We start from the raw sequence: 109,878 nt of genomic DNA, 5'->3' as shown, positions 1-109,878 counted from the left end.
TGGCGTCGACGCCGTGGTCCTTCATGACCGATTTGGACAGCGTGTCCGACACGGTGTTCGGCGCGGTGATGCCGATCTTCTTGCCCGCCAGGTCGCTGACGCTCTTCACCGTGGACGTCGGCAGCGTGACCAGCATCGTGCTCTTCGGGCCCGCGGAGGAGGCGTCCGCGACCAGCTTGATGTCGGCGGTGTTCTTGCTCATCGCGATGAAGAAGGGCGTGTAGCTCGCGTACGCGATGTCGACCTCGCCGCCGATCAGCTTGGTCAGCGAGACCTGACCGGTCGCGGCTTCGATGGCCTCGACTTCGAGGCCTTCGTTCTTGAAGTAGCCGCCGTCCTGCGCGAGGCGGAGCGGGGCAAGGTCGATGGTCGACATCACGGCGACCTTGATCTTCGACTTCTCGAGGTTCCCCGAGCCGCCGGAGGAGGACGAATCCTCGCCGCCGAGGAGCCCGCAGCCGCTGACCGATACCGAAACCGCGGCCGCCATCGCGAATGCGAGGGCTCCACGACGGCCCAGGCTGGCGCTCAAGGCCTTCTTCGAGCTTGCAGAGCCAAGCAAAGTGGTGCTCCTGATCAAGGGGAGGGACACGTGATGACGTGGCCTGATGTGGAATTCGGAAGTGACTCTTTGTCTCAAGTCAGGGCCCACTGTAGAGAACACACACTGTGCTCACAATGGGTGGTCATCCCATGATCCCAAGTGGTAACGATCACCCGAACAGGTTGTTTGTCAGAAGTGAACACAACTGGGCGTGTTCGCGCCGGGGACTTGTTGACAACTGAGCGCCGACGGGTCAAGAGCCGTCCGGGGCTTACTCGTAGGTCTTGACCGAAGGGTTACATCTGGGCCGCCCGTTCGCTACCCTCATGCACCGGTAGTGAGGTGTGGACCACTGATGTAGTGAAAGAGAGTGCCTTGGATGGCCGAACGCTCTGGACCTTTCCCGAGGTGCAAGGCACTCTGTGTCAAACACGGTGAACACGTCCGTGCTTCACTGGTGCGCGCCCGCGCACTGGCGGGTTAGGCCGAACAGACCAATGGTACCGAGCAGGGTTTCGGTCAAGTGCACTTGAGAGATCGCGTCGAAGACGACTTCCTCATTCGGATGAGTGGATACTCACGCCGTGCGCGTCCCTCCCGGATGACGGGAGCGTGCGGATAGTGGTCTCCGACAACCGACCCAGACAGCAGCAGTACGGCCAGCTCGAGAACGGCATGTCCAAAATGGGCTTTCCCGGCCCGGATGAAGATGATGGTGGTGCGGCGGTGCCGAACGAAGACACCGCGGGGGTGGGAGGGGCCCCTGCGCGGGATACCGGAGACGGTCCTGGCGGGAAGGCCGGGTCGTTCCTGGGCCTGCGTAACTGGCGTCTGCGATCGAAGCTCGCGGCCATCCTGATCATTCCGACGCTGACGGCGCTCGCGCTCGGCACGCTGCGTGTGATCGACGACAGCAACGAGGCGGCGCGGTTCCAGGACACCGCCGACCAGGTCGCGTTCGCCGACAAGATCACGCTCGTGGTGCACGAGCTGCAGAGCGAACGCGCGCTCGCCGTCGCCAAGATCGCCTCCGGCGACCCGTCGCGCCAGAACGGTCTCGACGCGCAGATCGCCAAGGTCGACCGCGCCGTCGACGACCTGCGCGCTTCGGCGAACCAGATCAACCCGGACGACCAGGACACGAGGGACCGCTACTCGCGTGGTCTGCAGCGGCTCGACGCCCTGCGCCCGCTGCGCGGCGCGATGAACACCTCGCTGCTGGGCGACACCCCGGTCCTCATCGCCTACTCCGGCATCCTCGACTCGCTGGTCCAGCTCGGCCGCGAGGTGACCACCGCGGTGGCCAACCGCGACGTCCTCCGGCTCGGCGTCACCGTGCAGGCCATCAGTGAGAGCAAGGAGTTCATCGCCCGCGGTGACGCGGCGCTGCTGATCGCCTCCTTCCGCTCCGGCTTCCCCGGCGACCTGTTCGACCAGGCCCGCTCGGCGGTCGCGAGCGGCGACGCCTCGACGGCGGCCTTCGTCGCCAACGCCAGCCCCGAACAGCGGCAGCTTTACTCGGACACCTTCTCCGGTCCCGAGGTCGACGACCGCCGCCGGATCACCACGATGGCGTTCTCGCTGCACCAGCAGAACGAGCCGCCGGCGATCGACAACGTCGCCCTCGGCAACGACAGCCGCGTCGCGCTGGACAAGCTGCGCGCGGTCGAGACCAATCTGCTCGGCCAGCTTCGGGCGCAGGCCGACGGCCTGGCCACCGACGCGATCAACTCGGCCTGGATCGGCGGCGCGATCGTGCTGCTGGCCCTGCTCGCGGCGCTGTTCCTGATGCTCGTCATCGCCCGCCTGATGCTGCGCCCGCTGCGGGTGCTGCGGAAGACGGCGCTCGACGTCGCCTACACACGGCTGCCGGAAACCGTGCAAGCGATCCTGGACGACCCGGACCCGGTCAACGCCTCGAAGCGGTCGGTCGAGCCGGTGCCCGTCACTTCGCGTGACGAGATCGGTGAGGTGGCGCGGTCGTTCGACGTCGTCCACGAACAGGCCGTCAAGATGGCCGCCGAACAGGCCCTCCTGCGCGAGAACGTCAACGGCATCTTCGTGAACCTGTCCCGCCGGTCGCAGCGGCTGGTGGAACGCCAGCTCGGCGTCATCGACCGGCTCGAGGCCGACGAGCAGGACCCGGACCACTTGGCCAGCCTGTTCGAGCTCGACCACCTCGCCACCCGGCTGCGCCGCAACGGTGAAAGCCTCCTGGTGCTCTCGGGCGCCGGTCTCGCGAAGTCGGTGCCCAAGCCGGTGCCCGCCGCCGACGTCATCGGCGCCGCGGTCTCGGAGATCGAGCAGTACGCCCGGATCGAGATCGGGATCGTCCCCGAGGTCGCCGTCCAGGGTCTGACGATCCACGACCTCGTGCACGTGCTCGCGGAACTGCTCGACAACGCCACCTACTTCTCCGAGCCGGAGACGAAGGTGACCGTCCGCGCGGTGATCACCCGCAAGAAGGCGCTCGCCATCCAGGTCACCGACCACGGTGTCGGCATGACCGAGGAGCGGCTCGCCGAGGTCAACCAGCGGCTCGCCGACCCGCCGGACCTGGACGTCTCGGTGACCCGGCGGATGGGCCTGTACGTGGTCGCGCGCCTGGCACGCCGCCACGGCATCGAGGTCCGGCTGCGGGAGAACGAGGACATCGAGGGCGGCGTGATCGCGCGGGTCGTCGTGCCCGCCGAGCTGCTCACGCAGATGCGGCCCGGCGGCGTGCGCAACACCCCGCCGCCGGCGAACCGTTCGGAGACGTCGATCCCCTCGATGCCGTCGGTGTCCGAGATGTCGACCTCGCTGCCGAACATCCCCGCCTCCGACCGCGGCCTGGAGATGACACCGCCGCCGCCGTCGAAGCCCCCGGCTTCGCAACCGGTCGCGCAGCAGGGCGGGCTCGTCCCGCTCGACCAGCCGATCAGCCTCGACGACCTGGTCGCGGGCAAGAACGCGGCCGGGCCGTTCCTCAGCCCGGCGACGCCCGCCGAGGAGGCCCCGGCGTGGCCCACGGCCGAAGACATCTCGCCCACCAACGGTGACGGCGCCTCCAGTGGCACCGAGACGCAGTTCGCGTCGCTGGTGCTGCCGAAGCGGGAGCCGAAGTACACCCCGGTCGAGCCGCGGAACAAGCCCGAGGAGACCGCCGAGTCTTCGGAAGCGGGCAAGTCGGCGCTCGACGACGACGTGCCCACCCGGCGGCTGCCGATCTACCAGTCGGTGCTCTCGCGCTGGTTCAGCGAAGGCGACGAGGCCGGGGGCGACAGCCCGACCACCTACACCGAGCCGGTCGAGTCCGAGCTGCCCGCGCGGACTCCGGACAGTGGCGCCGAAGCGGCGGAATCCGCTTCCGAAGAGGCATTGCCCACTCGGACACCGCGGAGTGTTCCGCCGGAGACGGTGCTCCAGGACAATGGCTGGCGCAGCGCGTCGGACGACGGCTGGCAGGCGGCGCAGGTCCTGTACGAAGACCGGAACGACGAGATCACCCCGGCGGGCCTGCCCAAACGGGTGCCGAACCAGTACCTCGTCCCCGGCTCGATCGGCGGGAACGAGCCGAAGAAGGAAGACTCGTTCGCCGACAAGACCTCCGGAATGCCGGGAACGGGCGCGATCGCCCGCTCGGCGACGGCGGCGCGGAGTCGGATGGCAAGCTTCCAGAAGGGCTACACGTCGGGACGGCACGCGTTGAAGGAACGCCCGCTCGATGCGCTGGATGACAACGGCGTTCCGGTGACCGGCAGGGATACCTCTGCCGATGACAGCAGTAAGGAGTGACAGTGACACGGGCGGGTGCGATGCAGCCGGGTGGTCCGGCGCAGCCTGGCGGCCAGGCGCAGGGTAAAGGACACACGAGCAGCTTTGCCTGGCTGATCACGGATTTCGTGCACCGGGTCCCGGGCGCGGCGCATGCCGTGGTGGTGTCGGCGGACGGTTTGCTGCTGGCCTCCTCGAAGGGACTTCCCAAGGACAGGGCCGATCAGCTGGCCGCCGTCGCGTCGGGGCTCACGAGCCTCGCCCGCGGTGCGGCGAAGGTGTTCGAAGGCGGCACGGTCGCGCAGACGGTGGTCGAGATGGCCAACGGCTTCCTCTTCTTGATGTCGGTGTCCGACGGGTCCTGCCTGGCGGTCCTCGGCTCGCCGGAGAGCGACATCGGCCTGGTCGTCTACGAGATGACCCTGCTGGTGGAACGGGTGGGGCAACAGCTGACACCGGAGATGCGCGCGCAGCTGCAGGGCGCGTCGGTCCGCCGCTGAGCGACCGGGAACCGAGGAGAATGCCGTGGACGACGGGCGCTTGAGGGGCGATGGCCGGCTCGGTGACGACTTCTCCGGCGGGTGGTCGGAACGTGACGACGGCCGGGAGGACTGGACGTCCTTCCGGGACCGGGTCGACCGCGAATGGCGATCGCGGCGGGCACAGGGGTCGGACAACGACCCCGTGTCCCCGGACGAGGCCTCCCGCTGGCTGACCGATTCGAACGCGGGTCAGGGACCCGCCGATTTCAGCGTTTCGGACTACCGGGAACGCCTCCTCGGCGGCCCCGGGGCGGAACTGTTCGGTGGTGGCAGCGGTCCGCTCTACGACTCTGGCGAGTTCGCCAAGTTCTCCTTCGACAAGGAGGAGGAGCGCCGGGCGGCGGCCGCCGCCGACCCGCTCGCCGCGGCACTGCCGCAGCAGGCGCAGAACGAGTACGTCGACGAGCAGTACACCACCGACGTCGAATCCTCCGGCCTGGTCCGGCCGTACTTCCGCACGCGGGGACGGACCAAGCCGACGTACGACCTTGCCATCGAGGCGTTGATCTCGACCAGCGAACAGGGACGTGTGCTCGACCGGGTGCGCGTCCCCGAACACCGGTCGATCTGCGACCTTTGCCTGGACACCCGGTCCGTCGCCGAAGTCGCGGCGCTGCTGCGCCTGCCGCTCGGCGTGGTCCGGGTGCTGATCGGAGACGTGGCCGGCCTCGGTCTGGTCCTGGTGCACAGCGCCAGCCAGAACGTGGGTGACCGGCCGAGTATCGAGTTCATGGAGAGGGTGCTCAGTGGGCTTCGGAGAATTTGACTCCGACGCGAATGCGCCGCAGGTGACCGGACCGACTTCGTCGGCCAAGATCGTGGTCGCTGGCGGATTCGGCTCGGGGAAGACCACGCTGGTCGGAGCGGTTTCGGAGATCGATCCGCTGACCACCGAGGCCATGATGACCGAGGCCAGTACCGGCGTCGACGACAATTCGGCCACCCCGAACAAGTCGACGACGACCGTGGCCATGGACTTCGGCCGGATTTCGCTGGACTCGGACCTGGTGCTGTACGTGTTCGGTACGCCGGGGCAGCACCGGTTCTGGTTCATGTGGGACGACCTCGCGGTCGGCGCCATCGGTGCCGTCGTGCTGGTCGACACGCGGCGGCTCGCCGACGCGTTCCCCTCGATCGACTTCTTCGAGAACCGGAAGCTGCCGTACGTCGTGGCGATCAACTGCTTCGACCGGCTGCTGCACCACCAGATCGAGGACGTCCGGCACGCGCTGACGATCTCGCCGTCCGTGCCGATCATGGCCTGTGACGCCCGGGAGCGTGAGTCCGCCAAGCAGGTGTTGATCTCGGTCGTGCAGCACGCCATCGCACACGATTCGGCGTTGCGCGCGGGATAACGCGACACAAGAGGGTGCGCGGGGGTAGAAAGCGGTACGAAAGCCCGGAGCGGATGCGGCCGTTGGAGTGAACTCGGCAGGCTTCACCCGCTTCGGGGAGTGGCGTCACCGGCCGGACTGAACGCGGGGCGATCCCTTTCACGCGATCCGGCACCGGCCTCGCCCGATCGGGTGGCCAGGACGCCGATGACCTGCGCGGACACCGATTCACGCCTGGTCGCACCCGGCCACCACGGGGTGACCCACGAATGCGTGGTTCGCGATGGGTCGACGCGGTGAGCGGCTGGACGTTCACGTTCGGTTAGCGACGGCGGCCGGGTGGCGGGCTCGACACGATCGACGGGACGAATACGCTGGGTGGAGGCGTCTTCCGGCTCGGCGGCACCGAGATCGGTGCAGGTCGGCGTAAGACGCCCGGACCACGCCGCCCAGGTGGTCTTGACGCAGCGAGGAGGGACTTGTGACGGCATCCGGGCAGCAAAGCTCGTTCGGCTGGCTCATCACGGATTTCGCGCGCCGGGTTCCCGGCGCGGCGCACGCCGTGCTGGTCTCCGCGGACGGGCTTCTCCTCGCGCCGTCGGACGGATTGCCGCAGGAACGGGCCGAACAGCTGTCCGCGGTCGCCTCCGGGCTGATCAGCCTCACCGCCGGCGCGGCGCGCTGCTTCGACGCGGGCGGGGTCAACCAGACCGTCGTCGAGATGGAACGCGGGTACCTCTTCCTGATGTCGGTCGCCGACGGCTCGTCACTCGCCGTGCTGGCCGCGCCGACCTGCGACATCGGCACCGTGGCCTACGAGATGACCCTGCTCGTCGAGCGGGTCGGCCAGCAGATCACCCCCGAGCTGCGGGCGCAGCTGCAGGGCGGCGTCCGTGGGTGACCGATGAAGATCACCGGATTCACCGAACCGGAACCGTCCGGCTGGGACTCCCTCTACCAGGGCACCGAACGCGAGGCCTTCGACTCACCGAGCCGCTTCGAGCTGAGCTCGATCAGCACGGTCATGCCGCGGCGCCCGGCCGCGCCGCCGGAGCCGCCTCCCGCGCCTCCGTCGATGCCGTCTTCGATGCCTTCGCCGATCCGCCAGTCGCCGCCGCGTCCCGCGCCCGCCGACGTCGCCCCCGCCTCGGTCTACCTGCCGCCGGCTTCGGGCTCCCGGGTCCGGCCCTACACCCGCACCGGCGGGCGCACCCGCACCGCGCACGACCTGGCGCTGGAGGCGCTGGTTTCGACCAGTGAGGACGGCCGCCGGTACCGCGGCGTGCGGACTCCCGAGCACCGCCAGATCTGCGACCTCTGCCTGGACACCCGGTCGATCGCGGAGATCGCCGCGCATCTGCGGCTGCCGCTGGGCGTGGTGAAGGTGCTCGTGGGCGACATGGCGGACGCCGGGCTGGTGCTGATCCACCAGACCGAGCTGATCCTCGGCGACTCTTCCTCGCGCGCTTTCATGGAACGGGTGCTTCAGGGCCTTCGCGCCCTCTGACCCCCTCCTGCGTTCAGCCCTCTGAATGCGCTCGCGCAAGGCGCCTTCAAGCTGGCTACTTTGCGGTGATGTGTCAGCGCTTTCGGTAGCGGACCGTGCCGCTTCTCGATAGAACCACGGTCGTCCGTGAACGGGATCTCAGCGTGACGCCGGTCTTCTTGATCTGCGTTAACCTGGTCGAGGAGTAGCCGGTGGGGTACTGGAGAAAGCATCCTAGGAAGGATCTGGAAGCTGTTCTGGAGCACTTTCATCGGGCAGGATGGAGGGTCTTGGATCCGCCGACCTACTACACCGTCCGATGTCCTTGTGGGCGGCATCAGCGTTGGATCCACCTGACGCCGAGCGGTGCCAACTACGGAAAGAACGCGGTGTCCTGGCTGCTTCGTCAACCTTGCTACCAGATCGAAGGGGGTAACTGATGGGTGTGACGGTTCACGCGCATTGGGTGTTCATCGCCGACGGCGATGGTGATCTCTTCGGTTACTGCGACAAGGTGATGCGAGCGCTGCTCGAACAGGAACGCTGTCTCGACGGATTCGTGGACAGCGCGGTCTCCGCGGACGGCGGTCAAGCGGTCATGGAGATCGAGGCCGACGTTTCCGGCGAAGACCTCTCGCACGCGATCGCGAAGGCTCATGCCGCCGTCCGGTCCGCTCTGCATTCGGTCGGGATCGGGACACCGGATTGGCCGACACACGGCGAGGCCATGTCGATGGTGTTGAAGGACCTTCGCACGGAGCAGCTCGCGTAGCTGCCGCCGCGCATTCAGAGGACTGAATGCGGGAGGGGTCAGTCCTCCACCAGGGCCGCCGACGTGATCCGGTGCAGCGGGTAGCGCTCGTTGTCGGTCCCTTCGAGGACCCCGCCGCCGACCCGCAGCGGCCGCACCACCCGCTGGCTCGCCGTCCCGCGTGAGTCGACGAACCCGATCCACACCTCGCGCCGCTCGATGGTCGCCTGCGACAGCAGCGCCAGCGTCGCGGACGTGTCCCCGGCGCCGCCACCCTGCGGCGCGCGCACCGTCTCGCCCCGGCGGCGCGCCGAAGCGGCGTCACCGGCCCGGACGTGCGCGACGATCTTGCCGACCTGCTCGTCGGTCAGCCCGGCGGGCTCGCCAGGCGCGCGACGCGCGGCACGCGCCTTCGCGGGAAGGCGGCGTCCAGACGGCCTGATGTCCATGACGCGTCCGTCGGGCCCTTCGGCGGCCGGGGCGAACCCGGCGGCGCGGAGGGCGTCGAGGACTTCGGCGAGCGGGTACGCGCTGATGAGCACCGTCGGCGCGATCATCCGCAAGCCGTACTCGGTCGCGACGGGGCTCCCCATGACCTCGGCGAGCAGCGACGCGTCGTCGCAGCGCAGGAACGACTCGGCGGCCCCGCCGCGCAGCCGCCCGTGCCGCCGGGCGACGTCGTCGATCAGGTAACTCAGCGACTGGGGCACCGGCGTCGCCGACTTCGTCGAGAACAGCTGCTGCAGTTCGCCCGCGGTCCGCCCGGTGTCGAGCGCGCGTCGCACGGACGTCTCGGTGATCCGGTAGACGGTCGCGTGCCCGGAGGATTCGATGTCGGCGACGGCGGTCATCTCGGCCGCGAGTTCGGCCTCCAGTGGCCCGGGCGCGACCACGGTGAGGTCGGCCTGGACGAGGACGTGGTCCACCGGACGCGGCAGCGCGTCGATCATCGCCTCGACCGCCCCGGGCCGGTCCTCGGCCAGCAGCGCCCGCGTCGCCGTGGTGAGCCCGCCGAGCCCGATCAGGCCGAGCGCCGCCGCCTCGGCCATCGTCCAGCGCACGGTCTCGTCGCGCAGCCGCCCGCCCCGCCGCGGCGCGCGCCAGGCGAGCGCGGCGACCAGCTCGTCGGTGCTCTTCACCCCCGCGCCTTCGGGAAGCGCGGCCAGAGCGAGGAGGATCCGCCGCCGCGACGTGGGCGCCAGCGGACGGCGCAGGTCTTCCGAAAGCGGCGCGATCGGCTTGTCCTTCGCGTCCCGCCCGCCGGCGAGACCGGGCAGCCGGGGCAGTTCGAGCCAGGCCTGGGCGATCGTCATCCAGCGCTGCGCGGTCGGCGACGCGAGCCACGAATCCGTGAGCGTCGTCGGCACCCATTCCGGCGTGGTCGCTTCGCTGTCGGCCACCAGCCCGGCGCCGACCGCGATCTCCGCGAGCAGGGTCACCCGTGTCTCGTCGACGTCGAGATCCTTGGCGAGCTTCTTGAGCTCGCGGACCCCGAGCCCGCCGGACTTCAGCACCGGCGGCGGCGTCTCCGACCACGCGCGAAGCATGCTTTCGGTCTGGCGCAAGAACTCCATCGCCTCGCCTGCCGCCGTCGTGTCCACTGTGGACGCTTGATGCGGATGCGTGGGGAGCTCCGGTTCGCGCAGCGACGCCGGATCGAACACCGACCCGCCGCGCAACGCGATCCCGATCTCCCGCGGCAGCTCGACGGTCTGGTCGTCCCTGCGCAGCAGCAGCCCGCGCGCGAGCAGGCGCTGGACCGGGTTCTGCGCCCGCTCCAGCGTGACGTCGGCCGCCGCGTCACGGGTCCGGCCGATCGGCGGCCCGGCCGCCAGCGTCGTCAAGACGGCGCGCTCGTCCTCGCCGACCTCCGCGAGCGCGGCCTCGATATCCGTTCCGGCGAGCGAGGGTGACGACGACCCGAGCCCGGCCGGGAAGGGGCCGAGCGCGTCGCGGGCTGACGGCGGGACGCGCAGCGCGGCGTCCTCGCCCCAGACCAGTGCCCGTTTGCGCAACAGCGCCAGCGGCTCGCCGATCTCCTTGCCCACGAGCCGCGCGACCTCGGCCGCGGCGACGGGCTCGGTGTCCGCCCCGGCCAGCAGCAGGGCGTCGAGGACGGCGAGGGTGAAGGTGTCGAGGTCTTCGCAGGCACGCGCGACGGAGCCCGGCGTGCCGGCCCGGGTGGCGAGCACGATGGTGTCGGACGGGGGCGGCGTGGACAGGTCGCGACGCGTGCGCAGCAGTGCGGCGAGGGCGTCGTCGGACTCCTGGCGCAGCCAGTCCGCCAGGGATGGCGCGGGCATAGACGACCAGGATACCGGGCGGGTGATGGCCCGCCAGCCGCGTTCGGGCAGACTGTCCCGTGAGAACGCTTGACCATGCTCTGGAGGACGTTGTGGCGAAGGGCGATAACAAGAAGCGCGCGGGCATCGACCCCACGTGGCCCGGTGAAGACGGGGAGCACCCCGTCACCGAGCTCGCGTCCGACCGGCAGGGCGCGCTGTCCCCGTTCGGCGACGTGACCTTCCCGCTCGAGAGCGTGCCTTACGTGCACCCCGAGACCGAGATCAACCGGTAGGCGGCCCGCCGAACTCGGCACGCGTGTCGCGAAAGCCACTTTCGCGACGCCTGATGTCCCGAAAGTGGCTTTCGCGACACGGCCGCGCGGTCCGGCGCTCCACTTTCGACGGCCCGCGAGGTTACCGGTCAGTCACCCCTGCGAGGGTTCGTGGCGGTCGTCACGGGAGTAGGTTTTCGATCGACCTATTCGAGCGTTCCTCAGCGGGGGTAGTGCCATGCCGGTTCCCGGTCCCGGATATTCGATCACCGTCCGGGTGGAGGCCCCCGCGTCGTCCACCGCGGCGGGTGACCTGACGACGGCCGTCGGCCGGGTCGGCGGCGTGCTGACCGCGTTCGACGTCGTCGAGTCGCACCCCGACTCGATCGTCGTCGACATCAGCGCCAACGCCCTGTCGGAGAACCACGCGCAGGACATCACGCAGACCCTGGACTCGCTGCCCGGCGTCCGCGTGCGCAAGGTCTCCGACCGGACGTTCCTGATCCACCTCGGCGGCAAGATCGAGGTCAGCCCCAAGGTCGCGCTCCGCAACCGTGACGACCTCTCCCGCGCGTACACGCCGGGTGTCGCCCGCGTCTGCCAGGCGATCGCGGCGAACCCCGAGGACGCGCGCCGCCTGACCATCAAGCGCAACACCGTCGCGGTGCTCACCGACGGCTCCGCGGTGCTGGGGCTCGGCAACATCGGCCCGGCCGCCGCGCTGCCGGTGATGGAGGGCAAGGCGGCGCTGTTCAAGAAGTTCGCCGACGTCGACGCGTGGCCGGTCTGCCTGGACACCCAGGACACCGAAGAGATCATCATGATCGCGAAGGCGCTCGCGCCGGTCTACGCGGGCATCAACCTCGAAGACATCGCCGCGCCGCGCTGCTTCGAGATCGAGAAGCGCCTGCGTGAGCAGCTCGACATCCCGGTGTTCCACGACGACCAGCACGGCACCGCGATCGTCGTGGTCGCCGCGCTGCGCAACGCCCTGCGCGTGGTCGGGAAGAACATCGAAGACTGCAAGATCGTCGTCAGCGGCGTCGGCGCGGCGGGCTCGGCCATCATCCGCCTGCTGCTGCGCAAGAACCCGGGCGACATCGTGGCCGCCGACATCGACGGCATCGTGCACTCCGCGCGCGGCAACCTCGACGACAACCTGACCTGGATCGCCGGGCACACGAACAAGGAGCAGCAGGCGGGCACGCTGCACGAGGCGCTCGTCGGTGCCGACGTGTTCATCGGTGTCTCCGCGCCGAACCTGTTCGGGGCCGAGCAGGTCGCGACCATGAAGTCCGACGCCGTCGTGTTCGCGCTGGCCAACCCGGACCCGGAGATCGACCCGCTGGAGGCGCAGAAGCACGCCGCCGTGGTCGCCACCGGCCGCAGCGACTTCCCGAACCAGATCAACAACGTGCTCGCGTTCCCCGGCGTCTTCCGCGGGCTGCTCGACGCGCAGGCACACCACATCGACGACTCGATGCTGCTCGCGGCCGCCGACGCCATCGCGGACGTCGTGGACAACGGCAAGCTGAACGCTTCGTTCATCGTGCCGAGCGTGTTCGACAACGCCGTCGCCCCCGCGGTGGCGGACGCCGTGAAGAAGGCGGCGAAGGCCGCCAAGGTCGCTGCTCACGAGTAGGACGCGGTAGCAAAGGTCCCTTGCTCCATTCGGTGGGAGCGTCATCACTGAGGCCGATCCGGTGGCCGACTTCAGGGTGACGACTCCGCCGACGCCCCGCTCATAGGCTCGACTCCGACCAGGAAGTCGATCATGACGGGGGTTGGGGAATGAATCGCTCTGTCCTGAGCAGGATCGGGACACTCACGGCCGCGGCGGTCACCATGGCGGTACTCGTACCGGCCACGGCGTCCGCCGCGGTTCCGTCTGTCAGCTGGGGGCCGTGTCCGGAGGACGTGGCCGCGCCCGGCGTGCAGTGCGCCACCTTGAAGGTCCCGCTCGACTACCGGGACCCGGGTGGGAAGACGATCGACATCGCCGTTTCGAAGCTCGCCAGCACCAAGCCGGCGAAGCGGCGCGGGATCATGCTGACCAACCCGGGCGGCCCCGGCGGGCCAGGGCTGACCATGCCGGCCGGGCTGCGGTCGGCGGGTATGCCGTCGAGTGTGCTCGACGCGTACGACATCATCGGCTTCGATCCGCGCGGGATCGGGCACAGCACGCCGGTCACCTGCGATCTCAAGCCCGAGCAGCAGGTGAGCAACGTCCCGCCGTACGCGCGTGACGCCGCGGCGGTGGCTGAGCGCGCGAAGTACGTCGAGGGCATCGCCAAGCAGTGCGGGGCATCGGCGACCGCCGCGAACCTGCCGTACATCACCACGGCCAACACCGCCCGCGACATGGACCGCATCCGGGAAGCCCTCGGCGAGGAGAAGCTGTCGTACTACGGCGTTTCGTACGGCAGCTACCTGGGCGCCGTGTATTCGACGCTGTTCCCGCGGCAGACCGATCGCGTGGTGATCGACAGCGTGACCGGCCCCGGCGGGCTCGATCCGGTCACCTCGCGCCGCCTCGCGGAGGGGTTCGAGGACCGCTTCCCGGACTTCGCGAAGTGGGCGGCGGCGCGGCACGCGAGCTACGGGCTGGGCCGCACTCCGCAGCAGGTGACGGCGAAGTTCCACGAGCTCGTCGCCAAGCTCGACGGCGGCGCGGTCCCGGGGGTCGACGGCGCGGCGTTCCGCATGGGCACCTTCGGCGCGCTGTACGCGACCAGTTCCTTCCCGACGCTGGCGCAGCAGTGGCAGGCGCTCGACACCGAGGGCACCGTCGAGCAGACCGCCCAGGCCGCGCAGATCGACGTGGCGCAGCTGCTGTCCGGCCAGTTGCACGTGGTCTGCAACGACGCGAACTGGCCCGAGGACGTCGCGACCTACCAGCGCAACGTCGCGAAGGACCGGGTGAAGTACCCGATGTTCGGCGCCGCCGGAGCGAACATCTGGGCCTGCGCGTACTGGCCGTCCGAACCGATCGAGCCGCCGGTGCGGATCGGCGACCGGGGGCCGTCGAACATCCTGATGGTGCAGAACCTGCGTGACCCGGCGACGCCGCTGAGCGGGGCCAAGGAGATGCGCCGCGCGCTCGGTGACCGGGCGCGGATCGTGACCGTGGACGAGGGCGGGCACGGGGTCTGGTTGAGCGACGAGAACGCTTGCGGCAACAACGCCGTCAACCGGTTCTTCGTGGAAGGCAAGCGCCCCGCGCGCGACACGGCCTGCGCGGCGGACAAGGGCGGGCTCTTCGCTTCGATGACGCCGGAGCAGCGGCGGGAGCGGGAGAAGGCGCTCGACGAGGTTCGCTCGAAGCAGCGGATGTTCTGAGGACTAGCCTGCTGGGCGTGAGTGAACTCAGCCACGTCGACCATACGGGCGCCGCCCGTATGGTCGACGTTTCCGGCAAGACGCCCACCGCCCGCACCGCGCTGGCGGGCGGCACCGTGCACACCACGGCCGAGGTGCTCGGCCTGCTGGCGACGGAGGGGCTACCCAAGGGCGACGCCCTCGCGACCGCCCGGATCGCGGGCATCATGGGCGCGAAGAAGGTGCCGGAGCTGATCCCGCTCTGCCACCAGATCGCGTTGTCCGGCGTGAAGGTCGAGTTCGTCCTCGACGAGACCGCCGTGCACATCACCGCGACCGCGAAGACGAACGACCGGACCGGCGTCGAGATGGAGGCGCTGACCGCCGTCGCCGTCGCCGGGCTGACCCTGCACGACATGATCAAGGCCGTCGATCCCGCGGCGACCCTCGACGACGTCCGCCTGATCCGCAAGGACGGCGGCAAGACCGGGACCTGGGAGCGGCCGTGAAGCGGGTCGCGAGGGTGATCGTGGCGTCGAACCGCGCCGCGAAGGGTGTCTACGAGGACACCACGGGCCCGGTCATCACGGACTGGCTGGCCGCACGGGGCTGGGACGTTCCGGCGCCCGTGGTCGTCGAAGACGGGGAGCCGGTCGGCGAAGCCCTGCGAGACGCCGTCGCGGCCGGGGTCCAGGTGATCGTGACGACCGGCGGCACCGGCATCTCGCCGACGGACCGCACCCCGGACGTCACGCGCGCCGTCCTCGACTACGAGCTCCCCGGCGTCGCGGACGCGATCCGCGCCGCCGGGCTGCCCAAGGTGCCCACGGCCGTGCTCTCGCGCGGGGTCGCCGGCGTCGCGGGCCGGACCCTCGTGGTGAACCTGCCGGGCTCACGCGGCGGGGTGAAGGACGGCCTCGGCGTCCTGGACGGGATCCTCGACCACGCCGTCGACCAGCTGGCGGGCGGCGACCACCCACGGGAGGTACAGCAGTGAGCGTTCGGGTCGCACGGATCGCGGTGGTCGACGAGCCGCTTTCGGTCGAAGAACACGCCCGCCTGGTGGACGACGTGGCCGCGGGCGCCGTCGTCACCTTCGGCGGGGTCGTGCGGGACCACGATGGCGGTCGGTCGGTGGACCGGCTCGCCTACGAAGGACACCCCAGCGCCGCCGACGTGCTCGCGGAGGTCGTCGCGGACCTCTCGGGCAAGTGGGAGGGCGTGCGGGCGGTCGCCGTGAGCCACCGGCTGGGCGCGCTGGCCATCGGTGACGTCGCGCTGGCTTGCGCCGTGGCGGCCGAGCACCGGGGGCAGGCGTTCGCCGCCTGCTCGGAGCTGGTCGACGAGGTCAAGGCGCGGCTGCCGGTGTGGAAGCACCAGCACTTCAGCGACGGCAGCGACGAATGGGTCAACTCGCCGTAGGGCGCTTCGGCCCGGGCACGACAAAGCCCCACCGCCGGGGGAATGGCGCGGTGGGGCTTTGTCAGTCGTGACGTGGCCGCGCGGGGAATCCCGCGGGCATCACGACTTACCGGTGCTCAAGAGCTCACTTGGTGGCGAGCTTCTGGCCGACGACGATGAAGTCGGCGTTGGGCACGTATTCCTTGTTCAGCTCCTGCAGCTTCTGGAAGCCGCCCTGGACGTTGAACTTGGAGGCGATCTTGGACAGCGTGTCGCCGGCCACGACGGTGTAGTCACCCGCCGGGTTGGAGTTCGCGACATTCGCGACGGCCGGGGCCGGGGCCTGCTGCTTCTGGACCGGCGCGGTCGACTTCTTCGGGGTCACCTTCTTGGTGGCCTTCGGGGCGCTCGACTTGGCCTTGGCGGGGCTGGCGGAGCCGCCCTTCTTGCCACAGTGCGGCCACGCGCCGATGCCCTGGCCCTGGAGGACCCGCTCGGCGACGGCGATCTGCTGCTCACGCGACGCGGTGTGCGCGCTGCCGGTGCCACCGTAGGCGCGCCAGGTGCTCGGCGAGAACTGCAGACCACCGTAGTAACCGTTGCCGGTGTTGGTGCTCCAGTTGCCGCTGCTCTCGCACTGCGCGATGGCGTCCCAGTTGGTCGCCGACGCGGGGGTCGCGGCGATTGCGAGGGGAGCGCCGACCGCGACACCCGCAATGGCGACGCGGGCGATGTGACGGGTGGCGGCGGACATCTTGCGGTGCTTGCCTCGGTAAGACATGTGAATGAATCTCGCTCCCTGCGCCTACGAGCCTGTGCTGAGGGAAAGACCCGTGGGTCCTGGCCGGCCGTCTCAGGCCGGCTGACTTCGCCTGACGCACGACGCGTCGGCTCGGTCCCCTCGTCCCTGTCCGGAAATGCTTTCGCTCGGGGTTGGGTCCGGGAATCCGTTGGACAGGGCTCGGCGCTACGGGTTCCCGGTGTTGCGTGGTCGGTCGGGGCCAACCGAAAAGCGACGGTACGTAACGAACGGCCTGATCGGAAATTATTCGAGCTGTGACCTACATCACAGTAACAGCACGCAACCCATAACGATTCGGCTGTTTATGCAGGTCAGCGGGCCGTTATCTGGCCGTTTCCTGACCGAGATAATTCACGGATCGTGAGGCTTGCATCACGTGGATTAAGGGGTGACTGGCCCATTCGTGCGCCTTCGCGCGCGAATGGGCCGCGCACTTTAGCGAGACCTCAAGAAGTTCGCCAGCCCTGGCAGGTCATCCGTATTCAGGTGGTCGACCCCGGCGGTGACCAGCTCTTTCCACAACGCGTCACGTCCTGGCCCGGCGGTGTCCGGCGTGGCCCAGAAGCGCACGCGCTGACCCGCCGCGTGGGCCCGCTTGACCAGATCGTGCAGTTTCGCCCGCTCGTCGGCGGGGAAGGGGCCCTCACCGGTCCAGGTGAAAAGGCTGCTCCAGGAGTCCGAGACCAGCGGGGTGACCCGGGGGTCCGAGCCGATGCCGAGGTCGTTCTGGTCCCTGATCCGGCCGTCGTAGAAGGCGAGCCGGAACTTCTGCCCGAGCATCACGTCCTTGGGGCGCCCGCCGGAGATCACCGCGGTGACGGCCCGCTTCTTGACGTGTCCGAACGCGTACAGAGAGAAAAGGAAGGAGTAGCGCGGGTCGTACAGACGCTTCTCGAGAGCCGCGTAGGTGCTGTTCGCGTCACCCTTGACGTCGATCAGCAGCTGGAACTCCGCCCGCTGCCGGTAGACGCCGACCCCGTGGTTGGCCAGGACACGCCGGCGCAGCGGCTCCAGGTAGAGCGACTCGAGGGTGCGGTCCGGGCGGGTGTCCGCGAGGTCGTGGGCGACCAGGAGCTGCCCGTCCACCAGGAAGATGTCGGCTTCGACACTGGTGAAGCCCTGATCGAGCGCGTCGTGCAGCGGACGCGTGTGCTCGTAGTCGTTGTGGCTGTGCGCCTGCGGCAGCGGCCGGACGCCGCGTTCGTGGGCGGACGCCGGAGCGGTCGCGAGGCTCGTGGCGGCGACCGCGGCGAGCAGTGCGGCGAGGATACGGCGGGGAGTGATCACTGGCGCATCCTCGGCTGCTTCGGCGACCGGACGGTGAACTCGAGTGGGCGAGCAAGGGACCTTTGCTACCACTTTCGCCGTTCGCGCAGGTCAGCGGCGGTCGGCGGGCGGCCAGTGTGTCGCGAAAGCCACTTTCGAGACGTCAGGTGTCCCGAAAGTGGCTTTCGCGACACGCCCTGGCGGCGAGACGGCAGGTCAGCCGCCGGCGAACGGGGGCAGGACGTCCAGTTCGGCGCCCTCGGTCAGCGGCCGCGTGAGATCCCGCACCGCGACGCCGTCCAGCAGGTACGAGACCGCGTCGAGCAGCTTCGCCAGCTTCTCCGGGTGGAGTTCGCGCAGGCGGGCGACGGCGTCGGCGACGCGGGCGCCGTCCGGCAGGGTCACCTTCTCCTCGTCGAGGCCGGTGGCCGCGCGGGCCGAGGCGAAGTACCGCACCACGATGGTCACCATGTCAGCCGCCGATCGCGCTCATCGGCCGGATCGGCTGCGCGAACCCGGCCTCGTTGATCTCGTGCCCGGCGAGTTTGCCCCACATGGTCGCCCGCCAGGCGTCCGCCACCTCTTCTTCGCGCGCGCCCGCGCGCACGAGGGCGCGCAGGTCGGTCTCGTCGTTGCTGAACAGGCACGAGCGCACCGCGCCGTCCGCGGTCAGCCGGGTCCGCTCGCAGGCGCCGCAGAAGGGACGGGTCACCGACGCGATCACGCCGACGTCGCCCGGCCCGCCGTCGACCAGCCAGCGTTCGGCGGGCGCCCCGCCACGCGCGGCGGGGAACGGCGACAGCGTGAACTCCTCGCCGAGCATGCCGAGGATCTCCTCGGCGGTGATCATGTCGGCGCGGTTCCAGCCGTGCTGCGCGTCCAGCGGCATCTGCTCGATGAAGCGCAGGTGGTAGCCCTCGGCGAGGCAGAACCGCAGCAGCGGCACGGCCTGGTCCTCGTTCAGCCCGCGCATCAGCACCGCGTTGACCTTCACCGGGTCCAGCCCGGCCTCCCGCGCCGCGGCCATGCCGGCGAGCACGTGCGAAAGCCGATCGCGACGCGTGATCTTCTCGAACAGCGCGCGGTCGACGGTGTCCAGTGAGACGTTGATCCGGTCCAGCCCGGCGTCGGCGAGCGACTTCGCGCGCTTCGCGAGCCCGATCCCGTTGGTGGTCATGGAAAGCCGCGGCCGCGGTTCGAGCGCGGCGACCCGCTCGACGATCTTCTCCAGCCCTTGGCGCAGCAGCGGTTCGCCGCCGGTGAGCCGGATGTCGGTGATTCCGAGCCGTTCGACGGCGATCCGCAGCAGGAGCACGAGCTCGTCGTCGGTCAGCACGTCCGCGCTCGGCATCCACTCGAGCCCTTCGGCGGGCATGCAGTAGGTGCAGCGCAGATTGCACTTGTCGGTGAGCGACACCCGCAGGTCGGTCGCCACGCGGCCGAAGGTGTCGATCAGAGCGGGGTTGTCCGGCCTGGGCACGCTGGGGCGACCGCGTGTACCGGGGACACGGGGAAACCCGAGATCGACTGCTGTCATTGACACCAGACTAACCCCGAAGCGGGCGAAAACCGACTGTCTAGAATTCCACGGGCACCGAATCTGAAGGGTTTCCGGATGGCGAAATACCCGCTCCCGGCGGAGGAATTGGCCCGGTTCGCCCATCTCGGCAGGGAAAGCAGCACCCTGACCGTTCTCCGGCACGCGCGTATCGCCGAGCGGATGGGCCTGTCGGCCACCGATCACAAGGTGCTCGAACTGGCGGGCCAGGCGCCGGGACCGTTGACAGCGGGCAGGATCGCCGAGCTGACCGGACTGTCGACGGGCGCTGTGACCGGCGTCATGGACAGGCTCGAGAAGGCCGGTCTCGCCCGCCGCGTCCGCGACACCGCCGACCGCCGGAAGGTCCTGATCGAGGTCGTCCCCGGCGCCATGGAACGGCACGCGCCGCTCTTCGAATCCGCGTACACGAACCTGAAGACGGTGCTCGAACAGTTCTCTCCCGAAGAACGGAAAGTGCTGGAGCGGTTCCAGAGCGCGGTGCTCGACGGGCTCCGCGACGAACTCACCGGTGACGCGTAGCTTTTCCGCATCTGCGGAAGTAATCTTCCGGGCATGCCGCAATTCCGGTTGTCCGAGGCCGCTCGTCTGCTCGGTGTCAGTGACGACACCGTCCGCCGCTGGGTGCGCGCCGGCCAGTTGACCGCGTTCGACGACTCGGCGGGCCGCAAGGTCGTCGACGGCGCCGAGCTCGCCGCGTTCGCCAAGGCGCAGGCCGAACAGCCGGAGGACCCGTCGGGCGTCGGCCGCTCCGCGCGGAACCGGTTCGTCGGGCTCGTCACCGAGGTGATCACGGACAAGGTGATGGCACAGGTCGAGCTGCAGTGCGGCCCGCATCGCGTGGTCTCCCTGATGAGCGCCGAGGCCGTCCGCGAACTCGGGCTGCGGCCCGGGGTGCTCGCGGTCGCCGTCGTCAAGGCGACCACCGTCGTGATCGAAACCCCGGAAGGAAGCCGATGAGGAAGCTCGTGCCCGTCCTGGCCGCGCTGGCGCTGGCCGCGACGGCCTGCGGATCCGGGGAGACGGCCGCGGAGGCCAAGACGCTCACCGTGTTCGCGGCCGCGTCGCTGACCGAGTCGTTCGGGGCGCTGGGCAAGCGGTTCGAGGCGCAGAACTCCGGGGTGTCCGTGAAGTTCAGCTTCGAGGGCTCGTCGGCGCTGGTCCAGAAGCTGACCCAAGGCGCGAAAGCGGACGTCTTCGCTTCCGCCGACAAGACCAATATGGACAAGGCCGCCAAGGCGGAGCTGCTCGGCGGGCAGCCGTCGGTCTTCGCCACCAACCGGCTCGCCATCGCGGTCGGCAAGGGCAACCCCAAGGGCATCAAGGGGCTGGCCGATCTCGCGAAGGACGGGCTGACCGTCGTCGTCTGCGCGCCGCAGGTGCCGTGCGGGTCCGCGGCGAAGAAGGTCCAGCAGTCGGCCGGGGTCACGCTCAAGCCGGCGAGCGAGGAGCAGGACGTCAAGTCGGTGCTCGCGAAGGTGCGTTCGGGTGACGCCGACGCCGGGCTCGTCTACGTCACCGATGCCACCTCGGCGTCCGCCGACGTGGACAAAGTGGACTTCCCGGAGGCCGCGGGCGCGATCAACGACTACCCGATCGCGGTGCTGAAGGACGCTCCGCAGGCTCAGCTCGCCGGCCTGTTCAGGGACTTCGTCCTCGGCCCGGAGGGTAAGGCCGAACTCGCGAAGGCCGGTTTTGGCACGCCCTGACCCCGCGTTTCGTCCTCTGGATGCGGTGGATGCGCGCGCAAGAGGACGAAACGCGGGAGCCGGGGTGCCGTGGGTGCTGTGGCCGCCGGCGATCTGCGCGCTGGCGCTGGTGGTGCTGCCGGTCGTCGGGCTGCTGGTGCGTTCGGACCTGACCCGCTTCCCGAGCCTCATCGCCTCGCCGTCGTCGCTGAACGCGCTCAAGCTCTCGCTGCTCACCGCCGGACTGTCCACTGTGGCCTGTGTGCTGCTCGGTGTCCCGCTCGCCGTGGTGCTCGCGCGGTCGAGGGCGCGCGGGGTCCGGGTGCTGCGCGCGGTGGTGCTGCTGCCGCTCGTCCTGCCGCCGGTGGTCGGCGGCCTGGCGTTGCTGTACTTGTTGGGCCGCAAGGGTTTCCTCGGCATCCTGGTGACCACCCTGACCGGCGAGCAGGTGCCGTTCACGACGGCGGCCGTAGTCATCGCGCAGACGTTCGTCGCGATGCCGTTCCTGGTGGTCAGCCTCGAAGGAGCCCTCCGGGGGGCCGGTGACCGGTACGAACGGGTCGCCGCGACGCTGGGCGCCAAGCCGTGGACGGTGTTCCGCCGGGTCACGTTGCCGCTGCTGCTGCCCGCGCTCGGCTCGGGCATCGTGCTCAGCTTCGCGCGGGCGCTGGGCGAGTTCGGCGCGACGATCACCTTCGCCGGAAGCCTCGAAGGGGTGACCAGGACCCTGCCGCTGGAGGTCTACACCCAGGCCGAGGTCGACGTCGACAGCGCGGTGGCGCTCGCGTTGCTGCTCATCCTGGTCGCCGTCGCGGTCATCGCGCTCGCCCGGCCACGCGCGCTCGAAGGAGTCCGGTCGTGACCCTTTCGGCCGAGCTCGCCCTCCGGCGCGGCGAGTTCACCTTGGACGTCGGCTTCGAGGTTCCCGACGGCGGTGTGCTCGCGCTGCTCGGCCCGAACGGGTCGGGGAAGTCCAGTGTGCTCGGCTGTCTCGCCGGTCTTCTCCGGCCCGGCCGGGCACGGATCACGCTCGGCGGGCGCGACCTGGCCTGCCTGCCGCCGCACGCACGCGGTATCGGCCTGCTCTCCCAGGACGCCTTGCTCTTCCCGCATCTGTCCGCTTTGGACAACGTCGCCTTCGCTCCGCGCTCGACCGGCGCCGGCCGCGCCGAGGCGAAGAAGCGCGCGCGGGAGTGGCTGGCCGAAGTGGACGCCCTCGAACTGGCCGGGCGACGGCCCGCGCAGCTCTCCGGCGGGCAGGCGCAGCGCGTCGCGGTCGCGCGGGCGCTGGCCGCCGAGCCGGGGCTCCTGCTGCTCGACGAGCCCTTCGCCGCGCTGGACGTCGATGCGGCGCCCGCCATCCGGGGGCTGCTCCGGCGGATCCTGCGGGCCGGGCCGCCGACCGTGCTGGTCACTCACGACCCGCTCGACGCGCTGGCGCTGGCCGACCACGTCGCCGTCCTCGACGGTGGCCGGATCGTCGAACGCGGCGAGACCCGCAAGGTCCTCTCCGCCCCGCGCACGGCGTTCACCGCGCGGATCGCCGGGCTGAACCTGGTGCCGGGCGTCGCCGCCGAAGGTGGTTTGCGCACGTCAGGCGGGCAGTTGGCCGGAATTCCGGCCGAGGACGTCGTCGAGGGCGAAGCGGCCGTCGCCGTCTTCGCGCCCAGCGCCGTCGCGGTGTACCTGCGGGACGGCGAGCACCGGGGCAGCCCCCGCAACACCGTCGAGGGAATCGTCGACGCGCTCGAACCACACGGTCCGGTGATCCGCGTCCGGGCCCGCGGCGACGGTTGGGCGGCGGGCCTCGCCGCCGACCTCACCCCGGCCGCGGTCGCCGAGCTGGCGCTCGAACCCGGCACACCGGTCAATCTTTCGGTCAAGGCGGCGTCCGTGGCTGTTCACGCCGTCTCGGATCATTAGGGTGGGCGGTATGAACGAGCGCCGTTGGACATACCTCAGCGACATGGATGGCGTGCTGGTCCAGGAGGAGCACCTCGTACCCGGCGCGGACGAGTTCCTCAAGGAGCTGCGCGCCAACGACATCGGCTTCCTGGTGCTGACCAACAACTCGATCTACACCCCGCGCGACCTGCGGGCGAGGCTCGAGCGGACCGGTCTCGACATCCCCGAGGAGGCCATCTGGACCTCCGCGCTGGCGACCGCGAAGTTCCTCGCGTCGCAGCGGCCGAACGGCTCGGCGTTCGTGATCGGCGAGGCCGGGCTCACCACGGCGCTGCACGAGGTCGGCTACGTGCTGACGGAACGCGACCCGGACTACGTGGTCCTCGGCGAGACCCGCACGTACAGCTTCAGCGCGATAACCCGCGCGATCAGGCTCATCGAGGGCGGCGCCAAGTTCATCGCCACCAACCCCGACGCCACCGGCCCGAGCATGGAGGGCTCGATGCCCGCCACCGGTTCGGTCGCGGCGCTGATCGAGAAGGCGACCGGCCGCTCGCCGTACTACGTCGGCAAGCCGAACCCGCTGATGATGCGCTCGGCGCTGCGGCGGCTCGGCGCGCATTCGGAGTCGACGCTGATGATCGGCGACCGGATGGACACCGACGTCCACTCGGGAATCGAGGCCGGTTTGCAGACGATCCTGGTGCTCACCGGCATCTCCACGCGGGAAAGCGCCGAGCACTACCCGTACCGGCCGACCAAGATCATCGACTCGATCGCCGATCTGGTCGGGCGCACCGGCGACCCGTTCGGCGAAGGCTGAGCGGCACGGTCGCATGGGGAGGGCTTATCGTCAGACGATGCACGACGATCAGCCCGCGTCCCCGACCTATGTGGTCGGTGACGTGCACGGACACCGGGACGAGCTGGCCGAAGCGCTCCGGGAGAAGGGGCTGATCGACTCCGACGACGACTGGTCGGGCGGGGAAGCGACGCTCTGGTTCCTCGGCGACTTCGTCGACCGGGGGCCCGACGGCGTCGGCGTCATCGACCTGGTGATGCGGCTGGAACGGCAGGCCGCCACCGCGGGCGGGCGCTGCGGGACGCTGCTGGGCAACCACGAGATCCTGCTGCTCGGGATGTACCACTTCGGCGACACCGAGGTGCCGTCCGATTTCGGGCCACGCAGCTTCGCCCGCAGCTGGGAGATCAACGGCGGCCTGCTCGAAGACCAGGACAGGCTCACTCCGCAGCATATCGAGTGGTTGAGCTCCCGCCCGATGCTGACGCTGGCCGCGGACCACCTGCTGATGCATTCGGACACGCTCGAGTACCTCGGCTGGGGCGAGGACATCGACGAGATCAACACTCGTGGCCGCGAGATCCTCGAAGGCAGCGACATCCAGGCCTGGTGGGACGTGTGGCGGCGGATGACCACGCGGTACGCCTTCCGCGGCCCGGACGGCGCCGACGTCGCGCGGCAGCTCATGGACCGGCTCGGCGGCGAACGCATCGTGCACGGGCACAGCGTCATCGCCGACCAGCTCGGGATCCATCCCGCGCAGATCGAGGGGCCGTACCTCTACGCGGGCGGCAAGGCGCTCGGGATCGACGGCGGGTTGTTCGTCGGCGGCCCGTGCCTCATCGTGCCGCTGCCCTGGGAACCCGAGGACTGACGCGCCGGGCGCGTTGTTGACCCAAGTACGTGAAGGCCCCCTTCACTGCGCTAGACGCAATGAAGGGGGCCTTCACGTACTGCAGGGACGAGACCGGCGCCCCCTCACGGGAGCTCCACGATCTCCTTGCCCAGCGGCATCAGCGAGACCGGGATCATCTTGAAGTTCGCCACGCCCAGCGGGATCCCGATGATCGTGACGCACAGCGCGACCCCGGTCAGCACGTGGCCGATCGAGAGCCAGAGCCCGGCGAAGACGAACCAGATGACGTTGCCGATCGTCGACGCCGCCCCGGCGTCGCGCCGGTCCACCACCGTGCGGCCGAACGGCCAGAGCGCGTACGCCGCGATCCGGAACGACGCCAGCCCGAACGGGATGGTGACGATCAGGATGCAGCAGATGACGCCGGCGACGACGTAGCCGAGTGCCATCCACAGGCCGCACAGCACGAGCCAGATGACGTTCAGGATCAGGCGCATCAGACGTGCAACTCCCCGCTGGCCACGGTGACCGCCTGCCCCGAGAGCAGGATCCGGTCGCCTTCGAGGTTCATCCGCACGATGCCGCCGCGGGCCGAGGCCTGCTCGCCGACGAGCTCGTCCCGGCCGAGGCGGGCGGCCCAGTACGGCGCGAGGACGCAGTGCGCGGAGCCGGTGACCGGGTCTTCGTCGATGCCGACGCCCGGCGCGAAGAACCGGGTGACGAAGTCGATCCCGGCCACGTCACCCGGCGCGGTGACCATCAGCCGTCCGTTCCAGTGCGCGCGCAACGCGGCGAGGTCCGGGGCGAGGGAGCGCACCACGGACGCGTCGTCGACCACCGCGAACAGGTTGTGCTTGCTGCGCCCGACGTACTCGAACTCCAGGCCCGGCAGGATCGACGACAGATCGTCGTCCGACTCGCGGGGCGGATCCGACGGGAAGTCCATCGACACCCAGCCGTCTTCGGCGCGGCAGCGCAACTCGCCGCTCTTCGTCGTGAAGGTCTGTTCGCCGCCGAGGACGTGCGTGGTCGCCAGCGTCGCGTGCCCGCACAGGTCGACTTCGGTCTCCGGCGTGAACCAGCGAAGCGACTTCGGGCCTTCACTGTCGACACTGTCGACCTCGACGAAGGCCGTCTCGGCGTGCTTCAGCTCGGCGGCGACGGACTGCATCCAGCCCGCGTCGCCCGGCGCGTCCAGCAGCACCACGCCGGCGGAGTTACCGGCGAAGGCCTCGGAGGTGAAAGCGTCGACGATGTAGAGGCGCATGCCTCCGACGATATCGGCCGCCGCAGGACCCGGCCTCCGGGTTTCCCCTGAGGTGGTCTCCACTTGCAGGTGGCCGCCGTCACGTCGCGTTCCTAGACTCGACGCGTCGATGCCGCCGAACGCAGGAGTCTCCATGCCCGACGCCCCCGCAGTACCGAGCTACGCATCGGGAATCTCGGACACCCCGCTGCTGGGGGACACCATCGGTGACAACTTCGACCGCACCGTCGCCGCCTTCGGCGACCGGGACGCGCTCGTCGACCGCGCGGCCGGGAAACGCTGGACCTACACCGAACTCGCCGCCGAGGTGGACGCGCTCGCGCTGGGCCTGCTCGACCTCGGGATCGCCAAGGGCGACCGCGTCGGCATCTGGTCGCCGAACCGCTGGGAGTGGACCTGCGTCCAGTACGCGACTGCGAAGATCGGCGCGATCCTGGTCAACATCAACCCGGCGTACCGCTCGCACGAGCTCGAATACGTGCTGAACCAGGCCGGGATCAAGCTCGTCGTGGCGGCGAACTCGTTCAAGACCTCGGATTACGCGGGCATGATCGCCGAAGCGGGCCCGAAATGCCCGGCGCTGGAACACGTCGTGCTGCTGGACGGCCCCGAGTGGCCGTCGATGCTGGAGATCGGCCACAAGGCCGACCGCGCGCCGCTGGTGAAGCGGCAGGCCGAACTCTCCGCCGACGACCCGATCAACATCCAGTACACGTCCGGCACCACGGGTTTCCCCAAGGGTGCCACGCTGAGCCACCACAACATCCTCAACAACGGCTACTTCGTCGGCGAACTCTGCAACTACACCGAAGCCGACAAGATCTGCATCCCCGTGCCCTTCTACCACTGCTTCGGCATGGTTATGGGCAATCTCGCGGCGACGACGCACGGCGCGTGCATGGTCATCCCGGCGCCCGGGTTCGAGCCGAAGGCCACGCTCGAAGCCGTCGCGGCCGAGAAGTGCACGTCCCTGTACGGCGTTCCGACCATGTTCATCGCCGAACTGGCCGACCCGGATTTCGCTTCGCACGACCTGTCCTCGCTGCGCACCGGGATCATGGCGGGCTCGCCGTGCCCGGTCGAGGTGATGAAGCAGGTCATCGACCGGATGGGCATGGCGGAGGTGTCGATCTGCTACGGCATGACCGAGACGTCGCCGGTGTCCACGCAGACCCGCGCGGACGATTCGGTGGAACGGAGGGTGTCGACGGTCGGCCGGGTCGGGCCGCATCTGGAGGTCAAGGTCGTCGATCCGGAGACCGGGCTGACCGTGCCGCGCGGCGAACCGGGCGAGCTCTGCACCCGCGGCTACTCGGTGATGCTCGGCTACTGGGAACAGGCCGACAAGACGGCCGAGGCGATCGACGCGGCGCGGTGGATGCACACCGGCGACCTCGCGATCATGGACGCCGACGGGTACGTCAACATCACCGGCCGGATCAAGGACATGGTCATCCGCGGCGGTGAGAACCTGTACCCGCGCGAGATCGAGGAGTTCCTCTACACCCATCCGGACATCCTCGACGCGCAGGTCATCGGCGTCCCGGACGAGAAGTACGGCGAGGAACTGATGGCGTGGGTCCGCATGCGCGAGGGCGCGGAGCCGCTGACGGCCGAAGCCGTGCGGGAGTTCTGCGAGGGAAAGCTGGCGCGCTACAAGATCCCGCGGTACGTCCACGTCGTCGAGGAGTTCCCGATGACGGTGACCGGCAAGGTGCGCAAGGTCGAGATGCGGGCGGAGTCGATCAGCATCCTCGGGCTCGAAAAGGCGGCGGCAACCAAACACGCCTGATCGCGCGTGAAGGCCCCCTTCCCTCGGCTCAGCCGAGGGAAGGGGGCCTTCACGCGAGTGTCAGGCCGCGGTGTTGGCGGCGGCCGCGGCGATCGCCTTCGCGTCTTCTTCGCCGAAGGTCTCTTCGAGGTTCTCCGGCGAGTAGTCGAGGTCGATCTGCTCCACCGGCATCCCGCGCGCGGATTCGATCGCGCCGAGTCGCCGCTGCGCCCGGTCGGCCGCGTACTGGATGATCTCCTCGGGATCGTTGTCGAACGGGATCTCCTCGAACTGGTCCTGCACCCACTGGATCATCCCCAGCGCGTGGGGGAGCAGTTCGCCCATCCGCTGCTGCACCGCGTCCCACAGCGAATCGTCCGCGGCGACGTGACGACGGCAGGTGAAGGTGCCCCAGGCCATGTGACGGCGTTCGTCGTCGCCGATGCGGCGCACCAGTTCCTGCATTCCCGGCAGGATGTCGTGCTGCGTGCAGATCAGCTGCCAGGAGTAGTACCCGGTGAGCGCGAGACTGCCTTCGATGACGTGGTTGTAGGTGACGCTCGCGCGGATCTGGTTGAGCGGGCTGGGATCGTCCTCCAGTGCGCGCAAGGACTGCGGCAGCTCTTCGTAGAAAAGCTTGCGGTAGTGGGGATTTTCCGCGACGTACGGATGCAGGTCCTCGGTCAGCCCGACGGCGTCCATCCAGCGGCGGAACACCTCGGTGTGCTTGGCCTCTTCGAAACAGAACTGGGTCAGGTACATCTCGTCGCCGAAGCGGCCCGTCGCGGACATCGCCCGCATGAACGGCTGGATGTCCTCGGTGACCGCCTCTTCGCCCGCGATGAACTGCGCCACGAGATAGGTCGTCGACCGTTGCTGTTCCGGGTTGAGGGAGTCCCAGCCCTCGCGTTCACGGGAGAAGTCGATGTCGGCGGGGTTCCAGAACTTCTGGTTGCCCTTGACGAACAGCCGCAGGGGGAACGAGTCCCAGTTCAGCCCGCCCTTGCGCAGTGAGGAAAAACCGGTCCGCAGTTCGGAGAGCGTATCGGTCATGACGTACCCTTCGTGTCACTCCATTGTGGACGAATCGGTGGTCAGCGCCCGGATCGCGGGCGCCAGCACGGCGACTACCGAAGCCGCCGCCTCGCCGGCCGGATGCGTCGGCATGACGAGATGGGACAGGGAAAGCCGCACGACGGTCTCCGCCAGCAGCGTGGCGGATTCCGGGGAGAGCGACGGCTCGAACTCCCGGTACTGCCCGGCCGCGACCTCGGTCGCCGCGGTCAGGATGGGCTCGCCCTTGGTGGTCAGCAGGGGCAGGAGGTCTTCGCCCGCTTCGGTGCCCAGCGTGGTGGCGACGAGCCGGTTCTCCCGGGCGTGCTCGATCGTGTAGACGACCGCCTCGCGGATCCCGTCGCGCAGGTCCTTCGCGTCCTGCACGCGCAACCGGATGCCTTCCAGGAACTCCGACGTCGTCCGGAGGACCACGGCCTGGGCGAGTGTGGCCTTGTTGCCGAACTCGTTGTAGACGGTCTGCCTGCTCACCCCGGCGCGCGCGGCGACGTCCGCCATCCGCAGGGCGGTGTAACCGTGTTCGGTGAGCAGCTCGGTGGCCGCGTCGAGCAGCGCCTCCCGCAGGGAGGCCTTGGTCCGATCGGAGAAGCTGGTGATCTCGCCCACAGTCCCAGCTTGACACAGATCACGTCCATGTCAAAGAAGTTGACGGGCGCCCATCCGATGTAAATCCGTCGGTGGTGGCGGCTACCGTGGCCTGGTGGGCATCACCGTGGGGTTCGACCTCGACATGACACTGATCGATCCGCGGCCGGGCATGGTCGCGGTGATGAACGCGCTCGGCGTGGAGTCCGGCCTGCCGCTGGACGGCGAGTACTTCGCGGCCAACCTCGGCCCGCCCCTCGACGCCAGCCTGCGGGGCTTCGGGGCGCCGGAGGAGCGGATCCCGGAGCTGGTGGCGCGGTTCCGCGCGATGTACCCGGACACGGTCGTGCCCGTGACGGTCGCGCTGCCCGGCGCGGCCGAAGCACTGCACGCGGTCCGCGAGGCCGGCGGGCGCACCGTCGTCGTCACGGGCAAGTACGGGCCCAACGCGAAACTCCACCTGGACGCCCTCGGGCTCGAGGTCGACGTCCTGGTCGGGGAGTTGTGGTCGACGGAGAAGGCCGCCGCGCTCACCGAGCACGGCGCCCGTGTCTACGTCGGCGACCACCTCGGCGACATCCGCGGCGCGCTGGCGGCGGGCGCGGTCCCCGTCGGGGTCACCACCGGCCCGTGCACCAAGGAGGTGCTGCTCGCGGAGGGGGCCGAGGTGGTGTTCGACTCGCTGACCGAGTTCCCCGGCTGGTTCAGCTCTTTCGGCGAGCCTCGCGGATCAGGGCGATCAGACCGAGGGCGAGCCCCAGCGGAGTGATCACGCCCGCCGCGGCGGACAGCCACACCGGCAGGTTCTCCAGCCCGGCGGCGAACAGCACGAACACCGCCGTGACGGCGAGCATGCCGAGCGCGAACAGGCCGATGCCGACGCGCATGAGGATCGGTTTGCCCGGCTTTTCGGGGACGGCCACAGCGGCCTCCTTTACTGCGGTCTCCATGGAGCAGAGGGTATCCGCCGGTATCCGCTTCTCCACAGGGCGTGTGGCGAGATACGCTTATGGGACGCGCGCCCTGGGTACGCCCCCGGGCGCGTTCGTTGTGAGCAGGACAGCAAAGGACTGGTGAGGGAAGTGCCGACCGGCAAGGTCAAGTGGTACGACGCGGAGAAGGGTTTCGGTTTCGTCACCCAGGATGGGGGCGCCGACGTCTACATCCGTAAAGCCGCGCTGCCGCAGGGCGTCGAAGGGCTCAAGGCTGGCCAGCGCCTCGAGTTCGGTGTCGCCGACGGCCGCCGCGGCCCGCAAGCGCTCTCCGTCCGGCTGCTGGACCCGCCGCCGTCGGTCGCCGAGGCGCGCCGCCGTCCCGCCGAGGAGCTGCACGGGCTCATCGAGGACATGATCAAGCTGCTCGAGCTCAAGGTGCAGCCGGATCTGCGGCGCAACCGCTACCCGGACCGCAAGAACACGAAGCAGATCGCCGAGATCATGCGCGCCGTCGCCCGGGACCTCGATCCCTGATCGGCGCCCCCGCGGCCAAAGCGCGTGAAGGCCCCCTTCCCTCGACTCAGCCGAGGGAAGGGGGCCTTCACGCGATCCAGCTCAGGGGAGATCCGCGAGTGGTAGCAAAGGTCCCTTGCTCCCCTCAGGCGGCAGGCGGCTCGACCTGCAGCGACCAGATCGCCGTGGTGACCGCCTCGGCGTCCTCCGGACGTCCGGTCTGGCTGATCACCGAAGCCTGCGCGACCTCGACGACGAGGATCTGGTCGTCGGGCCGGGGCGTCGTCACGGTGTAGGCGAACCGGTCCAGCGACGTGATGATGTCCTGCTTGAGCTCCTGCGGCTCGCCCTTGCCGTTCACGTACTGCACCGTGACCTTCCACGGCGTCTCCGCGATCGCGGTCGGCACGGAGATCTGCACCGGCTTACCCGGCCGGATGCGCAGCTTGCCCGCGGCGTCGGGCCTGGTGGTGCACTGCGCGGTCTTGATGTCGCAGGACGCCAGCGGGGTGACGTTCACCGTGTTGCCGTCGGCGAAGAAGGTCACCTCTTCGGGGCCAGGGGCCGAGCAACCGGCCACCACGAAACCACCCGCCGCGAGTAGGGCTGCAATACGAAGTCGCCGCATACGGTGAAGATTACGAGCCCGGCCGCCACCGGGAGTCACCGGGCTGCGAGGGGATCGGCGATTCGCTGGTCGGCTCCGGGCGCAGCGGCCGGTCGCCGCCGAGTCCCGGGATCAGCGAAGTGCCGCGCCGCACCATGAACGTCTGCGTGAACCCGACGGCCAGCAGGATCGAAAGCACCAGGAAGCCGATCCAGTACGTCGGCGGCAGCAGCAGGCCGACGGCACCGCCGAAGCACCAGGACATCTGCAGCACGGTCTCCGACCGCCCGAACGCCGACGCGCGCGACTCTTCCGGCAGGTCTTCCTGGATGACGGCGTCGAGGCTGATCTTCGCCAGCGCGCTCGCGGTCGCGCCGACGAGCGCCACGATCGCCGCCGTCGCCAGTCCCGCCGCGACGGTGGCGATGATCGCGATGCCGAGACAGGCTCCGACACAGGCCAGGATCACCTGATCCGGTTTGCCGAAGTGCAGCCGCGAGCCCAGCGCGTTGCCGAGGAAGCCACCGGCACCCGCCGCGGCGCCGATGATGCCGAGCAGCAGCAGCTGTTCGAACGGGCTCTGCCCGCTGCCCTCGGCCTGCGCCTTCACCGCGAACGCGGAGAACATCATCAGGAACCCGGTCAGCACCCGGACGGTGCCGTTGCCCCACAGCGAGAGGACGATCTGGCGCCCCATCGGCTGCCGCTGCTTCTTGACCCGCCGCTCGGGATGCGCGGACAGCGACGCCGGCACCTCGCCCTCGGTCTTCTCGACCCAGGACGGGATGCGCATCGACTGCACCGCGGCGGCGACACAGATCAGCATGGTGAACCACAGCGCGCCCTGAGAGCCCCAGATCGCGTTGACCCCGCTCGCCAGCGCACCGAACGCACCGGCGGCGACCAGGCCGAACACGGTCAGCCGCGCGTTCGTCTTCGACAGCGTGATCTCGGGCGGCAGCACGCGTGGGGTCACGGCGGCCTTGAGCACGGTGAACGACTTCGAGAGCACCATCATGCCCAGCGCCGCCGGGTACAGGAGCCAGTCGTCGAAGTGCAGCGCCATCACGATGGCCATCAGCGCCTGGCCTGCCGAGGACACGCACATCGCGAGCCTGCGGCCGCGCTGGATCTTGTCCAGTGCCGGGCCGATCACCGGCGCGACCAGCGCGAACGGGGCGATCGTGATGAGCAGGTAGAGCGCGACCTTGCCCTTGCTCTCCCCGCTGGTGGCGGCGAAGAACAGGGTGTTGGCCAGCGCGATCGCCATGGCGGCGTCGCTGGCGTAGTTCAGCATCACCGCGTACGTCAGCGAAGTCAGGCCCGATTTGTCGGCGCCGTCCGCCTTCGTCGCGCGCTGGAAGGCGCCGACGGCCTGCCCGGTGAGCTGACGGCTGCGCATCGCCGCGACCCGGGTGACCGTGATCTTCTTCGGCATCTTCGGCAGGGAGCCCGCGCGCGGCGGGACCGCGGTCGTCGGGTGCTCGTGCGGCTGCTCCTGGGCGACCCGCGGCTCACCCGCGTAACCGCCGGTGTCGTAGTGCTCGTACTCGCCGCTGCCCGGCGGGTGTTCGTCGTAGAACCCGCCCGGACGACGCCGGACGGGTTCGGTCTGCCGCTGCGAAGGATCCGGATACGGTCGCGCGCCGCGGGGAGGTGTCCTCGGCGGTGGAGGCGGCGGCGGTGGCTGGTGGTGTCCCATCGGGATCGCGCTGGTGCGCGCCTCGTCGGCGGTCGGCCCGGCCGGATGCGGCTGGTACTGGGGCTGCGGACGGGACGCGCGCGGCGGCGGTGGCGGCACCGGCTGCTGATCGACGCGGGTCGGCGGCGGAGCGGACCAGCTGCGCGCCTGGGCGGCCCCCGGCTCCGGCGTCCACTTCCGCTTGCTCTTGCGGCCACGCTCCTTGCCCGGCCTGCCGGAAGGCGTGCCGTCGCGTCCAGAGTTCGAGCCGAAGATTCCCACGCTTCAATCCTGCCTTACGCGGGTCTCGCTTCGCGCGTTCACCACTGCTTTCTAGGCGGCGGGGACGAATTTCACGCGGAACATCCTCGGCCAGAGCTTGCCGGTGAGCAGGAACTCGTCGGTCCCCGGCACCGCCGCGATGCCGTTGAGGACGTCGGCGGACCCCCGTTCCTCGGGAGCGAGCAGCCCGGAAGCGTCGATCTCGCCGGTCACCCGCCCGGTCGCGGCGTCGATCCGCAGGATCCGGTCGGTCTGCCAGACGTTCGCGTACACGGAGGCCCCGACGCACTCCAGCTCGTTCAGCTGGTCACGGCCCACCTCGACGCTGCCCGTCGGCGCGAAGGTCACGGGGTCCCGGAAGGTCAGCTTCGACGAGCCGTCGCTCATCACCAGCTGCCCGTCGCGGTGACAGAGCCCCCAGCCTTCGCCGGTGTACGTCACGCGCCGCAGCTCGGCCAGCGTCTTGGCGTCGCGTTCGATCGCGACGCCGTCCTGCCAGGTGATCTGCCAGGCCGTCGCCCCCAGCACCGTGATGCCCTCGCCGAACAGGCCGGGCAGTTCCCGCCGGACCGACGGCGCCGCGCCCGGGGGCCCGGCCCGCATCGACGACTTCCCGACCAGGCCGGTCCCCTCGTACAGCGTCTCGCCGGAGAACTCGAGGCCCTGCGTGAAGGCGGCCGGGTCGTGGGGCAGCGTCGAGACCACCCGCACCTTCAGTTTCTCGGGCGCGGGCGGGGCGGCGTCGCTCACCGGCGCGGCGGCGCAGCCACCGAGGACGGCGGCCAGCAGGAGCGACATGGTCATCAGCGTGCGCACGCGGACAGCCTGACACGGACCGCGATATCGCGTGCGGCAGAATGGGGGCATGACCCTGCTGTTGACCCTGGACGACGGCTCCATCCAGCGCAAACTCGCCGAGGCGGTCGATCTCGCCCGTGCGGCGGTGCTGGAGGACGCCGGTGCCGAACAGGTCGGCGCGCACGTCGGCGTTGACCGGGAGGACGCGGTTTCCGCGAGCCACCTGTTCGAGGCGACCGTGTCGGGTTATCGAGGCTGGCGCTGGTCGGTCACGGTCGCGCTCGCCGGCGAGGAAGAGCCGATCACGGTCAGCGAGGTCGTGCTGATCCCCGGTCCGGAAGCGCGTGTCGCCCCGGCGTGGGTCCCGTGGGACCGCCGCGTCCAGGCGGGCGACCTCGGCGTCGGCGACATCTTCCCGGTGGAGAAGGACGACCCGCGGCTCGTCCCGGCGTACCTGGAGTCCGACGACCCCGCGGTCGAAGCGGTCGCCAAGGAGACCGGTCTCGGCCGGGTCCACGTGCTGTCCCGGTACGGCAGGCTCGACGCCGCCGCCCGCTGGCACGGTGGCGAGTTCGGCCCGCGGTCGGATATGGCGCGCAGCGCGCCGGACGTCTGCGGCAGTTGCGGGTTCTTCGTGCCGCTCGCCGGGTCGCTCAGCGCGGCCTTCGGCGCGTGCACCAACGACATCTCCCCGGCGGACGGCCACGTCGTCGACGTCGAGTACGGCTGCGGCGCGCACTCCGAGATCGAGGTCGAGGTGACCTCGTCGGTGCCGGTGGCGGAGCTGGTCTACGACGACTCGCTGATCGACTTCGAGCCCGCGCCGGAGACCCCGGCCGAGCCCGAGCCCGAGCCGGCCGAGGCCACCGTCGTCGACGAGTCCGAGGCCCCCGTCGCCGAGGCGCCGGAGACCGCCGAGGTCCAGCCGGAGGTCGAGCCCGAGGCCGCCGCTGCGCAGTCTTCGGAGACCGCCGACGAAGCGCAGGTCGAGGCCGAAAGCGCCAGTGAGCACTGACCCGTTCGACACCGAGCGGCTCCGCGCCGCCGTCCTGCGGGCGTGGGCGGATTCGCCGACGAGGTTCACCGAGGACACGAACACCGAAAACGACCTGCGGGTCGGCGGCTACCGTGACCGGTTGTTCGTCGAGCTGGCGCAGAACGCCGCCGACGCGGCCCTCGCCGCCGGTGAACGCGGCACGCTCCGGATGTCCGTTGTGGACGGTGAGCTGAGGTTCGCCAACACGGGCGCTCCCTTGGACGCGCGCGGTGTCGAATCCCTCGCGTCTCTTCGCGCTTCCGGCAAGGGCGAGGAGACCGTCGGCCGGTTCGGCGTCGGGTTCGCCGCCGTGCTCACGGTTTCCGCCGAGCCGAGGATCGTTTCGGTGACCGGTGGCGTCGCCTTCTCCGCGGAACGCACGCGGGCCGAAGCCGGCCGCACCGGCGACGTTCCCGTGCTCCGGCTTCCGTGGCCGGTCGCCGACGCCGAACCTCCCGTGCCCGAAGGCTTCACCACCGAGGTCCGGCTTCCGCTGCGTGAGGGCGTCGACGGCAAGGCTCTGCTGGAGGACCTGAAGAACGACGTCGGCGATCTCCTGCTTACCCTCTCCTGGCTCGAAAGCATCGAGGTCGATGGTGGCGTCTGGCGCCGATCCGAGCTGGGCGACGGTGTCGTCGAACTCGCGTCGCCGGAAGGCTCCGAGCACTGGCAGGTCCATCGCGGCGACGTCGTCTGGGCCGTTCCGCTGGACGGATCCGGTTCGCCGCGGCCGCTCGGTGACGACGTCCTGCACGCGCCGACTCCGACCGACGACGAGCTTTCCCTGCCCGCCAGGCTGATCGCGACGTTGCCGATCGAGCCGTCCCGCCGCCGCGCGCTGCCGGGCCCGGAGCTGACGGCGGCGCTGAAGAACGCCGCGCGGGAGTACGTCGAACTCGTCCGTTCTTTGCCAGGCAAGGAACGCCTGGCGCTCGTGCCCGGGGCGGACTTCCCGCGTTCCACTGTGGACGGAACGCTGCGGGAGGCCATTCTCGAAAATCTCGCCGACTCGCCCTGGCTTCCGGCGCAAGCGGGTGACGACTTACCGGGGCGTCAGGCGCGTGTCCTGTCGGTGGACGTTCCGGGGCTGGCGCCGCTGCTGGCGGACCTGGTGCCCGGGCTGACTTCACTGTCCGGTGTGGACCTTCGCGCCGTCGGCGCGCAGTCGCTTTCGCCCGCCGAGGCCATCGAGCTGCTGACCGGGGCGCAGCGTGAGCCCTCGTGGTGGCGTTCGCTCTACGACGTGCTGCTCCCGGCGCTCGAAGCGCACGACCTCACCAAGGACGACCTCGGCGCGTTGCCGGTGCCAATGTCGGACGGCCGTACCTTGCCCGGCGTCCGCGACGCGTTGCTCGTCGGCGGCTCGGCGGAACTGCTCGAACTGCTGTCCGATGTGGACATCATCGGTCTGCGGCTGGTGCATCCGGCCGCCGCGCATCCGTTGCTGGAACGCTTGGGAGCCAAGCACGCCGAGGCGGGGGACCTGCTCGAAGCCGACGCGCTGAGCGCCGCCGTCGAACGCAGCGTCGAGGACGTCCGGTCCGGTTTGGACGGAACGGCCCTCGCGGGTGCGGTGCTCCGCCTGATCGCCGAGGTCGGCGACGAAGCCCCCGAATGGGCGGGTGCGCTGGCCCTGCCGAGTGAGGACGGCTGGCGGCGCGCGGACGAACTCGTCCTGCCCACGTCGCCGCTGGGCGACATCTTCGATCCCGAGGTGTTCGAAGAAGACGGAGCCTTGTCCGTGCTGGACGAGGAATTCGCCGAGGACTGGCCGGCGGCCACGCTCGTCGCGGTCGGCGTGCTCGATTCGTTCGCGATCATCACCGACGACGAACCGCTGGAACCCGAGCACGGCCTGCCCGACGAGCACGACTGGTGGGATTCGCTGGAGCGTCCGCCGTCACGGGTACTGGCCGTGCGGGATCTCGATCTCGTCGCAGACGATGCCTGGCCGGAGGCGCTGCGGTTGCTGGCGTCTCGTCCCGAAACCTGGCGTGCACTTACCGAACCCGGCGGGCACACCGGCTGGTGGCTCGCGCGGTACGCGCTCCTGGACGGGCACGCGCCGCTCGAATGGCGGATGCCGGAGGCGTCCGCGCTGGCGGGACTCTACGACGTCGTCCCGGATTCGGGGCTGAGCAAGGAGATCCTGCTCGCCGTCGGTGTCCGGACGGAGCTGGGGGCAGACGCCGAAGACGTCGAGGATCTCTTGGAGCGGCTTGGGGATCCCGAGCGCAAGGTGAGCCCCGGGCTCGCTTCCCGGGCGCACGCGGCCCTCGCCGAGTACACAGTGGACGTTCCCGCGCCGGATCGTGTCCGTGCCGCGGACGGCTGGGCCGTCGACGCCCGCGACGCCGTCGTGCTCGACGTGCCGTGGTTCGCGGCCGTGCTGGCACCGGAGCGGATGGTCGTGTCGGCGAGCGGCGCCGCCGCGCTGGCGGAATTGCTGGACCTGCCGGTGGCGAGCGGTCTCGACGCCAAGGTCACCGAAGACGGCGAGTTCGTGCCGTGGACGGAGCTCCCCGCGCTGCGGCTGGCCGCCGATCAGCTGGGCGTCGAGCTGCCCGACGGCGGGGTGCTGCTGCACGAGGCGCTGACGGTGACCTTCGAGGACGCGGAGCACGACGTCGCCTGGTGGTCCGACGGCAGGCTGCACGCCGCCGACACCCCCGAAGGCCTCGGCCGGGCGTTCGCCTGGGCCACCGGCCGCTGGGCCGACCGCCACGTCCTGACGGCCCTGCTCGAAGACCCCTCGCCTTCCGCGCTGCTCAACTGACGCATCCAGAGGACGAAATGCGGGGTTAGAAACGCTGTGCGCCCTTCGAGCCCCGCCGGGCGGCGGCGCGCTGCCAGGCGATGATCGCGAGACCGATGAAGCCGAGCACGAGGCCGGAGAACGCCGTCTGCACCCAGATGCCGTCGGTCACAAAGAACAGGACCACGGTCGCGACCGCCCAGAGCGAGGTACCTACGATCACCACCGGCGTCAGGTCGGTCAGCCGCTTCGGCAGCTCCGGCGTTGGCCGCAATGAACCGTTTACTTCCCCGGAATTGATCGATTCGCCCACGTGGGGAAGGGTACCCGGCAACGGGCGAAGGGTGGTACGCGATGGCGGAGCAGCGCACCCGGTCCACACTGGACCGGTTCTTCAAGATCAGCGAGCGCGGCTCGACACCGGGGCGGGAGATCCGCGGCGGGGTCGTCACCTTCTTCACGATGGCCTACATCGTGGTCCTGAACCCGCTGATCCTCGGCAGCTTCTCCGCCGACGACGCGGGCGCGCACAAGGACGTCCTCGGCAACATCCTCCCCGTGCCGCAGGTCGCCGCGGTGACCGCGCTGGTCGCCGGGGTGCTGACGATCATCATGGGCCTGGTCGCGAACTATCCGTTCGCCATCGCCACCGGTCTCGGCATCAACAGCCTGATCGCGGTCACCTTCGCCTCCCAGATGACCTGGCCGGAGGCGATGGGCCTGGTGGTGATCGAAGGTCTGGTCATCGTCCTGCTCGTGTTCGCCGGTATCCGCACGGCGGTGTTCAACGCCGTGCCGCCACCGCTGAAATCCGCGATCGCGGTCGGCATCGGCCTGTTCATCTGCCTGATCGGCCTGGTCGACGCCGGCTTCGTCCGCCGCGTCCCCGACGAGGCTAAGACCACCGTGCCGGTCGGGCTCGGCATCAACGGCTCGATCGCGTCGTGGCCGACGCTGGTGTTCGTCGTCGGCCTGCTGATCACCGGAATCCTGGTGGCGAAGCGGGTCAAGGGCGCGATCCTGATCGGTGTCCTCGCCTCGACCGTGCTGGCGATCGTCATCGAGGCGATCACCAACGTCGGCCCGTCGAAAGGCGTGAACCCGCAGGGCTGGAACCTCGGCTACCCGGCGCTGCCCGATCAGGTCCTCGGCGTGCCGGATCTCTCGCTGGTCGGCGAGATCTCCTTCGGCGCCTGGACGCGGCTGCCGATCATCACCGTCGTGCTGCTGGTGTTCACCCTGGTGCTGGCGGACTTCTTCGACACCATGGGCTCGATGACCGGCCTGGCGAAGGAAGGCGGCCTGCTCCCGCCGGACGGCAAACTCCCGAACGTCGGCAAGGCGCTGTTCGTGGACGGCACCGCCGCGGTGGCAGGCGGGTTCGCGTCTTCGAGTTCGAACACCGTCTTCGTCGAGTCCGCGTCCGGTATCGCCGAGGGCGCGAGGACCGGGCTCGCGAACGTCGTCACCGGCGTGCTGTTCATCGCGGCCATGTTCCTGACCCCGCTCTATCAGGTCGTCCCGGTCGAGGCCGCCGCTCCGGCGCTGGTCGTCGTCGGCGCGCTGATGATGAGCCAGGTCAAGGAGATCGACTTCGCCGACTTCACCGTCGCGCTGCCGGCGTTCCTGACCATCGTGGTCATGCCGTTCACCTACTCGATCGCCAACGGCATCGGCGCCGGCTTCGTCAGCTACGTCGTCATCCGCGCGGTCACCGGCAAGGCCAAGGGCGTGCACCCGCTCATGTGGGCCATCGCGGCGATGTTCGTGGCCTACTTCGCGGTCGGCCCCATCCAGGCCGCGTTCAGCTGACCAGCGGTTATGTCAGCCGTGGGCGATCTCACGGGCCGATGATCCGATCGTGAGGTATGCTAACTATATGTCCGGAGACACGCACGAGCGCTCACTGGCGAGCCGCCTGCGTCTCGCGGTGGTGCGGCTGAATCGGCGGCTGCGGGCCCAGCGGGCCGGTGACGGCATCTCGCTGACCCAGGTGTCCGCGTTGTCGACGCTGCACAAATGCGGTGCGCTGACCCCTGGTCAGCTCGCCGCGAAGGAAGGCGTCCAGCCGCCCTCGATGACGAGGGTGATCGCCGCGCTCGAGGAGATGGGTTACGTCGAGCGCAGGCCGCATCCGACGGACGGCCGCCAGGCCATCGTCGAACTGTCCGACCGCGGCCGGGCCTACGTGATCGAGCAGATCACCGCGCGGGAGATCTGGCTGGACAAGCAATTGGCGGAGTTGAGCGCCGAAGAACGCGAAGTGCTCTCTCGCGCCTCCGAGATCATCGACAGGATGGCGGGGAACTAACAGCGGTGACGACCACGGGTAGCGAAACACAGTGTCCTTCCAAGACCGCCGCTACCCGGGAACCTTCTCCACCGCCATCTCCCGTTCGCGAGAAACCGCGCGGGAGCATGTTCTCCTCGCTGAAGGTCCGTAACTACCGGCTCTTCTTCACCGGCCAGGTCATCTCGAACATCGGCACCTGGATGCAGCGCATCGCGCAGGACTGGCTGGTGTTCACCCTCAGCGGCAACGACCCGATCGCGCTCGGCATCGCGGTCGCCTTGCAGTTCCTGCCGACGCTGTTCCTCTCGCTGTGGGCCGGCGTGCTGGCCGACCGCGTCGACAAGCGACGGCTGCTGATCGGCATCCAGATCGCCGTGCTGGCGCAGGCGGTCGTCCTCGGCGCGCTCGATCTGAGCGGGATCGCGGCGCTCTGGCACGTCTATCTGCTCTGCTTCACCCTCGGCGTGACGGCGTCGCTGGAAGTGCCCGCGCGGCAGTCGTTCGTCGCCGAGATGGTCGGCAGGGACAAGGTCACCAACGCCGTCGCGCTCAACTCCTCGATCTTCAACATGGCCCGGATCGTCGGCCCGGCGATCGCGGGTTTCGCGATCACCTGGGTCGGCACCGGCTGGCTGTTCATGGCGAACGCGGTGAGCACGGGCGCCGTCATCGCCGCGCTGGTGATGATGAACCCGGACAAGCTCTTCCGCGGCCCGGCCATCCCGCGCGAGAAGGGGCAGCTCGTAGAGGGGCTGCGCTACGTGCGGCGGCGCAGCGACCTGATGACCGTGATGGTGCTGGTGTTCTTCGTGAGCACGTTCGGCATCACGTACTTCACGTCGCTCCCCATCGTCGCCGCGAACGTCTTCCACACCGACGCCGACGGCTACGGCCTGCTGTCGACACTGGTCGCAGTCGGTACCTTCACCGGCGCGCTGATGTCGGCCCGCCGCAACACCCGCGGTGGTCCCCGCGTGCGGCTGCTGCTGATCTCGGCGTTCCTGCTCGGCGCGTTCGAGGTGGTCACCGCGTTCATGCCGACGTACCTGAGCTTCGGCCTGGCGCTGATCCCGCTCGGCTTCGCCACGATCACCTTCCTGAACACGGCGAACGCGCTGGTGCAGACCGCGGTCAGCCCGGAGATGCGCGGCCGCGTGATGGGCCTGTACGTGCTGGTGCTGATCGGCGGCAACCCCATCGGCGGCCCGATGACCGGCTGGATGGCCGACGCCTTCGGCGGCCGCTCGCCGTTCTACATCGGTGGCGCGGTCTCGGCGCTCGCCGCGATAGCCTGTGCCGTCGTGCTGATCCGGCGTGGCGGGGTGAGCCTGCCGGTGCGGCGGTTCGGGAACGGGCTGCGGGTGCTGAAGCGGGAGCGGGTGTGAACAGACTCGGCGTCGAACCTTCGGTGACCCGGTGGACCGACGGCGAGGCCCGGTTCCTCGATTGGACGATCGACGGTGTCGCGCTGCGCACGCTGGTTTCTGAGATGCCGGAGCAGCAGACACCGCTGTTCCTGGACGACGATGTGTGGCGCGAGGCCGCTGTCGAGACGCTTCGCCGTCTGCTGGGCGAACTGCCGGGTGATTTCGACGACGGCCGGGTCGCGCTGCTGGTATGCCCGGCGTGCGGTGATCTCGGCTGTGGCGCCTACAGCGTCGAGGTCGTGTTCGGCGACGACGTGGTCGAATGGCGGACCCTCGGCTGGCAAACCGACTACGAGCCGTTCGACGGCCTGGCCGAGGACGGGTTCACCGGGGCGAGGTTCGACCGGAAGGCGTACGAGACGCTGCTCGGCGACCTCCTGTCGAAATACCGGGCCTAGCCGCCGAGCAGCGGCGGCACCATCTTCTCGGCGAGTGCCACGAGATCGCCGGGGCCCTTGAACTTGAGCGTCTGCCCGGCCGGATCGCCGGTGAGCTGCACGAAGACGCCTCGTCCGTCGACCTGGGCGGGCCGCCCGGCGATCGTCGTGGTCGGGGCGACGGCGGTGGACAGCTCGCTGTAGTCCGCGGTCACGCCGTTCAGCTCGCAGGCGGCGAAGAAGTTCGGCTTCGCGTTGTCCGGCGGCACACCGAGCGCGCGGCCGAGTTCTCCGCACAGCAGCCACGAGATCACCGGGAGCGGCTTGTCCTTGATCGGGCCGGGTTCGGTCTTCTCCAGGGCGATCTCGCCGTCCTTGCCGGTTTTCGGCAACTTCGGCCCCGGCGGCATCGCGCCGGCGATCAGTGCTTCGGCGAGCGCCCTCGCCTTCTTCTCGGTTTCGGGGCTCTCGACGATCCTGCCGCGGAGCGAAACGTGCAGGACCGGCGAGGCGCCGATGTGCGGCGCGACCTCGACGAGTTCGACGCCCAGGGTGGTGCCGTCCTTGTCCGTGGCGATGACCGCGAGCTTGCCGGCGACCGTGGTCTTCGTGGGCAGGCCGCGGCTCGTGTCTTCCGGCAGCGCCGGGACCATCTGCGTGCTGACGTCGAGCTCCGCGGTGACCGCGTGACAGGACTGGCCGGCCTCGCGAAGCGTGCGACCGCCGAGGATCTCCTCCCAGCGCTGCTCCGGGATCGCCTGGCACAGCACCTGCGCGGCGGTTTCGTCCGTCAGCGCGGCCACCATCTCGCCCGTCGGCATCAGGACCGGACGGAGCTCCTGCCCGGACTTGGACGGCCAGACTTCGGGGAGCTTCGCCTCGGTACCGGTGTCGTCCCGGTTCAGCAGGGTGATCGCGACGAAGATGCCCACCCCGAACAGCAGCAGGGCACTGACGAGCGCGCAGCCCGCCCAGATCCACATCGGACGGTCGGTCCTGCGCGCGATGGCTCGGTAATCGTTCGGGGTGGCCACGGGGTGAAGCTAGCCCGTCGGGCGCCGCCTGTCCGGCGAAACGCCAACCCGATGGGCGGATCCGCGGAGGTGGGCCTTCGGGGAGGGTTGCGGTAGACTTCGATCAGCGCTGGTTAGTAAACCGGCGAAGTGGACCCGGCAGCCTTCCGGACGGTGGGTGGGCCGGGTTTCGCGTATCCGGACCTCATACGGTTCTGATCTCTTCCGCCATTTCCCTCACCCGGGTCTTCCAGTGGCCGCCACGCTGCCAGCACCAGGCGAGGGCGTCCGGTACGGCCAGCAGTGGTTCCTCGAAGGCACGTAGATGCCGGTACTCGAGAGTGTCGTGGCATCCGTGCCGCCGGACGGAGCGATACAACGTCTTCCTGTCCAGTTCCACTATCGATTCGTCGCTCTCCAGGACCAGCATTCGGGTCCCGGCGCTCGCGAGGTCCTCGACGAGCGCGTCGAGGCAGGCTTCGCGCTGACGACGTCGATGATGCGCTGAAGCGTCGTAGATCGTCACCGTCGGCCCGAGTCCGGCGATGGTGTCCAGGATCCGTTTCCGGCGGCCGTCGTTCTCGTGGGTGAAGTGCAGACGCCGTTGCCCGGGAAGCACCAGGCCGCGTATAGCGCGCCTGGCGGACGTGAGGTCGCCTGAAAGCAGCGCGGCGGCTGTCACCAAGTAACCGCGCTCTTTGCTTTCGTCGACGAACACGTGGCTGGTCATCCCGTGCATTGTTCCGGTGAGGGCCGACAAGACGATCATCGGCTGAGAGTGATGCCCTTGCGCGCGGGCAAAAGCTCCCCTCTCGCGGGGACGACGAAGCAACGCCGGAGGGAACCGATCCGGTGCCGCTCAGAAGGCTCATGGGGACAAGTGTGTCCTCACCCGGACGGGTGAGATCGGCATCTCTCGGCCGAACCCCTTGTCGGGGAAGATGAGGTTAGGCTAACCTCATACATGTCCGCTTCGTGGTGGGAGCGGCAGTCAGTTCGGGAACGGACGAAGCCCCGCGACCGGGTCACCCCCGGAGGCGGGGCTTCGTTCATTCCGGAGGGTTCATGGTCGATGACCGCGCCGATCAGGTCAAGGCACCCGGTCGAGTGCGATCCCGAACTCCTTCCGATAGACGTCCAGGATCTCCTGATCACCCGAAAGCCTGGTCTCCTCGCGGACGCCGTGGGTGGTGACGATCAGCTTGTCACCCGCCAGCGTGACCCGGCCGTGCTTGGCAGGCAGCGAGCAGGTCGGTCCCCGCGTGAAATGCGAGTCCGGCGACGTCGACTGCCAGAAAGCGGTCGGGACGAACTCGTCCAGCGCCCGCGGCCGCCGCTCGATCCGGTACTGGGGAGCGCCGTCGAGCAGGACGTCGATGTCGCCGTGGGGCGCGTCGAGGACCAGGAACTCCCCTTCCGGGTCGGCCTGCGCCTCGGTGGCGGCCAGCCGCAGCGGGAACCGGCTGAACCGCCCGAAGCCGACGTCGGCCAGCCACGGTTCGTCCAGTTCGACGTGGACGACGGCGTGGTCGAACGGCGGTCCGAGGGTGCCGTCCGGCCGGAACACCTTCGCCGACCTCAACCCGGCGTCGAACCCCAGCTCCCGCAGCAAGGCGGCGAAGAGCCCGTTCAGCTCGTAACAGAAGCCGCCACGGCGCCGGAGCACGATCTTGCCGAACAACGCCTCGGTCTCCAGGACGATCGGTTCGCCGAGGTGGATGCTCAGGTTCTCGAACGGCACCACCGCGAGGTGGCGTTCCTGCAGCGTCCGCAGCGCGGCGACGTCCGCGGTGGCGGGAGGGTCGAGCCCGAGTCGGTCGAGGTATGCGGCGACGTCCATGCGTCCACCTTGACACCTCGACTTCGCTGGAGGTCAAGAAACGAAAACGGGGCCCTCCGTGAAGGAGAGCCCCGCTTCGTGACGAGAAGTGTCAGCCGAGCAGCAGGCCGTTGCCACCGGCGACGGCGTTGTCGAACCGCTTGGAGATCTCGGCCCAGTTGAAGATGTTCCAGAGCGCCTTGACGTAGTCCGGCTTCACGTTCTTGTAGTCCAGGTAGAACGCGTGCTCCCACACGTCGACCAGCAGGATCGGCGTGGTCGGCAGGACCAGGTTGTTGTGGTGGTCACGCAGCTGCTGGGTGATCAGCGTCTTGCCGATCGGGTCCCAGGAGAGCGCGGCCCAGCCGTTGCCCTGGATGGTGGTGGCGACCGCGGTGAACTGCGCCTTGAACTTGTCGAAGGAGCCGAACGCCTCGTCGATCGCGGAGGCCAGCTCGCCGGTCGGCTTGTCGCCGCCTTCCGGGGAGAGGATCTTCCACCACACGACGTGGTTGGCGTGCCCGGCGAGGTGGAACGCCAGCGTGGTCTGCAGGCCCACGATGTCGCCGAAGTTGCCGGCCTCACGGGCCTCGGCGATCTTGTCGAGCGTGTCGTTCGCGCCCTTGACGTAGGTCGCGTGGTGCTTGCTGTGGTGCAGCTCGTTGATCTCGCCGGAGATGTGCGGCGCCAGGGCGCCGTAGTCGTAGTCGAGTTCCGGGAGCACGTAGCGGGCCATCGGCCCTCCTTCTGTCTTCGACACAAGTTTCCAAGGACGAACTTAGTCGTCTTCACCCGTTTGCGGCGACCGGGGGCGCCGCGTTTCTCCCCAGGTGGAACGACCCGTTCGTAGCGGCTGTACCCGGTGGGGCCACCGCCTGAAACCCACCCTGCTAGCTCCAGTTAGCTGGAGGTCAAGGCGATGTGACGGCGGTCATCAAGCCAGGTAGGGCAGCCCGACCAGGTGATAGGTGGCGAGCACTCCGAGGAAGGCCACCAGTGCCACGGAAACCACCGTGTAGGTGATCCTGGCGGGGGTGGTCCACCAGCGGCGGAGCCACGCGAGCGCCGTGCAGACGACGGCCGCGCCGGTCAGGAGCAGGACGACGTTCGGCAGGAGCAGGGTGACGCTCAGCAAGGGGGAGTGCCCGGAGGTGAGCGCGACGGCGGCGGCGCTGAGATCGCTCATGAGGAGGGCGAAACCGCCCGTGAACAGCAGGACCGCGAGGGCGGCGGACCAGGCGGCGACCGTCGCGAACCGGGCGCCTTTCGGATTCCGCTCGCGGCCACGCCGGACGAACGCGCGGATCGGCCACCACAGCAGCGCGCCCAGCAGGAGCAGCAGCGCGATACCGAGGATCAGCAGGTGCGTGGACGGCGATCCGAGCCACGACGTGCGTTCGTAGGAGGAGTTCGGGTCGTCGCCCGCGAACAGCAGCATCTCCCCGCCGGATTCGCGGAACGCGAGCCGCTCACCGGCCGCGTCGGTGAACAGCCCGGGCTCCGTCTGCGTCCATCGCCGGGTTCCTTCGCCGAGGCCGGACGTCGTCAGCACGCCGTCGCCGTCGGCGGTCACCGTGACGCCGCCCGCGAGCGCACGCACCTTCGTGAAGCTGTCGTAGTCCAGCCGGGTGTTGGTGTAGCTGCCTTCGAACCGGGATACATCACCCGGGAGGGTCACGGGCGCGGGAACGGGAGCGGCGGGCTGGAGCCGCTCGACGAAGGCCTTGAGCACCTCGGCGGTCACCGCGGCGGCGTCACCGGAGAACGCGCCGCCGTTGAACGCCAGGTACACGCCGGTGTTCTTCTCGGGGATCAGCTCCAGCACGCTGAAGAACCCCGGTGAGTCGCCGGTCTTCTCCACCATGCGCAGGCCGTTCAGATACCGCTCGGAGAAGCCGAACCCCATCGCGGGCAGCCGCGGGTCGTTGCGGAACCGCGCGCCGTGCAGCTGGTCGAGCAAGGAGCGGCTGAACACGCCGGGCACGAGGTTCGCGGACAGATAGCGGCCCATGTCGGCCGGAGTGGCGACGTTCCCGTCACCGGCGGGCGGTTCGGGGCCGAAGTTGGCGGGCGGGACGACCTGTGCGGCACCGTCCCAGCGGTACCCGCTCGCCAGCGGGACGTCCGGGGCAGGCTGTGCGACGCTGCTGTCCTTCATGCCCGCCGGTTCGAAGATGTGCTGCCGCACGTAGTCCGAATAGGACTGTCCGGACGCGAGTTCCACGAGATGCCCGGCCAGCGCGAAGCCGTAGTTCGAGTAGATCGCGACCTCGCCGGGCGGGCGGACGCGGGTGGGCATCTCGTTCGCGAGGTGCTCGGCGAGCGAGGGGAGTTTCTCGTCCCGCGGCGTGAACATCCGGTACACGCGGTCCTCGAAACCGGCGGTGTGGGTCAGCAGGGAGAACAGGGTGACCGGACGGCCGGGGAAGGTTTCGGGGATCTTGAACGATTTCAGGTACGTGTTGACGTCGGCGTCCAGCGCGAGCTTGCCCTGTTCGACCAGCTGCATCGCGGCCGTCGCGGCGATCGACTTGCCGACGGAGTTGATCAGGAATCCGGTGCGCTCGGGGTCCACCTTGGCCTGGGTGTCCACTGAGGACACTCCGTAACCCTTCGAGAAAACCGTCTTGCCGCCTTCGACGACCACCACGGCGGCACCGGGGATGTGATGCTCGGCAAGACTTCGCGGGAGGATCTCGTCGAAGACACCGGCGGGTGTCGCGGCTTGGGCGGCGGGGGCACTCAGGACCGTCGCGAAGGTCAGCAGGGCGGCGGTGGCCGCGATCCGGAACATACCCTGAAAGTTAGGGATTTCCCCGGGGAGAAGGGATCCGGCGGGCCGCCGAGCACGGGGTGGGGCCTGCCCTACCTGGTGACCGGCCCGCGTCAAGCTGCTCGTGAGTAGTAAGGACGGTTCTAACCGTCCTTACCACTCACGAGGTCAGGCGGCCCGGTACGCGTCCAGCTCGCTCGCCAGCTCGTCGAACACCGCGATGTTGCATTCGAAGGCCACGATGGCCTCGTCGATCAGCCGCGCGCGCTCGTCCTCGGTCCACGGCGCCGAGTTCAGCTGCTCGCGGTAGTTGTCCCGAAACTTGGGCGCGCTGCCCAGCTGGTCGAAGTGGTAGAACAGCGAACCCGCCTCGGTGAGCTCGTACTTGCGCTCCAGCAGCCGCCGGATGACCTGGCCGCCGGCGATGTCGCCGAGGTAGCGCGTGTAGTGGTGGGCGACGAACCCGCCGGACCAGTCCGACGCCTCGGCCACGCGCCGCGCGTACCGCTCCGTCGAGGGCAGCGGCCGGATGGTCTCGCGCCAGTCCGGGCCGACGAGGTGTTCGAGGTCGCGTTCGAGGCTCGGCAGCCGCCGCAGCTCCTCGAAGACGAACTTGCCCGCCACCGGGTCCTTCGCCAGCTTGTCGGCGGCCTGCTCGATGGCCTGGTAGATGAAGTAGTACTGGATCGCCAGCCGGGTGTACCCGTCGCGCGTGAGCTCGCCGCCGAGCAGCGCGTTCATGTACTCGGAGTGGTTGGCCCGTTCGTGGGCGGGGAGGGTGGAGGCGCGCAGGGCCGCGGAGAACGGCCCGGATTCGACGTCGGTGGTCACCGGCATGGACAGAGCCTCCAAGCATCGATCTGACATGCTGTCAGAAAGAGCGTAAGGCACAACCACGGGTTAGGCTACCCTTATTTACGGGTTTTCCGTCATCCCGACCGCTCTGAGCACGAAGCGGACGGCTCCCTCGATCGCGTCGTCCAGCCGTTCGGGTGGCACGTCGACGACCTGACGGCTGCCCAGCGCGGCGGTGATCATCGGGATCAGCACGTCGGGGTCCTCGTCCGGCACTCCCTCGGCGAGGATCTCGCGCAGCTGGCCGGTGATGGGGTCGGCGTGTGCGCTGATCCGCCGGTACGCGGCGGGTGCCAGCGCCGACGCGAGCGCCGTCCCCGGCGGCAGGTGGTACTCGGCCAGCACCCGCAGCTGGAGCCGGACGAAGGTCGCGAGCTTCTCGACCGGGGTGTCCGCGGTCGCGACGGCCGCCTTCAGTCGTTCGACGTACCGCGTCGCCTCGTCCTCGACGAAGGCGACCAGCAGGCTTTCCTTGTCGGGGAAGTGGTTGTACATCGCCGTGCGGCCGAGGCCCGCTTCGGCGGCGACACCCGCGAGCGTGATCGCGTCGAATCCGCGCTCGTACAGCTGCCCGCGCAGGACGTCGAACACCCTGCTGCGGACCTCGCGCCGGTGCTCCTCCAGCGACCGGCCGATGATCTTGGGCACGAGCCACCTCCCTGGAGGAAGACTCTAAGCCTCCAGGGACCAGGTGTGCACCGGCGTCTCGGTGGCCGACAGCTCCAGGTACCGGCCCAGCATCCGGTTCAGCGCGGTCTCCCGCTCCGCGCCGCGCTCCTCCGCGCGCAGGACGTACTCCCGCTGCCAGGCCGCGCCGGTCCGCCGGGTGAGACACCGCTGCTCGATGATGCCCAGATAGCGCTCTCTCGCCTCGTCCGAGACGTCCGACCGGCGTAGTCCTTCGTGCGCCAGCGGCAGCAGGACCCGCAGCACCAGCTCGTCCGGCGGGATCCAGCCGATACCCGGCCAGTACAGCTGCGCGTCGAAACCGCGGCGCGCCCCCGCGTACATGTTCTCCTCGGCCGCCTGGAACGACATCTGTGTCCACACTGGACGGTCGGCCTCGGCGAGCGCCCGCTGCGCGCCGTAGAAGAAGGCGGCGTTCGCGACCATGTCGACGACGGTCGGGCCCGCGGGCAGCACACGGTTCTCCACCCGCAGATGCGGCAGGCCGTCGACGACGTCGTAGACCGGCCGGTTCCACCGCCAGACGGTGCCGTTGTGCATCCGCAGCTCGGTGAGTTTCGGGGCCTGCCCGGAGTCGAGCGCCTCGATCGGGTCCTCCCGGTCGGTCTCGGGAAGCAGGCCGGGGAAGTACCGGACGTTCTCCTCGAACAGGTCGAAGATCGAGGTGATCCACCGCTCGCCGAACCACACTCTCGGCCGCACGCCCTGGTTCTTCAGTTCCTCGGGCCGGGTGTCTGTGGCCTGCAGGAACAGCGGGATCCGGGTCTCGTGCCACAGTGCCTTGCCGAGCAGGAAAGGCGAATTCGCGCCGACCGCGATCTGGACCCCGGCCAGCGCCTGAGCGGCGTTCCAGTGCGCCGCGAATTCCTCCGGCGCGACCTGCAGATGCAGCTGGACGGAGGTGCAGGCGGCTTCGGGCAGGATGGATTCGGAGTAGCTGCGCAGCCGCTCGGGCTGGCGGTCGGGGAGCGGCGCGCCCTCCATGGAGAGCACGGTGCGCTCCCCGCGCGCGGCGAAGATCCGGTCGTTGAGCAGCGAATACCGGGCGTTGTTGGTCAGCCATTTCTGGTCGAAGTGCTCGTGCCGCAACGTCGGGAGGATGCCGATCATCGCCAGGGAGGCACCGGATTCCTCGGCCTTGCGCGAAGCGGCGCTCAGATACGCGTGGAGGTCGTCCTCCAGTTGCAGCGCGGACTCGCCTGCCAGCGGCCGCGGCGGCACGTTGAGCTCCAGGTTGTGCTGGCCGAGCTCGGTGGTGAACGACGGATCGTTCAGCGCTTCGAGCACCGTCGTGTTCGTCATCGACGGGCGCAGTTCCGCGTCGACGAGGTTGAGTTCGACCTCGAGGCCGATGTTCTTGCGCGGGAAGGAAAAACTTCCGTCGGTGAGCATCCGGGCCAAGGTGTCGAGGCAGCGCTGTACCTTCCGGCGATAGCGGCCGCGATCCTGCGGCTCGGAGGGGTCCGCCGAAAGATTCTTACCCATGTTCGTCGAGCTCCTCATTGGCCACGCTCCGCGGGGTCCAGGCGGGACTGCCAGGCGGCCCAACGGTTTCACGCCTCGCAGCCGCCCGGCTAGCGGCCAAACTGGTGCTCTCTGTCACTAGGGGTTAACTGACAGCAAAATACCTCCATTCGTACTACTTACCCGTGGACGATCGGACGCAAACGGCGCGCAGCGGGCGGATGACACACTCTCCTGGTGGCAGAACTGATCACCATCGACGACCGTGACGACCCGCGGCTCGACGATTTCCGCGACTTGTCCACAGCCGATCGGCGTCCCGATAGGCCGGGTGGGCGTGGCTTTGTGATCGCCGAGGGCACCGTCGTGGTCGAGCGCCTGCTCAAGTCCCGCTATCCGGTCCGTTCCCTGCTCGGGGTGGAACGGCGATTCCACGAACTGGGCGGCGACCTGGACCGTGTCGACGTCCCCGGATACGTGACTTCGGCCGAAACGATGGCCGAGGTGGTCGGATTCCACCTGAATCGCGGCATCCTGGCCGTCGCGGACCGGCCGTCTCCGCCGCCGGCGGTGGAAGAGGTCATCGACGGCGCGCGGGTGCTCGCGGTACTCGAAGGCGTCGGTGACCACGAGAATCTCGGTTCGCTGTTCCGCAACGCGGCCGCGCTCGGCGTCGACGGGGTCCTGCTCGGCGCCGGCTGCTCGGACCCGCTGTACCGGCGCAGCGTCCGCGTCTCGATGGGGCACGTCCTGCGCGTGCCGTTCGCGACCTTCGGATCCTGGCCAGGCGACCTCGAACTGCTGCGGGAACGCGGTTTCCGCATCGCTGCCCTCACTCCTCGTGCGGATTCCGTTTCGCTGCGCCAGTTACGGGACGAGACGCCGGAGAAGGTCGCGCTGATGCTGGGCGCAGAAGGGCCGGGCCTGACCGAGGAGGCCATCGCCGCCGCCGACGTCGCGGTGCGGATCCCGATGCCGGAAGGCGTCGATTCGCTGAATGTCGCCACGGCGGGCGCGATCGCGTTCTACGAGACGCGTCCACCGCTATCGTGAGCACCCGGGCGATCACGAGGAGAACCATGGAATTGCGGATCCGTGAGGGACGCGCGGTGCTGGCCGGTCCTGGCGGCGAAAGCGCGCGCGAGGTGGACCCGCATTCACTCGCGATCGGTTCGGATCTCGCGCAGGCGTTGCACGAATGGGCCCGGGTCGCCTCCGCCGTCGGCGGCTCCGGCACCGAGGCGGCTTCCGTGGTCTCGCAGCGAGGCCGCCAGCTCGCGCAGCGGGTCGCCGCCACGATGGGCACGTCGGTGCGGTTCGTCGATCCGGTCTCCGGCGACCGCGTCATCATCGACCCGCCCGCACCCACACCCCGCAACGAACTCGCGCGGCGGCTCTTCGGCACGCCGGACCCGGCCGGGGAGCCGACACCGTGGCTGACCGGGCTGACCGTCTCCGCGTTCGCCGCGGCCTTGGTCGTCGTGGCGATGCTGGCACTGGCGAACACCCTCGCGCGGGAGACCAACGGCTGGCTCGCGCTGCTCGCGTCGGCCGTCGTGACCGCCGGGATCACGCCGTCGCTGTGGCTCGCGCGTCGGGTGCCGATCGTGCGCTGGGCCGCCTTCGGCGCGGCCGCGGGGATCGTGATCGCGTGGATCGGCGTGCTGGTCGTCGTCTTCTAGAGATCGAAAACGGTGTTCGAGGTAGCCGCGGCTTTGGGCGATACCGCGGAGAGCGCCGGGATCGATCCGCCATTCCATCGGTGAGACATGCGCGTACGGCGTTCCGGTGAAACCTGGAAACGCAAACGGACAGCGCGTGCGTACCAATCCTGCATGAATCCCCCTCGGCGGCGAGGATGCCGGGACGATACTGAGCCCCATGACCGGTGACCCGCTGGATTCACTCAGAAGGCTGTGTCTCGCGCTGCCGGAAGTCTCCGAGCGGCTCAGTCACGGCGAGCCGACATGGTTCGTGCGCGGGAAGAAGACGTTCGTCATGTACGCCGACCGTCATCACGACGACAAGGTCGCCTTCTGGTGCCCGGCGCCGCCCGGGGCGCAGGAGGAACTCGTGGGCGCCGAGCCGGAACGGTTCTTCCGGCCGCCGTACGTCGGGCATCGGGGGTGGCTCGGGGTGCGGCTGGACACCGACGTCGACTGGGCCGAGATCGGACAGATCGTCACCGACGCGTATTGCCTCGTGGCGCCGAAATCCCTGATCGCGCAGGTCCCCGGACGCACGTAATGGCCCCTCCACCGGAAGGGGCCACTACGTGCGGATTCAACCTCGTTGTGATCGGACGCCCAGAAGGACGTCTTCCCAGGATGGAACGATGGGGTGGTTCTTCTTCCCCTTCGCCCGTGGAGCGGGTTCGGCCACTTCCGCCGGCTCGTCAGCCGGAAGTGGTGGCTCGGCATCTTCTTCGGGCTCGGCTATCGGCGCGTCGATCACCTTCGCGACCGGCTCGTCCGGAACCGAATCGAGGGTGGGCTGGACGACCGCGTCCCTGCCGGGTTCCAATGCCCGGACCGTGCGCGGGGCACGGTAGGCGTTGGGGTTGAGCAGGACTTCGGCGTTCTCGTCGAGGGCTTGCACGGTGCCGCCGTGCGCGCCGGGCGCGAACGACCAGTGCGCGCGGTTGTCCGAGCGGCCGGCCTTCCAGCTCAGCACGACGACCCATTTGCCGTCGTCGCCTCGCCAGGAGTCCCAGGTCGCCTGGCTGTAGTCATGGCCGCGCTGCCCGAAGGAGTGCGCCACGACCTCGCCGAGCGTTTGGACGTCGGGGCCGTCTTCGCGGACCGGATGCGCCCGCTGGGCCAGTTCGGCGGTGCGGGATCGTTCGAGCAGGACGGGGTACGCGAACCGCTCGACGCGCTGCACGGTGACGCCGGCGCTGCTCGCGACCTGCTCCACGGACTCACCGGCCCGGATTCGTGCCTGGATCTCGCGTGGCCGCATTTGGCTCTCCAACTCGATTTCGATCTGGCCGAGGCGGGTGATGTCACCCCTCGCCGCCGCTCGCAGCCTCTCATCCGCGGGGAGCAGGAAGCGCGTGCGGCTCGCCGGGTCTTCGCACACGATGGACTTACCGTCCTCGTGCAGCCCGACCACCCGTAGCGCTCGCATTCTCGCCTCCCCGATTCTTCACCATTGTGGGTGTCCACGTTAAAACGGCGCGTCGCCTTGACGTGTGAGGCGCGCCGATGTCATGTGTCCTGCTCACTATTTTGTTCATGACGGCAAGGGGAATTCTGCGGGAGCGACGCGCCGTCCGCCGCGTGACGCGCCGGACACGCACAGTCACGATCGGGGGAATCTACGGCAGCCGCACCCGGACGACCAGTCCGCCGCCGCGGCCGCCGGGTTCCGCGCCCGCGGTCCCGCCGTGCGCCTTCGCGATGGACCGGACGATCGACAGGCCCAGCCCGGCGTTGCGGGAGTCGCCGGTGCGGTCGCCCGAGAGCCGCCGGAACGGTTCGAACAGCGCGGGCACGGCGTCCAGCGGCACCCGCGGGCCGGTGTTGCGTACCACCAGCGCCGGATCGGCGCCGATGTCGACGTGGACCCAGCCGCCCTGGTGGTTGTAGGTGATGGCGTTGTGCACCAGGTTCGTGACCAGCCGCTCCAGCAGCACGGGATCGCCGGACACCGTCCGCGGCCGCAGCCGCGACTCCATCGTGACGCCCGCTTCCTCGGCCATGGCCGACGCCGAGCGGATCACCGTCGCCGCGACCTCGTCCAGCCGGACGGGGCCGCGCGCGGCCAGGCCGCGGTCGCTGCGGGCGAGGACGAGCAGGCCCTCGATCATCCGTTCGCTGCGTTCGTTGGTGTAGATCAGGTGTTCGCCGAGTTTCCGGACCTCGGGGCTCGCGTCGGGATCGGCCATCGCCACCTCGACCAGCGTGCGCTGCACCGCGAGCGGGGTCCGCAGTTCGTGGGAGGCGTTGGCGACGAAGCGTTTCTGGCTGTCGAACGACACGGCGAGCCGGTCGAGCATGCCGTCGAAGGTGTCGGCCAGCTCCTTGAGTTCGTCGTCGGGACCGTCGAGGTCGATGCGCCGGTCCAGGTTTTCGACCTCGAGTTTCCGCGCGGTGGAGGTGATCGCGTGCAGCGGCCGCAACACGCGGCTCGCCATCAGCCAGCCGAGCAGTACCGCCAGCGCGCCGGCGATCGCCAGTGCGACCAGCGATTGCCACAGCAGGGTCGACAGGACGTCCGACCGGTATTCGGTGATCGAGGTCGCGACCAGCTGGGTGGCTTGAGCGCGCTCCACGGGAAGGATGGTCGTGGTGTCCAGGGGATACGCGCGCTGGACCGCGAGGCCCGCGGCGTCGCTCGCGAAGGCTGTCGTGTCCGGAAGGGTCGAGCTCACCAGCAGGTAGTTGACGATCAGCAGGGCGAGCCCGACGATCAGGAACGCGCCGCCGTAGAGCGCCGTCAGCTTGGTGCGGACGGAGAGCCGGAGCGGTTTCACGACCCGAACCGGTAACCGGCTCCGGGCACGGTCTCGATCAGCGGCGGTTCACCGAGTTTGCGCCGCAACGTCATCATCGCCACCCGGACGGCGTTCGTGAACGGGTCGGCGTGTTCGTCCCACGCCTTCTCCAGCAGGTCTTCCGCGCTGACGACGGTCCCTTCGGCGCGCATGAGCACCTCCAGTACCGCGAACTCCTTGGGGGACAAGGGAAGGAACCGGCCGTCGCGGGACGCCTGGTGCCGGGGCAGGTCTAGGACGACGCCGCCGCGTTCCAATACCGGTGGCAGCGCCGGCCGGGCGCGCCGCGAGAGCGCCTGCACCCGCGCGACGAGTTCGGCGAACGCGAACGGTTTCGTCAGGTAGTCGTCGGCGCCGAGGCCGAGCCCGGCGACGCGGTCGTTGACGTCGGCCGCGGCCGTCAGCATGAGGACCCGCGCCTCGCCGCCGGTGCCGATCACCGCGGCGCAGACCTCGTCGCCGTGCACGACGGGAAGGTCCCGGTCGAGCACGACGACGTCGTAGCCGTGCACCCCCACCCGGTCCAGGGCCTGCGCGCCGTCGTAGCAGACGTCGACGGCCATGGAGAACCGTCGCAGGCCCTCGGCGATCGTGTCCGCCAGGAGCCGCTCGTCTTCCACCACCAGCACTCTCACCTGGCCAGTCTGCCCCGGATGGGGGTAAGCGGGGGATAAGCGCGGCTCAGCCGACCGGGTGGCGGCCCGGGGTTGCGAAAGCCACTTTCGCAACCTTGAACGTTGCGAAAGTGGCTTTCGCAACGTCGCTTCGCGCTGCGGGGCCCAGGTGAAGGGAGCCTTCCCCGCATCGGACGAGGAAAGTCCCCTTCGCGACACCCGGGCCTTGCTCGGTGCTCGTCTCTGCGTGGATCCACCGACCGGGTGGCGAAAGTCCCTTTCATGTCAAGGCGCGCCGGTCCGTGGTGCCGCGAAAGCCACTTTGGAGACGTCAGATGTCCCGAAAGTGGCTTTCGCGACACCACCGGCTCCGGCGAGTGTGTGGATCCGCCGACGGGGCGGCGGTCGAAGGCGTACCTCGCGTGCGTGGAGCCGTAACTCACGTGATTGAAGCCGTAACTGCGTGATCCGGCTCCAAACACGCGAGTTACGGCTTCAAGCACGCGTTATCCGGCCGGGTGCAGCTGCCGTGCCGGGATCACCTGCTGTGGTGTGTTCGGGCTGGACCACAGCAGCTTCATCGACGCCTCGCCGCCGCGCTCGGTGTGTTCCAGCCGGATCGCGTACGACCGGCCGGCGATCAGGTCGAGAGTCGCTTTGTCGACGCTCGGGCCGTGCGGGACGGTGTTGTCGATCAGGAGTTTCCCGTCGACCCACAGCCGCACGGTGTCGTCCGAAACCGTGGTGAACGTGTACTTCCCGGTGTCCCGCGCGGTGACCTGCCCGGTCCAGCGCGAGGAGAAGGTCTCCGCCGGGATCTTCGCGTCCGGCGAGCCGGTGAACTTCCAGTTGTGGTTCACCCCCGGCTCGATCCGGCGCACCGACGGTATCCCGGTGAAGTCCGCGTTCGGCCAGTACTCCGCGGTCAGCCCCGTCCCCCGGCCGGCCGGCGCCTGCGGCAACGGATCGACGCTCAGTTCGATGACGGTCGCGATGTCGTTCGTCCGGTTGCCCGACGGCGTGAGCTTCACGCTCCCGGATGTCTGCTCGACCCGCACGCGCTGATGGCTGCCGAGCACCCGCGCCTCGCGAACCCGGAACGGCGCCAGCGCGTCGAGCGTCAGCGAGCCGCCCGCGGCAGGCCAGTCGAACACCGACGCGTAAAGCTTGTCACCGCGACGGCTGACGACGCCCCAACCCGGTTCGGCGACCAGCCCCGGCGCGCCCGCCCCGTAGACGGCGGCGGAGTGACCGTTCGTGCGCAGCCACTGGCCCATCTGCTTCAGCCTGTCGATGGATTCCCGCGGCACGCGGCCGTTGCGATCGGGGCCGACGTTGAGCAGGAAGTTCCCGCTCCGGCCGGCGATCGAAAGCAGCTTCCTGGTCAGATCCGCCGACGACTTCCAGTTGTGGTCCCAGTCCGTGTAACCCCAGCTGCCGTTGAGGGTCATGCACGACTCCCACAGCTGCCCGTCGACCGGCTTGTCCGGGATCTCCTGTTCGGGCGTTCCGGTGTCGCCGTCGACCACTCGCCGTTTGCCGACGCGGTTGTTGACCACAATGGACGGATCGAGGCTGCGGACATAGGCCTCCAGCTCCTCGCCGTCCCTTTCCGTCCACGGGTTGTTCGGCCGGTCGGTGCTCCATTCGCCGTCGAACCACAGCACCGCCGGGCGGTAGTTGTCGACGAGTTCCTTGAGCTGGGCGTACATCCGTTCCTTGTATTTCGGGAACGTCGCGGGATCGGGGAAGTCCGGATCGTGCCAATCCCAGATCGAGTAGTAGAAGCCGAGTTTGACGTCGCGCGCGGCGGTCGCGCGTTTCAGTTCGGCGAGGATGTCGCGTTTCTTGTCGAACGAAGAGTGGTCGCGGAGGTTGAACTTGTTGACCTTCGTCGGCCACATCGCGTAGCCCTCGTGGTGCTTCGACGTGATCACCACGTACTTCTGCCCGGCCTCCTTCGCCGACTGCGCGATGGCGTTCGCGTCGAAACCGGCCGGGTTGAACTTCGCGGCGATCTGCTCGTATTCGGCGCGCGGGATCTGGCAGTTCCGCTGGATCCACTCGGCGTCCTGGCAAACGCTTCCGTCGGGGCGGGTGTACTTCCCCTGCAGCTGGGAGTACGCGCCGAAGTGGATGAACTGGCCGAACCGGTCGTCGCGCCACCAGCGCGTCCGCTCGGCGGTGAACGGGTCGTCGTAGGCGTGGTCGGACGGGAGCGGCGCGGCTTCCGCGGCGGGCGCGACGCCCAGTGCGGTGGTCGCGATGACGAGGGCCGCCAGGGCCCGGAGTGGCTTGCGGCGATTCATGCACTCCTCCTCGCTGAGGTGTGGACGCCGGGGACTCTAAGAGGTCAAAGGTCGGATGTGAACCTCCAAAAGGCTGCCTGTGTGCTTAGTTCACCCGGAAAGACGGCGGATAGATCAGATCTCTGTTCCGCTGATCGGGACGGTAAGCGCGGCATAAGCAACATCGCTTACCGCCCCGGAATCGCTCGCTCCGTAGAAATCGGGACGCCAAGACGACCGAAGGAGCAGCGATGCGGAAACGACCCATGGCGGTGCTGATCGCCGGAGCGGTCTTCGCGCTGGTGGCCGGTTGCGGTGGTGGCGGGGACGACGGCGACAAGGTCGCCTCGATCTCTTCCCCGCCCGCCGCCGGAGCGGGTGACGGGAAGCAGGCGGACAACGTGTCCGACGAGGACAAGATGCGCAACTTCGCGAAGTGCATGCGGGAGCACGGCGTCGACATGCCGGATCCCCAGACCAACGGGGATGGGCAGGGCTCGATCTCCATCGAGGCGGGCGAGGTCGGGCGCGACGAGAACAAGATGAAGGCCGCGAGCGACGCGTGCCGGAAGCTGCTGCCGAACGGCGGCGAGATCAAGCCGCCCACGCCCGAAGAGCTCGACAAGTTGCGCAAGGAAGCCAAGTGCATGCGCGAGCACGGCATCGACTTCCCGGATCCCGATCCCAGTGGAAAGGGCGCCGCCATGACGCTGGACGCGGGCGGCGACCCCAAGAAGTTCGAAGAAGCGGCGAAGGCCTGCGGTCTGGGCATGACCATGAGGGCGGCTCCGGCGAAATGAGCGAACACGAAGGACCCGGCGGTGCACGGCGGTCGCGCCGGGCACGCTGGTTCATCATCGCGGCGGTCCTCGTCGTCGTGGCCGGGACGATGTCCGTGGTCGTGCTGACCAGGGTCACGTCGGAGGCCCAGCAGGTCGGGCAGGCACCCCCGCCGGTGGAGACCGCGCAAATCGAGAAGACCGACCTGCAGGAGGAGGAAGAGGCGAACGGAACCTTGGGCTACGGCGAGGAAAACGCTCTCGCCGGCCGTAAACAGGGCACCGTCACCTCCCTGCCGGACACCGGTGCGGTGTACACCCGGGGGAAGACCGTGTACGGCGTCGACGCCAAGCCGGTGCCGTTGTTCTACGGCACGCTGCCGTTCTTCCGCGACCTCGCGGACGGGGCCGCGGACGGCCCGGACGTCAAGCAGCTGGAAGAGAACCTGAAGGCGCTCGGTTTCGGCGGTTTCGGCACCCCGGACAAGAAGTTCACCTCCGCCACCGCCGCCGCGCTCAAGAAATGGCAGAAGTCGCTGGGCCTGGAGCAGACCGGCGCGTTCGGGCAGGGCGACGTCGTCCTCGCGCCCGGCGAGATCCGGGTTTCGCAGGTCGCCGCGCAGCTCGGCGGCCCCGGCGGCGGCGAACTCCTGAAGTACACCGGCACCGAGCGCCTCGTCGAGGTCAAGCTCGACGCCGCCAAACAGGCGATCGCGAAGGAAGGGGACAAGGTCGGGGTCGACATCACCGGCGGCAAGACCACGACCGGCGTGATCACCGAGGTCGGCAAGGTCGCGGAAACCGGCAAGGACGGCGCCGGGCAGGACGACGGCAAGCCGAAGATCAAGGTGAAGATCAAGCTGGACGATCCGGCCGCGGCGGGGTCCCTCGATTCGACGCCCGTCTCGGTGCGCTTCACCAAGGAAGTCCACAGTGGAGTGCTGGCGGTCCCGGTCGGGGCGTTGCTCGCGCTCGCCGAAGGCGGATACGCCGTCGAGGTCGACGAAAACGGCCAACGCCGTCTCGTCGCGGTGAAGACCGGCCTGTTCTCCGGCGGTCGCGTCGAAGTCAGCGGTACCGGCCTCGCCGCCGGGATGCGGGTGGTGACGACGTCATGACCCCGGTGCTGGCCGTGCGCAACGCCTCGCGCACCTATCCCGGCGGCGTGCGCGCCCTGCACGAAGTGACTTTGTCCATCGAGGACAGGGAGATGGTCGCCATCCTGGGGCCGTCCGGTTCCGGCAAGTCGACGCTGCTGCAGCTGATGGGCACGCTCGACCGGCCGACCAGCGGCGTCATCGAACTGCGCGGGCACGACGTGGCGAAACTGCCCGATCGCAAGCTTTCGGCGTTGCGGTCGCGGTGGATCGGGTTCGTGTTCCAGCAGTTCTTCCTCAGCGAGGGGGTGAGCGCGGTCGACAACGTCGCGACGGGGCTGCTGTACGCGGGGGTGCCGCGGCGGAAGCGGCGTGAGCGGGCGCTGGCCGCGCTCGACCGGGTGGGTCTCGCGCATCGCGCGGCCCATTTCCCGAACGAGCTCTCCGGCGGGGAACGGCAGCGGGTGGCGATCGCGCGGGCGGTCGTCAACTCGCCGTCGATCCTGCTGGCCGACGAGCCGACCGGGAACCTCGACACGGGCAACGGCGCGGCGATCCTGAACCTGCTGGCCACGCTGAGTTCGCAGGGGACGACGGTCGTGATCATCACGCACGACCGGGAGATCGCGGCGGGCATCCCGCGGCGGATCGAGCTGCGGGACGGCCGGATCCGGCTCGACACCGGGACGGGGGTGCTGGTGTGAGCGCCCCCGTCCTCGGCAAGACGCCGGATCCGGCCCGGCTCGGCCCGCGTGACGTGCTGAGCCTCGGCGCGCACGGGATGCGGACACGGCCGATGCGGGCGGTGCTGTCCGCGCTCGGCATCGGGATCGGGATCGCCGCGATGGTGGCTGTGCTCGCGATCCCGGCGTCGGGCGCGAAGGCGTTGCAAGACCAGCTGGCCGCGCTGGGCACCAACCTGCTCACCGCGGGGCCGGGCAAGACGTTGTTCGGCGGCGACGCCACCCTGCCGGACAGCGCGGTGCCGATGGCGAAGCGGATCGCGCCGGTGACTGCGGCGTCCGCGACCGGCACCACCGGCGCGACCGTGCGGCGCACGGACAAGATCGACAAGGACGAGACGTCCGGCCTCGGCGTCTACGCGGCGACGCCGGAGCTCCTCGACGTCATCGGCGGCGCCGTCCGCGAAGGGCAGTTCCTGCGGGACGCCACGCGCGACTACCCGGTCGTCGTGCTGGGTTCGGTCGCGGCCGCGCGGCTCGGGATCGACCGCATCGACCCGGCCAAGCCACCGCAGGTGTTCATCGACGGGAAGTGGTTCACCGTGGGCGGCATCCTCGGGCCGACGCCGCTGGCGCCCGAGATCGAGCGTTCGGTGCTGGTCGGCTGGGACGCGGCCAAGCGGCTCCTCGGCTTCAAGGGGCATCCGACGACGGTGTACGTGCGGGCGAAGGACTCGCAGGTCGAGAACGTGCGGTCGGTGCTCGCGCAGACGATGAACCCGGAGGCGCCGAACGAGGTCGAGGTCCGTCGTCCGTCGGAGGCGCTGGAGGCGCAGAAGCTGACGGAGAACACCTACAGCGCGCTGTTCCTCGGACTCGGCGGGGTGGCGCTGCTGGTCGGCGGCGTCGGGGTGGCCAACACGATGGTGATCTCGGTGCTGGAGCGGCGCCGGGAGATCGGCCTCCGTCGCGCGCTCGGCGCGACGAAACGGCAGGTGAGAGGCCAGTTCCTGGCCGAGTCGGTGCTGTTGTCCGGGCTCGGCGGGATCGCCGGGGTGCTGGTCGGGGTGCTGGTGACGTCGGGGTACGCGTTGAGCCAAGGGTGGCCGGCGGTGCTTCCCGTCGGCGCCCTGCTCGGCGGGGTCGGGATCTCGGCGCTGGTCGGTGCCGTCGCCGGCGCCTATCCGGCGATGCGCGCGGCGCGGCTCCCGCCCACCCAGGCCCTCGCCTAGCTCGCGTTTCGTCCTCTGGATGCGGTGGTTCACCGCATCCAGAGGACTGGACGCGGAGTAGCGGTGGGTAATCTCGCCGGGTGCTGGTGGGATTGTCGGGGCGGAAACTCGCGGGGGCGTTGATCGCGCTCGAAGTGGTCGTGGTCGGCGTGCTCTTCACCCTCAAGGTGTTCGACGGCCAGGACCTCGAGGTCTACATCGGCGGCGCGCGGTTGCTCCTCGACTCGGGCGACCCGTACGGCGCGTGGGTGCAGACGCACGGGGGCTGGCTGCCCTTCACCTACACACCGTTCGCGGCCGCGGTGTTCCTGCCCGGCACGCTCCTGTCCGCCGCGCTGGCCACGAGACTGGTCGGGCTCGCGTCGATCATCGCGGGCGGCATCGTCGTCTACCTCTTCGTCGCGACGCTCAACGGCTCGCTCACCGACCGTGCGAACGTCCGCGGCCGCGCCATCGCCGTCCTGGCGGCGATCGGGGCACAGGCCGTCGGCGGGATCATGGAGCCGGTCCGCTCGACGCTCGGCTTCGGCCAGATCAACACCCTGCTGATGCTGCTGGTCGTCCTCGACGCGCTGCTCCCGGGCCGTGCCCGCACGAAGGGGCTGCTGATCGGCGTCGCCGCGGCGATCAAGCTGACCCCGGCGTTCTTCATCCTGTTCTTCTTGTTCCGCAAGGACTTCCGCTCCGCGGCCCGGGTCGTGGCCGGATTCCTCGGCGCGGGCGCGCTGATGTTCCTGGCCGCGCCGTCCGCGTCCGCGAGGTTCTGGACGAACATCCTTTTCGACACCGGCCGGATCGGCGATCGCGGCTATGTCGGGAACCAGTCGCTGCGCGGGATGCTCGCGCGGTTCGGGCTCGGCTCGGCGGAGGACGTCGTCTGGGTGCTGGCCTCGGTCGCCGTGGTCGCGCTGACCGCGTTCGTGATCGTGCGCGTCGCGGAGCCGGTGTTCGCGCTGACCGCCTGCGCGATCGGCGGGCTGCTGGTGTCGCCGGTGTCCTGGACGCACCACTGGATCTGGTGCGTGCCGATCCTCGCGCTGCTGATCTGGACACGCTCGGTCGTTTCATACGCGCTCGCGGCCGTGACGGTCGCGCTGTTCGTGGTCGCGCCGATGTGGCTCGCTCCGCGGCCCGCGGGGAGCTTCGGCTGGTGGCTGGCGACGGAATCCTTCGTGCTGTACGGCCTTGTGCTGCTGCTCTTTTTCGCCCTGGTAGCGCGTGAAGGCCCCCTTCCCTCGGCTCAGCCGAGGGAAGGGGGCCTTCACGCGCGAAAGGAGACTTAGCCCAGGCGCTCGACGACGTACTCGATGCTCTGGGTCAGCTTCGTGATGTCGTCCGGGTCGATGGCCGGGAACAGGCCGACGCGCAGCTGGTTGCGGCCGAGCTTCCGGTACGGCTCGGTGTCGACAATCCCGTTGGCGCGCAGCACCTTCGCCACCGCGGCGGCGTCCACCTCGTCGGCGAAGTCGATGGTGCCGACGACCTGCGAGCGCAGCGACGGGTCGCTGACGAACGGCGTCGTGTAGCTGGTCTTCTCGGCCCATTCGTACAGCCGGGTCGACGAGTCGCGGGTGCGCGAGGTCGTCCACTCCAGGCCACCGTTCGAGTTCATCCACTCGATCTGGTCGGCCAGCAGGAACAGCGTCGACACCGCCGGGGTGTTGTAAGTCTGGTCCTTGCGGGAGTTGTCGAGCGCCGTGGTCAGCGACAGGAACTCGGGGATCCAGCGGTCGCTCGCGCCGATCTCGCCGATGCGCTCGACCGCGGCCGGCGAGGCCAGCGCGATCCAGAGGCCACCGTCGGAGGCGAAGGACTTCTGGGGCGCGAAGTAGTAGACGTCGAAGTCCTCGGCCTTGACCGGCAGGCCGCCCGCGCCGGAGGTGGCGTCGATGGCGACGAGGGCGCCTTCACTGCCTTCGGGGCGGCGCACGGGCACCGCGACACCGGTCGACGTCTCGTTGTGCGCCCAGCCGACCAGGTCGGCACCGGCCTCGTAGGCGATCTCGGGAGCGCTGCCCGGGTCGGCCTTGACGACGATCGGGTCGGCGAGGAACGGGGCGCCCTTGGTCACCGTGGCGAACTTCGAGGAGAACTCGCCGTAGGTGAAGTGCTGCGCACGTTCCCGCACGAGCCCGAACGCGGCGGCGTCCCAGAATGCGGTCGTCCCGCCGTTGCCGAGGACCACTTCGTAGCCGTCGGGAAGGGAGAACAATTCGGACAGACCCGCACGCACGCGGCCGACGAGGGACTTCACCGGCTTCTGACGGTGCGAGGTGCCGAGGTAGGTGGCACCGGATTTCGCCAGGTTGGCGAGCTGCTCGTCACGGACCTTGGACGGTCCGCAGCCGAAGCGGCCATCGGCAGGCTTCAGGTCCGCGGGGAGGGTCAACTCAGGTGCGTCGGTCATGTGCCCAGTCTCTCAGGTCGGGATGCCCCTGCTGACAATCGGTGCCGCGAGTCCGGAATGTGGGATCGGCGGACCGGCTCCCGCCGTCGCCGACCGCCGGGTAGCTTCTCGCCTCATGGCGACAGTGCACGAACGATTCCCCGTGCCCCCCGAAGCGTTGTGGCAGGCCCTCCCGAACGGGGTCGACGCGGTCAAGGGGCAGGTCCCCTACTACGACGCCGCGGCCGGGTACGTCACCTTCTCGACCAAGCTCGGCTTCTTCAGCTACGGGCAGACGGTCACCGTGAAGGTGGAGCGGACGACGGAGGGCTCCGGCCTGGCGATCCAGACGAGCTTGAAGTTCGGCTTCGTCGACTGGGGCGAGGGCAAGCGCATCGCGCGCAAGTTCATCGCGGCCGTCGGCGCGGCGGTCGGGCACACCCCGGCGGCCTGATGTCCGATCCGTGGAGACCCAGATGGGGTTTCCTGCTCCTGTACTTCCTCGGGCTCGGCGGGCACTGGATCTTCCGCGACTGGGACGACACCGCCACCATCGGCGCGATCGTCGGTTTCGTGGGCGCGCTCGTGCTCGTGTTCGTCCCCGGCCTGCCGTCCTGGATGCACGGAGACCTCCCCGGGGAGAGGTCCTCGCCGAGGATCCGCCAGTGGTGGGCGGCGCTGCGGTACACGATCCGCCGTCGTGAACATGTCCTCGACGTCGTGCTCGGACCCTGGGCGCTGTCCACCGCCACGCTGGACCCGGATACCGGAACCGCGCGCGGATGGGCCGTCCTCGACGGCGACCCGGCGAAGTTCGTCATCGACGACTGCCCGGACGAACTCGCCGAGTCGCTGCGCGGACCGCGCCGGATGTGGGTCGTCGGCGATGCCCGCTACGGCGATGTCCTGGTGTGCGCCGACGGCGGCCGCGAGTTCACGACCGCCGCCATCCGCTTTCGTTAGCGCCAGCCCTCGGGGTCGACGCCGCCCGGGATGGGCGCGGCCGGGTCGAACGGGGTCCGCGAGAAGATGAACGTCGCGAGGTCGAGATGGTTCGGCTTCCCCGCCGAGTCCCGCCCGACCCGCAGCGTTTCGCCCGCGTAGTAGGCGTCGAGCCCGACCCAGGTGTCTTCGCCCACCGGCGCGAACCGCGACGCGCGGCCGGGGCCGTCGGTCGGCGCGAGAGAGAACAGGCCGCCCGGGAGCAACCGCAGGTGGTACGGCGTCGGCCCCCAGTGCCACAGGCCGGTCAGCTCCAGGAGCTTCGGGTCCACTGTGGACGGTTGCCATTCCGCGGGCATGGCGGGCTCGTGCTGTTCGGTCAGCTTCATCAGGTCGAGGCACAGCTGAGTGATGCCGACGCCCGCCGTCGAGTTCGTCAGCACCAGCGCGCCGATGCCGGCGTTCGCGTCGACCAGCGAGCAGGCGAGGAACCCCGGCATCGACCCGGTGTGCCCGGCCAGCCGCCTGCCCTCCGTGCGGACCAGCATGACGCCGAGGCCGAACCCGGTGGTCCAGGCGTCGCCGTCGTCCACGGTGACCATCTCGCGCATCTCCGCGACGGTCTGCTCGCTCAGCACGCCGCCGGTGTGCCCGCCGAGGAACGCCGTCCAGCGGGCGAGGTCGGTGGCCGTCGACCACAGCTGCCCGGCGGGCGCCATCGCGCCCGCGTCCGGAGACGGCTCCGGCATGAGGAGATCGGCGAAGGGGTGCACCGCGAATCCGCTCGCGTGCGCGCCTTCGGGATGCGGCGACGTCCTGGTCATCCCGAGCGGGCCGAGGATTTCGGCGCGGACGACGTCGAGCCACGACTGCCCGCGGAGCCGGGCGACCAGCTCGCCGAGCACGCCGTAGCCGACGTTGCTGTAGTGGAATTTGCTGCCCGGCCGCAGCCGCGTCGCACCGTCCTTGAGGCTCTCGACCAGCGCGTTCCAGTCGGCGCCGACCGTGCGCTCCCACCAGGAGCCGGGCGATTCCGCGGTCAGGCCCGAGGTGTGCGAAAGCAGCTGCGCGATGGTGGCCGAGCCGAACGCGGTACCCGGCAGGTGCCGCTCCAGCGGGTCGTTGAGGTCGAGCTTGCCTTCGTCGCGCAGCCGCATGACGGCCGTCGCGACGAGTGTCTTGGTGATCGAGCCGAGCCGGTACTGCGTGTCGGCGCCGGGTGTCTCGCCGTCGACGCGTCCGCGCCCTCCTGACCAGGCGAGTTCCCCGTCGCGGACGACGGCGGCGACGATGGACGGGGCGCGGCACGAGGATTGCTCGTGCGCGAGGCGACGGAGCAGCGCCAATTCGGTCGAGGCAAGCATGGGACGCATTCTGCCTACCCGAGCAGGCCCAGTCGCATAGCGGTGGTCACCGCGGCCGTGCGGTCCGAAACGTCCAGTTTGCCGAACACGCGCAGCAGGTGGGTCTTGACCGTCGCCTCGCTGATGTGGAGCGCCCGGCCGATCTCGGCGTTCGTGCTTCCCCGCGCCACCAGCCGGAGCACTTCGATCTCGCGTGCCGACAACGGTGATGTCGTGGGGTTGCGCACGCGGTTCACCAGCTTCCCGGCGACCGAAGGCGCCAAGACCGTCTCGCCGCGCGACGCGGCACGAATCGCACCGGCCAGCTCCGCGCGCGAAGCGTCCTTCAGCAGGTAGCCCGAGGCGCCGGCTTCGACCGCGCGCAGGATGTCCGCGTCCGTCTCGTAGGTGGTGAGCACGACGACCCGCTGGCCCGGCCGGTCGGCGAGGATCTTCCGCGTCGCGCCGACGCCGTCGAGACCGGGCATCCGCAGATCCATCAGGATCACGTCGGGCTGCTTGATCCGGCTCAGCGCGACGGCCTCGTCGCCGGAACCCGCTTCCCCGACGACGCTCAGATCCGGCTCGGCCTCCAGCATTCCGCGCAGACCTTCCCGGACCACGGGGTGATCGTCGACCAGCATGATCGTGATCACGCGGGTACCTCCAGTTCCAGCGTCGTCCCCGCACCGGGTTCGCTCTTCAGGGTCACGATGCCACCGACCTGATCGGTGCGCGCCCGCATCCCCGCCAGGCCGAAGCCGCCGGTGGGCGCCGCGGGGTCGAATCCGCTGCCGTCGTCGGCCACGGCGAGCCGGACTCGTCCGTCCATAGTGGACAGCCGGAGTGCGGCGGAGGTGGCGCGGGAGTGCTTGCGGATGTTGCTCAAGGCCTCCTGCGCGCCTCGCAACAGGACGACCTCGGTGGCCATCGGGAGCGCGGGCAGCGGGCCGCCGACCTCGATCGACGTCTCGATCCCGGTCTCCTCGGTCAGCCGTTCCACCTGACGGCGCAACGCTTCCTCCAGTGAAGTGGCGGCGAGCGCCGACGGTCCCTGAGCCGCGACGATCGCCCGCGCCTCCGCCAGGTTCTCCCGCGCCGTCCGGGCCGCGAGCTCCAGATGACGGCGCGCGGCTTTCGGGTCGGTGTCCATTTCGGACTCTATCGCCTGGGTGAGGGTGACGATGCTGGTGAAACCCTGCGCGAGCGTGTCGTGGATCTCGCGGGCCATGCGCTCGCGTTCGGCGGCCGTCCCCGCCTCCCGCGAGAGCCGGGAAACCTCCGCCTGGCTGGCTTTCAGCTGGTCGATCAGCGCCGCCCTGCTCTTGCTCTGCTCGATGATCTGGGTGGTGTAGCGGCCGGCGAGAAGGCTGAAGATGATCAGGATCGCCGTCATCGGCAGCAGGACCGGCTGCTCGTCGAGCCCGCCCCGCACGAGCAGGGAAGCCGGGCTCGACAGCACCGCCGCCGTGGTGAGGATCGAAGCGGCCTTCGTCGGCATCGTCATGTACAGCACGGGGCAGACCAGGAAGAGGATAAAGCTCGAGTTGCCGGAGGCGAAGACGGCGCCCAGCGTGAAGAGCATCATCGTCCCGGCGAACAACCATGGCGTGTGGTCGTAGTCCGGGCCTTTGATGAGGCGGCGTCCCCGGACCAGGTAGGTCACGCCGAGCCCTGCCAGGCACAGGAGCGCGACCGTTCTGTTCGTCGCCGCCCCGTCGTCGAGAACCACCAAGGCGGTCGTCGCGACGAAGGTGACCCCGAACAGGACTTCCCAGAGCCAGTAGAACCGCTCCCAGGCGTTCACCTGCCCTCGTTCGACCAGCGGAACGTCAGCTTCGCCAGCAGCAGCCCCGCGACGCACCACGCCGTCAGCACCAGTGCCACCATCGGAAGTTCCCATGTTCCCGCCATCTCCTGTGTCGCGGCCTCGGCCGGCAGGAACACCGAGCGGAAGCCCTGGCAGATCCACTTCACCGGGAAGAACGAAGCGATGTCGACCATAACCTTCGGCAGAGTGGTGATCGGCGTGACGAACACCCCGGAGACGAACTGCAGCGCGATGTAGATCAGGTTGGTCACCGCGACCGCGCCGCTGACCGTCCGGGTGACCGAGCCGATCGCGATACCCAGCAACGTGCAGCTGGTGATGCCCAGGAGGAAGACCCACAGCGCGGTCAGCAGTTTCGCCGGATCGGTGGGCGGTTCCAGATCGAACAGCAGGCTGCCCACGATCGACATCAGCACCACCTGCGCGATGCTGGTGAAGCCGACCAGGATGATCTTGCCGACGAAGTAGGACGCCGCGGGCATCGGCGTGCCGCGCAGCCGTTTCAGCGCCCCGAGCTCGCGATCGGACGCGAGGTTGATCCCGATGCTGGTGAAGGACGTCGAGACGATGCCGGAGCCGATCATGCCCGCGGCCAGCACCTGACCGGTGGTGATCGCCATACCGGGCATCGAGGAGTTCAGCATCGAGCCGAGCAGGATCATCAGCAGTGACGGGAAGGCGAAGGTGAAGATCACCTGCTCCCGGATGCGGAAGAACTGCTTGATCTCCGCGGCGCCCCGGACCAGACCGAGCGAGAGGGTGCCCGGGAGGGTCAGCGTGCTCATCGGGCTTCTCCGATCAGGTCGAGGTAGGTGTCTTCGAGCGTGGGGCGGTGGACGGTCAGCTCCGACGGCTCGCGGCCGTCGGCGGAGAGCTCGCGGATCAGCTTGGCCGGGAAGTGGGTGCGCTCCTGGTGTCCGCCACGCTCGTCGGTCCAGCGGACGGTGGCCTCCGCGGTCGCCCGGCCGCCGAGCGTCTGCGGCGTCCCTTCGGCGACGATCTCCCCGCGCGTGATGACCGCGACGCGGTCGGCCAGCGCCTCGGCCTCGTCGAGATAGTGGGTGGTGAGCAGGATCGTGGTGCCCTCGCGGGCGAGACTCCTGATCAGCTCCCAGAACTGGCGCCGGGCGGCCGGATCGAAGCCGGTCGTGGGCTCGTCGAGGAACACGAGTTCAGGCCGGCCGATGATGCCGAGCGCGACGTCCACACGACGTCGTTGGCCGCCGGAAAGGCTTTTGACGCGGGCGCCCGCCTTCTCGGTCAGGCCGACCTGCTCGATCACCTCTTCGGTGTCGCGGGGATCCGGGTAATAGCGGGCGAAATGCCGGACCGTCTCGGCGACGGTGAGCTCGGCGGCGTCGTTGGCCGTCTGCAACACGATCCCGAGCTTCGCCCGCCAGGCACGCCCGGCGGTGCCGGGATCCTCGCCGAGCACGTCGACCTCGCCTTCGGTCCGTTCGCGGTGGCCCTCCAGGATCTCGACCGTCGTCGTCTTGCCCGCCCCGTTGGGGCCGAGCAGCGCGAACACCTCGCCCGGCTCGATGTCGAGGTCGATGCCCCCGACGGCGGTGTGGCCGGGGTACTCCTTGCGCAGGCCGCGCACTCTCACTGCCGTTTTCATACCTCGATCGTGCTGCGCTGGGCGGGTCCACGGGACGTCCGCTGGACTGAACCCGGCTGTCAACCGATCGATGGACACCCGTGTCGCCCCCTCCCGCATTTAGTCCTCTGGATGCGGTCCTTGCGCACGCAACTACCGCATCCAGAGGACTAAATGCGGGGAGTCAGGAGCGTGCGTACGGAGGTTTCGAGGGAAGGGAGGAGGGCGGCCGGGTCGGTGGCGGTGAGCATCCGGTTCGCGAAGCCGTCGGTCAGGGCGAGGACGGCGTCGGCCAGGTCGCTCGCCGCGAGGTCGTCTCGCACATGGCCCGCTGCCTGCGCTTTCGAGAGGTACTGGGCCGTGATCTCCACGAGCTCGTCGTAGCCCGTGCGGATGAACTCGGCCCACGACGGCCGGACGGCGGCGCGGGCGGTGAAGGCGTTGATGACGATCACCTCCGCGCGGCGCTGCTCGTCGAGCGGCATCGCCTCGACCAGCAAACGCAGCAGGAGGTCGAGCAGGTCGCCGGACTGGTCGAGGGTGTTCCAGCGCTGCTCCAGGAACTCGCTGGTCATGTCGAGGGCGAAGCGGAACAGGTCTTCCTTGGTGGAGAAGTACTTCTGCACCGCGCCCGCGGACACTCCGGCTTCGACGGCGACCGAGCGCACGCTGACGGCCTCGACGCCTTCGCGCGCGACGATGCGCAGGAGGGCGCCGGCGATCTCGCGGCGGCGTTCGGTGCGGTCCACGATCTTCGGCACGGACGCATCCTCCCTCGCCGTTGGCTGATTTGCCCTTCGTGGCCCGAGCTGGGCGTTGCGAAAGCCACTTTCACAACCTTCAACGTTGCGCAAGTGGCTTTCGCGACATCGTCCGCAAGTTGCTCACCCGGCACTCTGTAGAATACAGTCGTATCCGAAAAGGGGGTACTGGGGTGGACGAAGTAGCGCAGAAACGAAGGGCGGGGGAGAACCAGCTCGCCGCCGCGCTGACCAAGGGTCCGGCGGAGGTTCTCGATTTCCTCCTGCCGCTGTGGGTGGGGAGCCAGCTCGGCGCGTCGGCCGCCGAGGTCGGCGCGCTGACGGCGCTGGAGACGCTGGTGTCGTTCGTGGCCAGGCCGATCGCGGGTTCCCTCGCGGACCGGTTCGATCGCGGCCGGATCGCGGCCGTCGGCGCGGTCCTCTATGGACTGTCCTTTGTGGTCTACGCGGTGGCGCCGGGGATCGGGGTCGCCTATCTGGCCGCGGTTCTCGGCGGCGCGGGCGGCGCGCTGTTCTGGGTCGCCTTGCGGGCCCGCGTGGGCGAGGGGCTCGCGAGGGACGACGGGGCGTTCAGCAAGCTGTTCGCGGCCGAGGGCGGCGGAACGTGGATCGCGTTCGTGGTCGCGCTGACCGCCATCGCCTGGATCGACTACCGGGGCGTGTTCTGGCTCGGCGCGGCGGCCTGCGCGGTGGCCGCGGTGGTCCTGCTGAACGCGAAGTCCGCACCCGTGCGCGAAGAAGGCGCGCCGCGGCTGCTGCAACTGGGCAAGAGGATGCGCCCGATGCTCGCGCTCGTCGCGTTGACCGCGATGGCGGAGGCCGGGGTCGCCCTGTTGCTCCTGATGCACCTGCAACGCGGGCACCAGCTGCAACTCGGCGAGATCGCGGCGGTGTTCATCCCCGGCTTCATCGTGTACAGCCTGCTGCCGGATTACCTGCACGGCTTCGTCCGCAAGGTCGGCCGGACGCGGGTGCTCGCACTGGCGATGGTGGCGAGCGCGATCTTCGCCGCCGGGCTGGCCTTCGCGCCGAGTCCGCCGGTGCTCGCGGTCATGTGGGTGCTGTCCGCGGCGGCGTTCGCGGCGGCCATCCCGGTGGAGCAGGCGGTGGTCGCCGAGGCGGCCGGGCTCAGTCTCGGCCGCGCGATGGGGATCTACGAGAGCGCGACGCTACTCGGAGCGACGATCGGCACCTTCGTGGCGGGGCAGCTCTACGGTTCGGACGCCGGGTGGCGCGCCGCCTGCTTCGGCGCGGCGGCGCTCCTGCTCTTCGGATCGTTCGTGGTTCGTGGCGCCGTACGGCGTGTCGGAGTTGCGGAGTTTCCCGTGGAACCACGAAAAACGGTGTCACAAAAGGAAAAGCCGGTAACCCGCACGGTCGGGGAGAGTCCGCAAGCGGCCGAATCGGTGACGAAGGAGCCGAACAAGCGCGCGAATCCGCTCCGCAACTGGATGGTCCATGTCGTGGTGTACGTCGTCGCGCAGGCGGCGCTGGCGTTCGCCGGCTACAGCTGGCCCGTCGAAGCGTTGTTCGGAGACCCTCATCCTGCCGAGTGGTACTGGAACTCCAGTGGTCACTGGCTGTTGAACATCGGCCGGATCTGGACCTTCGTCCTGGTGATCGACACCTTGTGGACTCTCGGCCGCGCGGTACTGAAAAGGCGCCCTTATTGACAAGTTGTCTAACATGACATCATGTCTCACAAGTGGGTGACGGCCAGCGACGGTGTCCGCCTCTCGGTCCGGGTGACCGGCGTCGACGACGCGCCCACGGTGGTGCTCGTCCACGGCTACCCGGACAACGGCTCCATGTGGGACGGCATCGCGGCCGTGCTGGAACGCCGCTACCGGGTCGTCGTCTACGACGTCCGCGGTGCGGGCCGCTCGGACAAGCCGTCGGGACGCGCGTCCTACAAACTGGACCAGCTGTCCGACGACCTGGCCGCGGTCGTCGACGAGGTCCAGCCCGAGGGCACGGTCCACCTGCTCGCGCACGACTGGGGCTCCATTCAGACCTGGCATTCGGTCACCGGCGAAAAGCTGCGCGGACGGCTCGCGTCGTTCACGTCGATCTCCGGGCCGAGCCTCGACCACGCCGGCGCGTGGTTCCGCGCGCAGGTGCGCCCGAGCCCGAAAAGGCTCAAGAACGCGCTCGTCCAAGGGGCGCATTCGACCTACATCCTCGGCTTCCAGGTCCCGCTGATCCCGCAGCTGCTCTGGCGCACCGGCGCGATGGGCGCGCTGATCGGCCGGATGGACCCGGCGGCCGGAGCTCCGTTCACTTCGGACGGTCTGTATGGACTCAACCTCTATCGCGCCAACATGTTCACGCGTCTTTCCCGGCCGAGGCCGCGGCCGGCCGAAATCCCGGTGCAGGTGCTCGCGCCCACCGGCGACAAATTCGTCACCACGCCGCTGCAGACCGAGATCGAGCGCTGGGTGCCGGACCTCAGGATCCGCCGGATCGTCGGCACGCACTGGGTCGTCCGGGAGAAGCCCCAGGTGATCGCCGACGCCACCGCCGAGCTGATCGACCACGTCGAAGGCGGCGAGGAGAGCCGTGCGCTCAAGCGGGCCCGATCCGGCGGGTTCGCGCACAAGCTCGTCGTGGTGACCGGTGCCGGCAGCGGCATCGGCCGCGCGACGGCGCTCGCGTTCGCGGACAAGGGTGCCGACCTGGTCATCACCGACATCAACGGCTCGGCCGCCGCGGAAACGGCGAAACTCCTGCGGGACAAGGGCGTCACTGCCGGCGAATACACAGTGGACTCCTCCGACGCCGAGGCGGTCGAGAAGTTCGCCCAGCAGGTCAAGGAGGAGTTCGGGGTTCCGGACATCGTCGTCAACAACGCGGGGATCGGCCTGTCCGGCCCGTTCCTCGACACGACGGTCGAGGACTGGGAACGCCTCATCGACGTGAACCTGTGGGGCGTCATCCACGGCTGCCGCGTCTTCGCCGAGCAGATGCGTGAGCGGGCCGAAGGCGGCCAGATCGTCAACGTCGCTTCGGCCGCCGCTTATCTGCCGTCGAAGATCCTTTCCGCCTACGCCACCACGAAATCCGCCGTACTGACCCTGAGCATCTGCCTGCGGGCCGAGCTCGCCGCCGAGAACATCGGCGTCACCGCGATCTGTCCCGGCATCGTGAACACGAACATCACCAGCACCACCCGTTTCGTCGGCGTCGACGAGATCGAGCAGAAGCGGCGCCAGAAGTCGAGCAGCAAGCTGTACGCGAAACGCGGTTTCGGCCCGGAGAAGGTCGCTCGCGACATCCTTCGCGCGGTCGAGAAGGACAAGGCGATCCAGCCGTCGACCCCGGAGGCCAAGGCCGCGCTCGTCCTCTCCCGGCTCACCCCCGGGCTGCTGCGGGCCGCGGCGAAACTGGACGTCACCCCGTGACCAGACGTCCACGCCGGATGTCGCCGGAAGCGCGCCGCGAGGACCTGATCCGCGCCGCGCTGGACCTGTTCGGCTCGCGCGCGCCCGAACTCGTCGCGGTCGACGACATCATCGCCCGCGCCGAGGTCTCGCGGCCGCTGTTCTACCGGTATTTCTCGAGTCTGCGGGAACTGCAGGTCGAGGCGCTGAAAACGGTCACCGAAGGCCTTATCGACGGCCTGGCCGGGCTGGAGGAAGGGCCGCCCGAAACCCGCCTGCGGGCCGCCGTCCGCGGGCTGATCGACGTCGCCGACCACTACCGGGCGGGTTATGTCGCGCTGCTGCGCAGCGGCTCGGTGATCGCGACTTCGGAGACCGACGCGGCGATCGACGAGGTCCGCAACCGCGCCGTCGAGCTCATCCTCGACGCGCTGGGAGTGTCGGAGCCCTCGCCCATGCTCCTGCTGACGTTGCGCTGCTGGACCGCGGTGGTGGAGGGCTCGCTGCTGAGCTGGCTGCAGGAGCGCGCCGTGCCGCGCGAAGCCCTCGACGGGTGGCTGGTCGATCAGCTCACGGCCATGCTTTCGGCGACCTCGGCCCACGATTCTTCGGTCCCGCAGATGTCATGAAAGGGTCGTTCAGGACAAAAAACGTCAGGAACGACCCTTTCATGACACACGACGGTCAGGACTGCTTGACGACCAGGTCCCAGCCTTCGACGTCCTCGGGCTTACGCGGCTCCGGCCCGACGTACTTGGCCGACGGCCGCACCAGGCGCCCGGTCTTCTTCTGCTCCAGGATGTGCGCGGCCCAGCCGGCGGTGCGCGCCGAGCTGAACATCGCGGGCATCATGTGCGGCGGTACCTCGGCGAAGTCCAGGATCACGGCCGCCCAGAACTCGACGTTGGTCTCGATCGGGTGGTCCGGACGCCGCTCGCGCAGCTCCTTCAGCGCCACCTGCTCCAGCTCGGCGGCCGCCTCGTAGCGCGACGCGCCGAGCTCCTGGCACGTGCGGCGCAGCACGCGTGCCCGCGGGTCCTCCGCGCGGTACACGCGGTGGCCGAAGCCCATCATCCGTTCCTTGCGGTCCAGGATGCCCTTGACCAGGCCGACGGCGTCACCGGTCTTCTCGACCTCTTCGATCATCGGCAGCACCCGCGCCGGCGCCCCGCCGTGCAGCGGGCCGGACATGGCGCCGATCGCGCCGGACAGCGCCGCGGCGACGTCGGCGCCGGTCGAGGCGATGACCCGGGCGGTGAAGGTGGAGGCGTTGAGGCCGTGTTCGGCGGCCGAGACCCAGTAGGCGTCGATGGCCTTGACGTGGGCCGGGTCGGGCTCGCCGCGCCAGCGGACCATGAAGCGTTCGGTGATCGACTTCGCCTCGTCGACCCGGGTCTGCGGGACGGCGGGCTGCCCGATACCGCGCGCGGACTGGGCGACGTACGAAAGCGCCATCACCGAGGCGCGGGCCAGCTGGTCGCGCGCTTCGTCGTCGGTGATGTCGAGCAGCGGCCGGTAACCCCAGATGGGGGCGAGCATGGCGAGCGCGGCCTGGACGTCGACGCGGACGTCACCGGTGTGCACCGGCAGCGGGAACGGCTCGGCGGGCGGTAGCCCGTGGCCGAAGCGACTGTCGACGAGAAGGCCCCAGACGTCACCGAAGGTCACCTTGCCGGCGAGATCCTCGATGTCGACACCTCGATAGCGCAGTGCGCCACCGTCACGGTCGGGCTCGGCGATTTCGGTCTTGAAGGCGACCACACCTTCGAGACCCGGTCGGAAACCGTCGTCGACCTGGTCGGACGGCTTGGTGCTGATCGTGGAGGTACTCACTGTGGTGAAACCTTTCGATGCGCATTCCCCGGCTTTGTGTTTCATGCGTGGACGGGATGCACGCAGCGAAGGCGCGCCTCATCGCACGGATGGACAAACTTTGCTCCACGTCGCGGCGCGGGGCAATCGAAAGATGTGGTGCTTTCGGTCACGATTACGAGAACGATTCAGTGAAATCGGGCTTCGTACGCGAAGAGTTACGGTGCCGTTCACTTTCCGTGTACCGGTCGCCGAGGTAAATCCTGTGTTTCGAGATCGGGCGGCCGGCGGTTTCCGGTGATAGACCTTTCCCATGCACCTGAGCCCCCAGGAGCGGGACAAACTGCTCATCCACGTCGCGGCGGACGTGGCTCGCAAACGCCTGGAACGCGGGGTCCGGCTGAATTACCCCGAGGCGGTCGCGCTGATCACCGACCACGTCCTCGAAGGTGCCCGTGACGGCCGGACGGTGAGCGAACTCGTCGCGAGCGGCCGCACGGTGCTCTCCCGGGCACAGGTGCTGGACGGGGTGCCGGAGATGGTCGATTCCGTGCAGGTCGAAGCCACTTTCCCGGACGGCACGAAGCTCGTCACCGTGCACGACCCGATCGTCTAGGGAGGGGCCGCGAGTGCGACCAGGGGAGATCATCACCGGCGACGCGCCGGTCGAGCTGAACCCGGGCAGGCCGCGGGTCCGGCTGCTCGTGCGGAACCTCGGCGACCGGCCCGTCCAGGTCGGCTCGCACTACCATTTCGCGGCGGTGAATCCGGGCCTCGAATTCGATCGCGAAGCCGCGCGAGGGCGTCGGCTCGACGTGCCCGCGGGGACTTCGGTGCGGTTCGAGCCGGGTGTCGAACGCGAAGTCGATCTCGTCCCGCTGGCCGGGAACCGCGTGGTGCCCGGATTGCGGCTGGAGTCCTGATGCCGTCGATCGATCGAGAGCGGTACGCCGAACTGTTCGGCCCGACGACCGGCGACCGGATCCGCCTCGCGGACACCGATCTGCTCGTCGAGGTCACCGAAGACCGCAGTATGGGTCCGTCCGGCAGCGGCGACGAAGTGCTGTTCGGCGGCGGCAAGGTCATCCGCGAATCCATGGGCCAGGGAATGGCGACCAGGGCCGAAGGCGCGCCGGATCTGATCATCACCGGCGCCGTGATCCTGGACCACTGGGGGATCGTCAAGGCCGACGTCGGCGTCCGCGACGGCCGGATCGTCGGCATCGGCAAGGCGGGCAACCCGGACACGATGGACGGCGTCGACCCGGCGCTGGTCGTCGGTCCGTCGACGGAGGTGTTGTCCGGCAACGGGAAGATCCTCACCGCGGGCGGGATCGACTGCCACGTCCACTTCATCTGCCCGCAGCTGACCGAGACCGCGCTGGCGTCCGGGCTCACCACCCTCGTCGGCGGCGGGACCGGCCCGGCCGAAGGCAGCAAGGCCACCACCGTCACGCCCGGCGCGTGGAACCTCGGCCGGATGCTGCAGGCGATGGACGGCCAGCCGGTCAACGTCCTGTTGCTGGGCAAGGGGAACACCGTCCGGCACGAGGCGCTGCGCGAACAGCTGGCCGCGGGCGCCGGCGGGTTCAAACTGCACGAGGACTGGGGCAGCACCCCGGCCGCGATCGACGCCTGCCTCACGGTGGCCGACGAATCCGGTGTCCAGGTGGCGATCCACACCGACACACTGAACGAGGCGGGTTTCCTGGAGTCCACTGTGGACGCCATCCGGGGCCGCTCGATCAACGCGTACCACACCGAAGGCGCGGGCGGCGGGCACGCGCCGGACATCATCCAGGTCGCCGGGCTGCCCAACATCCTGCCGTCGTCGACGAACCCGACCCGCCCGCACACCGCGAACACCCTCGACGAACACCTCGACATGCTCGTCGTCTGCCATCACCTGAACCCGTCGGTGCCCGAGGACCTGGCGTTCGCCGAAAGCCGGATCCGGCCGACGACCATCGCGGCCGAAGACGTCCTGCACGATCTCGGCGCGATCTCCATGATGAGCTCGGATTCGCAGGCGATGGGCCGGATCGGCGAGGTGATCATCCGGACCTGGCAGACCGCGCACGTGATGAAGCGTCGGCGCGGCACCCTGCCCGGCGACGGCGCGGCAGACAACCTGCGGGCTCGTCGCTATGTCGCCAAATACACGATCAACCCCGCGATCGCGCACGGGATGGACCACGAGATCGGCTCGGTGGAGGTCGGGAAACTCGCGGATCTCGTGCTGTGGGAGCCGAAGTTCTTCGGAGTCCGGCCGCATGTGGTGCTCAAGGGCGGTTTCCCGGCCTGGGCGGCGATGGGCGACGCGAACGCGTCCATCCCGACGCCGCAGCCCGTGCTCGCGCGGCCGATGTTCGGCGCGGCCCCCGTGGTCGCCGCCGCGAGCAGCTTCCATTTCGTGGCGCCGGAAGCGCTCGAAAGCAGGGTAGCGGAGCGCTTCGGCATCACGCGGAAGCTCGTGCCGATCGCGAACACGCGCTCTCGGGGCAAGGCCGACATGGTGCTGAACGACGCGACGCCGGACATCCGGGTGGATCCGGACAGTTTCGCCGTGCACGTCGACGGCGATCTGATCGAGCCGCGGCCGGTGACCGAATTGCCGATGGCGCAAAGGTACTTCCTGTTCTGATGGACCTCGCCGCGCTCATCCTCGCCGACTCCCGCTTCCCCGGGGGTGGGCACGTCCATTCCGGCGGGCTCGAAGAGGCCGTCACCCGGAAGCTGGTCACGCATGAGCGCGATCTGCCGGGTTTCCTCTCCGGGCGGCTGCGAACAGCCGGTTCATTGGCCGCGGTGTTCGCGGCCGCATCGGCGCATGCCGCCGCACGGGGCGTCCATAGTGGACACTGGCGGCGACTCGACCTCGAACTCGACGCCAGGACGCCGTCGCTCGCGCAGCGGGAGGCGTCTCGCGCGCAGGGTCGCGGAACTGCTCGCGCGGGAAAGGCGGCGTGGCCGTCGCCGGTGCTTGCGCAGCTGCTGAAGGAAACTCCGCGACCGCATCATCCGGTGATCGTCGGTGCGCTGGTTCGCGTGCCCTTCGACGCGGCGATGGCGGTGGCATACCTCGCGATCAGCGGGCCCGCGAGCGCGGCCGTGCGATTGCTCGGGCTCGATCCGTTCGCCGTCAACGCGGTCGTCGCCCGTCTCTCGAAGGAGGTACGGGAGGTTTCCCTGCGCGCGGCCGAGGTCGCGGGCGACGATCCGGCCGATCTCCCGGCGCCGGGTTCACCGGCGCTCGATCTGTTCGCCGAGGCACACGCCCGGCATCACCAGGAAGAGGTGCGTCTCTTTGCCAGCTGAGCATGGTCACGGTCACGGGCATGTGCATCCGGTCAACTTCGACCCGACCGCCGCGGAACCCGACCACTACGAGCAGGCGCCGACCGCGGGGCGCGCGTACCGGATCGGGATCGGCGGGCCGGTGGGGAGCGGGAAGACCGCGCTCACCGCGGCGCTGTGCCGGGCGCTCGGCGACGAGGTGAACCTCGCCGTCGTCACGAACGACATCTACACCACCGAGGACGCCGACTTCCTGCGCAAGGCCGGGGTGCTCGACCCGGAACGGATCGAGGCCGTGCAGACCGGTGCGTGCCCGCACACCGCGATCCGCGACGACATCACCGCGAACCTCGACGCCGTCGAACGGCTGGAGGAACGCTTCCCGGGGCTGGACCTGGTGATCATCGAAAGCGGCGGGGACAACCTCACCGCGGTGTTCAGCCGGGGGCTCGCCGACAGTCAGGTCTTCGTGGTCGACGTCGCCGGTGGCGACAAGGTGCCGCGCAAGGGCGGGCCGGGCGTCACGACGGCGGACCTGCTGGTGATCAACAAGATCGACATCGCGCATCTGGTCGGCGCGGACATGGACGTGATGACGTCGGACGCGCACCGGATGCGGGGCGAGCTGCCGGTGATCACGCAGTCCCTTGTGGACACTCCGAACGCGCCGGCGGTCGCGGACTGGGTCCGCTCGCTGCTTCCGGTCCGCGCGGGGTGAAGGCGCACGCGCGGCTGACCGCCTGCTTCGAGGGCGGCCGGACCGTACTGCGTGAGCTGCGCTCGATGGCGCCGCTCACGCTCCTTCCCAAGCGGGGTGCCGGTGCGACGGCGGTGGTGCATCTGGTCAATTCGGCGACCTCGCCGTTGGGCGGCGACGAGCTGAAGCTGACCATCCGCGTCGGCGCCGGGGCTTCGCTGCGGCTTTCCGGGGTCGCGGCGACGATCGCGCTTCCCGGCCCGCACGGGGAGGGGAGTTCGTCCCTTGTGGACGTTGTGGTGGCGGACGGTGGGTCGCTGGAGTATCTGCCGGAGCCGACCGTGGTGACGGCTCGCGCTCGGCACACTGCCGAGTTCCGGGCCGCTGTGGCGGATGATGCGTACCTGCATACGCGGGAGGTGCTGGTTCTCGGGCGGTCCGGTGAGCGGCCGGGGTCTTTGGTGACCACGCAACATGTCGTGCGGGGAGCCGTTCCGGTGTTGCGGCAGACGCTGGAGATCGGTGACTCCACTTTGGACTCCAGTCTCGCGCATCTGGCGGGGCGGCGGGTGCTGGCGACCGATCTGGTCGTGGGCGGCCCTTCGCTGCCTGCCGCCTCGGGTGAGTGGTGGTCGCGTACGCCTTTGGCCGCCGGTGGGACGCTCACGACTTCTTTGGCGCCGGACGCGGTGACCGCGCTTCGGGTGTTCGACACTGTCTGATGCCGGTCGTGTTTGGACGACACGCGTGATCAAACGGACGACACACGTGACTGGACGGACGACACGTGTGACTGGGCGGACGGCACGTGGGTGAGACCCGGCCTCGGTCGTGTCGTCCCTTCAATCACGCGTGTCGTCCCTCTGATCACGTGTGGCGTCCGTTCGATCACGGGCGACGTCCGTTCAAGCACGTGCCTCGACCACGGGCGCTAGCGTCGCTAGAAAACCTAGCGGCACTAAAGGTCCCTTGCTCCCCTCAGGAGGGGCTGGTGGGGCTCGTGTGACGGTGCCGAGCGTTGCGAAAGCCACTTTCGCAACCTTCAAGGTTGCGAAAGTGGCTTTCGCGTCATCCCCCCGGGGCTCGTCAGAACTTGGTGCCCAGCCAGGTCATCGCGACGGGACCGCCCGCCGAGACGCCGCCGATGTGCTCCAGCAGCGGGAACTCCTGCCAGGTGACGTCGGCGCCGAGGGCGCGGTAGCGGTCCCGCAGGCCCCGGCCGACCGAAAGCGGGATCAGTTCGTCCAGAGATGCGTGGTACAGGAAGACCGGCGCGCCGGGTTTGGTCTTGCCCGCCAGGTTCTCGCCGAGCCGGGCCTGCCAGCGCGGGTCCGACGAAACATCGGGCACGGTCGTGAAATCGTTGAGCCGCGCGAAAGGCGCCGCAGCGCCGAGCTCGACGGTGCACGCTTCCTTGACCTTCGCGACGGCCCGCTCGCCCTTAGCGTTGAGCACCTCGGTGAACGGCAGTTCCGGGTAAGCGGTCGCGAAGCCGACAGCGGCACCGAGTACGAGGCCGAACGCCGGACCGCCGTCGTTGAACTTCAGGACCGCGTTCAGATCCGCCGGGACCCCACCTTCCGCGACGCCGACCAGGTTGACGTCCGGCGCGTAGGACGGCTGCAGTTCGCCGGCGAAAGCCGCGGCTTGACCTCCTTGCGAGTAACCGAAAACGCCGACCGGCCCGGTCTTGGACAGGCCCGCTTCGGGGACCCGGGAAGCGGCCCGGGCGGCGTCCAGGACGGCCCGGCCTTCGGACTGACCGACGGCGTAGGTGTGCGTTCCCGGGGTGCCGAGGCCCTCGTAGTCGGTCACGACGACCGCCCAGCCGCGCGAAAGCGCTTGGCTCATCAGGAGGACTTCGTTCTCGGACCCGTTCGTCAGCCGGGTCGACGGCGCGCAGCGGTCGCCGAGGCCGTGCGTGCCGACGGCGTAGCTGACCAGCGGGCGGGCGCCCTTCGTCCACGGCGTGTGCGGGACCAGCAGGATGCCCGAAACCGTGTTCGGCCGTCCCGTCGCCGAGGTGGAGCGGTAGTGGAGTTTCCAGGCCTTCGCCGGGGCGGTGGCGACGACCGATTTGTAGTCGACCAGATCCCCTGGGGCGCTCGGCGCGGCTTGCGCGGCCGGCGCGCCGATGAGGGCGGCTGTGAGAGCTGCGACCAGAACTGTCCGAAGCACCGTTGCCTCCAGTTTGGTAATCGAGATTTTCGCAATGTAGGCGCTGTTGCTAGCATCTGGCAATCCCTGTTACCGAATCGGGGGAGGTCGAGTGGCCCGCACCTACGGCGGGGTCGCGCCCGAGCAACGGCGCGCCGAACGGCGTGAACGCCTGCTCCTGGCGGCCCTGGACCTGTTCACGTCGACGGGCTACCGGCAGGCGAAGATCACCGAGTTGTGCACCCGCGCGGGCGTCTCGACGCGGAACTTCTACGAGGAGTTCGAGAGCAAGGAGAAGGTGCTGCTCACCCTGCACGAGCGCATCAACGCGCTCGCGCTGGAGCACGTCACCGGCACCCTGGAGACGCTGGAAGACGCCGACGCGGTCACCCGGATCGGGACACTGCTGGACGTCTTCGTCAGCACGGTCACCTCGGATCCCCGGATGCCGCGGCTGAACTACGTCGAGGCCGTCGGCGTCAGCGCCGCTTTGGAGGCGCAGCACCAGGAATGGGTCGATCGGTGGGCCGCGTTCATCGAAAGCGAGGCCCGGCACGCCGCCGCGCACGGGGTCGCACCGGATCGCGACTACCGCCTGACGGCGATCGCGCTCGTCGGCGCGGCGACCGGTCTGCTGCGCGAGTGGCAGGCGCACACCCCGCCGCTCCCGGTCGCCGAGGTGGCCGCCGAACTCCGGGCCCTGATGCTGGCCGCGATCACCCGGCCCGCTTGAACGTCAGTTCTGGGCGCCTTCCTTGTCCGGGTCGAGGTCGATCCGGTCCCGCCGTTCACCCTCGGGCTTCTTGCCTGGCTCTTCCTTGGCCCAATCGCCGAGCGTGCCGATCGACGACTGGAGCCGCTCCTTCTGCTCGGCGTCGGTCTGCGCGTACTTCTCGGCGGCTTCCTTGATGCGGTCGCCCGCGGCCAGGTAGCGCGCGGTCGTCTTCTGGAAGAAGGACTCGACGTCGTTCCGTAGCTGCTTCAGGGCGGTGTCGGCCTCGGTGGGGACGACACCGCGACCGACGAGCTGGCCGTCGGCGTAAGAGGTTTTCGCGAGTTCCCCGAGCAAGCCCGAGTAGATCTCGGCCGCTCCGTAGCAGGCCTCGGCGAGCTGCAGCACGACCGTGATGTCCACGGCGAAGCGCTGGGTGCCATCCGATCCTGGTTTGGGGCCGCCTTTCGCCGGAGGTTGCGTCATGTCGTAGAGCTCGAGATCGATGCGGTCGACCCCGGCGATCTCGCTCTCGATGGCCTTGATGGCGTCGTGGTAGTCCTTCTCGGCCTTGTCCAGGTCGCTGTGGAGTTCACGGACGCCGGTGTCCACATGCGCGAAGAACGCGTCCAGCTGAGGGAACCGCAGGTCCGAGTTGAACGGCCGTGCGGTGATGTTCATCGCGAACTCGAGCAGGATCAGCGCGTTGCCGACGCCGGCCGGAGCCGTGCGGCCCAAGGCGCCGATGACGGTTTTGGCGTACTCCCACTTGTCGCTGACGGCGCTCAGTACCAGCTTCTCCTTGGGGGGTTCCGCCGGAGCGGGGGCGGCTTCGTTGAGCGCGGTGGTGGCCTCGGCGATGAGGTTCAGGATGTTGTTCCTGGCGGCGTGGATGATCGTGGCCCGGCACGAGTAGCTGTTGCCGAGCCACTGCACGAGGAGGTCCTGATGCGTGAGGGTGGGGAGGACCGTCGCGAGGAAACCGTCCCGGAGGCTGTTCGCCGCGAGCCCCATCCAGCCGGTCATCCAAGCCCGGGTGCCCGAGTCGTCGTTGCTGCCCGCGAGCAGCGCGATCATGTTGTCCAGGTCGTGGTCGCCCATCGCGTTGCCGACCCGCATCTTCTTCTCGACGGAGGAGAAGGCGCTGTATGCCTCTTCGAGCGACGACAGTTCCGGACCGCCCGCGAGATCCGGGATGCCGGTCGCCAGCTGTTCCCGTTTCCGCCACGCCCAATCCGCGACCTGGGTGAACACGTCGAACGCCCGGCACTCGACGTACTTCGCGTCCCGCACGCTCCAGCCGTCACAGGCCTCCGCCTGCGGCCGGTTCGCCGCGGCGCCGTCATTGACCGCCCACCCGACGATCGGACAGGTCGTCAGATGGCCCCACGAGTCGGTCGGGGGCTGCCAACGAGCGGGCTCCGGTGCCCCGGGGAACTGGCTCGAACCGCCCCTCAGCAACTGGCCGGCGTCGTGCAGCCAGCGCTTCTCCAGCGTCTGCCAATAGCCGTTGAGCGCGGCCGTGAGCGTCGCCGAATACTCGCTTCCGCTCATGTAGTCGCCGGACATCGCATCCACCCCGTTTCGCATTCCCGCGGCCGGATGGGCGGGAATGCGATCGAGGATAACAGGATCGTGTGACGTTCAGGGGCTAATTGTCACTTCTTCCGCCCGGCCGCCCCACCGGCCCGCAGTACATGAAGGCCCCCTTCCTGTACCTAGGCGCAAGGAAGGGGGCCTTCATGTACTTCACCAGAGCCGGCCGACGACCTTCTGACCCAGTCCTGCTCCAGCTTCACGACCTGCCCGTTCGCCGTCACTGTCGGCGTGCCGAAACCGGGGCCGTTGCCGAAGTTACGACGCGGCCGACGCCCGCCGGAAGGTGTTGTGCAGCACGGCCAGCAGCGCGTCGCGCACCGAAAGGCGTTGCCGGGCATCGAAGGTGATCAGCGGGACGTCCTCGCCGACGGCGAGGGCCCAGCGCACGTCTTCGAGGTCGTGCTTCAGCGAACCGTCGAAGACGTTCACCCCGACCACGAACGGCAACCCGGCCTTCTCGAAGTAGTCGACGGCCGGATAGCAGTCGTCGAGCCGCCGGGTGTCCACGATGACGAGCGCGCCGAGCGCGCCCAGCACGAGGTCGTGCCACATGAACCCGAACCGGTCCTGTCCCGGCGTGCCGAAGAGGTACAGCTTCACCTCTTCGTCGATGGTGATGCAGCCGAAGTCCAGCGCCACCGTGGTGGTGGTCTTCGACGGCACCTCCCCGCCGGAGCCGTCCACGGCCGCGCCCGCCGAGGTCATGGCGGCCTCGGTGGTCAGCGGTTTGATCTCGGAGATCGCGCCGACGGTGGTCGTCTTGCCGACCCCGAACCCGCCCGCGATGACGATCTTGACCGGTGTCGGCGGCTTGGCGGGCGCCGGTTCAGCGAATTGCTTCGAGTCCACGAATGACCCTTTCGATCATGCCGAGGTCCTGGGTGAAGGCACCGGCCGGGCGACGGAGCACGACGTAGCCGAGTGCGGCGAGATCCGCCACGAGAACCCTGGCCACGCCGATGTGCAGGCCGAGCATCGCCGCCACTTCGGCGACGGATTTCGTTTCCCGGCAAAGGGAGACGATCTCCCGCCGTTCGAACGTCAGCCTCGCGTGCGACGCCGCGCCCAGCCTGCTCGTGAGCACTTGAGCCTCGATTTCGAGCGTGCCGTCCACCGGCTGCGCGCGGCCGGCGGTGAGCAGATACGGGCGTAGCGGCGAGATGCCCTGTTCGGCGCCCCGCGGCTGAGGTACCTGGTCGTCGCTCATTCCCTTGTCCCCTCGTCAGTTCAGCTGCCGACGCTCTTCTTGAGTTCCTCGATCAGCGCGGGGGTGAGCACCTCGGTCGCACGGTTGGCGAACATCGCCATCTCGTAGGCGATGGTGCCGAGGCTGGCCTGTTTGGTGGCGAGCACGCCGAGCGAGCATCCGATGCTGATCGTGCAGACCAGCAGGTAGCCCTGCTCCAGCTCGATGATGATCTTGTCGGGTGAACCGAGCGGGTGGCTCTCGGAGACGCCGTGCGCGAGGCCGAGCATCGCCGAGCAGATCGCGGCCAGCCGGTCGGCGTTCGCCCGCTCCAGCTCGGACGACATCGCGATCAGCAGGCCGTCGGCCGAGACGGCGATCGCGCCCATCGCGCTCGCCGTGTTCTGCGCGAAGCGCGTCACCAACCAGTTGAAGTTCCGGGCTTCGACGCTGACTCCGGTCGTCATCTCTTGCTCTTCTCTCTCTGTTGCATCTCCGGGTTGACGGCTTTCTCCAACCCGTCACTGAAGGCGTCGAACGCGGCACGCTCGGCCTCGGGGTCACGCATGCCCTTGGGCTTGGTGGTGTTCAACGCCGCCCGCGCGGTCTGGTGCCGCGCGGCCGGACCTTTCGCGAGCCCCGGCGCCAGCTGCGCGCCGGGGACCCTCCTGGTGAGACCGCCGCGCGAGGCGGCGGGCACTGGCGTCGGGGTGGGCATCGGCGCCGGGACGGCCGCCGGCGGCGCGGTGGCCTTCGCCAGCCCGGCCTCGAAGCCGTCGAAGGCCGCCTTGGCCGCTTCTGGATCATGCCTGGACTTCTGCCGCGAAGGCGCTTCGGGGGCGCCGGGAAGCTGCGCGCCCTTGACCCGGCGTCGCAGCCCGCCGCGGGTCTCGCCAGGATCGGCGGCGGTGAGCGTCGGCGCGGGTGCTTGGTACACGGGCGCCGGTTCGGGCACCGGCGGCGGCAGCGGCACCGGAGCCGGTTCCGCGATCTCCCCGTCGGTCTTGCGGAACCACCGGAAGTCCCCGGCCCGCTGACCGCCGCGCGGGATCATCCCGGCGATCGCCAACGTCGGCGGCTCGTGCACGGCAGGCTCCGGCCGCGACGGCGGTTCGGGCTCTTCGCTCGGTTCCGCCGTCGGCCACACCGGCGGCGCGGGGACGGACTTCGGCGTGGGCGGCCGGTACGTCAGCAGGGTCGGCGGGATGGTGATCCGCGCGGTGACCCCGGCTCCCGGCTCGGTCTCGGCCAGTTCGACCTTGAGCCCGTGCCGCCGCGCGAGCCGCCCGACCACGAACAGCCCGAGCACACTGGTCGGCGCCAGTTCGAGCCGCTCGCGTTCGACGAGCCGCCGGTTCTCCTCGGCGAGCCGCTCCGCGGTCATGCCGATGCCCTGGTCCACGATCACGATCAGGCAGGAGCCGTCGGGCAGGATCTTCGTCCCGACGTCCACAAAGGACTCCGGCGGCGAGAACGACGTCGCGTTCTCCAGCAGTTCGGCGAAGATCAGCACCAGATCGGAGCCGAACGGCGACGACAGCAGCACGTCGCCCATCGAACCGAGCCGCACCCGCTGGTAGTCCTCGATCTCCGCGAGCGCCGAACGCAGCGCCGTCGACAGCTCGATCGGGCCGGAAATCCTTGCCTCGTCGCGGTTCCCCGACACGACGAGCAGGTTGTCCGCGTTCCGGCGAAGGCGGGTGGAGAGGTGGTCGAGCCGGTAGAGACTGGCCAGCAGTGCGACGTCCTGCTCGTTGCGCTCCAGTTCGTCGACCAGCGCCAGCTGCCTGCCCACCAGGTTCTGCGTGCGCTTCGCGACGTTGGCGAACATGAGGCCGACGTTGCGCCGCGTGACGGCCTGCCGTTCCACCAGTTCGGCCGCGGTGGCCTGCACCCGGTTGAACGCCTCGGCCAGCTTGCCGAGTTCGTCCTGTGAGGACACGTCGATGGTGGCGAGCCGCGGCGCGAGTTCTTCGGCCTGCTCGGTGTCGGTGACGCGGACCAGTTCGGTGCTCGCGAGGTCGGCGACCGAGGTCGCCGCCGTGGTCAGCTTCCGCAGCGGATCCGCGATCGACCGGCTGACCGCGATCGCGAGCCCACCGACCAGCAGGAACAGCACACCGGCGCCGATACCGATCGTCCACGCCAGATTCTGCGCCGCGTCGGCTCGCGCGGTCGCGGCGTCGGTGATGCCGGTGGTGACCGCGTCCTGCGCGAGGCGCCGCTGGTTCGACTGGGCGTCGACGGCGCCGAGGATGTCCGGCAGCAGGCTCTGCACGGCCTGCGGGCCACGGGCCTCCGCGAGCCTGGCCTCCAGCGCGTCGACCCGGCGGCCGGACTCGCCCTGCTCCACCGCGACGACCTGCGTGGCCTGGGTGACGTCGGCCTGCTGCACGAACCGTTCGAGGAACAGCGACGACTGCTGTTTCGCGTCGGCCAGCACCGGCGCGCCCGATTCGGGGGTGACCAGCACGATGATCAATGCCATCCCGCGCAACGAGTTCTCCTCGTTCGCGCGCAGCAGCGCGTCGAGCGCGGTCAGCTGCTGGGTGCCCGCCGCGTCACTGGTCTGCTGCGGGACCAGGCGGAGCGAGTTGATGACCGCGTCGATCACCGCGTGATACGTCCGCGCCACGCTGTCGAGTGAGGCGCCGCGCCGGAGCGCGTTCTCCCGGATCTCGTTCAGCGATCCGATGCGCACCAGCGCCGCCGCGAGTTCTTCCGGCGCGTCGGCGCTCAGCTGCGAACTCACCTGGTTCACCGTGTCCGCGACGACGGCCTGCTGTTTCAGCATCGCCGCACTGCTCGCCGACGACGACGCGATGTAGTGCGCCGTCAGCAGCCGTTCCCGCTGCAGTTCCCAGGCGAGCGTGCCGAGCGCGCGGGCCTGCGACGCGACGTCGGCGGTGGTGCGCGCGGACCGGGCGTCGTCGATCTCCCCGGCGACGTAAGGCACCGACACCAGGACCACGGCGGTCAGCGGCAGCATCAGGAGCAGGTTGAGCTTGCCCCGGATACCGAGTCTGCCGAGCAATCCGGACCGCGGCCCGCGTTCGGGCCGGGTCTTCCCGTGCCTCATGGTCACCTTTCTCCCCGGCTCCGCCCGAGGTGTCCGCGGTGCTGTTCCCGGACGAGGTCTTCGATGGACGCGCGCAGCGCGACGAACTCCGGCGCGCGTTTGACATCGAGGTCGCGCTCCGCGGGCAGGCCGACCTCGATGTCGGCGGCCACCCGGCCCGGATCCGAGGCCAGCACCACGACGCGACGGCCGAGGAACACGGCCTCTTCGACGTCGTGGGTCACCATCAGCACGGTGGTGTGCGTGTCGGTCCAGATCCGGCGGATCAGGACCTGCATGTCCTCTTTGGTCTGGACGTCCAGCGCCCCGAAGGGCTCGTCCAGCAGCAGCACGTCGGGCTCGCACGCCAGCGCCCGTGCGATCGCGACCCGCTGTTTCTGCCCGCCGGAAAGCTGTTTGGGCAACGACTTCCGCAGGTGACCGAGGCCCGTCTCGTCGAGATACCAGTCGACCCGGCGGGCTCGTTCGGCCTTGTCGATGTCCAGCAGTTCGAGTCCGAACGCGACATTGCTCTCCACCGTGCGCCACGGGTACAGCGCGCCGTGCTGGAACACCAGCCCGCGATCCGGGCCCGGCCCGGTCACGGCGTCACCGTCGAGGGTGATCAGGCCTTCGGTCGGTTCGGTCAGCCCCGCGATCAGCGACAGCAGGGTCGATTTGCCGGACCCGCTCGCGCCGACCACGCAGACGAAGTCGCCGCGCGTGATGTCGAGATCGATCCCGTCGAGCGCGCGGGTGGTCTTGCCTCGGACCGTGTAGTCCTTGGCGACCGCCTTCAACTGCAGCGTCATGCCGCCCACTTCCCGACTCTGGCCCGCAGGAGCCGCAAGGCGATGTCGATGACCAGCCCGAGCAGGCCGATCACGATCAGCAGCGCGAAGATCCGGTCGGTCTGGGTGAACCGCTGCGCGCGCATGATCCGCAGGCCGAGCCCGGCGGTGGCGTTGATCAGTTCGGCGACCACCACGAAGTTCCACGCGGCCGCCGCGTTGACGCGGGTCGCGTCGATCATGCCGGGCAGCGCGTGCGGGACGATCACCTTGCGCAGGACCTCGCCGCGCCGCGCGCCGAGCGTGTACGACACGTCGAGCAGCGAACGCGGCACCCCGCGGACGGCGTCGGCGATCATCAGCGTGTTGAAGAAGACCGTGCCGAGGAACAGGACCGCGACCTTCGACGGTTCGCCGAGGCCGAGCCAGATCATCAGCAGCGGGATGAACGCGCTCGCCGGCAGATAGCGCAGCATCGCGATGACCGGCTCGAACAGCGCCAGCCCCGCGTCGAACGTCCCCATCACGATGCCGAGCGGCACCGAGACGAGGATCGCGAGCCCGAAGCCGAGCAGCACGCGCTGCGTGGTGGCCCAGAGGTCGCTGAACAGTTCGCCCGACTCGATCATCTTCACCAGCGCGTCGAACACCGCGACCGGCGTCGGGAGGAACATCGGCTTGATCGTGCCCAGCGCGTTCAGCGTCACCCAGATCAGCAGCGGGATCACGAACGAGGCCACCGCCAGCGCCCACCGCCAGCGCGCGGGGATCGGCGTCCGGAGCGAGAACAGCGGTGAGGCGTTCGGCTTCAGGCCCGCCCGGCGGGGCAGCGGCGACCAGTCCGGTCGCGTGCCGCGCCGCTCCTCCTGCGCCTCGGCGAGCCGCTGCTCGTCTTCGAGTCGGCGCGCTTCGGCCTCGTCGTCGGCGTCCGTCCGCTGAGCGGCCCGCCCCGACGCGTCCGTGGCGCTCACTTCACCGCCTTGACGAACTGGTCGTCGAACAGCCCGTCGAAGTTCGGCCTGCTCTGGGCGAGGCCGTTGGAGACGATGAAGTCGGCGATCTTGCCCGCCTGGAAGTTGAGGTGGGCGGGGGTGACGCCAGGGGTGAACGCGTCGAGGTTCTGCTGCTTGGTGAAGATCGTGGTGCCCGCGTCGTAGGTCTTGTACTCCTCGATCGACACCGCGCCGCGTTTGGCCATGATCTTCACGGCCTCTTCGCGGTTCTGCTTGATCCACTCGATGGTCTCGAACCAGGTGTTCACCAGCGCCTGGACCTCCTTCTTGCGCTGCTTCGACATCTGCTCGGAGACGACCAGGTGGTCGGGGATGGCGCCAGGGAACTCGGCGGACGTCGCGATCGCGCGGCTGCCCGGGCGCTCGAGCGCCTTCGTGGTGAAGGGCGCGAAGGCGGCGACGGCGTCGACCTGCTCGCCGACGAACGCGGCCGCGGCGGCGTCGGTCAGCAGCGGGACCAGCTCGATGTCCTTCTCGGTCAGCTTCGCCTCCTGCAGCGCCAGCAGCAGCAGGTAGTGGTCGACGGTGCCCTGCTCGACGGCGACCTTCTTGCCCTTGAGCTCGGCGACGCTGCCGATCCCCTGGCGGGCGATGACCTTGTCGTTGCCGGTCGAGTTGTCGTTGACCAGCACGACCGACAGCTTCGCGCCACCGCTGACCGACGCGAGCGTGTCGTTCAGGGTCTGGCTGTTCGCGTCGATCGCGCCGGAGGAGAGGGCGTTGATGCTCTCGGTGTAGCTGTCGAACCACTTAAGGTCGACGTTCACGCCGTTCTTCTCGAAGAGGCCCTTCTCCTGGGCCACCGCCCACGGGAACCAGCCCGGCCAGGCGCTGTAACCGATCGTGACCTTGGTGCCGGAGGCGGCCGTGCTGTCGGAACAAGCCGAAAGGGCGGTCACGCCTGCCAGCGAAAGGACGCACAACAACGCCGTCACGAGACGGCGGGAACGGGAAATCACAACGCACTCCTGGGGAAGGGGAGTAACTCGGGCGTGGAAAGTTCCGGCTGTTCGAGCGCAGGACTGATCGACCGGTGTCGAACTCCCTCACGGAAGCCCGGCCGGTAATGGCGATGGCGCGGCCGCACACCCGGCCGTCCCATCAAAACCTCTGAACACTCTGGATAGAGGTGATCACCCCGTTGCTCTCGGCGGCGATCCTATCGAGTGGCGCAAGGTCTACCTAGTGTGATCGTCGGCTCTTGCACGATTCGCTGTCACATTCTGCTAAACCCGGCCGTTCGCCCCAAAGGGCGGACTCTCACCTGGTGGGCAACCCGGTGCCCGGCGGCGTACGTCCATCGGGTGGCGGGTGAAAAATTCCGGAGGGAGCAGAGGATGAAATTTCGTGCGGCCGCGGCATGCGTCGCGGGGGCGGCGATCTTGTCCACCTTGGCCGGTGCGGGGCAGGCGAACGCGACCAGACCGTCGAGCCTCGTCCTGAGCCCGAACACCGTCGTCGCAGGTGGGACGGTCACCGCGGATATCTATTGCCTGCGCCCGTCGGGGGCGGGCGAGCTCGCGACGACCCTCGTCGCGGACGGTCTCGCCGCGCCGATCCCCTTGCGGGTGGTGGGGGACGGCGGTACCGGCGGCATCGGTGTCGCGTTGCGCGGCGACGGTCCGGCCGGGACGGTCCCGGGGCGGTACACGGCGTCGTACGACTGCTGGGGCTGGATCGTCCGGGCGGAGTTCACCGTCACGAACTGACAACCCCGGAGAAGGCCGGTTTCGGGAGGCGAATTGCCGTCCCGGAGCCGTCCTTCGCCGGCACATCTGACGGAGATGTTCCGGGCGGTAATTTCTGTCAATCGACAGAATTGGCCGGGGCGGGCGCGGGCGCCGCTGTGAAAACCGGAAGAATTGTTCGCGGAGTTCCGAAATATCGACGAAACAAAAGCGGAAAGGATGGCCGTGAATTCCTTGCCGACCCGGTCTGTCCAGGCGCTTTCCGTATTTTATGAAGCCGGGCGCGATTCCGCGGGCGACCGGAAAGAGCCGGAACAAAGCGCCGGGCGGACCGACCTTCGACCTTGATCGATCAGGTCCCGCCAGGTGACCAGCAGGTGACGGCTTGCGGTCCAGCGGCTACACACAGATGATCGGGCAGGGGTGGCGGGTGTCACCGTTCAGTGGGTTTCGCCGCCGCCGTCTAGGCAATACCGTCGGCGGCAAAGCCGAAGTCATGGGCCCCGATCGGGTACGGAGGTTTGGCGGATGATGCCGGAGATCAAAGAGGGCGCTGCCGAGAACGGCGACGCCGTCGTTCGCCTGCCTGGAATGAGGGTGGCCTACGAAGGGGCCGCCTTCGACGAGTCCGCGCTCGCGGAGACGTGGACCGCCCAGCTGCAGGACTGGCTGAACCAGGCCGTCTCCGCCGGGATCCCCGAGCCGAACGCGATGGTGCTCGCCACCGCCGACCCGGAGGGCAGGCCGTCCTCCCGGACCGTGCTGTGCAAGGGCCTGGACGAGCGCGGTGTCGTCTTCTACACGAACTACACCTCGACCAAGAGCCACGACCTCACCGCGACGCGCTACGCGTCGATCACCTTCCCGTGGTACGCCCTGCAGCGTCAGGTCCACGTGCGCGGCGAGGTGGAGAAGGTCAACGTCGCCGAGACCGCCGAGTACTGGGCGTCCCGCCCGCGGGGTTCGCAGCTCGGGGCCTGGGCGTCGCCGCAGTCCCGCGTCGTCGACGGCCGCCGCGCCCTCGAGAACGCGCTCCACGGCATCGAGCGCCGGTTCGCCGACGTCGAGAACATCCCGTTCCCGCCGCACTGGGGCGGGTGGCGCATCCGGCCCGACGTCGTCGAGTTCTGGCAGGGCCGCGAGGACCGCATGCACGACCGGCTCCGCTACGTCCGCACGGACGACGGCTGGCAGATCGAGCGCGTCGCGCCCTGATCCCACGCGCGTGAAGGCCCCCTTCCCTCGGCTCAGCCGAGGGAAGGGGGCCTTCACGCGCGGCCGGTGACATAAATCGCGCGCGGTTGGTTAGTTAGCGCGGCTAAGCTGTCTGGTTGTGAGTGACGACGTGGGGGTTGACCAGCGCAAAGGTGTCCGCAAACTGTTCGGCTCGATCGTCGTCGACACCCGGCCGCTCAAGATCCCCGCGTTCCGCCGTCTCTGGCTGTCCACCGCCGTCACCGCCGTCGGCAGCCAGCTCACCGCCGTCGCGGTCCCCAAACAGGTCTTCGACCTCACCGGCTCGTCGGCGTACGTCGGCCTGACCGGCCTGGTCGCGCTGGTCCCGTTGCTCGTCTTCGGTCTGTGGGGCGGCGCCATCGCGGACGCCGTCGACCGCCGCAAGCTCCTGCTCGTCACCAACGTCGGGGTCACCGTCACCTCGGCGGTCCTGTGGCTCCAGGCGTACTTGAACATCGGCTCGGTCTGGCTCGTACTGGGCCTGCTCGCGGTCAACCAGGCGTTCTTCGCGATCAACATGCCGACCCGCGGCGCCGTCGTCGCCCGGCTGGTCCCGGACAACCTGATCGCGCCCGCGACCGCGCTGAGCAGCACGATGTCCACCTTCGGCGCGGTCTTCGGCCCGCTGCTCGCCGGTTCGCTGATCCCGATCCTCGGCCTCTCGACGCTCTATCTGATCGACGTCGTCGCCCTGACCCTGACCCTCATCGCGGTCTACAAGCTCCCTCCGATCCCGCCACTCGGCGAGATCGCGCGGCGCGCCGGCCTCCGCGACATCATCGACGGCTTCAGATACCTGGCGACACAGAAGATCCTGCTGGCGTCGTTCCTCGTCGACATCATCGCGATGGTCGCGGGCATGCCGCGCGCGCTGATCCCGGAGATGGCCGAGCGCACCTTCGGCGACCCGCCCGGCGGCGGCCCGGCGCTGGGCTGGCTGTACGCCGCGCTCCCCGCCGGCGCGATGCTGATCGGCCTCTTCTCCGGCTGGCTGACCAGGATCCGCAAACAAGGTGTCGGCGTGATCGTCTCGATCTGTGTCTGGGGCGCCGCCGTCGCCGGTTTCGGCCTCGCGAACTCGTTGTGGCTCGCGGTGTTCTTCATGGCGCTCGCCGGGGCAGCCGACATGGTCAGCGCGATCTACCGCATGTCGATCCTGCAGCTCGCCACCACCGACGAGATGCGCGGACGGCTGCAGGGCGTGTTCACCGTCGTCGTCGCGGGCGGCCCGCGGATCGCCGACCTCACCCACGGCTGGGCCGCCGCCGGCGTCGGCACGGCCGCCGCGGCCTCCGGCGGCGGAGTGCTGGTCATCGTGCTGGTCATCGGCGCGGCGCTGCTCATCCCGTCGTTCTGGCGGTACCGGGCCCCGGCAGGCTAGGCCGTTCGGTCTATCGTCGGGCCCATGCGTATTTCACGGGCGATCATCCTGTTCGCCGCTGTCATCGCGACCCTTTCCGCCTGTTCGTCCGGGGACGAGAAGACGGACAACGCGGCCAAGCCGTCGAGCCAGGCCCCCGCTCCTTCCGCCGCGCCGAGTTCCTCGGCCGCGCCCGCCGGTGGCACCGGTTCGAAGGAGCCGTGCGCGCTGCTGCCCGCCGAGGCCGTGGGCAAGGCGGTCTCGATCCAGGGCGTGACGTCGGCGCCGGGTCCGGTGCAGGACAACGCCGCCAACGGAGGCAAAGCGAAGAGCTGCGTCTACTCGGCCGCCGGCAAGCAGATCGGCGCGCTCGCGGTGACCCGCTTCGAGGGCAAGAAACTCAAGCCAGCCGAGATGGTCGCCTCGCTGAAGAAGGCCAAGGCGAACGCGAAGGACGTCACCGGTGTCGGCGAAGGCGCCATCTACTACAACACCGACGAGAACAAGACCGCGACGCTGGCGGCGGCCGAACTCGTGGACGGCGTGCCGGTCCTGGTCAACTACACCGGGCCGGTCAAGATGACGCAGGACATGATGCTCCCGCTGGTGAAGACCGCGGTCGACGCCAACTGAGCGGATTACCCAAAGGCGGGCTTCGTCAACCCGTGACGAAGAACTGACCAAACCGGACTGTCGGCCCCAGACGTGATACGGCACACTCTTGCCGCATGGCGGACACGACGACAACAGAACAGACCGGTCCGGCCGGTCAACCGAGCCTCAAGCGGGTGATGGGTTCCAAACTCCTGCTGTTCTTCGTGGTGGGGGACATCATCGGGACGGGCGTCTACGCGCTCACCGGGCAGGTGGCGGGCCGGGTGGGCGGCGCGCTGTGGCTTCCGTTCCTGATCGCTTTCGTGGTCGCGTTCATGACCGCGTTCAGCTACCTGGAACTGGTCGGGAAGTACCCGCAGGCGGCGGGGGCCGCGCTCTACACGCACAAGGCGTTCAAGATCCGCTTCCTCACCTTCATGGTGGCGTTCGCGGTGATGTGCTCGGGGATCACGTCGGCCTCGTCGGCGGCGAAGGCCTTCGGCGAGACCTATCTCAAGGAGTTCATCACCGCGCCGATGCCGCTGGTGGCGATCCTGTTCGTGATCGGCCTCGCGCTGATCAACTTCCGCGGGGTCTCCGAATCGGTGAAGACCAACGTGGTGCTGACCTGTATCGAGATCGGCGGTCTGCTGATCATCATCGGGGTCGGCGTGTGGGCGGTGCTCAACGGCAACGGGGACGCCTCGCGGCTGGTCGAGTTCGACACCGAGAACCAGACGATGCTGGTGGCGATCACGTCGGCGACTTCGCTGGCGTTCTTCGCGATGGTCGGTTTCGAGGACTCGGTGAACATGGCCGAGGAGTGCAAGGACCCGATCCGGATCTTCCCGAAGGCGATGCTGTGGGGCATGGTCATCGCCGCGACCATCTACATCCTGGTCTCCGTGACCTCTTCGCTGCTGGTGCCCGCGGACGAGCTGGAGGCGGCCAAGAGCAGCGCGCTGCTGAAGGTCCTCGACGTCGGCGCGCCCGGTTTCCCGCGGGAGGTCTTCTCCGCGATCGGTCTCTTCGCGGTCATCAACTCGGCGCTGATCAACATGCTGATGGCCAGCCGCCTGCTGTACGGCATGGCGAACCAGCGGATCATCCCGAAGCAGCTGGGCACCGTGCACCCGTTCCGCCGCAGCCCGTGGGTGGCGATCGTGTTCACCAGCCTGATCGCGATCGGCCTCGTGTCCTTTGTGGACATCGGGGTGCTCGGTGGCACGACGGCGTTGCTGCTGCTGGCGGTGTTCGCCATCGTCAACGTCGCGGTCCTGGTGCTGCGCAAGGAGAAGGCGGCGCACAAGCATTTCCGGGCGCCGACGATCATCCCGGTGCTGGCCGCGATCTTCTGCGTCTACCTGGTGACGCCGCTGTCCGGGCGGCCCGCGCGCGACTACAAGGTCGCCGCGATCCTGCTCGGCGTCGGCATCGTGCTGTGGGGGATCAACTGGCTCATCATGCGGGCCACGCACAAGGAAGAGGACCGGCAGCCCCTCGAGCCGCCGGTCGGCTGACCCGCATCGGCGGGTTTCGAGTGTCGTGAAGGGGACTTTCGCCGCATCGGATGCGGGGAAAGTCCCCTTCGCGCTTGGCGCCGCCGCCTCACCGGGCTAGAGCGCCGGTGTCGCGAAAGCCACTTTCGGGACGTCAGGCGTCGCGAAAGTGGCTTTCGCGACACGTCACCGAGCTCGATCAACCGCGGCTGAGCGCCTGGTACTCCACCGGGCTGTGGGCCGAGAACACGGTGACCTCGTCGGCGTGTTCCCGGCTCAGCTCCCGCAGCCGCTCGACGTTCTCCAGCCGCGGTTTGCGCAGGGTCTGCACCATGTTCTGGAAAGCGGTCATCCCCGGCGGGCAGTGCGGCTTGACCGGGTCCATCTGGCCGTGGAAGAAGTACGCGTCGCCGGCGTGCAGCAGCCAGCCGTCGCCGGTGTCGACGGCCACCCCGGTATGCCCCTTGGTGTGCCCCGCGAGCGGCACCAGCAGGATCTCCGGCGGCAGGCCCTTCAGCTCGCGGACGGCCTGGAAACCGAACCAGTCGTCCCCCGCCTCGTCGTACATGCTCCACAGTGGACGGTGGGCGAACTGGTTGGCGCGGAACCGCAGCTTTTCGCTCTGGTTGGCCGGTGACGTCGCCGCGTCGTGCTCCGCGGTGCGGACGTGCACGACGGCGTTCGGGAAGTCGGCGAGCCCGCCCGCGTGGTCGACGTCGAGGTGGGTGCAGATGATGTGCCGGACGTCTTCGAGCTGGTGGCCCAGCGCCTCGACGTGGTGCGCCGCGGTCTCCGTCTCGACCGGCTTGGCGCCGACCATGAGCGTGAACGGCGTGCCGAGCCAGGCGCCGGGATTCTCGACGCCCTTGCGGCCGAAACCGGTGTCCACCAGCACGAGCCCGTCGCCGGTCTCGATGAGCAGGCAGTGCGCCACCAGCTCCGAGCGGCGCAGCAGGCCGGGCTGGCCGTCGAGCAGCTTCCCGCCCGGTGCGCGCATCGTGCCGCAGTTCAGGTGGTGCACCTTCATAGCCTGCTCCTCTGGCTGAGCCGTTCGAATGCGGTGGCGTCGTGCGCGGCGAAGACCGTCACCTCGGCACCGTTGTTACTGACAAGTTCGCGCAGCCGGCGCTGGTTGTCCAGTCGTGCGGTCTTCTCCGTCTGCATATACGACTCGAAGAAGCCCAAGGCCAGAGGGATATGCGGCTTTCGCTCCAGCTCGCCGCCGTGGAAGACGGCGTCACCGGCGTTGAGGAGCCAGCCGTCGCCGGTGTCGACCGCGACGCCCGCGTGCCCGCGGGTGTGCCCGGCGAGCGGGATGATCAGGACGTCCGGGACCCCTTCGAGCTCGCGGACGGCGTCGAAACCGAACCACGGCTCGCCGTCGGCGCGGTACGACCTCCACAGTGGACCATGGCTGAACTGGACCTTCCGGTAGCGGCTCGCCTCCTTGCGGTCGATCGGCTTCTCCAGCGCCTGGAGTTCGCGATCGTGGACGTGGACCCGCGCCTGGGGGAAGTCGACGAGCCCGCCCGCGTGGTCGAGGTCGAGGTGGGTGAGCACGATGTCGCGCACGTCGGCCGGGTCGAAGCCGAGCTTGCGGATCTGGGTGGTGGCGCTCAGGTCGTCGTCGCTGTCGGGGTGCACCAGCCGGACGAAACCGGCGCCGAGCCATTCGGTCGGGCGGGTGACCGTCGGCGTTCCGACACCGGTCTCGACGAGCACGAGCCCGTTGTCGGTCTCCAGCAGAAGGCAGTGGCAGATCAGCTCGGCGCGGCGGAACAGACCGGGCCTGCCGTCGACGAGTTTGCCGCCGACCGGCCGCATGGTTCCGCAGTTCAGGTGATGGACGCGCATCAGGACAGCTCCCGTTCGAGGGTGGCACGGAGGTGAGGGGCGATCGCGCGCAGCGGCGCGGTGTCGTGCAACGTCTTGGCCAGTAGCAGACCACCCTCGATGGCGGCGAGGACGACCGTGGCCAGTTGGTCCGCCTTGTCGGTGTCCAGCGCGTCGGCGATGACGGTGTGCCAGGAGGTGTAGCCGTCGGCGCAGGCCTGGCGGATCACCTCGCTGTCGCCCGACGCGTCGAGCGCGACCGTCGCGAGTGGGCAGCCGCGCTGGAAATCCGACTCCTCCAGCGAGGTCGCCAGCGCTTCGACCACGTTCTCGATACCGGTGACGATGTCGGGCGCGTTCGCGGCGATCGTGCGCAACTGGTCGCAGAGCCGGTCCGCGGACTGGCGGATGGCCTCGGCGGCCAGCTGCTCCTTGCCGCCGGGGAAGTGGAAGTAGAGCGAGCCCTTGGGCGCGCCGACGGCGGTGACGAGCTGGTTGAGCCCGGTGGCGTGATAACCCTGCTGGTGGAAGAGCTCGGCGGCGGAATCGAGCATGCGCTGCCGGGTGTCGGTGCGACGGACCATGCGGCCGACTGTAGCTCAAACTATGACGACCGGTCTAGTAAGACTCGGGTGCGCCAACTCGGATCTCGCGTGATTGGAGGCGTAACTCGCGTGATCAGACGCGGCACTCATGAGTTCGCCGTCCGAACACGCGAGTTACGCCTCCAATCACGTGAGTTACGTGCCTGATCACGCGAGTCGCGCCTTGGGCTCACGAGGCCGGGTAACGTCCGGCCCGTGTACACGCCCTACGCCGAACTCGACCAGGTCCTCACCGACCTGGTCGCGTCAGCCCGCGAGATCCTCGGCGACACGTACGTCGGCGCGTACGTCCAGGGCTCCTTCGCGCTCGGCGCCGGCGACCTCCACAGCGACTGCGACTTCATCATCGCGACCACCGAACCGCCCAGCGGCACGATCGAAGCGGATCTCCGCGCGTTCCACGACGAGCTTCCCACCCGAGAAGGCTTCTGGTGCAAGGAAATCGAGGGCTCGTACGCGGACACAGCGTCGCTGAAAACCAGCCAGGGCCTCGGCACGCCGTGGCTGTACTGCGACCACGGCCATCGCGTCCTGATCTGGGACACCCACTGCAACAGCCTCCACACGCGCTGGATCCTGCGTCACAAAGGCATCGTGCTCGACGGCCCGCCGATCGCGACCCTCGTCGACGAACCGCCGCCGGACGCGATGCGTGCGGCGATGCGCGAAGAGTTGCACGGCCTGGTCGACGGCGTCCGCGCGTGGGCGCCCTTCGACATCGCGTGGACCCAGCGCTACATCGTGTCGACTTGTTGCCGCGTGCTCTACACGCTGCGCACGGCCGAGGTCGAGTCGAAGCGCGGCGCGCTCCTTTGGGCGCGTGAGAACCTCGATCCGCGCTGGCGGCCGTTGCTCACGCAGGTGCTGCGAGACCGCGAACTCGGCTGGGATCCGGAGGATCCGCCACGGCCGGGCAGCCTCGAAGCGGCCTGCGAGTTCGCCGCGTACGCCGAAAGCCTAGACACCGATCGCGGACGCTGACCCGCCGAACTGTTGCCGCAGCTCGCGTTTGAGCAGTTTCCCGGACGCGTTCTTCGGCAGTTCGCCGACGAAATGCACCGACTTCGGCACCTTGTGCGCCGCCAAGGACTTCTTGGCGAACTCGATCAGTTCCGCTTCCTCGACGGGTTCCTTCGCCACGACCACCGCGGCGATCGCTTCGATCCAGCGTTCGTGCGGCAGGCCGACGACGGCGACCTCGGCGACGGCGGGATGCGCGTACAGCGCGTCCTCCACCTCGCGTGAAGCGACCAGGACGCCACCGGTGTTGACGACGTCCTTGATCCGGTCGACGACGAACAGGTAACCCTCTTCGTCCTGCCGCACCAGGTCGCCGGAGTGGAACCAGCCGCCCGCGAAAGCCTCCACCGACTCCTCGGGCTTGCCCCAGTAACCGGTGCACAGCTGAGGAGAGCGATAGACGACCTCGCCGAGTTCACCCGGCGGGAGGTCGTTCATCTCGGCGTCCACCACCCGCGTCTCGACGAAGAGGACCGGCCGCCCGACGGAATCCGGCCGCGCGTCGTGCTCTTCCGGCCGCAGCACCGTCGCGAGTGGACCGATCTCCGACTGGCCGAAGCAGTTGTAGAAACCGACTCCTTCGAGTCGTGCGCGCAGCGCTTTCAGCACCGGCACGGGCATGATCGACGCGCCGTAGTAGGCCTTGGTGAGGCAGCTCAGATCCGCGTCCGCGAGACCGGGATGGTTCGCGAGCCCGACCCAGACGGTCGGCGGGAAGAACAGCGAAGTAATGCCCTGACGCGGAATCCGCGCGAGGATGTCGCCGAGGTCGGGCGCCTCGACGAGGTGGTTCGTCGCGCCGACGGCCAGCCCGGGCATGAGGAACACGTGCATCTGCGCCGAGTGGTACAGCGGCAGCGCGTGCAGCGGCACGTCACGGTCGCTCAGGTCGAGCGCCGCGATGCAGGACGAGTACTCGTGCACCAGCGCGCGGTGGGTGAGCATCGCGCCCTTCGGCCGCGAGGTCGTGCCGGACGTGTAGAGCAGCTGGACGAGGTCGTCGTCGGCGACCCCGGACTCCTCGTGCGGGGCGGCGGTCTCGTCCAGCGCCCACTCCAGAACGTCCAGTGTGGACACATGATCGACATCGACGTACCCGGCCAGTGAGGGGTCGACGAAGGCGACGGCCGGTTCGGACTGCGTGAGCAGGTACTCGAGTTCTTCACCGCGCGCGTTGAAGTTCACCGGCACGTGCACCAGCCCGGCGCGGGCGCAACCGAGGTACAGCAACAGGTACGCGTCGGAGTTCTTGCCGAAGGCCGCGACGCGGTCACCGTGGGCGAGCCCGCGGCCGAGCAGTTTCGCCGCGACCCGCCCCGCCGCGCGGTCGAGTTCCGCGTACGTCCACACGCGATCGGCGAACGTGAGGGCGACCCGGTCCGGGACGCGGCGCGCGCTGCGTTCCAGGACGCGGCCGACGGTGCTGGGGTAGCCGGGAACGGTCATCGCGGCGGTCTCCTTCGTCCGGGCGTGGCGCTCCCACACTACTTCGGACAAGGCCGCCGGTAACCTCGTCGGCATGGCCAATCCCACCGGAGAGCAGTTCGAGATCACCCGCGGCAACGCGCGCGCCGTCGTCACCGAGATCGGTGCCGGGCTGCGCGCGTTCGAGGTCGGCGGAGTGCCCTACGTCGAGGCGTTCGCCGAGGACGAGAAGCCGCCGAAGGGCGCCGGGCAGGTGCTGCTGCCCTGGCCGAACCGCACCAAGGCCGGCCAGTGGGTGTACCAGGGTGAGAAGCAGCAGCTCCCGATCACCGAGGAGGCGCGCGGCAACGCGATCCACGGCCTGACCCGGCACGAGGAGTGGGAGCTCCTGGAGCACGCGGAGTCGTCGATCACGATGGCCATCGACGTCCCGGCGCAGGAGGGCTGGCCGGTGCCGCTGCGCGCGACCATCACCTACGAGATCTCGCCGCGCGAGCTGGTCGTGACGCACGAGATCCGCAACGAGGGCGAGAGCCCGATCGGCGTCGGGCTCGGCACGCACCCCTACTTCCGCATCGGCGACGTGCCCACCGATGAGCTGACGCTGACGCTGCCCGCGAGCCGGGTCCGCCCGTATCTCGGCGACGAGCAGATGCCGTACGCCGACGAGCAGGACGTCGAGGGGACCGAGTACGACTTCCGGTCCGGCAAGGTGCTCGAAGGCGTCGACCTCGACACGGCGTTCGGCGGGCTGAGCGTCGCCGAGGACGGCAACCACCACCACGTCCTCTCGCACGGGGAGCAGGAGCTGCTGGTCTGGGCCGGGCCGGACTTCCGCTGGGCGCAGGTGTTCACGCCGGGCGACCTGGTCGGCCGCGGGCGGGCGGTGGCGATCGAGCCGATGACCTGCCCCGCCGACGCGCTCAACACCGGCACCGACCTGATCGACCTGGAGCCCGCGTCGTCGTGGACCGGGAGCTGGGGAATCCGGGTGCGCTGATGGAGGCACCTCTCCGGCTGGGCCCCGCCGACGCGGGTGAGGTGCTCACGCTGCAGCGCGCGGCGTACGTCCCGGAGGCAAGGGAGCACGAGAACCTCGACCTCCCGCCGCTGCTGGAGACCTTCGAGCAGGCCAAGGAGGCACTGGGCGATCCCGCGTGTTTCGCCTGGGGCATCAGGGAATCCGGACGGCTGGTGGCGAGCGTCCGGATCGTCGTGGACGGCGAGGCCGGTCTCGTCGGCAGGCTCATCGTGGCCCCGGACAGGCAGGGACACGGCCTCGGCAGCTCGTTGCTGCTCGCCGCCGAGGCGGCCGCGCCGCCCTCGGTGAGCGTGTTCCGCCTGTTCACCGGGGAGCGGAGCGCGGGCCCGCTCCGGATGTACCGGAAGCTCGGCTACGTCGAAACGCACCGCACGCCCGAGGCGCACTACGAACTGGTCCATTTCGAAAAGCCCCGCGTGCGGACCGGTGGCCCAGTTCGTTAGCGTGTCAAAGTATGTCTGACAAAGCACAGGTCAAGGCCATCGTCGGTGGTTACGTCGTCCCGGTCGACGGTGATCCCATCGACGGCGGCACGGTCCTCATCGAGAACGGGAAGATCGCCGCGGTCGGCACGGACGCCGACGTCGATGTCCCCGACGACGCCGAACTGATCGACGCCGCGGGCAGCTGGGTGCTGCCCGGGTTCATCGACGCGCACGCCCACCTCGGCGTTCACGAGGACGGCGAAGGCTCGCCTTCCTGACTTCGTGCACACTGTACCTGACCGGCCCGGAGGGGGCCCGGTACCAGGAGGTCAGGGCATGGCGAGAGTGCTTGGACGTATCCGGCTCAGCCGGGTCACGGATGAATCCACGTCTGTCGAGAGGCAGACGGAGGCTATTGAAGCGTGGGCGAAAGCCAACGGTCACGAGATCGTGGATTGGGCTATAGATCTCGACTTCTCCCGATCGGTGAAGCCATTCGACGCACCCAACTTCGGGCCGTGGCTAAACGACCCGGAGAAGGTGGCCCAGTGGGACATTGTCGTTGCGTATCGAGTCGACCGCTTTGGGGCCGGTTTGAAGCTGACCCCACTCTATTCATGGTGCATGGAAAACGATAAGGATCTGATCTCCACAACTCAGCCGTTCAACCTTCGCTCAGTTGAGGGCCGGATCATTGCCACGGTCCTAGCGGAAATCGCTCAAGGCGAATGGGAAGCCACTCAGGAGCGCATCCTCAATACCCGCATCTTCCTTCGTGGTGAGGGCCGGTGGCCTGGCGGAACCCCGAAGTACGGCTTCTGGCCCGTAAGGCGTGGCGCGGGATACAAGCTCATTCACGACGATGAGACGGCCCCAGTCGTCCGGCGAATCGTCGGCGAATACCTGGACGGCCTGCCGCTGGAAACCATCGCGCACAGGCTGAACGAAGACGGCATCCTGTCTCCGATGGACCACTACCGGACCCGGAAGATGCGTGTAGCGGAGGCGGCCGGAGAGGAGTACACGGGGACGCTCCCGGCGGGAACCAAGTGGGGGCCAACGACTGTAAGCAAGATCGTGCGGTCCAAGTCGCTCATGGGCGAAGTGGTGCACTACGGCAAGACGGAGCGGGACGAGAACGGAGACCCGGTCACCTACAGCGCGGAACCGCTGATCGATCCGGCCGAATACCAACGACTTCAGGCGGAAGTTGCCCGCCGGGCCGAAGGGAAGACGCCCAGGGAGCGCAACACCGGTCAGCTTCTCGACGTGGCGAAGTGCCTGGAGTGCAACGGAAACCTCCACCACCGAACCCAGCGTAAGAAGCCCACGAAGAACGGGAAGCCGGGCCAGATCTACCGGTACTACTACTGCCAGAACAAGCACGGGCAGCACATCCGCGCGGAGGAGCTGGAGGACTACGTGGGCAACATGTTCTTGCTCCTCCTGGGAGACCGGCCACGGATGCGTCGGGTCTACATCCCTGCGGAGGACCACACAGCCGACCTAGAAGCCGCTGAGAGGGCCGCAGAGGAGCTGAGCGCGGCTCTAGCGGAGGCAAGGTCAGACAGGACCCGCGAACGCATCAGGGGACAACTCAGGGCCCAAGACGCACGCATCGTTGAGCTAGAGGTACTGCCTCAGCGACCGGCCCGGACAGAGCTTCGCGCGGACGGGGTCACGTATCAGGAAGAGTGGGAGCGCTTGGACGAAGTCGGCCGCCGGAACCTCCTCCGGGAGTCCGGCATCACGGTGCCTGCCATGTTCAGCGGCAGAGAATCCAGGGGCCGCAAGGTGATCAGCGAAGGTGAGCTAGGGCTGAAAGTGGAGATCCCCCGGGACATTCAGGACCGGCTCAAGCTGCCGGACAGTGCGCATACCGGCCTGATGTACTTCCGGGGGCTCCGGAAGATGATGCAGGAGAAGGGACACACCGGAAACGTGGTCCTGAAGTAGCCCAGAGACGACGAAAGGCCCCCGCCATCGAGCGGGGGCTTCGTCATGTCAGATGGGCATCACGGTGATGTTGCGGACGTCGAACGTGGCGGCACTGCCTGCCGTCTGGGCCCGGTACTTCAGCGTGAAGGTATTCAGACCCGGCTGGAGGCCGTGGCGTGCGTCTACAAGCCACGTCTGAGAGGCGGTTACAAAGAAGTCGCCTTCCCACTGAATAGCGCCCGCAGCCCAGAACGGCGTGCTGCCGCCTACAGGAACGATCGTGCTAGCCCCGGTAACCGCAAGGGTGAACCAACCCCCCGAGTAAATCCCAGGCGCGTCCGGAGGCGTTGAGACGCCAACATTCGCGAGTACCACCACACGACGCGACGAACCGATATACGTAGACACCGAAGGGCCCGGGGTGCCAGCGAGATCACCAAAGCTAGTCGAGGTCGTGCTACCCGCCGAAGGAACATAAGTTGACTGGATACCGGAACCGGCGGCACCACCAGGAGCGGCAACCTTACCCATGATGAAGTACTGACGCTGCTTGCGCATCACGACAACTACGTCACCCGGGAAGTACGCAATCCCAATACCACCCTGGAGAGCACGAAGGTTCGAGATCTCAACACTGTTGATGACAACCACGTTTGTGCCGGACTGGATATCCCAGGATCGAATGACACCGGTATGGAACGCTACGTCTTCGGGGCCGGTAGGCCCCTGCATCCCCTGTGTGATCAGGTCCGCAATCTCTGCGGCATTAGCCATATTGGCCTCCTACATGGAAAAGCCCCCAGGACCCGAAGGTCCCAGGGGCTGAAGTTGTTGGTAGATCAGGCTCCTAGCGCTCCGGCCAGGTTCTGGAGGTACGCAAGGCGCTTCGCCTCTGCCTCAGCCTGACGGGCCGCTTCGGCGGCCTCAGCGTTGGTTACCAGCTTCGGCTTTCCGTTCTGTGGATCAGAAATGAGCTTCCAAGTCTTGGAATCGTTGGCAACGCGCAGGACAGCCGCCGCACGCTCAGTCACCGGCCGGTTGATGAACTTCAAGCCTGCCTTGGCAATCAGGACAGCGCCTACGGGCGAGAAGAGCGAGTGAGGGTCATCCTCAACCACGATGCCGGTCATGGACTTGACGTTCTGGCGTAGCGGCTGAATCAGCTCGTAAGCGTCGCGGAAGTCGCCGGTGAAGTCGGTCCACTCGGCAAGCAACTTGATGGCCTGGAACCACTTTGCGGAACGGCTCTGGAGTTCCTGAGGCGTCTTCACGGAGCCGAAACGCTGGGCCGTCTTGACCGACTCGTCCAGCTCCTTCATCGCGGTGTGCAGGCGAACCGCCGCCGTGGCCTGCTCAGCCTGAGCGTCCAGCGAAGCGCGGATGTCGTTGGCCAGAGCCAAAGGCACAGCCGGGGCAGCCTCGTTCACGGCGTCGAACTGAGCCGCCTTGCCGAACAGGTAGTCATCGGCGAAGCCGACGCGTACCGCGTTCCACTCAGCGTCCACCCGGTCATTAACCGCCTTGCGGAGGCTCATTCCAACCAGCGCGTTCTTGCGGACTTCGATATCTGCCAGGCGGGCCAGGAGTTCCGGCGCTTCCTTGGCGGTTGCGTTGGTGATCAGCTTCTGTCGGATCTCGGCGGCCTCACGGCCGTTCTCCTGTGCGTCGAGCGCGGCGGAGGTGGCCAGTGCATCGGCCAAAGCCTTGCCAGGCTTGAATCCCAGCTCCTGGGCTGCCTCAATCTGAATGGTTGTCGTGTAAGCCATGTTCTTGTCTCCCTTGGTATGTCAGTCGTTCCAGAGCGGGTCGTTCCAGGCTCCGGAGTCGCCAGATGCAACGACGTTCATTTCAAGCATTCGCTTCACGTCGTCCATCGGGTCAGCGGAGCAACCGTCACTAGTGGGCGTAGTGCGGTCAGTGGTTGGCGCGGCAGGCTCTTCCTGAGCCGTAGCAACGGTCTTCGGTGCTTCGTTGGCCTCAATGGCCTGTTCGATGTATGCGGCCAGAGGCTCCGGCTCAGCGGTGGCCTGCTGGCCGTTCTGAAGCCACGTCGCCAGGGACGCAAAGTCTTCATAGTTCGTCATTGGCTGCCTCCTGTGCAGCGCGCCAGTCGTCGCTATGCTCAGCGATCCAGCGGTCAAGGTCGGCCGGTACATCGGTCAGAAGTGGCTCAACGGCAGGAATCTCCGGCTCTTCCGGACCCTGTGGTACCGGCGGCTCCTCACGGGAGCCGGTGGCACGACCGATGAATTCGGCAAGGCGGGCAACGTCTTCACTCATCGGCGGGCTCCATCTCTACGGGCTCACCCGTGGTCTCCAGAACCCAGCCGGAGACTTCGCCATCGGAGTCATAGACCGGGAGCATCAGTTCAGGGCGGGTCGGTCGCGGACGCGGTGTCGGCTCAGTCATGGTCGGGCTCGATTCGTCCATCGGGGTACGACACCAGCGGCTCACCGCCGGGGCCGGGGATCAACACGGGATGCGGCCCACGAAGTGCAGCGGCACGCCCAAGGTGGAGCTGGGCGTGCACGTCAGCCACGTTGCGGGTCCAGTTGTCGGCGGCCTCTGCCGCGCGTTCCTGGTAGAGCTGGGCAGCCTCTTCGTTGTTGCGGGCAAGAGCTTCACGGTTCGGGTGAACAGACACGGCGAACCTCCTTACAGGTCAGGGATTGCGGGCTATCAGAGCCCTGGGAGTGGGCATAGGGCTTTGGGAGGGTGTGCGTCGGCTGAACACCACGCCTTGGGCCAGAGGGACGGGGGGAGGGCTTGCCCCCCAGGGGTCACAGAGTTGGCCATTGCTGGCCCTGAGATGGCTCAGGACGGGCGAATGCCTTCGGAAGGGTGTGGCTCTGCCGGACGCGTGCCCTTGGCCTTCCAGCGCGCGTATCCGGCCTGCTGCTCTGCCCGGGTCTTCGGCTCGTGGCACGTGGCACACAGAGTCTGAAGGTTGTGAGGATCGTGGGTTCCGTTCTGGCTCAACGGAATGATGTGGTCCACGATGTTGCCCGGGTTGCCGCACATCTGACAGGTCTTGTTGTCCCGCTTGAGGATCTGCCCACGGAGTGGGGCAGGAACAGCCGGGCCACGCTTGGAACTCCAGTTCGCCATGAGGCTCCCATCTGCATGATTGGTCTACCTCGTGCCGACACAGGCGTCAGGGAATCCGCAGGTAGAGAAGGGGTAGCAACCAGCCGGCTGGGGGCCGGAGGTGTGTGAATGGTCTAGGTGGCCAGAGGGAGCGCAGGCGGATCAGGAAAGGGGGGACACCCGCGCTCAACCTCTGACCTTCACCCCGCGTTCTGAGGAGGAGAGAACGGGGTGAGCTGAGACCAGACCGGCCGATGCCGCAGCGGCTGAAGTGGGCCTCACATCAGCCGGTCTGGAGAAGTGGAGGACTGGCAACCCGAGGGAGGAGCAGGCTGCCAGTCCATACCCAAGCCAACGCCACCCGCCGGGTAACCGGCTCAGGTAGTAGTTGGTTGTGAGGGGCGGTCTTCCCGTCCCTCATCTATCTGTCCAGAAACGTTAAGACGCCTTCGCCTCCAGCTTGGCGCGCATCTTCCGCTTGGCGTTGGACCAGTGCACGCGGGCCGAACCCGGTGTGATCTCAAGGGTTTCGGCTACGTCGGTCAGGTAGCCACGTCCTCGGTCGCGTCCGTCCAACACGTGGAAGGCAACGGCCTTCTCCAGTGGCGTCAGGGGAAAGCGGGCTAGGAGGTCTTCTAGGCCATCCGTGCCGTACTCCGTGATCTCGTCATCGGTGCGGAGCCGGAGACCGGCCCGCGTGAAGCGGACCGCTCCGGGTTCAACGCCCAGGTGCTGTAGGAGGTCCGTACTCCAGACCCGTAGTCGTTCACGGCCTGCACGGTCAGGTTCTACTTCTACCGGCGGGACTTCGCCGTCCACGTTGGCAAGGATCATGTCGGCGGCCTGCTGAAGTGCAGCGCGGTCAACGGAGCCGGACGGAACGATGGCGGAGTTGTAGTCAATCATCAGTTTGCCTTTCAGGGGTTGGAAGTACTCCCGGGCTGACGTCGGCCCGACCGAAGGGAGGCCGACTCAGATCCGGACTGTCTAAGGGAAACTACATATGGGGGTCAGACAGTCCGGTTCCAGCCGTCGCCGCTTCGCGCTCCGGTCTGGCCCGGGAAGGGTTAAAGACTCTGAACCTTCAGATCTTCACCTCGCCACCGCGAGGGCTGAAAGCCCGTAAGAGTCTTAGAGAAGTGTGTAGGTGGCCTTCACAGTTGGGGCCCTTTTTGGGGGTTTCAGGCCCCGTTCTGGTACCTCAAGTGTGAAGGTGGCCCCGCCACTTGGTGTGAAGGTGGCCTACACAGTTGAGGGCTTCTCTTCTCCGAACTTCGGGCGCTTGTCCCGACCCTGGAAGTACTCCCACCCACGTGGGAACTGAAGTTGTAGCACTGGCCGCTTGTTCTGAGTCTTGCCGGTTTCGTACCACCAGCCAAGCGACCACAGGAGCCGGATGTACTCGGCTTCCGTCTTGTGGCTCCGGCCGGTGTGCTCCGCCATCTTCCGGCTAGACATGGCTACCGTGTGCGCGCTTGTCCATGCGTACTCAGCAAGCACCATCGCGGTAACGATGGCCGCGTTGTCTAGGCGGCTGTCCTTGCGGACGGCGTCGGCCCAGTCGCGCAGCCACTTACGGGAACCGTTGGGGTCTGGATCAGTCTTCGGTGTGCGCATCGTTGTTGCCCTTCTCGCGGGTCGGCTCGTAAGCCGCCCGGGTGGTTTCGTAGTCGGTGATGATCGAACGAAGCTCAGTGATCACGATGGCGTTCGGGAGGGTCCGGCCACTGAGGAACCGCATTACCCACGGCCGTCCAACGTTCAGCCGCCGGGCAAGCTCTGCCGGGCCTC

114 protein-coding genes and 2 pseudogenes (2 of these 116 only partly in view) are annotated in these 109,878 nt (G+C 68.9%); 59 read left to right on the top strand and 57 right to left on the bottom strand.

Going from position 1 to position 109,878, the window contains the following annotated elements; all coding sequences use genetic code 11:
• A protein-coding gene (locus tag ACZ1DY_RS39580) for an ABC transporter substrate-binding protein (RefSeq protein WP_257484038.1) crosses the window boundary here: on the bottom strand, positions 1-376 show its 5' end (the start). 467 nt of this gene lie to the left of the window's left edge; 376 of the gene's 843 nt are visible here — the first part of the coding sequence; the start codon lies at positions 374-376; its stop codon lies off the left edge, out of view.
• On the opposite strand from ACZ1DY_RS39580, the gene ACZ1DY_RS39575 reads away from it, so the two are divergent.
• The 8 genes from ACZ1DY_RS39575 to ACZ1DY_RS39540 all read left to right on the top strand — a co-directional run bounded on the left by ACZ1DY_RS39575 (position 366) and on the right by ACZ1DY_RS39540 (position 8,434).
• Positions 366-596, top strand: a complete 231-nt coding sequence (locus ACZ1DY_RS39575; protein WP_257484039.1) for a hypothetical protein — start codon at positions 366-368, stop codon at positions 594-596. The two genes, ACZ1DY_RS39580 and ACZ1DY_RS39575, sit on opposite strands and share 11 nt — an antisense overlap.
• A gap of 623 nt (positions 597-1,219) precedes the next feature.
• A complete protein-coding gene (locus ACZ1DY_RS39570; RefSeq protein WP_465485774.1) occupies positions 1,220-4,321 on the top strand; it encodes a sensor histidine kinase in 3,102 nt (1,033 codons plus the stop codon).
• 20 nt (positions 4,322-4,341) lie between these two features.
• Entirely contained in the window at positions 4,342-4,800 is a 459-nt protein-coding gene (locus ACZ1DY_RS39565; protein ID WP_085939650.1) for a roadblock/LC7 domain-containing protein, read from the top strand.
• A gap of 25 nt (positions 4,801-4,825) precedes the next feature.
• Entirely contained in the window at positions 4,826-5,608 is a 783-nt protein-coding gene (locus ACZ1DY_RS39560; protein ID WP_125683850.1) for a DUF742 domain-containing protein, read from the top strand.
• Positions 5,589-6,197 (top strand): GTP-binding protein, encoded by a 609-nt coding sequence (locus tag ACZ1DY_RS39555; protein WP_007033392.1) that lies wholly within the window; start codon positions 5,589-5,591, stop codon positions 6,195-6,197. The genes ACZ1DY_RS39560 and ACZ1DY_RS39555 overlap by 20 nt, the downstream gene beginning before the upstream one ends.
• 460 nt (positions 6,198-6,657) lie before the next feature.
• Complete coding sequence (locus ACZ1DY_RS39550) at positions 6,658-7,077, top strand: roadblock/LC7 domain-containing protein (RefSeq protein WP_005156190.1); 420 nt, start codon at positions 6,658-6,660, stop codon at positions 7,075-7,077.
• Positions 7,078-7,080: 3 nt separating this feature from the next.
• The gene (locus ACZ1DY_RS39545; RefSeq protein ID WP_192743809.1) at positions 7,081-7,683 is read left to right on the top strand and encodes a DUF742 domain-containing protein; all 603 of its coding nucleotides are present in this window, start codon (positions 7,081-7,083) and stop codon (positions 7,681-7,683) included.
• A 418-nt stretch (positions 7,684-8,101) separates the two neighbouring features.
• Positions 8,102-8,434, top strand: a complete 333-nt coding sequence (locus ACZ1DY_RS39540) for a hypothetical protein (RefSeq protein ID WP_465482692.1) — start codon at positions 8,102-8,104, stop codon at positions 8,432-8,434.
• Between the two features lie 38 nt (positions 8,435-8,472).
• Here ACZ1DY_RS39540 and ACZ1DY_RS39535 read toward each other — a convergent pair whose 3' ends face one another.
• A complete protein-coding gene (locus ACZ1DY_RS39535) occupies positions 8,473-10,716 on the bottom strand; it encodes a helicase-associated domain-containing protein (protein ID WP_465482691.1) in 2,244 nt (747 codons plus the stop codon).
• A gap of 92 nt (positions 10,717-10,808) precedes the next feature.
• Here ACZ1DY_RS39535 and ACZ1DY_RS39530 point away from each other — a divergent pair, with 92 nt between their 5' ends.
• The 5 genes and pseudogenes from ACZ1DY_RS39530 to ACZ1DY_RS39510 all read left to right on the top strand — a co-directional run bounded on the left by ACZ1DY_RS39530 (position 10,809) and on the right by ACZ1DY_RS39510 (position 15,710).
• Positions 10,809-10,991, top strand: a complete 183-nt coding sequence (locus ACZ1DY_RS39530; protein ID WP_007033389.1) for a hypothetical protein — start codon at positions 10,809-10,811, stop codon at positions 10,989-10,991.
• Positions 10,992-11,208: 217 nt separating this feature from the next.
• Positions 11,209-12,612 (top strand): NAD-dependent malic enzyme, encoded by a 1,404-nt coding sequence (locus ACZ1DY_RS39525; RefSeq protein ID WP_257484042.1) that lies wholly within the window; start codon positions 11,209-11,211, stop codon positions 12,610-12,612.
• A gap of 149 nt (positions 12,613-12,761) precedes the next feature.
• Complete coding sequence (locus ACZ1DY_RS39520; RefSeq protein ID WP_126730405.1) at positions 12,762-14,309, top strand: alpha/beta hydrolase; 1,548 nt, start codon at positions 12,762-12,764, stop codon at positions 14,307-14,309.
• Between the two features lie 17 nt (positions 14,310-14,326).
• Positions 14,327-14,797 (top strand): cyclic pyranopterin monophosphate synthase MoaC, encoded by a 471-nt coding sequence (gene moaC, locus ACZ1DY_RS39515; RefSeq protein ID WP_465482690.1) that lies wholly within the window; start codon positions 14,327-14,329, stop codon positions 14,795-14,797.
• Positions 14,794-15,710, top strand: a pseudogene (locus tag ACZ1DY_RS39510) (molybdenum cofactor biosynthesis protein MoaE). Before moaC ends, ACZ1DY_RS39510 begins: the two are co-directional and overlap by 4 nt.
• A 124-nt stretch (positions 15,711-15,834) precedes the next feature.
• Here ACZ1DY_RS39510 and ACZ1DY_RS39505 read toward each other — a convergent pair.
• From ACZ1DY_RS39505 to moaA, 4 genes are all read right to left on the bottom strand, one after another.
• Positions 15,835-16,470, bottom strand: a complete 636-nt coding sequence (locus ACZ1DY_RS39505) for a transglycosylase family protein (protein WP_257484044.1) — start codon at positions 16,468-16,470, stop codon at positions 15,835-15,837.
• A gap of 456 nt (positions 16,471-16,926) precedes the next feature.
• On the bottom strand, positions 16,927-17,778 hold the full coding sequence (locus ACZ1DY_RS39500; protein WP_465482689.1) for a phosphatidylinositol-specific phospholipase C/glycerophosphodiester phosphodiesterase family protein: 852 nt from the start codon (positions 17,776-17,778) through the stop codon (positions 16,927-16,929).
• A gap of 195 nt (positions 17,779-17,973) precedes the next feature.
• Positions 17,974-18,228: a MoaD/ThiS family protein gene (locus ACZ1DY_RS39495; protein WP_185926969.1), complete on the bottom strand. Its 255-nt coding sequence runs from the start codon at positions 18,226-18,228 to the stop codon at positions 17,974-17,976.
• A gap of 1 nt (position 18,229) precedes the next feature.
• Positions 18,230-19,294 carry a GTP 3',8-cyclase MoaA gene (moaA, locus tag ACZ1DY_RS39490; RefSeq protein WP_465482688.1) on the bottom strand — a complete coding sequence of 355 codons (1,065 nt, stop codon included), beginning with the start codon at positions 19,292-19,294 and terminating at the stop codon, positions 18,230-18,232.
• 78 nt (positions 19,295-19,372) lie between these two features.
• Here moaA and ACZ1DY_RS39485 point away from each other — a divergent pair, with 78 nt between their 5' ends.
• The 7 genes from ACZ1DY_RS39485 to ACZ1DY_RS39455 all read left to right on the top strand — a co-directional run bounded on the left by ACZ1DY_RS39485 (position 19,373) and on the right by ACZ1DY_RS39455 (position 24,584).
• Positions 19,373-19,837 (top strand): MarR family transcriptional regulator, encoded by a 465-nt coding sequence (locus tag ACZ1DY_RS39485; RefSeq protein ID WP_257484046.1) that lies wholly within the window; start codon positions 19,373-19,375, stop codon positions 19,835-19,837.
• Between the two features lie 33 nt (positions 19,838-19,870).
• Complete coding sequence (locus ACZ1DY_RS39480; protein WP_126730413.1) at positions 19,871-20,275, top strand: TOBE domain-containing protein; 405 nt, start codon at positions 19,871-19,873, stop codon at positions 20,273-20,275.
• Entirely contained in the window at positions 20,272-21,024 is a 753-nt protein-coding gene (gene modA, locus ACZ1DY_RS39475; protein WP_465482687.1) for a molybdate ABC transporter substrate-binding protein, read from the top strand. Before ACZ1DY_RS39480 ends, modA begins: the two co-directional genes overlap by 4 nt.
• A 73-nt stretch (positions 21,025-21,097) precedes the next feature.
• Positions 21,098-21,865 carry an ABC transporter permease gene (locus tag ACZ1DY_RS39470; RefSeq protein WP_126730675.1) on the top strand — a complete coding sequence of 256 codons (768 nt, stop codon included), beginning with the start codon at positions 21,098-21,100 and terminating at the stop codon, positions 21,863-21,865.
• Positions 21,862-22,926 carry a sulfate/molybdate ABC transporter ATP-binding protein gene (locus tag ACZ1DY_RS39465; RefSeq protein ID WP_465482686.1) on the top strand — a complete coding sequence of 355 codons (1,065 nt, stop codon included), beginning with the start codon at positions 21,862-21,864 and terminating at the stop codon, positions 22,924-22,926. The genes ACZ1DY_RS39470 and ACZ1DY_RS39465 overlap by 4 nt, the downstream gene beginning before the upstream one ends.
• 10 nt (positions 22,927-22,936) lie before the next feature.
• Positions 22,937-23,731: an HAD-IIA family hydrolase gene (locus tag ACZ1DY_RS39460; RefSeq protein WP_034308369.1), complete on the top strand. Its 795-nt coding sequence runs from the start codon at positions 22,937-22,939 to the stop codon at positions 23,729-23,731.
• Positions 23,732-23,768: 37 nt separating this feature from the next.
• Entirely contained in the window at positions 23,769-24,584 is an 816-nt protein-coding gene (locus ACZ1DY_RS39455) for a metallophosphoesterase family protein (protein ID WP_465482685.1), read from the top strand.
• A gap of 104 nt (positions 24,585-24,688) precedes the next feature.
• Here the strand turns inward: ACZ1DY_RS39455 and ACZ1DY_RS39450 are convergent, their stop codons facing one another.
• Together ACZ1DY_RS39450 and ACZ1DY_RS39445 are read right to left on the bottom strand one after the other, a co-directional pair.
• Entirely contained in the window at positions 24,689-25,063 is a 375-nt protein-coding gene (locus ACZ1DY_RS39450; protein ID WP_126730420.1) for a YccF domain-containing protein, read from the bottom strand.
• Positions 25,063-25,833 carry a PhzF family phenazine biosynthesis protein gene (locus tag ACZ1DY_RS39445; RefSeq protein WP_465482684.1) on the bottom strand — a complete coding sequence of 257 codons (771 nt, stop codon included), beginning with the start codon at positions 25,831-25,833 and terminating at the stop codon, positions 25,063-25,065. Before ACZ1DY_RS39445 ends, ACZ1DY_RS39450 begins: the two co-directional genes overlap by 1 nt.
• A 133-nt stretch (positions 25,834-25,966) precedes the next feature.
• Between ACZ1DY_RS39445 and ACZ1DY_RS39440 the strand changes: the two genes are divergently transcribed.
• On the top strand, positions 25,967-27,625 hold the full coding sequence (locus tag ACZ1DY_RS39440) for an AMP-binding protein (protein ID WP_465482683.1): 1,659 nt from the start codon (positions 25,967-25,969) through the stop codon (positions 27,623-27,625).
• A 60-nt stretch (positions 27,626-27,685) separates the two neighbouring features.
• Here the strand turns inward: ACZ1DY_RS39440 and ACZ1DY_RS39435 are convergent, their stop codons facing one another.
• Both ACZ1DY_RS39435 and ACZ1DY_RS39430 read right to left on the bottom strand, forming a co-directional pair.
• Complete coding sequence (locus ACZ1DY_RS39435; RefSeq protein WP_126730425.1) at positions 27,686-28,657, bottom strand: R2-like ligand-binding oxidase; 972 nt, start codon at positions 28,655-28,657, stop codon at positions 27,686-27,688.
• Positions 28,658-28,672: 15 nt separating this feature from the next.
• Complete coding sequence (locus ACZ1DY_RS39430; RefSeq protein ID WP_192743792.1) at positions 28,673-29,284, bottom strand: TetR/AcrR family transcriptional regulator; 612 nt, start codon at positions 29,282-29,284, stop codon at positions 28,673-28,675.
• Positions 29,285-29,378: 94 nt separating this feature from the next.
• Between ACZ1DY_RS39430 and ACZ1DY_RS39425 the strand changes: the two genes are divergently transcribed.
• Entirely contained in the window at positions 29,379-30,032 is a 654-nt protein-coding gene (locus tag ACZ1DY_RS39425; protein WP_465482682.1) for an HAD family hydrolase, read from the top strand.
• Here ACZ1DY_RS39425 and ACZ1DY_RS39420 read toward each other — a convergent pair.
• A complete protein-coding gene (locus ACZ1DY_RS39420) occupies positions 29,968-30,213 on the bottom strand; it encodes a hypothetical protein (protein WP_126730429.1) in 246 nt (81 codons plus the stop codon). The two genes, ACZ1DY_RS39425 and ACZ1DY_RS39420, sit on opposite strands and share 65 nt — an antisense overlap.
• A 132-nt stretch (positions 30,214-30,345) precedes the next feature.
• On the opposite strand from ACZ1DY_RS39420, the gene ACZ1DY_RS39415 reads away from it, so the two are divergent.
• A complete protein-coding gene (locus tag ACZ1DY_RS39415; RefSeq protein WP_016337551.1) occupies positions 30,346-30,732 on the top strand; it encodes a cold-shock protein in 387 nt (128 codons plus the stop codon).
• A gap of 124 nt (positions 30,733-30,856) precedes the next feature.
• Here the strand turns inward: ACZ1DY_RS39415 and ACZ1DY_RS39410 are convergent, their stop codons facing one another.
• Genes ACZ1DY_RS39410 through ACZ1DY_RS39400 form a run of 3 tightly spaced genes read right to left on the bottom strand, consistent with a single transcriptional unit; the run spans position 30,857 to position 34,097 of the window.
• Positions 30,857-31,339 carry a DUF2771 family protein gene (locus ACZ1DY_RS39410; protein ID WP_126730430.1) on the bottom strand — a complete coding sequence of 161 codons (483 nt, stop codon included), beginning with the start codon at positions 31,337-31,339 and terminating at the stop codon, positions 30,857-30,859.
• A 10-nt stretch (positions 31,340-31,349) separates the two neighbouring features.
• Positions 31,350-33,281, bottom strand: a complete 1,932-nt coding sequence (locus ACZ1DY_RS39405) for an MFS transporter (protein WP_257484054.1) — start codon at positions 33,279-33,281, stop codon at positions 31,350-31,352.
• Between the two features lie 51 nt (positions 33,282-33,332).
• Complete coding sequence (locus ACZ1DY_RS39400; RefSeq protein WP_257484055.1) at positions 33,333-34,097, bottom strand: glutaminyl-peptide cyclotransferase; 765 nt, start codon at positions 34,095-34,097, stop codon at positions 33,333-33,335.
• Between the two features lie 49 nt (positions 34,098-34,146).
• On the opposite strand from ACZ1DY_RS39400, the gene ACZ1DY_RS39395 reads away from it, so the two are divergent.
• Positions 34,147-35,094 (top strand): DUF3027 domain-containing protein, encoded by a 948-nt coding sequence (locus tag ACZ1DY_RS39395; protein WP_465482681.1) that lies wholly within the window; start codon positions 34,147-34,149, stop codon positions 35,092-35,094.
• Positions 35,084-37,891, top strand: coding sequence for a sacsin N-terminal ATP-binding-like domain-containing protein (locus ACZ1DY_RS39390; protein WP_465482680.1), 2,808 nt, complete (start codon positions 35,084-35,086; stop codon positions 37,889-37,891). The genes ACZ1DY_RS39395 and ACZ1DY_RS39390 overlap by 11 nt, the downstream gene beginning before the upstream one ends.
• Positions 37,892-37,916: 25 nt before the next feature.
• Here ACZ1DY_RS39390 and ACZ1DY_RS39385 read toward each other — a convergent pair whose 3' ends face one another.
• On the bottom strand, positions 37,917-38,144 hold the full coding sequence (locus tag ACZ1DY_RS39385; protein WP_125684146.1) for a DUF2530 domain-containing protein: 228 nt from the start codon (positions 38,142-38,144) through the stop codon (positions 37,917-37,919).
• Positions 38,145-38,224: 80 nt separating this feature from the next.
• On the opposite strand from ACZ1DY_RS39385, the gene ACZ1DY_RS39380 reads away from it, so the two are divergent.
• The 4 genes from ACZ1DY_RS39380 (at position 38,225) to ACZ1DY_RS39365 (ending at position 41,988) form a co-directional block, all read left to right on the top strand.
• Complete coding sequence (locus tag ACZ1DY_RS39380; protein ID WP_465482679.1) at positions 38,225-39,682, top strand: NCS2 family permease; 1,458 nt, start codon at positions 38,225-38,227, stop codon at positions 39,680-39,682.
• A 67-nt stretch (positions 39,683-39,749) separates the two neighbouring features.
• Positions 39,750-40,181 (top strand): MarR family winged helix-turn-helix transcriptional regulator, encoded by a 432-nt coding sequence (locus ACZ1DY_RS39375; RefSeq protein WP_016337543.1) that lies wholly within the window; start codon positions 39,750-39,752, stop codon positions 40,179-40,181.
• A gap of 107 nt (positions 40,182-40,288) precedes the next feature.
• Entirely contained in the window at positions 40,289-41,548 is a 1,260-nt protein-coding gene (locus ACZ1DY_RS39370) for an MFS transporter (protein ID WP_257484058.1), read from the top strand.
• Entirely contained in the window at positions 41,545-41,988 is a 444-nt protein-coding gene (locus tag ACZ1DY_RS39365) for a hypothetical protein (RefSeq protein ID WP_465482678.1), read from the top strand. The genes ACZ1DY_RS39370 and ACZ1DY_RS39365 overlap by 4 nt, the downstream gene beginning before the upstream one ends.
• Here ACZ1DY_RS39365 and ACZ1DY_RS39360 read toward each other — a convergent pair.
• The 8 genes from ACZ1DY_RS39360 to ACZ1DY_RS39325 all read right to left on the bottom strand — a co-directional run bounded on the left by ACZ1DY_RS39360 (position 41,985) and on the right by ACZ1DY_RS39325 (position 50,599).
• Complete coding sequence (locus ACZ1DY_RS39360; RefSeq protein WP_465482677.1) at positions 41,985-43,001, bottom strand: hypothetical protein; 1,017 nt, start codon at positions 42,999-43,001, stop codon at positions 41,985-41,987. The genes ACZ1DY_RS39365 and ACZ1DY_RS39360 overlap by 4 nt on opposite strands.
• A gap of 184 nt (positions 43,002-43,185) precedes the next feature.
• Entirely contained in the window at positions 43,186-43,749 is a 564-nt protein-coding gene (locus tag ACZ1DY_RS39355; RefSeq protein WP_465482676.1) for a hypothetical protein, read from the bottom strand.
• 321 nt (positions 43,750-44,070) lie between these two features.
• On the bottom strand, positions 44,071-44,820 hold the full coding sequence (locus ACZ1DY_RS39350; RefSeq protein WP_126730445.1) for an arylamine N-acetyltransferase family protein: 750 nt from the start codon (positions 44,818-44,820) through the stop codon (positions 44,071-44,073).
• Between the two features lie 91 nt (positions 44,821-44,911).
• Positions 44,912-45,535 (bottom strand): superoxide dismutase, encoded by a 624-nt coding sequence (locus ACZ1DY_RS39345; RefSeq protein WP_126730446.1) that lies wholly within the window; start codon positions 45,533-45,535, stop codon positions 44,912-44,914.
• 198 nt (positions 45,536-45,733) lie between these two features.
• Positions 45,734-47,593 carry a serine hydrolase domain-containing protein gene (locus tag ACZ1DY_RS39340; RefSeq protein WP_465482675.1) on the bottom strand — a complete coding sequence of 620 codons (1,860 nt, stop codon included), beginning with the start codon at positions 47,591-47,593 and terminating at the stop codon, positions 45,734-45,736.
• A gap of 147 nt (positions 47,594-47,740) precedes the next feature.
• Complete coding sequence (locus ACZ1DY_RS39335) at positions 47,741-48,409, bottom strand: biliverdin-producing heme oxygenase (protein WP_257484063.1); 669 nt, start codon at positions 48,407-48,409, stop codon at positions 47,741-47,743.
• Between the two features lie 78 nt (positions 48,410-48,487).
• Positions 48,488-49,075 carry a TetR/AcrR family transcriptional regulator gene (locus ACZ1DY_RS39330; RefSeq protein WP_192743778.1) on the bottom strand — a complete coding sequence of 196 codons (588 nt, stop codon included), beginning with the start codon at positions 49,073-49,075 and terminating at the stop codon, positions 48,488-48,490.
• A gap of 24 nt (positions 49,076-49,099) precedes the next feature.
• Positions 49,100-50,599 carry a glutamate-cysteine ligase family protein gene (locus tag ACZ1DY_RS39325; RefSeq protein ID WP_465482674.1) on the bottom strand — a complete coding sequence of 500 codons (1,500 nt, stop codon included), beginning with the start codon at positions 50,597-50,599 and terminating at the stop codon, positions 49,100-49,102.
• A gap of 216 nt (positions 50,600-50,815) precedes the next feature.
• Between ACZ1DY_RS39325 and ACZ1DY_RS39320 the strand changes: the two genes are divergently transcribed.
• From ACZ1DY_RS39320 to ACZ1DY_RS39310, 3 genes are all read left to right on the top strand, one after another.
• Positions 50,816-51,631: a TrmH family RNA methyltransferase gene (locus ACZ1DY_RS39320; protein ID WP_465482673.1), complete on the top strand. Its 816-nt coding sequence runs from the start codon at positions 50,816-50,818 to the stop codon at positions 51,629-51,631.
• 26 nt (positions 51,632-51,657) lie between these two features.
• Entirely contained in the window at positions 51,658-52,260 is a 603-nt protein-coding gene (locus ACZ1DY_RS39315; protein WP_126730456.1) for a DUF2537 domain-containing protein, read from the top strand.
• A gap of 199 nt (positions 52,261-52,459) precedes the next feature.
• Entirely contained in the window at positions 52,460-52,825 is a 366-nt protein-coding gene (locus ACZ1DY_RS39310; protein ID WP_257484066.1) for an MmcQ/YjbR family DNA-binding protein, read from the top strand.
• A 36-nt stretch (positions 52,826-52,861) separates the two neighbouring features.
• On the opposite strand, the gene sepH is transcribed toward ACZ1DY_RS39310, so the two are convergent.
• The 4 genes from sepH to ACZ1DY_RS39290 form a co-directional block, all read right to left on the bottom strand.
• Positions 52,862-53,707 carry a septation protein SepH gene (sepH, locus tag ACZ1DY_RS39305; protein ID WP_126730459.1) on the bottom strand — a complete coding sequence of 282 codons (846 nt, stop codon included), beginning with the start codon at positions 53,705-53,707 and terminating at the stop codon, positions 52,862-52,864.
• 190 nt (positions 53,708-53,897) lie between these two features.
• Entirely contained in the window at positions 53,898-55,055 is a 1,158-nt protein-coding gene (locus tag ACZ1DY_RS39300) for an ATP-binding protein (RefSeq protein WP_465482672.1), read from the bottom strand.
• Positions 55,052-55,711: a response regulator transcription factor gene (locus ACZ1DY_RS39295; protein WP_126730462.1), complete on the bottom strand. Its 660-nt coding sequence runs from the start codon at positions 55,709-55,711 to the stop codon at positions 55,052-55,054. The genes ACZ1DY_RS39300 and ACZ1DY_RS39295 overlap by 4 nt, the downstream gene beginning before the upstream one ends.
• A gap of 485 nt (positions 55,712-56,196) precedes the next feature.
• On the bottom strand, positions 56,197-57,999 hold the full coding sequence (locus ACZ1DY_RS39290) for an alpha-L-fucosidase (RefSeq protein WP_465482671.1): 1,803 nt from the start codon (positions 57,997-57,999) through the stop codon (positions 56,197-56,199).
• 230 nt (positions 58,000-58,229) lie between these two features.
• Here ACZ1DY_RS39290 and ACZ1DY_RS39285 point away from each other — a divergent pair, with 230 nt between their 5' ends.
• The 5 genes from ACZ1DY_RS39285 (at position 58,230) to ACZ1DY_RS39265 (ending at position 63,052) form a co-directional block, all read left to right on the top strand.
• Positions 58,230-58,778 (top strand): hypothetical protein, encoded by a 549-nt coding sequence (locus tag ACZ1DY_RS39285; protein WP_465482670.1) that lies wholly within the window; start codon positions 58,230-58,232, stop codon positions 58,776-58,778.
• Entirely contained in the window at positions 58,775-59,875 is a 1,101-nt protein-coding gene (locus ACZ1DY_RS39280; protein WP_465482669.1) for a peptidoglycan-binding protein, read from the top strand. The genes ACZ1DY_RS39285 and ACZ1DY_RS39280 overlap by 4 nt, the downstream gene beginning before the upstream one ends.
• Complete coding sequence (locus ACZ1DY_RS39275) at positions 59,872-60,558, top strand: ABC transporter ATP-binding protein (RefSeq protein ID WP_257484071.1); 687 nt, start codon at positions 59,872-59,874, stop codon at positions 60,556-60,558. Before ACZ1DY_RS39280 ends, ACZ1DY_RS39275 begins: the two co-directional genes overlap by 4 nt.
• On the top strand, positions 60,555-61,769 hold the full coding sequence (locus tag ACZ1DY_RS39270; protein ID WP_257484072.1) for an ABC transporter permease: 1,215 nt from the start codon (positions 60,555-60,557) through the stop codon (positions 61,767-61,769). The genes ACZ1DY_RS39275 and ACZ1DY_RS39270 overlap by 4 nt, the downstream gene beginning before the upstream one ends.
• An 80-nt stretch (positions 61,770-61,849) precedes the next feature.
• Positions 61,850-63,052: a glycosyltransferase 87 family protein gene (locus ACZ1DY_RS39265; protein WP_465482668.1), complete on the top strand. Its 1,203-nt coding sequence runs from the start codon at positions 61,850-61,852 to the stop codon at positions 63,050-63,052.
• Here ACZ1DY_RS39265 and serC read toward each other — a convergent pair.
• Positions 63,049-64,176, bottom strand: coding sequence for a phosphoserine transaminase (gene serC / locus ACZ1DY_RS39260; RefSeq protein WP_257484074.1), 1,128 nt, complete (start codon positions 64,174-64,176; stop codon positions 63,049-63,051). The genes ACZ1DY_RS39265 and serC overlap by 4 nt on opposite strands.
• A gap of 115 nt (positions 64,177-64,291) precedes the next feature.
• On the opposite strand from serC, the gene ACZ1DY_RS39255 reads away from it, so the two are divergent.
• On the top strand, positions 64,292-64,609 hold the full coding sequence (locus ACZ1DY_RS39255) for a hypothetical protein (RefSeq protein WP_192743760.1): 318 nt from the start codon (positions 64,292-64,294) through the stop codon (positions 64,607-64,609).
• Entirely contained in the window at positions 64,609-65,118 is a 510-nt protein-coding gene (locus ACZ1DY_RS39250; protein WP_465482667.1) for a hypothetical protein, read from the top strand. The genes ACZ1DY_RS39255 and ACZ1DY_RS39250 overlap by 1 nt, the downstream gene beginning before the upstream one ends.
• On the opposite strand, the gene ACZ1DY_RS39245 is transcribed toward ACZ1DY_RS39250, so the two are convergent.
• From ACZ1DY_RS39245 to ACZ1DY_RS39220, 6 genes are all read right to left on the bottom strand, one after another.
• The gene (locus ACZ1DY_RS39245) at positions 65,115-66,461 is read right to left on the bottom strand and encodes a serine hydrolase domain-containing protein (protein WP_465482666.1); all 1,347 of its coding nucleotides are present in this window, start codon (positions 66,459-66,461) and stop codon (positions 65,115-65,117) included. The genes ACZ1DY_RS39250 and ACZ1DY_RS39245 overlap by 4 nt on opposite strands.
• A gap of 14 nt (positions 66,462-66,475) precedes the next feature.
• Complete coding sequence (locus ACZ1DY_RS39240; RefSeq protein WP_257484076.1) at positions 66,476-67,096, bottom strand: response regulator; 621 nt, start codon at positions 67,094-67,096, stop codon at positions 66,476-66,478.
• On the bottom strand, positions 67,093-68,247 hold the full coding sequence (locus ACZ1DY_RS39235; protein WP_465482665.1) for a sensor histidine kinase: 1,155 nt from the start codon (positions 68,245-68,247) through the stop codon (positions 67,093-67,095). Before ACZ1DY_RS39235 ends, ACZ1DY_RS39240 begins: the two co-directional genes overlap by 4 nt.
• The gene (locus tag ACZ1DY_RS39230; RefSeq protein ID WP_257484078.1) at positions 68,244-69,056 is read right to left on the bottom strand and encodes an ABC transporter permease; all 813 of its coding nucleotides are present in this window, start codon (positions 69,054-69,056) and stop codon (positions 68,244-68,246) included. Before ACZ1DY_RS39230 ends, ACZ1DY_RS39235 begins: the two co-directional genes overlap by 4 nt.
• On the bottom strand, positions 69,053-69,892 hold the full coding sequence (locus tag ACZ1DY_RS39225) for an ABC transporter ATP-binding protein (RefSeq protein WP_465482664.1): 840 nt from the start codon (positions 69,890-69,892) through the stop codon (positions 69,053-69,055). The genes ACZ1DY_RS39230 and ACZ1DY_RS39225 overlap by 4 nt, the downstream gene beginning before the upstream one ends.
• Positions 69,893-70,041: 149 nt before the next feature.
• Positions 70,042-70,632 carry a TetR/AcrR family transcriptional regulator gene (locus ACZ1DY_RS39220; RefSeq protein ID WP_465482663.1) on the bottom strand — a complete coding sequence of 197 codons (591 nt, stop codon included), beginning with the start codon at positions 70,630-70,632 and terminating at the stop codon, positions 70,042-70,044.
• 173 nt (positions 70,633-70,805) lie between these two features.
• Between ACZ1DY_RS39220 and ACZ1DY_RS39215 the strand changes: the two genes are divergently transcribed.
• Genes ACZ1DY_RS39215 through ACZ1DY_RS39205 form a run of 3 tightly spaced genes read left to right on the top strand, consistent with a single transcriptional unit; the run spans position 70,806 to position 74,641 of the window.
• On the top strand, positions 70,806-72,305 hold the full coding sequence (locus tag ACZ1DY_RS39215) for an MFS transporter (RefSeq protein ID WP_465482662.1): 1,500 nt from the start codon (positions 70,806-70,808) through the stop codon (positions 72,303-72,305).
• Positions 72,306-72,341: 36 nt separating this feature from the next.
• Positions 72,342-74,033, top strand: a complete 1,692-nt coding sequence (locus tag ACZ1DY_RS39210; RefSeq protein ID WP_465485773.1) for an SDR family oxidoreductase — start codon at positions 72,342-72,344, stop codon at positions 74,031-74,033.
• A 17-nt stretch (positions 74,034-74,050) separates the two neighbouring features.
• Positions 74,051-74,641: a TetR/AcrR family transcriptional regulator gene (locus ACZ1DY_RS39205; protein ID WP_465485772.1), complete on the top strand. Its 591-nt coding sequence runs from the start codon at positions 74,051-74,053 to the stop codon at positions 74,639-74,641.
• A gap of 55 nt (positions 74,642-74,696) precedes the next feature.
• On the opposite strand, the gene ACZ1DY_RS39200 is transcribed toward ACZ1DY_RS39205, so the two are convergent.
• Positions 74,697-75,845, bottom strand: coding sequence for a citrate synthase 2 (locus ACZ1DY_RS39200; protein ID WP_126730486.1), 1,149 nt, complete (start codon positions 75,843-75,845; stop codon positions 74,697-74,699).
• A gap of 292 nt (positions 75,846-76,137) precedes the next feature.
• Here ACZ1DY_RS39200 and ACZ1DY_RS39195 point away from each other — a divergent pair, with 292 nt between their 5' ends.
• From ACZ1DY_RS39195 to ACZ1DY_RS39170, 6 genes are read left to right on the top strand one after another with little or no spacing between them, the layout of a single operon-like run.
• Positions 76,138-76,440, top strand: a complete 303-nt coding sequence (locus tag ACZ1DY_RS39195) for an urease subunit gamma (RefSeq protein ID WP_126730487.1) — start codon at positions 76,138-76,140, stop codon at positions 76,438-76,440.
• A 13-nt stretch (positions 76,441-76,453) separates the two neighbouring features.
• The gene (locus ACZ1DY_RS39190; protein WP_465482661.1) at positions 76,454-76,747 is read left to right on the top strand and encodes an urease subunit beta; all 294 of its coding nucleotides are present in this window, start codon (positions 76,454-76,456) and stop codon (positions 76,745-76,747) included.
• Positions 76,747-78,468 carry an urease subunit alpha gene (locus ACZ1DY_RS39185; RefSeq protein ID WP_465482660.1) on the top strand — a complete coding sequence of 574 codons (1,722 nt, stop codon included), beginning with the start codon at positions 76,747-76,749 and terminating at the stop codon, positions 78,466-78,468. The genes ACZ1DY_RS39190 and ACZ1DY_RS39185 overlap by 1 nt, the downstream gene beginning before the upstream one ends.
• Complete coding sequence (locus tag ACZ1DY_RS39180; protein WP_465482659.1) at positions 78,468-79,142, top strand: urease accessory protein UreF; 675 nt, start codon at positions 78,468-78,470, stop codon at positions 79,140-79,142. Before ACZ1DY_RS39185 ends, ACZ1DY_RS39180 begins: the two co-directional genes overlap by 1 nt.
• A complete protein-coding gene (ureG, locus tag ACZ1DY_RS39175; protein WP_037348019.1) occupies positions 79,132-79,839 on the top strand; it encodes an urease accessory protein UreG in 708 nt (235 codons plus the stop codon). Before ACZ1DY_RS39180 ends, ureG begins: the two co-directional genes overlap by 11 nt.
• Entirely contained in the window at positions 79,836-80,540 is a 705-nt protein-coding gene (locus ACZ1DY_RS39170; RefSeq protein ID WP_465482658.1) for an urease accessory protein UreD, read from the top strand. The genes ureG and ACZ1DY_RS39170 overlap by 4 nt, the downstream gene beginning before the upstream one ends.
• A 364-nt stretch (positions 80,541-80,904) precedes the next feature.
• Here ACZ1DY_RS39170 and ACZ1DY_RS39165 read toward each other — a convergent pair whose 3' ends face one another.
• Positions 80,905-81,996 carry a lipase family protein gene (locus tag ACZ1DY_RS39165; protein WP_465482657.1) on the bottom strand — a complete coding sequence of 364 codons (1,092 nt, stop codon included), beginning with the start codon at positions 81,994-81,996 and terminating at the stop codon, positions 80,905-80,907.
• A gap of 91 nt (positions 81,997-82,087) precedes the next feature.
• On the opposite strand from ACZ1DY_RS39165, the gene ACZ1DY_RS39160 reads away from it, so the two are divergent.
• Positions 82,088-82,708, top strand: a complete 621-nt coding sequence (locus ACZ1DY_RS39160; RefSeq protein ID WP_257484086.1) for a TetR/AcrR family transcriptional regulator — start codon at positions 82,088-82,090, stop codon at positions 82,706-82,708.
• A gap of 3 nt (positions 82,709-82,711) precedes the next feature.
• Here the strand turns inward: ACZ1DY_RS39160 and ACZ1DY_RS39155 are convergent, their stop codons facing one another.
• From ACZ1DY_RS39155 to ACZ1DY_RS39120, 8 genes are all read right to left on the bottom strand, one after another.
• Positions 82,712-84,256 carry a hypothetical protein gene (locus ACZ1DY_RS39155; protein ID WP_465482656.1) on the bottom strand — a complete coding sequence of 515 codons (1,545 nt, stop codon included), beginning with the start codon at positions 84,254-84,256 and terminating at the stop codon, positions 82,712-82,714.
• Between the two features lie 285 nt (positions 84,257-84,541).
• A complete protein-coding gene (locus tag ACZ1DY_RS39150) occupies positions 84,542-85,135 on the bottom strand; it encodes a GTP-binding protein (RefSeq protein ID WP_126730503.1) in 594 nt (197 codons plus the stop codon).
• Positions 85,113-85,493, bottom strand: coding sequence for a DUF742 domain-containing protein (locus ACZ1DY_RS39145; protein ID WP_034308529.1), 381 nt, complete (start codon positions 85,491-85,493; stop codon positions 85,113-85,115). The genes ACZ1DY_RS39150 and ACZ1DY_RS39145 overlap by 23 nt, the downstream gene beginning before the upstream one ends.
• Positions 85,494-85,513: 20 nt before the next feature.
• Complete coding sequence (locus ACZ1DY_RS39140; RefSeq protein WP_005156032.1) at positions 85,514-85,939, bottom strand: roadblock/LC7 domain-containing protein; 426 nt, start codon at positions 85,937-85,939, stop codon at positions 85,514-85,516.
• Complete coding sequence (locus ACZ1DY_RS39135) at positions 85,936-88,551, bottom strand: sensor histidine kinase (RefSeq protein WP_465482655.1); 2,616 nt, start codon at positions 88,549-88,551, stop codon at positions 85,936-85,938. Before ACZ1DY_RS39135 ends, ACZ1DY_RS39140 begins: the two co-directional genes overlap by 4 nt.
• Positions 88,552-88,553: 2 nt before the next feature.
• Positions 88,554-89,342, bottom strand: coding sequence for an ABC transporter ATP-binding protein (locus tag ACZ1DY_RS39130; RefSeq protein ID WP_465482654.1), 789 nt, complete (start codon positions 89,340-89,342; stop codon positions 88,554-88,556).
• Positions 89,339-90,292, bottom strand: coding sequence for an ABC transporter permease (locus ACZ1DY_RS39125; protein WP_257484089.1), 954 nt, complete (start codon positions 90,290-90,292; stop codon positions 89,339-89,341). The genes ACZ1DY_RS39130 and ACZ1DY_RS39125 overlap by 4 nt, the downstream gene beginning before the upstream one ends.
• Positions 90,289-91,293, bottom strand: coding sequence for an ABC transporter substrate-binding protein (locus tag ACZ1DY_RS39120; RefSeq protein ID WP_465482653.1), 1,005 nt, complete (start codon positions 91,291-91,293; stop codon positions 90,289-90,291). Before ACZ1DY_RS39120 ends, ACZ1DY_RS39125 begins: the two co-directional genes overlap by 4 nt.
• A 378-nt stretch (positions 91,294-91,671) precedes the next feature.
• Here ACZ1DY_RS39120 and ACZ1DY_RS39115 point away from each other — a divergent pair, with 378 nt between their 5' ends.
• The 5 genes from ACZ1DY_RS39115 to ACZ1DY_RS39095 all read left to right on the top strand — a co-directional run bounded on the left by ACZ1DY_RS39115 (position 91,672) and on the right by ACZ1DY_RS39095 (position 96,732).
• A complete protein-coding gene (locus tag ACZ1DY_RS39115) occupies positions 91,672-92,043 on the top strand; it encodes a hypothetical protein (RefSeq protein WP_257484091.1) in 372 nt (123 codons plus the stop codon).
• 507 nt (positions 92,044-92,550) lie between these two features.
• Complete coding sequence (gene pdxH, locus ACZ1DY_RS39110) at positions 92,551-93,237, top strand: pyridoxamine 5'-phosphate oxidase (protein WP_126730513.1); 687 nt, start codon at positions 92,551-92,553, stop codon at positions 93,235-93,237.
• 118 nt (positions 93,238-93,355) lie between these two features.
• A complete protein-coding gene (locus tag ACZ1DY_RS39105; RefSeq protein ID WP_465482652.1) occupies positions 93,356-94,639 on the top strand; it encodes an MFS transporter in 1,284 nt (427 codons plus the stop codon).
• A gap of 24 nt (positions 94,640-94,663) precedes the next feature.
• Positions 94,664-95,251 (top strand): DUF3558 family protein, encoded by a 588-nt coding sequence (locus ACZ1DY_RS39100; RefSeq protein WP_465482651.1) that lies wholly within the window; start codon positions 94,664-94,666, stop codon positions 95,249-95,251.
• A 95-nt stretch (positions 95,252-95,346) separates the two neighbouring features.
• Positions 95,347-96,732, top strand: a complete 1,386-nt coding sequence (locus ACZ1DY_RS39095; RefSeq protein ID WP_257484093.1) for an APC family permease — start codon at positions 95,347-95,349, stop codon at positions 96,730-96,732.
• A 178-nt stretch (positions 96,733-96,910) separates the two neighbouring features.
• Here the strand turns inward: ACZ1DY_RS39095 and ACZ1DY_RS39090 are convergent, their stop codons facing one another.
• Genes ACZ1DY_RS39090 through ACZ1DY_RS39080 form a run of 3 tightly spaced genes read right to left on the bottom strand, consistent with a single transcriptional unit; the run spans position 96,911 to position 99,128 of the window.
• Positions 96,911-97,738 carry an MBL fold metallo-hydrolase gene (locus ACZ1DY_RS39090; RefSeq protein WP_465482650.1) on the bottom strand — a complete coding sequence of 276 codons (828 nt, stop codon included), beginning with the start codon at positions 97,736-97,738 and terminating at the stop codon, positions 96,911-96,913.
• Entirely contained in the window at positions 97,735-98,565 is an 831-nt protein-coding gene (locus tag ACZ1DY_RS39085; RefSeq protein ID WP_465482649.1) for an MBL fold metallo-hydrolase, read from the bottom strand. Before ACZ1DY_RS39085 ends, ACZ1DY_RS39090 begins: the two co-directional genes overlap by 4 nt.
• Positions 98,565-99,128: a TetR/AcrR family transcriptional regulator gene (locus tag ACZ1DY_RS39080; RefSeq protein ID WP_126730523.1), complete on the bottom strand. Its 564-nt coding sequence runs from the start codon at positions 99,126-99,128 to the stop codon at positions 98,565-98,567. Before ACZ1DY_RS39080 ends, ACZ1DY_RS39085 begins: the two co-directional genes overlap by 1 nt.
• A 216-nt stretch (positions 99,129-99,344) precedes the next feature.
• Between ACZ1DY_RS39080 and ACZ1DY_RS39075 the strand changes: the two genes are divergently transcribed.
• Positions 99,345-100,130 carry an aminoglycoside adenylyltransferase domain-containing protein gene (locus tag ACZ1DY_RS39075; RefSeq protein ID WP_465482648.1) on the top strand — a complete coding sequence of 262 codons (786 nt, stop codon included), beginning with the start codon at positions 99,345-99,347 and terminating at the stop codon, positions 100,128-100,130.
• Here the strand turns inward: ACZ1DY_RS39075 and ACZ1DY_RS39070 are convergent.
• Positions 100,107-101,615, bottom strand: coding sequence for a fatty acyl-CoA synthetase (locus tag ACZ1DY_RS39070; RefSeq protein WP_465485771.1), 1,509 nt, complete (start codon positions 101,613-101,615; stop codon positions 100,107-100,109). The two genes, ACZ1DY_RS39075 and ACZ1DY_RS39070, sit on opposite strands and share 24 nt — an antisense overlap.
• 73 nt (positions 101,616-101,688) lie before the next feature.
• Here ACZ1DY_RS39070 and ACZ1DY_RS39065 point away from each other — a divergent pair, with 73 nt between their 5' ends.
• The 4 genes and pseudogenes from ACZ1DY_RS39065 to ACZ1DY_RS39050 all read left to right on the top strand — a co-directional run bounded on the left by ACZ1DY_RS39065 (position 101,689) and on the right by ACZ1DY_RS39050 (position 105,017).
• Positions 101,689-102,594: an aldose 1-epimerase family protein gene (locus tag ACZ1DY_RS39065; RefSeq protein ID WP_257484100.1), complete on the top strand. Its 906-nt coding sequence runs from the start codon at positions 101,689-101,691 to the stop codon at positions 102,592-102,594.
• Positions 102,594-103,079: a GNAT family N-acetyltransferase gene (locus ACZ1DY_RS39060; protein ID WP_257484101.1), complete on the top strand. Its 486-nt coding sequence runs from the start codon at positions 102,594-102,596 to the stop codon at positions 103,077-103,079. The genes ACZ1DY_RS39065 and ACZ1DY_RS39060 overlap by 1 nt, the downstream gene beginning before the upstream one ends.
• Positions 103,080-103,090: 11 nt before the next feature.
• Positions 103,091-103,327, top strand: a pseudogene (locus ACZ1DY_RS39055) (amidohydrolase); the annotation flags it as partial.
• A gap of 70 nt (positions 103,328-103,397) precedes the next feature.
• Entirely contained in the window at positions 103,398-105,017 is a 1,620-nt protein-coding gene (locus ACZ1DY_RS39050) for a recombinase family protein (RefSeq protein WP_465482647.1), read from the top strand.
• 48 nt (positions 105,018-105,065) lie between these two features.
• Here the strand turns inward: ACZ1DY_RS39050 and ACZ1DY_RS39045 are convergent, their stop codons facing one another.
• From ACZ1DY_RS39045 to ACZ1DY_RS39005, 9 genes are all read right to left on the bottom strand, one after another.
• On the bottom strand, positions 105,066-105,773 hold the full coding sequence (locus ACZ1DY_RS39045; RefSeq protein ID WP_465482646.1) for a hypothetical protein: 708 nt from the start codon (positions 105,771-105,773) through the stop codon (positions 105,066-105,068).
• A 65-nt stretch (positions 105,774-105,838) separates the two neighbouring features.
• Positions 105,839-106,765 (bottom strand): hypothetical protein, encoded by a 927-nt coding sequence (locus tag ACZ1DY_RS39040; RefSeq protein WP_465482645.1) that lies wholly within the window; start codon positions 106,763-106,765, stop codon positions 105,839-105,841.
• Positions 106,766-106,786: 21 nt separating this feature from the next.
• Complete coding sequence (locus tag ACZ1DY_RS39035; RefSeq protein WP_465482644.1) at positions 106,787-107,083, bottom strand: hypothetical protein; 297 nt, start codon at positions 107,081-107,083, stop codon at positions 106,787-106,789.
• Positions 107,070-107,279, bottom strand: coding sequence for a hypothetical protein (locus ACZ1DY_RS39030; protein WP_465482643.1), 210 nt, complete (start codon positions 107,277-107,279; stop codon positions 107,070-107,072). The genes ACZ1DY_RS39035 and ACZ1DY_RS39030 overlap by 14 nt, the downstream gene beginning before the upstream one ends.
• Positions 107,280-107,401: 122 nt before the next feature.
• Positions 107,402-107,644, bottom strand: coding sequence for a hypothetical protein (locus ACZ1DY_RS39025; protein WP_465482642.1), 243 nt, complete (start codon positions 107,642-107,644; stop codon positions 107,402-107,404).
• Positions 107,645-107,814: 170 nt separating this feature from the next.
• On the bottom strand, positions 107,815-108,021 hold the full coding sequence (locus tag ACZ1DY_RS39020; protein WP_465485770.1) for an HNH endonuclease: 207 nt from the start codon (positions 108,019-108,021) through the stop codon (positions 107,815-107,817).
• A gap of 504 nt (positions 108,022-108,525) precedes the next feature.
• Entirely contained in the window at positions 108,526-108,993 is a 468-nt protein-coding gene (locus tag ACZ1DY_RS39015; protein WP_465482641.1) for a hypothetical protein, read from the bottom strand.
• A gap of 336 nt (positions 108,994-109,329) precedes the next feature.
• A complete protein-coding gene (locus ACZ1DY_RS39010) occupies positions 109,330-109,704 on the bottom strand; it encodes a hypothetical protein (protein WP_465482640.1) in 375 nt (124 codons plus the stop codon).
• Positions 109,685-109,878, bottom strand: partial view of a hypothetical protein gene (locus tag ACZ1DY_RS39005; protein WP_465482639.1) — the 3' portion only. 52 nt of this gene lie beyond the right edge of the window; the window shows 194 of its 246 coding nt (coding positions 53-246); the start codon falls outside the window, past its right edge; its stop codon occupies positions 109,685-109,687. The genes ACZ1DY_RS39010 and ACZ1DY_RS39005 overlap by 20 nt, the downstream gene beginning before the upstream one ends.

The organism is Amycolatopsis sp. PSD-21 (genome assembly GCF_055561455.1).
Note: the sequence above shows the minus strand (reverse complement) of the source record. Positions and strands in the feature narration are given on the sequence as shown.

What these genes read in the sequence shown, in the direction of transcription:
- ACZ1DY_RS39575 (WP_257484039.1), top strand. Translation starts at nt 366, where the DNA reads ATGGTCGACATCACGGCGACCTTGATCTTCGACTTCTCGAGGTTCCCC.
- ACZ1DY_RS39570 (WP_465485774.1), top strand. Translation starts at nt 1,220, where the DNA reads ATGTCCAAAATGGGCTTTCCCGGCCCGGATGAAGATGATGGTGGTGCG.
- ACZ1DY_RS39565 (WP_085939650.1), top strand. Translation starts at nt 4,342, where the DNA reads ATGCAGCCGGGTGGTCCGGCGCAGCCTGGCGGCCAGGCGCAGGGTAAA.
- ACZ1DY_RS39545 (WP_192743809.1), top strand. Translation starts at nt 7,081, where the DNA reads ATGAAGATCACCGGATTCACCGAACCGGAACCGTCCGGCTGGGACTCC.
- ACZ1DY_RS39540 (WP_465482692.1), top strand. Translation starts at nt 8,102, where the DNA reads ATGGGTGTGACGGTTCACGCGCATTGGGTGTTCATCGCCGACGGCGAT.
- ACZ1DY_RS39535 (WP_465482691.1), bottom strand. Translation starts at nt 10,716, where the DNA reads ATGCCCGCGCCATCCCTGGCGGACTGGCTGCGCCAGGAGTCCGACGAC.
- ACZ1DY_RS39525 (WP_257484042.1), top strand. Translation starts at nt 11,209, where the DNA reads ATGCCGGTTCCCGGTCCCGGATATTCGATCACCGTCCGGGTGGAGGCC.
- ACZ1DY_RS39520 (WP_126730405.1), top strand. Translation starts at nt 12,762, where the DNA reads ATGAATCGCTCTGTCCTGAGCAGGATCGGGACACTCACGGCCGCGGCG.
- ACZ1DY_RS39505 (WP_257484044.1), bottom strand. Translation starts at nt 16,470, where the DNA reads ATGTCTTACCGAGGCAAGCACCGCAAGATGTCCGCCGCCACCCGTCAC.
- ACZ1DY_RS39495 (WP_185926969.1), bottom strand. Translation starts at nt 18,228, where the DNA reads ATGGTGACCATCGTGGTGCGGTACTTCGCCTCGGCCCGCGCGGCCACC.
- moaA (WP_465482688.1), bottom strand. Translation starts at nt 19,294, where the DNA reads ATGACAGCAGTCGATCTCGGGTTTCCCCGTGTCCCCGGTACACGCGGT.
- ACZ1DY_RS39485 (WP_257484046.1), top strand. Translation starts at nt 19,373, where the DNA reads ATGGCGAAATACCCGCTCCCGGCGGAGGAATTGGCCCGGTTCGCCCAT.
- ACZ1DY_RS39480 (WP_126730413.1), top strand. Translation starts at nt 19,871, where the DNA reads ATGCCGCAATTCCGGTTGTCCGAGGCCGCTCGTCTGCTCGGTGTCAGT.
- modA (WP_465482687.1), top strand. Translation starts at nt 20,272, where the DNA reads ATGAGGAAGCTCGTGCCCGTCCTGGCCGCGCTGGCGCTGGCCGCGACG.
- ACZ1DY_RS39460 (WP_034308369.1), top strand. Translation starts at nt 22,937, where the DNA reads ATGAACGAGCGCCGTTGGACATACCTCAGCGACATGGATGGCGTGCTG.
- ACZ1DY_RS39455 (WP_465482685.1), top strand. Translation starts at nt 23,769, where the DNA reads ATGCACGACGATCAGCCCGCGTCCCCGACCTATGTGGTCGGTGACGTG.
- ACZ1DY_RS39450 (WP_126730420.1), bottom strand. Translation starts at nt 25,063, where the DNA reads ATGCGCCTGATCCTGAACGTCATCTGGCTCGTGCTGTGCGGCCTGTGG.
- ACZ1DY_RS39445 (WP_465482684.1), bottom strand. Translation starts at nt 25,833, where the DNA reads ATGCGCCTCTACATCGTCGACGCTTTCACCTCCGAGGCCTTCGCCGGT.
- ACZ1DY_RS39440 (WP_465482683.1), top strand. Translation starts at nt 25,967, where the DNA reads ATGCCCGACGCCCCCGCAGTACCGAGCTACGCATCGGGAATCTCGGAC.
- ACZ1DY_RS39435 (WP_126730425.1), bottom strand. Translation starts at nt 28,657, where the DNA reads ATGACCGATACGCTCTCCGAACTGCGGACCGGTTTTTCCTCACTGCGC.
- ACZ1DY_RS39420 (WP_126730429.1), bottom strand. Translation starts at nt 30,213, where the DNA reads ATGGAGACCGCAGTAAAGGAGGCCGCTGTGGCCGTCCCCGAAAAGCCG.
- ACZ1DY_RS39410 (WP_126730430.1), bottom strand. Translation starts at nt 31,339, where the DNA reads ATGCGGCGACTTCGTATTGCAGCCCTACTCGCGGCGGGTGGTTTCGTG.
- ACZ1DY_RS39395 (WP_465482681.1), top strand. Translation starts at nt 34,147, where the DNA reads ATGACCCTGCTGTTGACCCTGGACGACGGCTCCATCCAGCGCAAACTC.
- ACZ1DY_RS39380 (WP_465482679.1), top strand. Translation starts at nt 38,225, where the DNA reads ATGGCGGAGCAGCGCACCCGGTCCACACTGGACCGGTTCTTCAAGATC.
- ACZ1DY_RS39375 (WP_016337543.1), top strand. Translation starts at nt 39,750, where the DNA reads ATGTCCGGAGACACGCACGAGCGCTCACTGGCGAGCCGCCTGCGTCTC.
- ACZ1DY_RS39370 (WP_257484058.1), top strand. Translation starts at nt 40,289, where the DNA reads ATGTTCTCCTCGCTGAAGGTCCGTAACTACCGGCTCTTCTTCACCGGC.
- ACZ1DY_RS39355 (WP_465482676.1), bottom strand. Translation starts at nt 43,749, where the DNA reads ATGATCGTCTTGTCGGCCCTCACCGGAACAATGCACGGGATGACCAGC.
- ACZ1DY_RS39350 (WP_126730445.1), bottom strand. Translation starts at nt 44,820, where the DNA reads ATGGACGTCGCCGCATACCTCGACCGACTCGGGCTCGACCCTCCCGCC.
- ACZ1DY_RS39345 (WP_126730446.1), bottom strand. Translation starts at nt 45,535, where the DNA reads ATGGCCCGCTACGTGCTCCCGGAACTCGACTACGACTACGGCGCCCTG.
- ACZ1DY_RS39340 (WP_465482675.1), bottom strand. Translation starts at nt 47,593, where the DNA reads ATGTTCCGGATCGCGGCCACCGCCGCCCTGCTGACCTTCGCGACGGTC.
- ACZ1DY_RS39335 (WP_257484063.1), bottom strand. Translation starts at nt 48,409, where the DNA reads ATGCCGGTGACCACCGACGTCGAATCCGGGCCGTTCTCCGCGGCCCTG.
- ACZ1DY_RS39325 (WP_465482674.1), bottom strand. Translation starts at nt 50,599, where the DNA reads ATGGGTAAGAATCTTTCGGCGGACCCCTCCGAGCCGCAGGATCGCGGC.
- ACZ1DY_RS39315 (WP_126730456.1), top strand. Translation starts at nt 51,658, where the DNA reads ATGGAATTGCGGATCCGTGAGGGACGCGCGGTGCTGGCCGGTCCTGGC.
- ACZ1DY_RS39310 (WP_257484066.1), top strand. Translation starts at nt 52,460, where the DNA reads ATGACCGGTGACCCGCTGGATTCACTCAGAAGGCTGTGTCTCGCGCTG.
- sepH (WP_126730459.1), bottom strand. Translation starts at nt 53,707, where the DNA reads ATGCGAGCGCTACGGGTGGTCGGGCTGCACGAGGACGGTAAGTCCATC.
- ACZ1DY_RS39290 (WP_465482671.1), bottom strand. Translation starts at nt 57,999, where the DNA reads ATGAATCGCCGCAAGCCACTCCGGGCCCTGGCGGCCCTCGTCATCGCG.
- ACZ1DY_RS39285 (WP_465482670.1), top strand. Translation starts at nt 58,230, where the DNA reads ATGCGGAAACGACCCATGGCGGTGCTGATCGCCGGAGCGGTCTTCGCG.
- ACZ1DY_RS39280 (WP_465482669.1), top strand. Translation starts at nt 58,775, where the DNA reads ATGAGCGAACACGAAGGACCCGGCGGTGCACGGCGGTCGCGCCGGGCA.
- ACZ1DY_RS39275 (WP_257484071.1), top strand. Translation starts at nt 59,872, where the DNA reads ATGACCCCGGTGCTGGCCGTGCGCAACGCCTCGCGCACCTATCCCGGC.
- serC (WP_257484074.1), bottom strand. Translation starts at nt 64,176, where the DNA reads ATGACCGACGCACCTGAGTTGACCCTCCCCGCGGACCTGAAGCCTGCC.
- ACZ1DY_RS39255 (WP_192743760.1), top strand. Translation starts at nt 64,292, where the DNA reads ATGGCGACAGTGCACGAACGATTCCCCGTGCCCCCCGAAGCGTTGTGG.
- ACZ1DY_RS39250 (WP_465482667.1), top strand. Translation starts at nt 64,609, where the DNA reads ATGTCCGATCCGTGGAGACCCAGATGGGGTTTCCTGCTCCTGTACTTC.
- ACZ1DY_RS39245 (WP_465482666.1), bottom strand. Translation starts at nt 66,461, where the DNA reads ATGCTTGCCTCGACCGAATTGGCGCTGCTCCGTCGCCTCGCGCACGAG.
- ACZ1DY_RS39230 (WP_257484078.1), bottom strand. Translation starts at nt 69,056, where the DNA reads ATGAGCACGCTGACCCTCCCGGGCACCCTCTCGCTCGGTCTGGTCCGG.
- ACZ1DY_RS39225 (WP_465482664.1), bottom strand. Translation starts at nt 69,892, where the DNA reads ATGAAAACGGCAGTGAGAGTGCGCGGCCTGCGCAAGGAGTACCCCGGC.
- ACZ1DY_RS39205 (WP_465485772.1), top strand. Translation starts at nt 74,051, where the DNA reads ATGTCGCCGGAAGCGCGCCGCGAGGACCTGATCCGCGCCGCGCTGGAC.
- ACZ1DY_RS39195 (WP_126730487.1), top strand. Translation starts at nt 76,138, where the DNA reads ATGCACCTGAGCCCCCAGGAGCGGGACAAACTGCTCATCCACGTCGCG.
- ACZ1DY_RS39185 (WP_465482660.1), top strand. Translation starts at nt 76,747, where the DNA reads ATGCCGTCGATCGATCGAGAGCGGTACGCCGAACTGTTCGGCCCGACG.
- ACZ1DY_RS39180 (WP_465482659.1), top strand. Translation starts at nt 78,468, where the DNA reads ATGGACCTCGCCGCGCTCATCCTCGCCGACTCCCGCTTCCCCGGGGGT.
- ACZ1DY_RS39155 (WP_465482656.1), bottom strand. Translation starts at nt 84,256, where the DNA reads ATGTCCGGCGACTACATGAGCGGAAGCGAGTATTCGGCGACGCTCACG.
- ACZ1DY_RS39145 (WP_034308529.1), bottom strand. Translation starts at nt 85,493, where the DNA reads ATGAGCGACGACCAGGTACCTCAGCCGCGGGGCGCCGAACAGGGCATC.
- ACZ1DY_RS39140 (WP_005156032.1), bottom strand. Translation starts at nt 85,939, where the DNA reads ATGACGACCGGAGTCAGCGTCGAAGCCCGGAACTTCAACTGGTTGGTG.
- ACZ1DY_RS39135 (WP_465482655.1), bottom strand. Translation starts at nt 88,551, where the DNA reads ATGAGGCACGGGAAGACCCGGCCCGAACGCGGGCCGCGGTCCGGATTG.
- ACZ1DY_RS39130 (WP_465482654.1), bottom strand. Translation starts at nt 89,342, where the DNA reads ATGACGCTGCAGTTGAAGGCGGTCGCCAAGGACTACACGGTCCGAGGC.
- ACZ1DY_RS39115 (WP_257484091.1), top strand. Translation starts at nt 91,672, where the DNA reads ATGAAATTTCGTGCGGCCGCGGCATGCGTCGCGGGGGCGGCGATCTTG.
- pdxH (WP_126730513.1), top strand. Translation starts at nt 92,551, where the DNA reads ATGATGCCGGAGATCAAAGAGGGCGCTGCCGAGAACGGCGACGCCGTC.
- ACZ1DY_RS39100 (WP_465482651.1), top strand. Translation starts at nt 94,664, where the DNA reads ATGCGTATTTCACGGGCGATCATCCTGTTCGCCGCTGTCATCGCGACC.
- ACZ1DY_RS39095 (WP_257484093.1), top strand. Translation starts at nt 95,347, where the DNA reads ATGGCGGACACGACGACAACAGAACAGACCGGTCCGGCCGGTCAACCG.
- ACZ1DY_RS39090 (WP_465482650.1), bottom strand. Translation starts at nt 97,738, where the DNA reads ATGAAGGTGCACCACCTGAACTGCGGCACGATGCGCGCACCGGGCGGG.
- ACZ1DY_RS39085 (WP_465482649.1), bottom strand. Translation starts at nt 98,565, where the DNA reads ATGCGCGTCCATCACCTGAACTGCGGAACCATGCGGCCGGTCGGCGGC.
- ACZ1DY_RS39080 (WP_126730523.1), bottom strand. Translation starts at nt 99,128, where the DNA reads ATGGTCCGTCGCACCGACACCCGGCAGCGCATGCTCGATTCCGCCGCC.
- ACZ1DY_RS39070 (WP_465485771.1), bottom strand. Translation starts at nt 101,615, where the DNA reads ATGACCGTTCCCGGCTACCCCAGCACCGTCGGCCGCGTCCTGGAACGC.
- ACZ1DY_RS39065 (WP_257484100.1), top strand. Translation starts at nt 101,689, where the DNA reads ATGGCCAATCCCACCGGAGAGCAGTTCGAGATCACCCGCGGCAACGCG.
- ACZ1DY_RS39060 (WP_257484101.1), top strand. Translation starts at nt 102,594, where the DNA reads ATGGAGGCACCTCTCCGGCTGGGCCCCGCCGACGCGGGTGAGGTGCTC.
- ACZ1DY_RS39050 (WP_465482647.1), top strand. Translation starts at nt 103,398, where the DNA reads ATGGCGAGAGTGCTTGGACGTATCCGGCTCAGCCGGGTCACGGATGAA.
- ACZ1DY_RS39045 (WP_465482646.1), bottom strand. Translation starts at nt 105,773, where the DNA reads ATGGCTAATGCCGCAGAGATTGCGGACCTGATCACACAGGGGATGCAG.
- ACZ1DY_RS39040 (WP_465482645.1), bottom strand. Translation starts at nt 106,765, where the DNA reads ATGGCTTACACGACAACCATTCAGATTGAGGCAGCCCAGGAGCTGGGA.
- ACZ1DY_RS39035 (WP_465482644.1), bottom strand. Translation starts at nt 107,083, where the DNA reads ATGACGAACTATGAAGACTTTGCGTCCCTGGCGACGTGGCTTCAGAAC.
- ACZ1DY_RS39030 (WP_465482643.1), bottom strand. Translation starts at nt 107,279, where the DNA reads ATGAGTGAAGACGTTGCCCGCCTTGCCGAATTCATCGGTCGTGCCACC.
- ACZ1DY_RS39020 (WP_465485770.1), bottom strand. Translation starts at nt 108,021, where the DNA reads ATGTGCGGCAACCCGGGCAACATCGTGGACCACATCATTCCGTTGAGC.
- ACZ1DY_RS39015 (WP_465482641.1), bottom strand. Translation starts at nt 108,993, where the DNA reads ATGATTGACTACAACTCCGCCATCGTTCCGTCCGGCTCCGTTGACCGC.
- ACZ1DY_RS39010 (WP_465482640.1), bottom strand. Translation starts at nt 109,704, where the DNA reads ATGCGCACACCGAAGACTGATCCAGACCCCAACGGTTCCCGTAAGTGG.